Origin of the sequence: Synechococcus sp. HK05 (assembly GCF_019104765.1) — a bacterium.
GTDB lineage: Bacteria > Cyanobacteriota > Cyanobacteriia > PCC-6307 > Cyanobiaceae > Vulcanococcus.
In genome coordinates this window covers 279,670-391,662 of record NZ_JAHRXJ010000011.1, presented here as the reverse complement: position 1 = coordinate 391,662, position 111,993 = coordinate 279,670, and the positions used below count along the sequence as shown (strand labels likewise).

Sequence of the window (111,993 nt, the reverse complement as noted above, 5' to 3'; positions counted from 1 at the left end):
TGGTGGCATCGGTGAGTGAACCCTTCTGCGGCGATTGCAACCGGCTGCGCATCACGGCCGATGGCATCGCTTACACCTGCCTGTTTGCAGCCCCCGGCAGCGGTGTGGATCTACGGCCCTGGCTGCAACCGGGGATCACGCCCGCTCAACTGCACCAAGCGATGGCAGACCTCTGGATCGCACGCACCGATCGTTACAGCGAAACCCGCGAGCGCACCGGCGCCACCAAGCAGCCCCACGCAGAGATGGCCTATCTCGGCGGCTGACGCTGCTCCAGCGAAGTAGCCCGAGACACCGGCCCATTCCACTGAGGCGTAGAGAAAGGCCAACAGGGGGCATCACCGGAGCTCAGCCCGCCGGCTCTGTCAAACGCGACAGCAACTGCACCAAATTGCAGGGGCGTGTGGCTTCATTGAGCTGAGCTGAGATCAAGCGATCCCAGGCGGTTTCCACCGCATCCAACGAACCCGGCAGCACGAAAATCACCGTGCCATTGGCCACCCCGGCAAGGCAGCGGCTCTGGAGGGTACTGGTGCCAATCGTTTCGAAGGAGAGCACCCGAAACAGCTCCCCGAAACCCTCGATCGTTTTATCCAGCAGGGGTGCCACCGCTTCTGGCGTGCCATCCCGGCCGGTGAGCCCCGTGCCGCCGCTGCTGATCACCACCTGCACGGCCGGATCAGCGATCCAACGGCTCAACTCAGCGCGAATCTGATAACGGTTATCAGGCACGATGTGGCGCTCCACCAAACGATGGCCGGCGTCCTCCAAGCGCTGCTGCAGGGCGTCACCCGAGCGGTCGTCGGCCCGAGTGCGCGTGTCGGACACCGTGAGCAGGGCGATGGCGAGGCTCAAAACCAGGCATCAAGAAGATGGCCATGCTGGCAAGAGAGTTGCCAGGTGGCTGATTACCGTTGCAGCCATGGGTCATACGCCAACGAACGAGATCCGGATTCGCTTGTTCGCTGGACTCAGGGAGCAGGCGGGCTGGGCGGAGCAGTACTGGTCGGTCGCGACAACCCCGAAGGGACCCCTCACCCCAGAGGAACTCTGGGACATCCTGCAACTGCCAGGCCCATTGGGCAGCGTGCGCATCGCCATCAATCAACAGTTCGCCGAACCCAACACACCCCTGAAGCCAGGCGATGAGCTCGCCTTCCTGCCACCGATCAGCGGGGGGTAGGCCTGAAGCCATGCCGTTGAAGATCGACCTTCTCTGCCATGCCCTGCAGCCCGTGGCCTGCCTGGAGCAATGGCACCTCAGCCTGCAGAGCCAGGGCCATCCCGCCAGTGCGGCCGAAAGTCTGTTCATCGGTCGGGTGCGCGGCACGGCCAGCGATGGCATGCCCCTGCAGGCCCTGGAGCTCGAGCACTACCCCGGCATGACCGAGCAACAGCTGGAGCACCTCGCCCGGGAATGCTGCAATCGCCACGGGGTGCTCAGCTGTCTGGTGCAGCACCGCATCGGCCTAGTGCACCCCGGTGAGGCGATCGTGCTGGTGGCCATCGGCGCCGACCGCCGCGGCCCGGCCCAGCGCTGCTGCCAGGAGCTGCTGGAGGCCCTCAAACACAACGCCCCCTTTTGGAAGCGCGAATGGCGCAGCGACGGCAGCAGCGAATGGCTCAGCGGCAACACACCGCTCTGAGCGGCCCGTTCAGTGATCCCCAGCACAGGTGGGCGGCAGCAAAGCTTCAACGGCAAGGACCAAGGCTTCGGCTTTCACGTTCCAGACGGAACGGTCGAGGCCCTGCAGGTCAGGTTGTTCGTCGTAGCGGATCTGCACCGCAAAATCGGTGAATCGTGCGAGCTCTCGGCAGCCCGAGATATCAACACCAGCCCGTTCCAGCAACTTCAACAACGCCACCAGATCGTGAGGGAATGGTGGACATTCATCCAGGAAGTAGAGACTTGCCTTAAGAGCCTTCTCCAGCGTCTGCTGCAGCTGAAAGCCCAACACCGCCTCATGAAAGGCAGCGCTGTCGAGCATCGCCTGAGCCGCCTGAAGATCGCGTCTGGCGATCTTCAACATGGCCAGGGCATCGGCCTCAGCCATCCAACCTCAGCCCCTCCTGGTAGGCCTGATACACCACGTTGCTGCGAAGCTTGCGGCGCTGCTCAACTTGGGACTGAGAAAAGAGCAAGAGGTCAACTGGGCGGCTGGGTTCACTGATGGTCCAGCGAAGGCGATCCAGCACAGACCATCGATCGTGCGTGGCTAACCACTGATCACTCACCGTGATCAACACATCCACATCGGAGTCTGTACGAGCCTCACCACGGGCTCTGGATCCAAAGAGCCGCACCTCAGCGCCCGGGATCTCCTGACGAATCGCAGCGGCCATGTGCTGCAGCGGCGCCAGATCCAGGTCGGTTTGAGATCTCGCGCCCACGGGACGACTTCGAGCTGCTGTTCGTTGGAACGCTACTCAGACCAGCACGCTCAAAACACCGGCAACCGCAACAGCTGCGCCCACAGCTCCGCGCCCGCCTCCAGGCCCCCAAGCTCCGCCGGAATCTCCAGCAGCAGATCAGCCCCCTGCAGTGAACCGATGCGCGAGGAGGCCTGCGAGCCTTCGATCCGCGCCCAGAGGCCGCCATCGGCCGCCACCGCCAACTGGGCCCGAGCTAGCTCAGGCCGGCCGGAACCCCGGCGCAGCGGCGCCTCGAGCCGCACCTTCAACCGCGGCAACAGCTGCAGCTCAGCCCCCTCAAGCCGTTGCAGCGCCGGCCAGAGCAGTTGCAGCGCCGTGATCGCCGCTGCCACTGGATTGCCCGGCAACCCGAAAAACGGCACCCCCGCCACCTGGCCCCAGGCAAAGGGGCGACCGGGCTTGAGGAACAGCTTCCAGAAGCGCACCGCCCCCAACTCCTCCACCAGCGGGCGGATCCAATCGCTGTCGCCGGCCGACACACCGCCGGTGCTCACCACCACATCACAACCCTGGGCCAACTCCTGCAGAGCGGCGCGCAAGGGTTCCGGTTGATCAACAACCACCCGCTGATCGGCAACGGCAAACCCCAAGCGCTGCAGCAACGCCGTGAGCAACGCCGAATTGCTCTCCCAGATCTGGCCCGGGCCCCGCTCCAGCCCGGGCGGCCGCAATTCATCGCCGCTGATCAACAACCCCAGGCGCGGCCGGCGCGTCACCCGCAGCTGCTGCACGCCGCAACTGGCGAGGCGCCCCAGATCCGCCACCCCCAGCCGCTGACCCGCCGGCACCAGCTCCTGGCCCGGGGCTGCTTCCTCTGTGGGTTGGCGAATCCAGGGATTGGGCCCGCAGGGTTTCACCAGCGCGAGCTGCTCGCCCTCGCGCGCCACCAACTCCTGAGGCAGCACCCGCTCACTACCCTCCGGCACTACCGCGCCGGTGAGGATGCGCACCGCTTCACCGGCAACCAGCGCGCTGCCATAGGGCGCGCCGGCGGCTGAAGCACCCACCAACCGCCACTGCTGGCCAGGCTCGGGCTGGGCTGCGCCGGCAATGGCGTAGCCATCCATGATCGAAGCCCGAAAACCGGGCACCGCGGCGTCAGCCAGCACTGAAGCTGCGGTGGTGCGGCCGAGGGCTTCGGTGAGCGGCAGGGTTTCTTCGAGCCCCAGCGGCTGCAGCACCTCCAGAATCTGAGCGCGGGCCTGCTCCAGCGGCAGGCCTTCGCGGCCGTAGGGCTCAGTCATCGCGCTGCCACGCGCCATGGCGGCCGCCGCTCTTGCTCAGCAAGCGCACGCCGGTGATGGTCATCGCTGGATCGGCGGATTTGAGCATGTCGTACAGGGTGAGCAAGCCCACCTGCACGGCCGTGAGCGCCTCCATCTCCACCCCGGTGCTGCCGGTGGTGCGGGCGCTGGCCTCGAGGCGCAGCCCAGAGCCATCGCTGCAGGCCTCAATCACCACCTCCACGCCGCTGAGGGCGATCGGATGGCAGAGCGGGATCAACTCCCATGTGCGCTTGGCCGCCTGAATCGCCGCCACCCGCGCCACCGCCAACACGTCGCCCTTGGGGGCGCGGCCCTCCAGCACCAATGCCAACACCTCAGGCTGCATCCGAATGCATCCCTCGGCCCGGGCCTCGCGGCGGGTGCTGGGCCGATCACCCACCTCCACCATGTGCACCTCGCCGCTGGCGTTGAGGTGGGTGAGCGAGGGCGGCGGCAGCTCCGACGACATCACGAAAACAGCCCTGAAGACACCACCATCCTGATCGGCATCACCAACGGGGCCGATCAAAACCAAAATCTTTCCGCACAGGGTGGAACCGGCCTGCCAACAGCTTTACGTTTTCGATCACGTTGGGGTCGACACATGCTTGTCAGAAGTGGGAACGGGTCGTTTTCGATGGTGGGCGGCTTGGTGATGAGCGCTCCGAGCCACCACAGCCAGCGCCCTGCCACCAGCAACGGCTTCGCCCTGCTGTGGAACCAACTGCTGAAGCGCCTGCGCTGAGGGCCGCATTCCCCATGGGCCACATCCGCGTGGGATGGTGAGCCCATACCCAGGCCCATCCCCATGCGCTGGAGCCGCCCCTCCACCAGCCTCTGCGCGTTCGTCACCCTGCTCAACGACCGGCTGGGGGAGAGCATCGTGTTCCCCCTGCTGCCGTTTCTGCTGGCGAGCTTCACCAGCAACGGCCGCACCCTCGGCCTGCTGGCCGGTAGCTATGCCCTGGCGCAATTCGCCTTCACGCCGCTGATCGGTGCCCTGAGCGACCGTTATGGCCGCAAACCGGTGATCGCTGTGTGCGTGGCGGGCTCGGTGCTCGGGCTCGGGCTGTTTGCCATCACCCTCAGCATCAACTGGCAGGCGATTCCCTGGGCTGCCGGAAGCCTGATCCCCCTGGCCCTGCTCTTCGGAGGCCGGCTGATCGATGGGGTCAGTGGCGGCACCGCCGCCACCGCCGGCGCCGTGCTGGCCGATATCTCCACCCCTGAAAACCGCGCCAAGGCCTTCGGCTTGATCGGCGTGGCCTTCGGGCTGGGCTTCATCCTGGGCCCCGCCTTCGGAGGCGTGTTGGCGGGCTTCAGCGTCACCCTGCCGGTGTGGGTGGCCACGGGCTTTGCCGTGATGAACCTGCTGCTGGTGCTCACCGTGCTGCCGGAAACCCATCCGCCGGAAGCGCGCCAGGCGATGCCACGCAAACGGGATCTCAACCCCTTGGTGGCCCTCAAACGGGTGTTCACCAATCCGCAGGTGCGCCGCCTGTGCGCGGCCTTTTTCCTCTTCTTTCTGGCGTTCAACGGCTTCACCGCCGTGTTGGTGCTCTATTTCAAGCAGGTGTTCAACTGGGGCCCTGGCCTGGCCACCACGGCCTTCCTGGTGGTGGGCGTGGTGGCCACGGTGGTGCAGGGCGGCCTGATCGGCCCGCTGGTGAACCGCTTCGGTGAATACCGGCTCACCCTGGCGGGCCTGGGCTTTGTGATCGTGGGCTGCCTGTTGATTCCCCTGGCCCAGGCGAGCAACGCTGCTGCTGTGGTGTTCAGCGCCGTGGCGATTCTCGCCCTGGGCACCGGTCTGGTCACCCCGAGTTTGCGGGCGCTGGTGTCGCGCCGGTTGGGTGATAGCGGTCAGGGCGCAGCCCTGGGCAGCCTCCAGGGCCTGCAGAGCCTGGGCAGCTTCATCGGCCCGCCCCTGGCGGGTCTCAGCTACGACCTCCTGGGCCAGCGCAGCCCGTTCTGGCTGGGGATCGCCGTGCTGGTGGGTGTGGCGTCGCTGGTGGCGGGGGGCCTGCCGTCAAGCGGGGAGCGCACGCAAAACAGCCCGATCTGATTGCTAATTTGCTTTTTCAGGTTGATCGGTGCTGAATGGCTGAACCCGTCGTGGCCCCGGAGCTTTACATCAACCGGGAGCTCAGCTGGGTGGCCTTCAACCAGCGGGTGTTGTCGCAGGCACTGAGCGAACACACACCACTGCTGGAGCAGGCGAAATTCAGCGCCATTTTCAGCAACAACCTCGACGAATTTTTCATGGTGCGAGTGGCTTCATTGAAGTCACAGATCGAAGCCGGCGTTCAAACCCTCAGCGATGACGGCCTCACCCCCAGCCAGCAGCTGGTGAAGGTGCGCGAAGCCCTGGCACCGCTGCTCAGCCAGCAGCAGGCCCATTACCGCCACTACCTCAAGCACCAGCTGGCCGAAGCCGGCGTGCACCTGATCGACTACGCCAAGCTCAACAAGAAGCAACAGGAGTGGATCAACACCTACTTCCAGAACGCCATCTTCCCGGTGCTCACCCCCCTGGCGGTGGACCCAGCCCATCCCTTCCCGTTCATCAGCAACCTGAGCCTCAACATTGCGGCCCTGATTCGTGATCCCGAATCGGGCCAGCAACAGTTCGCCCGGGTGAAGGTGCCGCAGAAAAACCTGCCGCGCTTCGTGCAATTGCCGGTGGAGCTGAGCAGCCACGAACCCACACCGATCTACACGGCGGTTCCGCTGGAGCAGGTCGTGGCCTTCAACCTGCAGCTGCTCTTCCCGGGGATGACCGTGGAAGGCCACTACTTCTTCCGCGTCACCCGCGACGCCGACCTGGAACTGCGTGATCTCGAAGCCGACGATCTGATGGAGGCCCTGCAGCAGGGTCTGCGCAAGCGGCGCATGGGCGGGGAAGTGGTGCGCCTGGAGGTGGCCGACGAAATGCCCCAAGACGTGGTGGATCTGCTGCTGGAAGGCACCGGCGTGGAACCGGCGGACCTCTACCGGATCAATGGACCGCTGGGTCTCGACGACCTGATGAGCCTGATGGCGGTGCCGCTGCCCAAGCTCAAAGACAAGCCCCACCGCGGCCGCACCCCCGCGGTGCTGGCCCGCGCCCAGAAGAGCCTGTTGGAAGACGGCTCGATCAAGGCCGAAGAATTCGAGAGCATCTTCTCCGTGCTGCGCCGCGGTGACGTGCTGCTGCATCACCCCTTTGATCTCTTCTCCACCTCCGTGGAGGAGTTCATCAACCAGGCCGCCGACGATCCCTCGGTGCTGGCCATCAAGATGACGCTCTACCGGGTGTCGAAAGACTCCCCGATCATCGCGGCCCTGATCCGCGCCGCCGAAAACGGCAAACAGGTGATGGCCCTGGTGGAACTCAAGGCCCGCTTCGACGAAGACAACAACATCCAGTGGGCCCGGCAGCTGGAGCGCTCTGGTGTGCACGTGGTGTACGGGGTGATCGGCCTCAAAACCCACACCAAGATCACCCTGGTGGTGCGCAAGGAAAAGGAGAAGCTGCGCAGCTACTGCCACATCGCTACCGGCAACTACAACTCCCGCACCTCCACCCTCTACACCGATCTCGGGCTGCTCTCGGCGCGGCCGGAGCTGGGGCAAGACCTGGCAGAACTGTTCAACTACCTCACCGGCTTCTCCAAACAGCAGGAATTCCGCCGCCTGCTGGTGGCACCAGTCACGCTGCGGCGACGCATGCAGGAGCTGATCGAGCGAGAAACGGAGCATGCCCGCGCCGGCAGGCCCGCCGCCATCAAGGCCAAGATGAATGCCCTAGTGGATCCTGCGATCATCGCCAGGTTGTACGCAGCAGCCCAAGCGGGCGTGCAAATCGATCTGGTGGTGCGGGGCATGTGCAGCCTGCGCCCAGGCGTGGAGGGGGTGAGCGACAACATCCGTGTGTCGAGCGTGATCGGTCGCTTTCTGGAGCACTCACGTCTCTTCTGGTTCGCCAATGGCGGCGACCAGGAGATGTTCATCGGCAGTGCCGACTGGATGGGCCGCAACCTGGATCGCCGCGTGGAAGCGGTGGTGCCGATCGAAGATCCCGACCTCAACCAGAAGCTGCTGCGCCTGATCGATGCCTATCTCGCCGACAACTGCACCGCCTGGGACATGCAGGCGGATGGCAGCTTCGTGCGACGCATCCCCGACGAGGAGAACGTGGCGGTTCAAGCCGATTTGATTGAGGGCTGGCACCGCAACTTGTGCAGCAGCGACGGCTAGCTGTGATCACCGATACGAACAAGAAGAAAATCCAATGAAAATGCTGCGGTAAGTCTTCCGATTCGCTGCAGTCTCGAGTTAGTAAAAGTGCTACATTCCGGCCAAATCAATGTGAGGCCGGGGCTTCGGGCTTGTCTCTCCGCTCCAAAGGCCGTTTCCACGCCGACTCAATGCCATGGATGCCACCAACAGCACTGCTTCCGGGCCGTCGAACAACAGAACGGCGAGTCGAAATGGCGCATCACGCCAGGGGGGTCGCCTCAGTGCTGATTCGATCGGCTGGTACCTGAGCAACATCGGCCGCGTGCCGCTGCTCACCGCCGCTGAAGAGATCGAACTGGCGCATCACGTGCAACTGATGAAGCAGCTCCAGGAGCTGCCCAGCGATCAACTCACGGCCCGGCAGAAGCACCAGATCCGCATGGGCTGCCGGGCCCGCGATCGAATGATGGCGGCCAACCTGCGCCTGGTGGTGAGCGTGGCGAAGAAATATCAAAACCAGGGCCTCGAACTGCTGGATCTGGTGCAAGAAGGCGCCATCGGCCTGGAGCGGGCGGTCGACAAATTTGATCCCGCCATGGGCTACAAGTTCTCCACCTATGCCTATTGGTGGATCCGTCAGGGCATGACGCGGGCCATCGACAACAGCGCCCGCACCATCCGCCTGCCGATCCACGTGAGCGAAAAGCTCTCGAAAATGCGCCGGATCACCCGGGAGCTTTCCCACCGCTTCGGCCGGCAACCGAATCGGCTCGAGCTGGCCCACGCCATGGGCATGCAGCCTGAAGAACTGGAGGATCTGATCTCCCAGAGCGCCCCCTGCGCCTCCCTCGATGCCCATGCCCGCGGCGATGACGACCGCAGCACCCTCGGCGAACTGATCGCCGATCCCAACAGCAATGAGTCCATGGATTCCATGGACCGCAACCTTCAGAAAGAGCACCTCGGCACCTGGCTCTCCCAGCTCAACGAGCGGGAGCGCAAGATCATCGAACTGCGCTTCGGCCTCGAGGGCAATGAGCCGCTCACACTGGCCGAGATCGGCCGTCAAATCAACGTGTCACGCGAGCGGGTACGCCAGCTGGAGGCCAAGGCCATCCTCAAGCTGCGCATGATGACCAATTATCAGCAGGCTGCTTAAGCCCGCACCGTTGACCCCGGTTCTCCTTCAACAGCTCACCGGCATCGCCGTTGTGCTTCTTTGGCTCGCCGTTGTGGTGGGCATCGCTCTCGCCATTCGCCAACGCTTCCCCGAGCAACGGGAATGGAGCCGGAAAGTGGTGCACATCGGCACGGGGCCGGTGGTCTTGCTGGCGTGGGCCCTCGGCATTGCCCGCGGGGTGGCCCTGCCTGCCGCCATCGCCGTCACCCTGGCCACAGCGCTCAACCATCGCTTCAGGCTGTTGCCCGCTGTGGAAGATGTGGGGCGCCACAGCTACGGCACGATCGCCTACGGCGCTTCGATCGCGATCCTGCTAGCGCTCTTCTGGCCGGCTCAACCATTGGCGGTGGCGGCAGGGGTTCTGGTGATGGCAATCGGTGATGGCCTGGCGGGCCTGATCGGGCCGCAGCTGCGCTCACCCCGCTGGCGCGTGCTCGGCCAGGGGAAATCCCTGGCAGGCACCGTGGCGATGGCCAGCGGCGCCCTCGTGGTGCTGGTGCTGTTGAAGGCGATGGCCCACGGCCAGGGGCTGGCCGCCCCGGCCCTGCCCAACCTGATCTGGGTGGCCCTGGTGGCCACAGCCCTGGAACAGCTCAGCGGCTTTGGCGTCGACAACCTCAGCGTTCCCCTCAGCGCTGGCCTGCTCTGGCAGCACTGGGCCCACTAAGCCTTCAGGCCAACAGCATCGCCTCGCAACGCCGCTCCCAGTCGTGCTGGGTGCCCAGACCAGCCACCAGGCGCCGATCATCCGGCTCCGCCACCAAGCGCAGCTGCCACTGGCGGATCGCTTCAGCGCGCTCCAACCACACATCCACCACGGTGCTGTGGATGCGATCCCGCTCCCAGCCGCGCCCCTGGGCCGTGTCGAGCGCCCAATCGAGCAGCGCATCCAACTGGAACGGCCGAAAGCCAGCAAAGGCCGGCCCCTGGCTCACACTGCTCTGCTCGAGATAAAAGAGCTGCAAGGGATCAGACACACCACAAAACTGCAGGAGATAGGTCATCGGCAGACCTCCTGATTGCGTCTCCCCAAACACTACGCAGCACCAACCAGAGCGCTGTTCAGGCCAAACAGTTTGCAACCTCGCAGTGAATTAGCACTCGTAAGACGTGAGTGCTAATTCACTGCTTCACCCACTCAAACCGCAGCCACAGCCTTGCCTTGAGCATGGGCCACCGCCCCGGCCAACTCCGCTAACACCTCGCGGGTGGAGTCGAGATCAATGCAGGCATCGGTGATGCTCTGGCCGTAGGTGAGCTGCGAGAGATCCGCTGGGATCTTCTGATTGCCAGCCACCAGATGGCTTTCGATCATCACGCCCATCACGTGGCGCGATCCCTGGCGCAGCTGATCCGCCACCGCCGCGGCCACCTCGCCCTGACGGCGGTAGTCCTTGTTGGAGTTGCCGTGGCTGCAATCCACCATCACCCGCGCCGGCAGACCGTCCTTCTCCAGAGCGGCCGCCGCCGCTTCGATCGCCTCGGCGTGGAAGTTGGTGCCCTGCTTGCCGCCCCGCAGCACGAGGTGACCATCAGGGTTACCGGTGGTGGTCACGATCGCGGCGCTGCCGTCTTGATTGATGCCCAGGAAATGGTGGGGCCGTGCAGCCGCCTCCATCGCATTGATGGCGGTGCTGGCGCTGCCATCGGTGCCGTTCTTGAAGCCGATCGGCATCGAGAGGCCTGAAGCCATTTCGCGGTGGGTCTGGCTTTCGGTGGTGCGCGCGCCGATGGCGGTCCAGCTGATCAGATCGGCGATGTATTGAGGCACCACCGGATCCAGCAGCTCGGTGGCCGCCGGGAGCCCCATCTCCGCCAGGTGCAGCAGCAGGCCGCGAGCCAGCTTGAGGCCGGTGTTGATGTCGTAGCTGCCGTCGAGGTGGGGGTCGTTGATCAGGCCCTTCCAGCCCACAGTGGTGCGGGGCTTCTCGAAATACACCCGCATCACCACCTCGAGCTGATCACGGTGCCGCTTGTGCTCCTCGGCGATCGCGGCCGCGTAGTCCTTGGCGGCGCCCACGTCGTGCACGGAGCAGGGGCCCACGATCACCAGCAGGCGCTGGTCATCGCCCCGCAGGATCGCCTTGATCCGCTCGCGCGCCTCGCGCACCGTGGCGGCCGCCCCATCACCCAGGGGCAGCTCACGGTGCAGCAGCGCCGGCGCCACCAGGGGCCTGGTTTCCACCACGTGGAGATCAGAGGTGGAGATCATGCCGGCAGCCGCGCAGGGGCAGGGGGATAGGGAAGCCTAAAAGCCCGATTGCAGCCGTTGCCACCAGATGCGGGCAGGGCGGCAAAGAACAATGGGTGTCACGTCACAGTTCGTCAGGTCCGCAGGGGCCCCTTACGCCGATGGTTGCCAGCAGCTTCCTGTCCGACTACCGCGCCGCCGCTGCGGAACGTGAAGCTCTGGGGATCCCGGCCCTGCCGCTCACGGCCGCCCAGGCGCAAGACCTCACCGAGCTGCTGCAGGCCCCGCCCGCCGGCGAAGAAGCCTTCCTGCTGCACCTGCTCTCCGAACGCATCCCCCCCGGCGTGGATGAGGCCGCCTATGTGAAGGCCGGCTGGCTGAGCGCCGTGGCCCAAGGCAAGGCCAGCAGCCCGCTGCTGAGCCCGGTGGAAGCCGTGAACCTGCTGGCCACGATGATCGGCGGCTACAACGTGGGCGCGCTGATCGAGCTGCTCTCCAGCGCCGATGCCGCCATCGCTGAAGCGGCCGCCACCGGCCTGAGCCGCACCCTGCTCGTTTACGACGCCTACAACGATGTGCTCGAGCTGGCGGCGAGCAACCCCTACGCCAAGCGCGTGATCGACAGCTGGGCCGCCGCCGAGTGGTTCACCGCCAAACCCGAACTGCCGGCGGAGATCACCGTGACGGTGTTCAAGGTGGAAGGGGAGACCAACACCGACGATCTGTCGCCGGCCACCCACGCCACCACCCGCCCGGATATTCCCCTGCACGCCACGGCGATGCTGGAAACCCGCATGCCCGGCGGCCTCGAGCTGATCAGCCAGCTCAAGCAGAAGGGCCACCCCGTGGCCTATGTGGGTGATGTGGTGGGCACCGGCAGCTCCCGCAAATCCGCGATCAACTCGGTGCTCTGGCACACCGGCACCGACATTCCCCACGTGCCCAACAAGCGCAGCGGCGGCGTGGTGCTCGGCGGCAAGATCGCCCCGATCTTCTTCAACACCGCGGAAGACTCCGGCGCCCTGCCGATCGAATGCGATGTGACCGCCCTCAACTCGGGCGACGTGATCACAATCCGCCCCTACGCCGGCACGATCGAGCGCGCCGCCGGCGAGCCGAACGCCGGGGAGATCGTGGCCCGCTTCGAGCTCAAGCCCAGCACGATCACCGATGAGGTGCGCGCCGGTGGCCGCATCCCCCTGATGATCGGCCGCGCCCTCACCGACAAGGTGCGCGCCCAGCTGGGTCTGGCCGCCAGCGATCTGTTCATCCGTCCGGCCGCTCCGGCCGACAGCGGCAAGGGCTTCACCCTCGCCCAAAAGATGGTGGGTAAGGCCTGCGGCCTGCCGGGCGTGCGCCCAGGCACCAGCTGCGAGCCGCTGATGACCACCGTGGGCTCTCAAGACACCACCGGGCCGATGACCCGCGATGAGATGAAGGAGCTGGCCTGCCTGGGCTTTAGCGCCGATCTGGTGATGCAGAGCTTCTGCCACACCGCCGCCTATCCCAAGCCGGTGGACCTCAAAACCCACGCGGAGCTGCCCGACTTCATCAGCTCCCGCGGTGGTGTGGCCCTGCGCCCCGGCGACGGCATCATCCACAGCTGGCTCAACCGCATGCTCCTGCCCGACACCGTGGGCACCGGCGGCGATAGCCACACCCGCTTCCCCCTCGGCATTTCCTTCCCGGCCGGCTCGGGCCTGGTGGCCTTCGCCGCCGCCATCGGCGCCATGCCGCTGGATATGCCCGAATCGGTGCTGGTGAAGTTCTCCGGCTCGCTGCAGCCGGGCGTGACCCTGCGCGATGTGGTGAACGCCATCCCCTATGTGGCGATCCAACAGGGGCTGCTCACCGTGGAGAAGGCCGGCAAGAAAAACATCTTCAGCGGCCGGATCATGGAGATCGAAGGCCTTCCCGATCTGAAGCTGGAGCAAGCCTTCGAGCTCACCGATGCCACCGCCGAGCGCTCCTGCGCCGGCAGCACCATCAAGCTCTCGGTGGAAACCGTGAGCGAATACCTGCGCAGCAATGTGGCGCTGCTTAAGAACATGATTGCCCGCGGCTACAGCGATGAGCGCACCCTGGCCCGCCGCATCAAGGCAATGGAGGAATGGCTCGCCAACCCGGTGTTGATGGAGGCCGATGCCGATGCCGACTACGCCGCCGTGATCGAGATCAACCTCGATGAGATCAGCGAACCGATCCTGGCCTGCCCCAACGACCCCGACAACGTGAAAACGCTCTCGGAGGTAGCGGGCGACCAGATCGATGAGGTGTTCATCGGCTCCTGCATGACCAACATCGGCCACTACCGCGCCGCCGCCACGGTGCTGGAAGGGCAGGGCGAAAACACCGCCCGCCTCTGGGTGTGCCCCCCAACCCGCATGGATGAAGAGATGCTCAAGCAGGAGGGTTACTACGCCATCTTCGAGAAGGCCGGCTCGCGCATGGAGATGCCGGGCTGCTCGCTCTGCATGGGCAACCAGGCCCGTGTTGAGGACAACACCACCGTGTTCTCCACCAGCACCCGCAACTTCAACAACCGCCTCGGCAACGGCGCGCAGGTGTATCTGGGCAGTGCCGAACTGGCGGCGGTGTGCGCCCAGCTGGGCCGGATCCCCACCAAGGATCAATATCTGGCGATCGCCGCCGCCAAAATCGATCCCCGTGGGGCCGAGCTCTACCGCTACCTCAACTTCGATCAGATCGAGGGCTTCGAAGACAGCGGCCGCGTCGTGAGTGCCGAGCAAGAAGCCAAAGTGTTGGCAGAAGTGTGAGCCTGCGTTGATTGGTGAACGGGTCTCGCTGCATCCTCAAAGCTGGAGAGCGAGCCGAAATCTGGAGCGGCTGATTGAGCAGCGCTGGCCAGCGGTGGTGATCACCTTGCTGGTCACCTCGCTCGGGGCAGCCGTCACCGGTTTGCTGTTCAAAACCGGGGTGGGCTGGCTCGGCAGCTGGCGACTACGCCTGCTGGAGTTGGCGAGCCCCTGGCTGGTGCTGCCCCTGCTCGGGGCCACAGGCGGCGCCCTGTCCGGGTTGATGGTGCAACAGTTGGCACCGGCTGCCGCCGGCTCCGGCATCCCTCACGTGATGCGCTTCCTGGCGCGTCAGCGGGTGCCGATGCAGCTGCGGGTGGCCGTGGTGAAACTGGTGGCCGGCATCGTGGCCATCGGCAGCGGCTTCCCGCTCGGGCCAGAGGGCCCTTCGGTGCAGATGGGCAGTTCGGTGGGCTGGCAGATGGCGCGCTGGTTCAAGGCCCCGCCATCGCTGATGCGCGTGATCGTGGCGGCCGGCGGCGGTGCCGGCATCGCGGCGGTGTTCAACGCGCCCTTGGGCGGCTTCTTCTACGCGATCGAAGAACTGCTGCGCCAAGCGGGCCCGGTGCTCCTGCTGTTGGTGTTCAGCACCGCGTTCCTGGGGAGCTTCTGGGCTGATCTGATGGGCCTGGCGGGCATGGGTAGCAAAGCAGCGGGCATCGGCAACGGCGGCTTTCAGCTGGTGAGCGAATACAGCCCCCACCTCAGCTTTATGCCCCGTGATCTGGTGTATCTGGTGGTGCTGGGAGCCGCCGTGGCGCTGCTGGCTGAGCTCTACAGCCGTTACGTGGTGGGGATGCAGCGCCTGGGGGTGCGCTGGCTCCCGGATCGATTGGTACTGCGGATGATGGTTGGCGGCCTGGTGATCGGCCTTGTGTACGCCGCCTTACCGGCCGAATTCCGCAACACCGCAGCGCTGCAACACGTGATTGCCGATGGCCACGTGGAAGTGGATCGAGCGATCGGCATCTTTTTGCTCCTGTTCTTTGGCACTGGCCTGGCGGCCGCCACAGGGGCTCCGGGGGGACTGTTCGCACCGATGCTCACCCTGGGGGGCTCCATTGGCCTGGTAGCCGCCGGCTGGGCGGAAGTGACCACCGGTCACGCACCGAGCACCTTCGTGTTCGCCGGCATGGCGGCCTTCATCGCCGCCTGCGCCCGCTCACCGATCACAGCGGTGTTCCTGGTGTTCGCCCTCACCAAAAACCTCTTGATCCTCAAGCCGCTGCTGGTGTGCGCGGTGGCCAGCACCGTGATGGCCAGCATCTTGCACGAGCAATCGATCTACAAACGCCAGCTGAAGCTGATGAACAGCCTTCGATGAACGATGCAACGCCTTCTGCCTAAACCCAAGCTGTCCTGAGCATGATGCCGGGGTGAGCCCGTTTGCTTGGCATGGATTTCACGGTCAGCAACCTCAATGACTCCGGCGCCGGCAGCTTGCGCTGGGCCATTGGCGAGGCCAATCAACGATCCGGGTTCGACCAGATTTTGGTCGACAGCAGCCTCAGCGGAGGCACGATCAGCCTCAGCAGCGACCTGGAGATCATCCGCGATGCTGTGGCCATCAACGGCCTGCTGTCGGAATCGGGACTCGCCGCAATCGCGCTCGACTGCAACGGACACCAGGGCCTGATCTTCAAGGGCAAGACGGCAGCGGGTTCCAGCCTGAACGGGTTTGCATTGGGCAACGCCAGCGGCGATGGGATCGTGCTCGATGCTTCAAACATCAGGATCCAGAACAATCTGATCGGAGTGGCCCTGGATGGCACAACAGCACAGAGCAACCAAGGCCACGGGATCACGATCACCAGCCGCTCCAGCAACAACCTGATCGGCACCCTGGACCCCTTAACGGGCGTTCCACTGGATCAGCAACGTTCGAATGTGATCAGCGCCAATGGCGGCAGCGGCATCAACATTGAGGGAGGTGATCGCAACCGCATTGCCAATAACCGCATCGGCACCTCAGCCGATGGCAGCGCGGACTTGGGCAATGGTGGCCATGGGATCAGGCTTTGGAACCGAGCCGATCACAACCGCATTGGGGGCGCCGCCCATGACGGCAACGATCCCACCCAGGGGGAGTTTCAGCGGCCGGGCCAAGGCAACCTGATCTCGGGCAACACGCTGAACGGCGTACTGATCAGCGATGGCTCTCGCAACAATCGCCTGCTGGGCAACTTCATCGGCACCAACGCCGAAGGGACCAGCGCCTTGGGCAATGGCGGTGATGGTGTCGCCATCATCAAGGCGAACCACAACGGCCTGATCGGCACGACTCGCAACCAGAGCCCATTCATCTACTACAACGTTGTCAGCGGCAACAGCGGCAACGGCCTCCGCGTACGCAACAGCCATGCCATCACCATCCACGCCAACTTCTTCGGCCTGGGTGCCGACAACGCCACGATCGTTGCCAACCGAGGCGACGGCGCTCTGATTGAGGGCACCTCAAGAAACATTCAATATGGCGGCGTGATTCCTCTGGGCAACGTGAACGCCGGCAACGAGGGCAACGGCATCAACGTGACCGACCACGTGCGCAACTTCATCACCTTCAACACCTTTGCGGGCCTGACCGCCTTCGGAGGCATTGCACCGAATCAACAAAGTGGCATCCGCATCAGCAGCGATGGCGGCAAAAACCAAGTTCGCACAAATGTGATGGCGAGCAACGCGCGCCACGGCCTGCACATCACGGGCAATGCTCGCGACATCTGGGTGGACCCCAACATCATCGGTCTCAACACCTATGGCACCGAAGCCATCTACAGCGAAGGCGACCAAACCATCTCCTGGGGCAACAACCAAGACGGCATCCGCGTGGATGGCAACGCCAGCAACATCCTGATCGCCGGCAACCGACGCTCCGTCATTCCTCAAAACACAATCTCCAATAACGACGGCTACGGCATTGCCCTCGACGGCAGGGCCCGCAACATCACCATCGACGAGACCTATGTCGGTCTCGCGAGCGTGGGCATCAGGGAATTCGGCAACAAGCAAGGTGGCATCAACGTTGGTCCCGGCACCCGCAAGATCAGCATCGGCCAGGCCGAGAACAAAACGAACGGCAACCGGATCAGCGGCAACAACGGCAGTGGCATCAGCCTGAGCAATCCTGTCAACGCCAAGCTGTTTAACAACCGTCTCAGAAACAACACCGGAAGTGGTGTTGTTTTTAATGGTGGCATCAACAACACCCTGATCGGCAATCGCGCCAACACCAATCAGGAGTACGGCTTTGCCATCAGCACAGCCCAGCAAACCAACGCCGCCCGCAATCGAGGCCAAGGCAACGGCCAAGGGCTCTACGGCTGAGGCCAGCAGCAGTGGGACCGCAGAATGATGCTCTGCGCCTCCATCTCGCCTGAACCAGGAAACCCTGCTGTTTGAACCCGCCGCCCCAGCCGCCGGAGCGCTGCGGGCGGTGTTGGCCTTCCCAAGCACCTACACGGTAGGGATCACCAGCCTTGGATATCAGGTGGTGTGGGCCACGTTGGCCCAACGCAGCGACGTGGATGTGCGCCGGCTGTTCACCGATCAGGGGGATGCACCGCACCGCCACTGCGACCTGTTCGGCCTCTCGCTGAGCTGGGAGCTGGATGGCCCCGTGCTGCTGGATCTGCTCGAGCAGCAGCGCATCCCCCTCTGGGCCGCTGAACGGAGCGACAACGATCCAATCGTGTTCGGGGGCGGGCCGGTGCTCACCGCCAACCCCGAGCCTCTTGCCCCCTTCTTTGATGTGGTGCTTCTGGGCGACGGCGAACAGCTCTTGCCCGCCTTCATTGACGCCCTGCAGGCCTGCCGCAGCGCGCCGCGGCCCGAGCGGTTGCGGCAGCTGGCCCAGGTGCCGGGTGTGTATGTGCCTGCGCTCTACGCGCCGCGCTACGGCCCAGACGGGGCGCTGCTGGCCGTGGAGCCCATCGAGCCGGGCATTCCCGCCACCGTGGCCAAACAAACCTGGCGCGGCAACACCCTCAGCCACTCCACGGTGATCACGCCGGAGGCAGCCTGGCCCTCCATCCACATGGTGGAGGTGGTGCGCAGCTGCCCGGAGCTCTGCCGCTTCTGCCTGGCGAGCTATCTCACCCTGCCCTTCCGCACGCCCAGCCTCGACGACGGTTTGATCCCCGCTGTGGAGAAAGGCCTCACCGCCACCCAGCGCCTGGGGCTGCTGGGCGCCTCCGTGACCCAACACCCCCAGTTCGGCGACCTGCTCACGTGGCTCGATGGCGATCGCTTCGAGGGCACCCGGGTGAGTGTGAGCTCGGTTCGGGCCGCCACGGTGACTCCGGAGCTGGGCCGGATCCTGGCCAAGCGCGGCAGCAAATCCCTCACCATCGCCATCGAAAGCGGCAGTGAACGGATGCGCCAGGTGGTGAACAAAAAGCTCGCCACCGAGGAGATCCACGCCGCGGCTCGCTACGCCAAAGAAGGCGGACTCACGGGCCTGAAGCTCTACGGGATGGTGGGCCTCCCCACGGAAGACGACACCGATGTGGAAGCCACCGCCGAACTGCTGCTGGCCCTGAAGAAAGCCACACCCGGGTTGCGGCTCAGCCTGGGGGTGAGCACCTTCGTGCCCAAGGCCCACACGCCCTTCCAGTGGCAGGGCGTGCGGCCGGAGGCAGAAAAACGGCTGAAGCTGCTGGCCAAACGCCTCAAGCCCAAGGGAATCGAACTGCGGCCGGAGAGCTATGGCTGGAGCGTGATCCAGGCGCTGCTCTCACGCAGCGACCGGCGCCTGGCTCCGGTGATCGCCGCGGCACGCGGTCGCCACGAAAGCCTGGGGGGCTGGAAACAGGCTTACCGCGCCGTGCGCGAGGGCGATGCGGTCTTCGAAGGCAATCCCCTGCCACCGCCCTGGGAGGAGGTGATCCAGGCCAGCTGGAGCGCTGATCGGGTGTTGCCCTGGGAGCACCTGGAGGGTCCTCTGCCGAAGGCCACCCTGCTCAAGCACCAGCAGGAAGCACTGGCCTGAAGGCCCAGCAGCGCAGCCCCGCCAGCAGGATCCAGCCGGCGATGTTGAGGCGGCTGTCGTACATCGGGATATCACTGGCGTGCAGCACCGCCACCACCAGAGCTGAGGCCCACCAGGCCCGTTCGAACACAGGCCCGGTGGCCATCCCCAGGCGCAGTGCGCGAATCAGCAGCCACAGCACAAGCCCCACCACCAGGAGCGCCACGGGTAAGCCAAAGCTCACCGCCAGATCGAAGGCGATGTTGTGGGGGTGGCCATGCCAGCGGCCGGTGCGCAGGGGATAGATCACGCTGAATGCAGCAGAACCCCAGCCCAGCCAGGGGCGCTCGGCAATCAACCCCGCCGCCACGCTCCACTGGGTGATGCGCAGGGATGCCAGCTTGCGCTGGCTGTGGTGGTTGAGATCGTTGAGGCGCCCCCACACCGACTGGGGCACCAGCGCGCGGGCAGGATCCTGCAGCACCCCAGGCACCCCCGGCAGGCTGGCCAGGGCCACGGGCAAGAGCGCCAGCAGGAGCAGCGGCAGCAGCCACAGCCAACGGCCAGGGCCAGCCACCAACGGGACAGCCAGCAACATCGCGCCCCAGGCATTGCGGGAATCGGTGAGATACAAAGCAGTCACCTGGGCTGCCGCCAGGCCCAGGACCACCAGGAAGCGCCAGCCACTGCCGGCCAGCCTTTGCCGCCAGCGGCGGCCGCAGGCCAAGAGCGCCGCCAGCAGCAGCGGCCAGCTCAACGACAGCCAGGCAGCCGTGATGTTGGCGTAATCGAACAGGCCTGAGAGGCGCCCCTGCGGGCGGCCACCCTCCTGCAGGTGCCAAATCACGGCCCCACCAAGGATCTGCCAGGGGCCCTGCCAACCCAGCCACAGCTGCCCCAGGCCGGTCACCACCACCGGCACGGTGCCAGCCACCAGGGCAAGCGCCACCCGGCGCCGCGCGGCGCCATCCGCCACATAAGCCTGAAACGCCCAGAACCCCCAGAACAGGGGTATCCAGTTGAACAGCCCCACCCAGGCCAGGGAGGGGGAATAGCTGGGCAACGCCTGGCTGCGCAGTGTGGCGAGGGCCGCCCCAGCCAGCATCAACACCGCCACCAGCGCCAACACACCATTCACCCGGTCGTGCCCCCAGGGGCTGCGCCGGCGGCTGCCCTGAATTAACGGCACCAGCAGCAGCATGGCGGCGAATAAGGCGCTGGCAGGCAGCACAAACACACCGAGCTGGAAACAACGCCACCCCCAGCGATCGGCCTCAGGGGGCCGGTGCGCATCCAACCGGGCGAGCACAGCCTGGCCAGCCCTCGCACCCCAACGGTCGGCGTTCACTCGAACACCGCCGTACGTCCGCGATACACCATCACCTGGCGTTTGAGATGCAGACGCACCGCCCGGGCCAGGGCGAGGCGTTCGGTGTCGCGGCCCTTGCGAATCAGATCCTCCACCTCATCGCGGTGGCTCACGTTCACGGTCGATTGGGCAATGATCGGGCCCGCATCGAGTTCATCGGTCACGTAGTGGCCGGTGGCACCGATCAGCTTCACGCCCCGCTCCCAGGCCCGGTGATAAGGCTGCGCGCCCATGAAGGCCGGCAGGAAGGAGTGGTGGATGTTGATCACCCGGTGGAAGGCATCCGGGGGGTCGAAGGCCGCGAGAAAGCGCGGTGTGAGCACCTGCATGTATTTCGCCAGGATCACCAGCTCGATGCCGTGCTCCGCCAGCAGCTCCAGGTGGCGGGCTTCGGCCTCTTCGCGGTTGGCATTGCTGATCGGAACGTGCTCAAAGCGGGCGCCAAACTCTTCGGCGATTGATCCCAGGTCGGGATGGTTGGCGATCACCAGAGGCACCCGCATCGGCAACTCACCGGTGCGCACGCGCCAGAGGAGATCCAGCAGGCAATGGTCTTGCTTGCTCACAAAGATCGCCACGGCGGGCTTCTCATCGGAGAAGGTGACGGTTTGTTCGCCGTTGAGGCGCTCCGCCAGGGCCGCCGCGGCCGGAGCAATCGCCTCGCGGGGCAGGCCAAACCCCTCGAGCTGCCACTCAATGCGGCTCAGAAACAGCCCGGCCCCCTGATCGCTGTGGTGATCGGCATGCACGATGTTGCCGCCATTGCCCGCGACCCAGCCGGAGAGCTCCCGCACCAGGCCGGGCTGATCCGGGCAGATCATCTGAAGGATGGCCGTGGCAGCCGTCATGGCGAGGCGGGGCGCAGCCCTGGAAACACTGAATTCTGCCGGCCTGCTGCCCACGGGCGCTTCAAGGCGAAAAGCCCTGGGTAAAGTCCCGCAATCAAGCTCCAACGTCATGGCTGCTCAGTCGATGTCCGCGCTGACCACCCGGTTTGCATCCGCCCTGCGCAGCCTGGCCCTGGTGGCTCTGGCTCTGGTGCTGAGCTTCGGTCTCACCGCCTGCAGCGGCGGTAAGGCCAAAGCCCCCACCCTCAGCACCGAGGACATCGCCGTGATCGAACGCCAGGCCGAAGGCTTCCTGGCCGCCCGCGATCGCCTGCCCGAGCTGGCCACCCTCGTCAACGAGCGCGACTGGACCTTCACCCGCAACCTGATCCACGGCCCGATGCAGGAAGTGGGCCGAGAGATGCTCTACATCAACCAGCGCCTGCTGCCCGCTGAGCGCCCCGAGGCCAACAAGCGCGCTGACGCCCTCAAGAACGCTCTGGCCGATCTTGATGAAGCCGCCCGCCTGCAGGACGCCAACAAGCTGAGCAAGGCCTACATCCAGGTGGCCAGCGGCTTTGGCCTCTACGCCCAGGTGCTGCCGGCCCAGGTGCAGGCCGACCTCAAGCAGGCCTGATCCCGCCTCCATCACCATCACTCCACCAGAGCCCACCCGCCGGCCCACGTCGATCACCGTGATCGGCGCCGGCGTGGTGGGCCTTTCTGTGGCCTGGTTGCTCAGCCAGCACGGCCATCGGGTGCAGCTGATCGATCCAGCCCTGGCCCACGGCCAATCCAGCGAGGCCGGCAGTAGCGCCGCCCTCGGGCTGCTGATGGCTGAGATCTTCCGGCGCAGCAGCGGGCGGGGCTGGCGGCTGAGGCAGCAATCCCTGGCCCTCTGGCGCCAGTGGCGTGAACAGCTCAGCGAGCGGGGCCACCACATTCCCTGGCGGCCTGGCCTGCTGCAACTGGCCTGCAACGAGCAGGAGTGGCAGGCCCAGGCACGCCTGGCCGAACAACGCCAACGGCAAGGGCTGCCGCTGCGGCTGCTCAACCGGGCTGAGCTGCAGGCGCTCAGCCCAGCCCTCCCCGCGGATGCGGCCGGAGCGCTGTTCTCACCGAACGACGCTCAGATCGACCCGCAACCAGCCATGCAGGCCCTGCTGGACGACGGACGCAACCACGGCCTGATCACCCAAGCGGCTGCGGTGCTGCAGCTGGAGCGGGGAAACCAAGGTGCCGATCAACGCTGGATCATCCACACCGAGGCAGGCTCCTGCCGCAGCCACTGGTTGGTGATCGCTGCTGGCCTGGCGAGCCCAGCACTGCTGGAGCCCCTGGGTCATAGGCGCCCCCAGAGCCCGGTGCTGGGCCAGGCCCTGGAGCTGCAATTGCCGGCCGGCTGCAACGCCGAGACCTGGCCGGGCAGCGCCAGCTGGAATGGCTTCAACCTGGTGCCCCGCCCCGGCGGACGCCTCTGGCTGGGGGCCACCGTGGAACCGGGCCTCACCCAAGGCAGCCCCGAGGCCCTGGCCGAACTGCGCCATCTCGGCGGCGCCGCTCCCGACTGGCTGCGGCAGGCCGAACCACTGCGGCATTGGCAGGGCCTGCGCGCCCGCCCCGACGAGCGGCCGGCGCCCCTGCTGGAACTGCTCGAACCCGGCCTGGTGCTCACCAGCGGCCACTACCGCAACGGCGTGTTGCTGGCGCCGGCAAGCGCGGCCTGGGTGCTGGAGCAGCTGCAGTCGCCAGGACCTTTACCTGCTCTTTAAGTCACACTGGCCGGCTGTACATAGGGTCAAAGGCAGGTCGCTGAACCCACGGCCTCCACGACTACCTTCTCCACCATGCGCCGAACCACCACCGCTCGAGTCCTCACCGGACTGGCCGGACTCGCCGCCAGCTTCAGCCTCGTTTCCTGCTCCATGGGCGGTGGCGATTCCGTGAAAGGCAGCCTCGCGGGTGCGGGTGCGTCATTCCCCGCCGCCATCTACCAGCGCTGGTTCCAGGAACTGGCCTCACAAGGTGTTCAGGTGAACTATCAGTCGGTGGGCTCCGGGGCCGGCGTGCGCCAGTTCATCGCTGGCACGGTGGACTTCGGCGCCTCCGATGCGCCGATGAAGGCCGAAGACATCGCCAAGGTGAGCCGCGGCGTGCTGCAGATCCCGATGACCGCCGGTGCGATCGCCGTGGCCTACAACAACCCCGGCTGCGACCTGAAGCTGAGCCAGCAGCAGCTGGCTGAGATCTTCCTCGGCAAGATCACCAATTACAGCCAGCTGGGTTGCGCCGACAAGAAGATCACCGTGGTGCACCGCTCCGACGGCTCCGGCACCACCTACAACTTCACCAAGCACCTGGCCGCCATCTCGGATGCCTGGAAGAGCGGCCCTGGCACCTCCAAAACCGTGGCCTGGCCCACCGGCGTGGGCGCCAAGGGCAATGAGGGCGTAGCGGCCCAGCTCAACCAGGTGGAAGGCGGCCTGGGCTATGTGGAATCGGCCTACGTGAAAGGCAAGCTGCAAGCCGCGGCCCTCACCAATGCCTCCGGCGAGCTGGTGAAACCCAGCAGCGAAAGCGAAAGCGAAGCGCTCGGTTCGATCGATCTGGGCCCCGATCTGATCGGTGGCAATCCCAATCCGATCAAGGGCTACCCGATCGTGACCTTCACCTGGATCCTGGCCTATCAAAACGGCAACGGCACCAAGGCCGAGCTGCTGAAGAAAGCCTTCAACTTCATGCTCTCAGAGCAGGCTCAGGCCCAGGCACCGCAGCTGGGTTACGTCACGATGCCGGCCCCTGTGATCGAGAAGGCCAAGGCCGCTGTAGCCAAGATCGGCGAGTGAGGCCAACGGGCCACTCACTGTTCAGCTAGTTACAAAGAACACAGCCACGGGCCTCAACCCGCGGCATCCTTCACTCACGACCTGCAACGGGTCGGGCAAGGGAGATCACAGAGACGGGGTCGCACCCGTCTCTTTTTTTGCCGATGCCTGAGGGGCTGGGCATGGGCATGAAAAAACCCCGGCCGAAGCCGGGGTGATCACACCGTGAGCGGTGCTCACTTGCTCTCGGTGAACTCCGCGTCGATCACGTCGTCGCTGGCGGATTCGGCACCGCCGCTGCCGTTGCCGCCGGGGGCAGCGGCGCCTTCAGCACCGGCTGCCTGCTGGTACACAGCAGCACCGGCGGCGTAGAGGGCCTGCTGCAGGGTTTCGAGCTCCGACTTCATCGTGTCGAAGTCGTCCTTCTCGATGGCCTCCTTGAGCTTGGCGGAGGAGGCCTCCACCTTGCTCTTGTCCTCGGCGCCCACCTTGTCGCCCAGTTCGCCCAGCTGCTTCTCGGCTTGGTACACGAGGGTTTCGGCCTGGTTCTTCAGGTCGATGCGCTCGCGCTTCTCCTTGTCGGCGCTGGCATTGGCCTCGGCATCCTTCACCATCTTCTCCACCTCGTTATCGCTGAGGGTGGAAGCGCCGGTGATCGAGATGCTCTGCTCCTTGCCGCTGCCCTTGTCCTTCGCGGTCACGCTCAGGATGCCGTTGGCATCGATGTCGAAGGTCACTTCGATCTGAGGCACGCCGCGGGGAGCGGGGGGGATGCCATCGAGGCGGAAGGTTCCGAGCGACTTGTTGTCGCTGGCCATCTCGCGCTCGCCCTGCAGCACGTGGATTTCCACGTTGGTCTGCCCGTCGACAGCCGTGGAATACACCTCCGATTTCTTGGTGGGAATCGTGGTGTTGCGGGGGATCATCTTGGTCATCACGCCGCCCAGGGTTTCCACACCCAGGGAGAGCGGGCTGACGTCCAGCAGCAGGATGTCCTTCACCTCACCGGCGAGCACACCGCCCTGGATGGCGGCGCCCACGGCCACCACCTCGTCGGGGTTCACGGTCTGGTTGGGGTCCTTACCGGTGACGCGCTTCACCAGCTCCAGCACCGCGGGGATGCGGGTGGAACCACCCACCATCACCACCTCATCGAGCTCGGAGGAGGAGAGCTTGGCGTCCTTGAGGGCCTGCTCCACCGGCACGCGGCAGCGGTCGATCAGCTTGGACGCCAGCTCCTCGAACTTGGCGCGGGTGAGGGTGAGATCGAGGTGCTTGGGGCCCTCGGGCGTGGCCGTGATGAACGGCAGGTTGATCTCGCTCTGGGTGGCGCTGGAGAGCTCGATCTTGGCCTTCTCGGCGGCCTCGGTGAGGCGCTGCAGAGCCTGCTTGTCGCTGCGCAGATCGATGCCTTCGTTGGCCTTGAAGGTGTCGGCCAGGTGATCCACGATCACCTTGTCGAAGTCGTCGCCGCCTAGGTGGGTGTCACCGGAGGTGGAGAGCACCTCGAACACACCGTCGCCCACCTCGAGGACCGACACGTCGAAGGTGCCGCCGCCCAGGTCGAACACCAGGATGCGCTCGTTGCTCTTCTTGTCGAGGCCGTAGGCCAGAGCGGCCGCAGTGGGCTCGTTGATGATGCGCAGCACCTCGAGGCCGGCGATCTTGCCGGCGTCTTTGGTGGCCTGACGCTGGGAGTCGTTGAAATAAGCGGGAACGGTGATCACCGCCTGGGTGACCGTTTCACCGAGGTACTTGCCGGCGTCTTCAGCCAGCTTGCGCAGCACTTGGGCGCTCACCTCTTCAGGGGCGAACTGCTTACCCAGCACCGGGCACTTCACCTTCACGTTGGAGCCGGCCTTCTCCACGCCGTAGCTCACTTCCTTCGATTCCTCGTTCACCTCGTCGACGCGGCGGCCGATGAAGCGCTTCACCGAATAGAAGGTGTTCTCTGGGTTCATCACCGCCTGACGCTTGGCGATCTGGCCCACCAGTTGATCCTGGTTCTTGGTGTAGGCGACCACAGAGGGCGTGGTGCGGAAGCCCTCGGCATTGGCGATCACGGTGGGCTTGCCGCCCTCCATGACCGACACGCAGCTGTTGGTGGTGCCAAGGTCGATACCGACAACCTTGCCCATGACTGTCCTCTGAACTGGAGGCATCCTCAACAGCGGGCCCATTCCGGGGCTAGGTGTGGTTGCCGAACAGCACCCGACCCAGCGTGACCGGCTTCCCGAGCATTCGCGGCACCACTGCCCTTGTGGGGGTGTTGGGCGATCCGGTGCACCACTCCCTCTCGCCGGTGATGCAGAACGCGGCGCTGCAGGCGCTGGGGCTCGATTGGGTGTTCCTGGCCCTTCCGGCTCCCGCTGGCGAACTAGCCGCCGTGGTGCGCGGCCTGGAAGCGATGGGCTGCCGCGGCCTCAACGTGACCATCCCCCATAAACAGGCGGTGGCCGCCCTCTGCCGCGAGCTGAGCCCCCTGGCGGAACGGCTGGGGGCCGTGAACGCGCTGGTGCCGCTGCCTGGCGGCGGCTGGCACGGCACCAACACCGATGTGGAAGGCTTCTGCGCGCCACTGCGCCGGGAGGGGACCGACTGGAGCGGCAAGCGGGCCGTGGTGCTGGGCTGCGGCGGCAGCGCCCGCGCTGTGGTGGCGGGCCTGGTGGAGCTGGGTTTCGGCAGCATTCAGCTGGCGGGCCGCAGGCCGGAAGCGCTGAACGCCTTCCTCAACGACTGCCGGGCCTGGGCGCCGCAGCTCCAGGCACTGAGCTGGAGCAGCGAGAGCGGCAGCCTCACCGGCGCCCTCGCGGAGGCTGATCTGGTGGTGAACACCACCCCGGTGGGCATGGCCTCAGCCAGCAACCCCGCCGCCGCTGAGGCGTGCCCGCTCAACGCCAGCGAGCTGAGCGCCCTGCAGAGCGGCGCCAGCGTGTACGACATCATCTACACACCGCGTCCCACGCAACTGCTGCAGCGCGCCGCCAACCGTGGCTGCCGCAGCCTCGATGGTCTCGAGATGCTGGTGGAACAAGGGGCAGCGGCCCTGCGCCTGTGGAGCGGCCTGCCGGAGGTGCCGGTGGCGGTGATGCGCCAGGCACTGCTCGAGCACCTGCCATAGCCTCTGCCCATTGAGGAGCATGCGATGGGCGACATTCCCTGGTGGCAACGGTTGTTGGCGGTGCTGGGCTACCTGCTGCCCTGGAGCGATGCCTTGCCCTTTGCCGGTTCGCTCGACAACCTCTTTCCGGCGCTGCAGTGGCTGATGCTGCCGGCGCTGCCCGTGCTGCTGCTGGAGCGGTCGGTTCCGTTCGGCGGCTTCCTGCTCTTCCTGGTGCTGTTCCTGGCGGTGGTGCGGAACCCGCGCATCCCCTACTACCTGCGCTTCAACGTGCTGCAGGCGATCCTGCTCGACATCGTGCTGGTGGTGGTGTCGCTGGCCTTCCAGCTGCTGCAGCTCCGCGCCATGGGCTTCGCCGGCCGCACCCTCGACAACACCGTGTTCCTGGGAATGCTGGTGCTGCTGGTGTTCGCCGTGGTGCAGTGCATACGCGGCAAGGAAGCCGACGTCCCGAGCCTGTCGGAAGCGGTGCGCATGCAGCTGTAGGGTGGACGATCCGCCGCTGGAGAGCAGGGGCCTAGCTCCGGCCCACCAGCCACCGTTCCCTTCGGCGTCCACGTCGGATCGCGCAAGCCATGTCGCAGCCCTATTACGAAACGATGTACATCCTTCGTCCGGACATTCCGGAGGAAGAGGTGGAAACCCATGTCACCAAGTACCGCGATCTGGTGACCGAAGCCGGCGCTGAGGTGCTCGATTGCCAGATGCGCGGCAAGCGCCGCCTGGCCTACCCCATCGCCAAGCACAAAGAAGGCATCTACGTGCAGCTCGCCCACAACGGCGACGGCCAACAGGTGGCCACCCTCGAGAAGGCGATGCGCATCAGCGAAGACGTGATTCGCTACCTCACCGTGAAGCAAGACGGCCCCCTGCCTGCTCCCCGCAGCGGCCCCGTAGCCCAGGCCACCAGTGACGCTGCTGCCCTGCAGACCAGCGAAGCCTGATCGCTTCCAGCAGCTTGAATCCCGACCAGGCCTTGGTTAAGGTTTGGTCGGTTTTTTATAGCTGGGCGGTTAGCGGTGGAGGAACTAATCACCGAGCAGCCGCAAGAGGCCAGCGAGCTTCCGTTGCAGCTGGCCCTGGCCACGGCTGAGCGCAAACTGGCAGAAGCACGGCTACACATCGCCGAGCTCGAAGCACTGCTCGAAGAGATTCCCGAGATCTTCGAGCGCAAGTTTGAGCAGCGCCTGCAACCGGTGCTGGAGCGGCAAGAGCGATTGCTCGACGACAACGCTGAACTGCGCCAGCAGATCCAACTGCTGGCGCCCGTGCCGGGTGAGGTGCGCTTGCGGTTTAACCCCGACGGCGCCAATCAGGGCAGCCTGGCCTTACCGCCTCTACCGAGCCGGCCGCCGATCCGGCGCATGGGCCGGGCGGATCGCCAGAGCCCACGCGCCGCTTGATTCAACAGACCTGAACTCAGCGCTGGCTGGCCGCCCAGAGACGGGTGGGCAGACCCCACACGTAGATGAAGCCCTCAGCGGCGCGGTGGTCGAACTGATCGCCAGCGTCGTAGGTGGCCATATCGGGCACATAGAGGCTGTTGGCGCTGCTGCGGCCCACCACGGTGGCGTTGCCCTTGTGCAGCTTCACCTTCACGGTGCCGTTCACGGTGCGCTGGGTGCGCTCGATGAAGCCATCGAGGGCATCCTTGAGCGGGCCATACCAAAGGCCCTGATACACCTGGTCGGCCCACTGCTGCTCGAGCTGGCGCTTGCTGCGCAGCACATCGGCAGCGAGGGTGAGGCTCTCCAGTTCCTGGTGGGCCTTGATCAGCAGCAGCAAACCCGGGGTTTCGTAGATCTCGCGGCTCTTGATGCCCACCACCCGGTTCTCGATCATGTCGAGGCGGCCGAAGCCATGGCTGCCAGCCAGCTCATTGGCGCGGCGGATCAGGCTCACCGGGTCGAGGCGCATGCCATCGATGCTCACCGGGTTGCCCTGTTCAAAGCCGATCTCCACCACCTGAGCCTGCTCGGGCGCCGCCTCCACGCTCACCGTGAGGGCGTAGATCTCCTCGGGGGGCTCCACGTTGGGATCCTCCAGCGGGCCCGCCTCAATCGAGCGACCCAGCAGGTTGAGGTCGATCGAATAGGGCGACTTCTTGCTCACCGGTGAGGGGATGCCGCAGCGCTCGCCATAGGCGATGGTTTCCTCGCGGCTCATGCCCCATTCCCGCGCCGGGGTGAGCACCTTCAGATCAGGGGCGAGGGCGCCGATCGCCACATCGAAACGCACCTGGTCGTTGCCCTTGCCGGTGCAGCCATGGGCCACAGCATCGGCACCCACCTCGCGGGCGATCTCTACCAGGCGGCGGGCAATCAGCGGCCGGGCTAGGGCGGTGGAGAGGGGGTAGCGGCCTTCGTAGAGGGCGTTGGCACGGATCGCCGGGAAGGCGAACTCACGGATGAACGGCTCGATGAGATCGCCCACGATCGACTGGCTGGCCCCGGAATCGAGGGCTTTCTGGCGGATCGGCTCCAGCTCATCGCCCTGGCCGAGGTCGGCAGCGAAGGTGATCACCTCCTCCACGCCCCACTCGTTTTTCAGATAAGGGATGCAGACGCTGGTGTCCACACCGCCGGAATACGCGAGTACCGCCTTCTTGGCCCGGCCCATCAACGCTCTCCATGCGCGCAATCGATCGATTCTCCCCTGTCGTGGTGGCGCCACAGGCGCGCGAGCAGCAGGGCCGCCATCAGCGCTGGTGGGAGCAGCACCAACAGCAGGGCCAGCAGCGCCGGCAGGCCTGGATTCGCCAAAGCCCAGGGTTGCTGCAGCAGGGGCGTAGGCCAGTGCCGGCCGGCCGCCACCAGGGCTGCGCTCACGGCCAGGGCCAGCAACCACGGCCCCAACAGGGCCCGCCAGAGGGGCGTGGTGGGGTGAGCCAGATCGATCGTTGCAGGGGACTCCGTTAGGATGGTCGATTGGCACACGCCGGGCCGCAAGCCGCACGTGCCGCCCGCGCTCAACCCGTGCCCTCCCCGATAGCCATATGAGCAGCAACCTCAGCACCAGCCTCAGCCAGTTGGATGGCATCAACCCCTCGCTGACCCGCTACGGGCGCAACGAGCCGGCACCGGTGCTGCCCCTGCGTGAAGAGCCAGACCTGCTGAGCTGGCTGGAAACCAGCGGCCGCCTGGTGGCCGATGAGGAAACCGCCAGCAGCGATGTGAGCACGGTGGAAGAGGAAGAGCTTTCCGCACTGATGGGCGAGAAAGAGGATTACAACGCCGCCGACGAGCAGAACGAGGAAGACTGGGAAGACTGATCTCCTCAGCCCCTTGATCTCCCCCACCAGGCTGATCGCCTCCATGCCCAGCAACAGCCGCTCCCTGGCGCTGTTGCTGGGCTTGTTGCTGTTGGGGCTGAGTGCCCTGTGCGACTGGTTCAGCCAGGCCCCACAGCTGGTGCCGCCGTTGCTGATCAGCGCTGTGGTGAGCAGCCTGCTCTGCGCTTGGGGAGTGCCGCAGCTACGCCGGCTCAAGCTGGGGCAGGTGATCCGCGAGGAGGGCCCCCAGGCGCACCAGAGCAAGGCGGGCACGCCCACCATGGGCGGCCTGCTGGTGGTGCCGGTGGGGGTCATCGCCGGAGGCCTGGTGGCCCCAGCCGATCAGCGGCTGCTGGCGGTGGCGGCGATCACCCTGGCCACCATGGCGATCGGCGCAGTCGACGACTGGCGCAGCCTCACCAAACGCCACAACACCGGCCTGAGCCCCCGCGGCAAATTGCTGCTGCAGGCCCTAGGCGCCATCGGGTTTCTGGCCTGGGCCCACTGGGACCAGCAGATCGGAGCGGCGATTGCCCTGCCCCTGGGCTGGGTCCTGCCCCTGGGACTGCTGATCTGGCCGCTCGGATTGTTTGTGTTTCTGGCGGAGAGCAACGCCACCAACCTCACCGATGGCCTCGATGGACTGGCCGCCGGCTGCGGCGCCATCGTGTTCAGCGGTCTCGGCGTGCAGCTGATGCTGCGGGGCCATGAAGGCGATCCCGCCATGGCCGGTTTCTGCGCTGCCATGGCGGGCTGCTGGCTGGGCTTCCTGCTGTTCAACCGCCACCCGGCCCGGGTCTTCATGGGTGACACGGGCTCCCTGGCCATGGGCGCAGCCCTGGCAGCGGTGGCGCTGCTGAGCAACAGCCTCTGGCCGCTGCTGCTGATGGGGGGTGTATTCCTCGCCGAATCGCTCTCGGTGATCGTGCAGGTATGGGTGTTCAAGGCCACCAAAAACCCGGCCACCGGCCAGGGCCGGCGGGTGTTCCGCATGGCCCCGCTGCATCACCACTTCGAGCTGGGCGGCGCCAGCGAGCAGCAAGTGGTGGTGGGCTTCTGGCTGATCAGCCTGATACTGGTGGTGCTGGGACTGGTGCTGCTCCCCTGATGGCGTACTTCACCTGGAAGGAGGCTGGTCTCACGGCTGATTGCGCCAGCCTTGAGGCGATGGCGGCGCGCTTTGAAGAAGCAGCCGCGCTGATGCGGCGGATGGCGGCCGAAGGATTCGTGCTGGAGCGCCACAGCGATGGCCAGCACATCACCCACAACGATGCCTCCGTGTTCGCCGCTTACGGCTTCATCGATGAGCAGTCGCCGGTGCGGCAGCTGGATCTGATCGATCAGGGCTGATTCGTCCGGCCTGGTCCGACGGCTCAACCAGGCCGGCGCAGGTAGCCCACCAACCAGACCACGATGAAGGCCAGGGCTGAGATCCCCAGATACACCAGAGTCCAGCGCTGCAAACTCTCGATGCTCAACCCATTGAGCAAACCATCGGCGGCATCACCAGCTGTGGCGTAGGCCAATGGGAGGAACTGCAGCACAGGGGGGCGCCGGGGCAGGATCGGTGCAGTCTCTCGCCTCAGCCGCGGCCATGGCCAGCCCCACGTTTCCGCGCACGCTGATGTTGCTGGGCAGCGGGGAACTGGGCAAAGAGGTGGCGATTGCCGCCCAGCGACTGGGCTGCCGGGTGATCGCGGTGGATCGCTACGCCGGCGCACCGGCGATGCAGGTGGCCGATCAAGCCGAGGTGGTGGCCATGACCGACCCCGAGGCCCTCAAGGCTGTGGTGCGCCGCCATCAGCCGGATGTGGTGATCCCGGAAATTGAAGCGCTGGCCGTGGATGCCCTGGCGGAGCTGGAATCCGGCGGCATCACCGTGATCCCCACGGCACGGGCCACGGCGGTCACGATGAACCGCGATCGGATCCGCGATCTCGCCGCCACGGAGCTGGGGCTACGCACCGCCCGCTTCGCCTACGCCGAAAGCGCCGAAGACTTGGCCGCCGCCGCCGCGCCTCTGGGCTGGCCGGTGGTGGTGAAGCCGGTGATGAGCTCCTCCGGCAAAGGCCAGAGCGTGGTGGAGGGCCCCGATGGCATCACCGCCGCCTGGGAGGCAGCGATGGCCGGCGCCCGCGGCAGTGGCGCGCGGGTGATCGTGGAGGAGTTTCTCCACTTTGAGCAGGAGATCACCCTGCTCACCGTGAAGCAGTGGCAGGGCCCCACGTTGTTCTGCCCGCCCATCGGTCACATCCAGGAGCGGGGCGACTACCAGTGCAGCTGGCAGCCGGCTCATCTGGAGTGGGAGCAACTGGCCGCCGCCCAGAGCATGGCGCGCCTGGTGACCGACAACCTCGGCGGGGCCGGCATCTTCGGGGTGGAGTTTTTCGTGTGCCGCACCGCCGACGGCGGCAGTGAGGTGGTGTTCTCGGAACTCTCCCCCCGCCCCCACGACACCGGCTTGGTCACGCTCGCCGGCCAGAACCTGAGCGAATTCGAACTGCACCTGCGGGCGGTGCTGGGGCTACCGATCCCGGAAATCCGCTCCACAGGCCCGGCCGCCAGCCGGGTGATCCTGGCGCAACAAGCCAGTGAGAGTGTGGCCTTCAGCGGCCTGGATCAGGCTCTCGAAGAGGTGGATGTGCAGGTGCTGCTGTTCGGCAAACCCGATGCACGCCCCCACCGGCGCATGGGTGTCGCCCTGGCCAGTGGCGCCAGCCTGGAGGAGGCGCGCGCGAAGGCCGATCAGGCCGCGGCCGCCATCACGGTGCTCCCGGGCCGCTGATCCAGCTGGGCGAGAGGCCCAGATGCCTCTGGCCACAAGGGAAGACGCGCGATACGGTGCGGCCACGCACACCGTCCATGTCGCAGGCTCAGCCCAATCCCGCTCCCCGTCGCCGCGATGCCCGCGGGCGGCTGAAGCCTGTGGAGCAGCAGCAGCGCCAGGGCCGGCGCGGCGCGGCGCCCTCCCGCGACAAGGCCACGGTCACGCCGCTGGACCAGCGGCGGCGCCCTAAAAACGCCAAACCAGCGAAAAGCGGCCTGCCGCGGCTGCCTCTATTCCTCGCCGGCATCGGCCTGGGCTACGGCCTCAATGGCCCGCTCCCTCACCTCGCCACCGGCCTGGTGGCGGGCCTGCATCACCCCAGCAACGTGATCGGTTCGCTGGTGGCACCGGCCGGCATGGGCGACCGGCGCATCGTGGTGCTGGGCACCGACCACGTGAGCACCAACACCGACGTGATGTTCACCGTGCAGCTGCGCGATGGCCGGACTGAGCTCACCCAGGTGCCGCGCGACACCTTCATCGAATCCGACCGCTACGGCGTGATGAAGGCCAACGCGCTGTACAGCAGCGGCGGGCCCGACATGGTGAAGCAGGAGCTGAGCAAACTGCTCTCCGCCAAGGTGGATCGCTACCTGGTGCTCAACCTCAATGCCGTGCAGCGCCTGGCGGATGCCATCGGCGGGGTGGACGTGGATGTGCCGAAGCGGATGTACTACGTGGACAACAGCCAGGGGCTGTACATCGATCTCTATCCCGGCCAGCAACTGCTCAAGGGCGAAGCCCTGGAAGGCTTCCTGCGCTTCCGCCACGACGAGCTCGGCGACATCGGCCGGATGGAGCGCCAGAAGCTGGTGCTCAAAGAGGTGTTCAAGAAGCTGGCCAATCCCGCCATGGCCACCCGCCTGCCGGAGCTGATGAGCATCGCCGGCAAAGACGTGCTAACCGACCTCTCGCCGGTGGATATGGGCGCTCTGGTGAGCGCGATGGCCTCCACCAAGCTCAGCTCCAGCCGCTTGGAAGGCACTCCCTACTGGCATGAAGACATCAGCTACTGGCTCCCGGATGCCAACCCGCATCGTGAGCTGTACCGCAGCCAGGAGCAACCGCCCCTCTAAGGCCCGGGCCGCACGTCAGCGCCGCAGGAAGCGGTAGTGATCCAGGCCCTCCAGCACCCCCCAAGCCTGGCGGCGTGAGGCGAAGAACACCTTCGAGCGGCGGCGCAGATCGTCGAGCGAGCGGTCGTGATCGCCCACCACCACCCCGAGGGCGCGGCCATTGAGCAGCTCACCATCACCCTGCTGCGAAGCCACCACCATCACCTGCTCCAGCGGCAGCCCCCAGCTCAAGCTCAGGTGACGAATCGCCTCGGCCTTGGAGGCCCGCAGCGGCAACACATCAAGGAACCAGTGGTGGAACAGATGGGCGCGGGCTTCAAATCGCCCCTGGCGCAGGCGCTGACGCACCATTTCCAGCACCCCGGCCGGAGGCGGCTGAAGGGTGTAGCTGAGCTTGAAGGGCCCCTGCTGCGCCTCCGGCTGGGGCATAAGGCGCGGGGCGAGATCCGCCAGGGCCTGCTCCACGGCGTCGCGCTGCCAGCCCTGGGCGATCTGCTCACGCCAGGCCAGATCCGCGACCCCCTCAGGGCCATAGAGGATCTCGGCACCGGCCTCAAGAATCCACACCTGCGGCGCCGGCAGATGCAGCTCGTGGTAGCGAAGGCTGGCTGAGGGGAAGCTGCGGCCGCTGATCATGCCGATGCCGCAGCTGGCATCGGCCGCCAGGCGACGGCGCAGCTCCTGCAACCCCGCTGGATCGGGTGCATCGAGGCACACATCCAGATCCAGCAACAGCAAGCGCTTCACCGGCGCGGTGGGCGCAACCGGCACCACCGGTTGCGGCCGCTGCTGCTGCACCTCCTGACAACGGCGCTGGGCCAGGCCGAGATAGGCGCACACATGGGCATCCCAGCTGAAATTGCGGCTCACCGCCTCGATGCCGTTGTCCCGCCAGCGGCGCCAGCGTTGGGGGTCGGCGGCAGCGGCTTCGAGGGCCTGCTGCAGGTCATCGAGATCGGTGACATCCACCAACTGGCCGTTGGTGCAGCGCTGCAGGATGTCGCGCGGCCCGCCGTCATCGGTGGCCACCAGCGGCAGGCCGCAGGCCGCAGCTTCCAAGAGGGTGAGCCCGAAGGGTTCCGTGAGGGCAGGGTTCACAAACACGCCACCTCGCCGGGCCGCCCAGCGATAGATCGCGGGGATGTCATCGCCGCGGTGTTGCTTCGGATAGGCCACTCGCCCATAGAGATCGAAGCGATCCACCAACTCAAAGATCTGCTGGAACTGATCGCGCTGCTGCTTCTCCATGGCGCGGGGATCCTCCCGGCAGCCCAGCACGAGCACCAGGTTGTGGCGCTCCTGTAGCAGGGCCGAGCGACCAAAGGCCTCCACCAGGGCAGGCACGTTCTTGCGGCGCACAGCCCGGCAGATGCACAGCAGCGGCGGCTTGGCCGGATCCCGCAAAAACGGCCGCATCAGCTCCGCCACCGCCTGCTCCTCACCCGGCAGCGGCTGGGGATGGAAACGCCTCGCATCCACCCCCGGCGGCACCACCACCGCTCGCTCAGGCACAAAGCGGTCGTAGCGGCTGTATTGCTGCTCGGCCTCCTGTTGCGTGCTGGTGATCACCAGGGCCGCCTGGGCCAGGGTGCGCTCCTCCGCATCAATCCGGCGGCTGATCGCATAGGTGTGCTCGATCTGATCGTGCGCCATGCCGCCGGCCAGCAGGCGGCGCTGCTTCTCTCGGCCCAGGGAATGCCCCGTGAACAGCAAGGGAATGCCCAGTCGCTGCGACACCAGGGCCCCCACATAACCGGCATCGGCGTAGTGGGCATGAATCCAGTCGGGACGACGCTCCTGCGCGGCGATGTGGGCCACCACGGCATCCGCCAACTCATCGAGATGGGGCCAGAGCAACTCCTTACGCAGATAGCGGCGCGGCCCGCAGGGCAGGCGCACGATGCAGGCTCCGCCGCCCAACTCTTCACGGGGCTCGGCGTAGTCGGGAGACACCCGCTTGTCGTGGATCAGCCTGGTGACCACCTCAACGCGATCCACCTCCGGCCGGGCAGCCAGGCCACGCATCAACTCCAGTACGTAGGTGGTCTGCCCACCGGTATCCGCATCACGCCCCAATTCCAGGTCGTGCCCACGAAACAGACCGTGCAGATGCAGATGAAGCAGATAGAAACCCATCCGGATCTGCTGCGATTAGCTCAGCTTTAGCCGAACTTTCAAGAGCAGACAGCGAGAAATACGGAAAAGATCCCGAATTCATGCACAAATGCTGACGTAAACGAATTAATGAATTCAGACCTTGCCCACCAGCTTCTGGCGCAGGCCCTTAATGCGGTCGCGCAGGTTGGCGGCTTCCTCAAAGTCGAGATTCTTGGCCGCGTTCTTCATCTTTTCTTCCAACTGTTGAATCAACTCCGGCAGAGCATCGAGGGGCACTTCGTTGTGCTCGGCCTGCTCGGTGGCCTGCTCGAGCTGCTCATCGTTGAGCCGGCGCGACACCTCGAGGAACGCCAGGATCGAGTTGCCGGCCCGCTTACCCGCCGGGGTGGGTGTGATCCCGTGCTTCTCGTTGTAGGTCTGCTGAATGGCCCGGCGACGCTCCGTTTCCGTGATCGCCTTGTCCATGCTGTCGGTGAGGTTGTCGGCGTAGAGCAGAGCCACCCCCTCCACGTGGCGCGCCGCCCGGCCAATGGTCTGGATCAGGGAGCGCTCCGCCCGCAGGAACCCTTCCTTATCGGCATCGAGGATCGCCACCAGCGACACCTCCGGCAAATCGAGGCCCTCCCGCAGCAGGTTCACACCCACGAGCACGTCGTATTCGCCGTTGCGGAGGTCTTGGATGATTTCGATCCGCTCGATCGAGTGGATCTCGGAGTGCAGGTAGCGCACCCGTACGCCGTTCTCCGCCAGGTAGTCGGTGAGGTCCTCAGCCATGCGCTTGGTGAGGGTGGTCACCAGCACCCGCTCCTGCTTGTCGGCCCGGATCCGGATCTCACCGAGCAGATCATCCACCTGGCCCTCAGTGGGGCGCACCTCCACGATCGGATCAAGCACGCCGGTGGGGCGGATCACCTGCTCCACCACCTGGCCATCGCTCTGGCGCATCTCCCAGTCGCCCGGGGTGGCGCTCACAAAAATGGTCTGGCGCGCCTTCTCCCAGAACTCCTCGCCTTTGAGCGGGCGGTTGTCGGCGGCGGAGGGCAGGCGGAAGCCGTGCTCAATCAGCACCTGCTTGCGTGACTGATCGCCGTTGTACATCGCCTGCAGCTGACTGCAGGTGACGTGGCTCTCATCCACCACCAGCAACCAATCCTTCGGGAAGTAGTCGATCAGGCATTCCGGTGGTGTGCCCGCAGCGCGGCCGGCCAGATGGCGGGCGTAGTTCTCCACGCCGTTGCAGTAGCCCACCTGCTCCAGCATCTCCAGGTCGTAGGTGGTGCGCTGCTCCAGCCGCTGAGCTTCCAGGAGGCGGCCCTGCTCATTGAGCACATCAAGGCGCTCGCGCAGCTCGCTGCGGATCGCCTTGATCGCATCCTCCAGCCGCTCCTTCGGCGTCACGAAGTGCTTGGCGGGATAGATGTTGATGCTCTCGAGGCTCTGCAGAATCTCGCCAGTGGTGGGGTCCACGTAGCGGATTGCCTCCACCTCGTCGCCGAACAGCTCGATCCGCACGAGGCGGTCTTCATAAGCCGGGCCGATCTCCAGCACATCCCCGCGCACGCGGAAGCGGCCGCGGGAGATCTCCAGGTCGTTGCGGGAATACTGGTTGTTCACCAGCTCCCGCAGGGAGCCGCGCAGATTCAGGGTTTCACCCACCTCAAACTTCACCGCTGCCTTGAGGTATTCACTGGGAATCCCCAGGCCATAGATGCAGCTGATCGAGGCCACCACAATCACATCGCGCCGCTCAAACAACGACCGGGTCGCCGAGTGACGCAGCATGTCGATCTCTTCGTTGATCGAAGCCGTTTTGGCGATATACGTGTCGGAGACGGGCACATACGCCTCCGGCTGGTAGTAGTCGTAGTAGGAGATGAAATATTCAACGGCGTTGTTGGGAAAGAATTCCCGCAGCTCGTTGCACAGCTGGGCCGCCAGAGTCTTGTTGTGCGCCAGCACCAGCGCCGGTCGGCCCGTCTGGGCGATCACATTGGCGATGGTGAAGGTCTTGCCGGTGCCCGTGGCCCCCAGCAGCGTCTGATAGCGCTCGCCGCCCTCCACGCCGGCCACCAGGCCCTTGATCGCCTCGGGCTGATCACCCTTGGGGCTGTAGGGAGCGTGCAGCTGGTAGGGGTTGGCCATCGGGCCATTCTCGGGCAGTCAGCCCAGCGGCGTGGTGTTCATGGGCAACGCCGCCGGCAGCAAAAACCCACCACCACGTGCGGAATCCCCGCAACGTGGTGGAGGGTTTGGAGTTGAACCGCCGCAGCGTTCAGACAGCCGCGCTGACGGCAGTGCCGAGGGCCTCGCGCAGACCGCGCACCACGGCCACCATCGCCAGCTGGTCGTTCAGCTTGTTCACGGCCGAACCCACACCCACGCCGGCGGCACCGGCAGCGATCGCCATCGGCACGGTGACCGACGACAGACCGGAGGCGCAAAGCACGGGCACGCCCTGCTCAGCGGCGAGCAGGGAACGGCTGATGCTGTGGGCAGCGGCCAGGGTGGGGGCTGCCTTTTCGATCAGGCCGAGGCTGCCGGCACTGAAAGGCTTGGCGCTGGTGCCGCCTTCGGTCTGGATGATGTCGGCACCGGCGGCCACCAGATCCACGGCCAGCTGTTCCTGCTGATCGAGGGGCAGCACGTGGGGCACGGTCACGCTCAGCACCACCTCGGGCAGCAGCTCGCGAGTGCGGCGGGTGATCGCCAGCACTTCGGCGGCGTCGAAGATGCGGCCGAGGGGATAGAAGGCGTCGTAGTTGCCAATCTCCACCATGGCGGCACCGGCAGCCACCGCGGCGGGGAACAGCTCAGGATCCACAGCGCTCACGCAGATCGGCAGGCCGCTCACCTCAGCAGCCAGCTGCACCAGAGCCGGATCGCAGGCCACATCGATCAGATCAGCACCGCCCATGCCGGCGGCGCGGCTGATGCGCTCCACACTGGCGGCATCGAAGTTGGTGAGGCCGGCGATCACCTTGAGGGCGCGGCGCTCCACCAGAGCCGTACGAAGCGAAGCGGGCAGCTGGGCGAGACGCGACATACCAGTGCAGACAGAGTGGAGCGATTCTCCCACGCAGCATTTGGCGCAACCCTGGAGCCGCCACCACCTGCGCTTGCACCGCTGGCTGTTGCAGCGTCCGGAGCTGCTGCCCGATGGAGCCCGCCTGTTGCTGGCGGTGTCGGGCGGGCAGGATTCGATGGCGCTGGTGGGGCTGCTGCGGGATCTGCAGCGACTGCATCACTGGCAACTACAGCTCTGGCACGGCGACCACCGGCTGCGGGCCGACTCCAGCCGGCAGGCCAGCGAACTAAGCCAATGGGCACACCAGCAGGGGCTGCCGCTGCAGATCGAGGTGTGGCCAGAGCCGCAACCCGCTGAGGCCGCCGCTCGCGCCTGGCGCTACAGCGCCCTGGAGGCCGCCGCTCGCCGCAGCGGCGCGAGCCATGTGGTGACGGGTCATACAGCCAGCGACCGCGCCGAAACCCTGCTGCTGCAGCTGGCCCGCGGCAGCCACCGCCGCGGCTTGGCCAGCCTGCGACCGCAGCGTGCCCTGGCGACGGATCTCACCCTGGTGCGCCCGCTGCTGCTGTTCAGCCGCCAAGAAACGGAACAGATCCGCGAGCAGCTCGGCCTCCCGCTCTGGCTGGACACCAGCAACCAAGAGCCCCGGTACAGCCGCAACCGCCTGCGCCAGGAGGTGTTGCCGGTGCTGGAGCACCTGCACCCCGGCGCCAGCCGACGCATCAGCGGCGTGGCTGAACGACTGGCCCAAGAACAGCAGAGCCAGGACGAACTGTTGGACCTGGCTCTGGCCGGGCTCCGGGCGGATCAACCGGCACCGGAGGGGGCCCTACAGCGGCGCGCACTCCTGGCCCTGAAAGCCGCGAATCAACGTCAACTGCTGCAGCACTGGCTGAGCCTTCAGGGCATCAGCCCCCTGCCGGCGGAGCACCTGCAAGCCCTGCTGCGCCGCCTCGAGCCCGCGCACGGACCTGGCCGCCAGGCGCTCACGGGAGGACTCCAGTTGCACTGGGATCGTCAACACCTGTGGCTGAGCCACCGCAACCGGCCCTAAACAGGGGGCCAACCGTGCAACCCCATGCCCAGCCCGGAGGAGCAGGCCTACAGCGCCGTGGAGCGGGCCTACGGCCAGGGAGATTTCGCGCGGGCTCTGGAGCTGGCCCTGGCCCTGCAACCGCAGCTCCCTCCAAACCGCCCCGACCAACTGGATCAACGCCTGCAGCTGCTGATCGGCCATATCCATCTCTATGGCCTGGCCCAGCCCCGCGAGGCGGCAGCGGCTTACCAGGCGGTGCTAACGAGCTGCTCAGAACCCAATTACCGCCAGCTGGCCGAACAGAGCCTGGAGCTCTGCGCGCCAACCGATCAAGCCGAACCATCGAGTCCAGAACCCGAAACCCAAGCCAGCAGCGCGAGCGCAACGGCGGCTGATCTCCCCGCCACCCCTTGGCTGAGCCAACTGCAGGATCCTCAGCAAGCCCTCACTCAGATCCAAGCGGCGTGGGCCACAGCGGAACCGGCCACCCAACCGATCGCGCCGGTACTGCCGGAGGCGCCGGAACCTCCCGCCACTCCTTGGGCAACCAGCAACGACACCAGCCTTGACGCGGCGGATGTAGCCGCAAGCCCCGAACCCTCGGAACACTCCCCGGAGCCCGAGCCACCGCCGGACACCACACCCCCTCCGCCCGAGCCTCCCCTCGATCCAGCACTGCAAGACGCACCCCGCAGCGAAAGCGCTCGCAGCGCGCTCGAACGCGGCCTGCTGCTGGTGCGGCTCTCCAGCCGAGCCGAATCAGGCAACCCCACCCCGCAAGACGCGGCACCGGCCGTTGCCCAGGGGGCCAGCGACCAACCCAGCACAACCACAGCCACCGTTCACGTGACCGCCCCGAGCCTGGGTGCGGCCTGGACCCTGTTCAAACGCCACTGGCGCAGCTATCTGATCCTGGAAGGGCTGGTGGTGCTGGCAGCCCTGGCGGGCGCCCTGCTGCAGCTGATAGGGAATGGCTTGCAGGGACTGGCCAACATCAACCCTCTGCTGGCCGTGCTGCCGGCCATCGCGCTGGCCGTCGGCGCCATCGCCCTCAACCTCTGGTCGAACCTGCTCGGAGTGAGCCTGCAGATGCTGCCGGCCCTCGCGTTCCACACCGGCAGCCATCCCAGCGCCGGCGACATGCTGCAGCTGCTGCGCCGCGATGTCTGGCGCTACGTGAGGGCCGGCGTGGTGGTGGGGCTGGCCACCGCGGCCGGACTGCTGCTGCTGATCGTGCCTGGCGTGCTCGTGGCGATCGCCACTCCGGTGGTGATCCGGCGGGTCGTCTGTCAGCAGGAAGCAGCCGCGCCGGCGTTGATCGCGGCGGTGAAAGAGGTGGGCTCGAGCCCAGCTGGAGCCGGGCTGCTCAAGTGGCAGCTGGTGGCCGGGCTGCTGATCCTGGGCTCAGTGCTGCTGTGCGGCCTGCCTCTGCTGATCACCGTGCCCTTAGGGGCAATCCTGATCCAGCAGTATCTGGCCTACAGCGGTCTGGGTTCGGCCCGAGAGTGATCTCAAGCCGAACCCCATGGATCAGCCAGCGGCCGCCGAACGGCGGCGGCGGGTGCGGCCGCTGATTTCGGGCTCTTCCGTGCGCGCCGGGGTGGCCACAGCGGCCGGAGCGGCAGCAGCAGGCGCAGAGGCCGGAGCGGGAGCAGCGCCGACGGTGGCCAGCTCGCGGCGAGGCTGCTGGGAGCGCTCGCCACGGTCGGGGCGGCCACCATCACGACCGCCGCCGCGGCCGCCGCGGGGGGCAGGACGGGTATCCGGTTCAGCGTCAGCGCGACCCTTGTAGGCAGGGGTACCACCGGGGGCCGGCTGCACCAGGCAGATGATCAGCGGCTCCACCTGCAGCTCACGGCGCAGACGGCGCTGCAAACCGATCTCGATTTCGCGCTGCACGCCCATCCAATCCACATCGGGAGCCTTGCCGCCGCTGTTGCGCGACAGCTGCTGCCAGCGGTTCTCGAGCACCCAGGTGATCTCGCGCTCGGCCCAGAGGCTGAGCTTGCGAGGGTCCGCGGCGGTCACCACACCGCGCAGATTCACCCGCGGCGGCGCAGCCATCACGCCATCGGTGCTGATCACCGCCAGCATTGTGATCACACCGTCGTCGGCCAGTTGCTGACGCTCTTTGAGCACGCGAGCATCGACGATGCCGTTGCGGGAAGCATCGAGCAGCTCGATGCCGGCCTTCACCGGTTCACCTTTGTTGATCGAATCAGGGGTGAGTTCGACCACATCACCGTTGTCGATGATCAGGATGTTCTCGGCCGGAACGCCCATCGATTGAGCGGTCTTGCTGTGGCACACGAGCATGCGGTGCTCGCCGTGCACGGGAACGAAATACTTCGGCTTGGTGAGCGCCAGCATCAGCTTCTGGTCTTCCTGGAAACCGTGACCAGACACGTGAATGCCTTCGCCCTTGCCATAGACAACCTTGGCGCCGAGCATCATCAGCCGGTCGATGGTGTTCACCACCGAGATCGTGTTGCCCGGGATCGGGCTGGCGGAGAAGATGATTGTGTCGGAGGTCTTCACCTGCACCTGCGGGTGTTCACCGCGGGAGATACGGCTCAGAGCGGCCAAGGGCTCACCTTGGCTGCCGGTCATCAGCAGCAGGGTTTCGCGATCGGGCAGGTCACGGATCTGCTTGATCGGCACAAACAGATCATCCGGGGCGCGCATGTAGCCCAACTCACGCGCCTTGGCGATCACGTTGAGCATGGAGCGGCCGAGCAGGCCCACCTTGCGGCCATTCTTGAGCGCCAGCTCCAGGATCATCGCCACGCGGTGAATCGAACTGGCAAAGGTGGTGATGATCACCCGGCCATCCGCCTGGGAGATGTGGCGGTCCAGGCAGGGAAACACCGAACGCTCCGGGGGGCAGAAGCCCGGCACTTCGGAGTTGGTGGAGTCGCTGAACAGACACAGCACACCCTGTTCGCCGTAGTGGGCGAGGCGGGCCATGTCGAAGGTTTCACCGTCGACGGGGGTGTGATCAAACTTGAAATCACCGGTGAAGATCACGGTGCCCACCGGAGTGGTGATGGCCAGCGAGAAGCTGTCGGCCATCGAGTGGGTGTTGCGGATGAACTCCACGGAGAAGTGCTGACCCACCTTCACCACATCGCGAGGAGCGACGGTTTGAAGGATGGTGCGATCCATCACACCGGCTTCTTCCATCTTTCCGGTGAGCATCGCCAGCGCCAGGCGCGGCCCATGAATCACAGGGATGTTGAAGTTCTTGAGGTGGTGGGCAATGCCACCGATGTGATCTTCGTGACCGTGGGTCACGATCATGCCGCGGATGCGCTTCTGGTTTTCCTTCAGATAGCTGGTATCAGGCATCACGACGTTCACGCCGTGCATGCCGTCGCTGGGGAATGCCAGGCCGGCATCCACCAACATGATGTCGTCGCCGTATTCAAAAACGCAGGTGTTCTTACCGATCTCGTGAAGGCCACCCAGGGGGATGACACGCAGACAGGGTTGTTTGGCTTGGTTCGTCATTCAGAAAAGGGGGTCCGGCGCAGCCGGAATCAGAACGGAAACATCGAGGGAGCAAACGCCGTAGCGCGCTCAGGTAGGCCTTGGCGTCAGGTGGGACGCAGGGCTGCCATCACGGAGGAGAGTCGGTCGCGCACGTCGTTCGAGGCGGAAACAAGAGGAAGCCTTGGGGCACCCACGGGCCAGCCGCTGAGTTCCAGCGCAGCTTTCACGGGGATGGGATTGGTGGTGGAGAACATCGCCTTGCAGAGCGGCAGCAGCTGTTCATGCAGCGCCAGGGCCGTGCGGTGATCACCGGCCAGGAAGGCCTGCACCATCTGTTGGATCTGATCGCCAGCCACATGGCTGGCCACGCTCACCACACCCACGGCGCCCACCGCCAACATCGGCAGCAGCAGGGCGTCGTCGCCGCTGTAGATGGCCAGGCGCTCACCGCAGAGGGCGCGCAGCGCACTCACTTCTTCCGTGGTGCCACTGGCGGCCTTGAAGCTCACCACGTTGGGAAGATCCATCAGCCGGGCTGTGGTCTCCGGCGTGATGCTGCAGCCGGTACGACCAGGAATGTTGTAGAGCATCAGCGGCAGCTGAGGAGCCGCTGCGGCCACAGCCCGGAAATGGGCTTCAAGGCCGTCCTGAGGTGGCTTGTTGTAGTAGGGCACGACCACCAGGGCACCGTCGGCGCCAAGGGCAGCCGCCTCCGCAATGGCCTCCACGGCCTCAGCGGTGCAATTGCTGCCGGTACCGGCCAGCAGGCTGGCGCGATCCCCCACGGCGCTCTTCACCGCCGAGAAGAACTGATGCTGCTCATCCCAGCTGAGGGTGGGCGACTCGCCCGTGGTGCCGCAGAGCACCAGGCCATCGGAGCCATGCTCCACCAGGTGGCTGGCCAGCCGTGCCGCCAGGTCGAGATCAACGGAGCCATCGGCAGCGAAGGGGGTCACCATCGCTGTGAGCACCCGCCCGAAGGGCGCAGGTGAGGCGGCGCCAGGTTGGAGCACAGAAGCCGCCATGCTCAAGCCACCGCCCCTGCCGTCGCCGCACCGGCGGCCGCGGCCGCTGCGGGATCCAGCAACAGCTCGGCGATTTGAATGGCATTGAGGGCAGCGCCCTTGCGGATCTGATCACCGCAGAGCCAGATCTCAAGCGCATTGGGCTCGCTGAGGTCCTGGCGGATCCGGCCCACGGCCACCGCATCGCGGCCGGTCACATCCGTGGGCATCGGGAAACGGTTGGCGCTGAAGTCTTCAATCAGCTCCACGCCAGGGGCCGCGGCCAGCAGGGTCCGAGCCTCCTCCACCGGGAACGGCTCCTCAAACTCGATGTTGATCGCTTCGGAATGGGCCCGCAGCACCGGCACCCGCACACAAGTGGCCGACACGCGCAGATCGGGCAGTCCCATGATCTTGCGGGTTTCATTGAGCATCTTCAGCTCCTCCTCGCAATAGCCGTTGTCCTGAAGCGGCGAGTTGTGGAGAAACAGATTGAACGCCAGGGAATAGGGCAGCACACTGCTTTCGGGCGTGCCGCCATCAAGCACGGTGCGGCTGAGGCTGGCCAACTCCTCCATGGCCCGGGCGCCGGCGCCACTGGCGGATTGATAGGTGCTCACCACCACCCTGCGCAGCGGCCGCTTCGCCGCCAGTGGCGCCAGGGCCAGCGTCATCAGGATTGTGGTGCAGTTGGGGTTGGCGATCACACCGTTGTGGGCAAAGGCGGCGCGGGGATTCACCTCGGGCACCACCAGCGGCACCGCCGCATCCATGCGGAAGGCGCTGGAGTTATCGATCACCACGGCACCCGCGGCGGCAGCCACCGGAGCCCACTGCTTCGACACCGAGCCACCGGCCGACGCCAACACCACATCAACGCCGTGGAACGCATCAGCGCTCACAGGCTCGATCGTGAGGGTCTGACCGTTCCACTCCACGGTCTGACCAGCCGAACGAGGCGAGGCCAACAACGTGAGCCGCCCCACCGGGAACTGACGCTCGGCCAACAGCAGCAACAGCTCCTGACCTACGGCACCGCTGGCACCGAGAACGGCGACATGCAGAGGGCGCTGAGGCAGGGGGCGAATGGAGCTGGTCAAGGGAGATTCAGGAGCGTGGTTCAGGTGCAGAGATGTCGCTGAAACAAGAAGAACGTGGAGCCGGAGCAACCCAATCAGGCGCGTGCCACAGGGCGGTTGCCGTCTGCCAAATGCTGTGCGGAAGCCCGTCGGGCTTTCGCTAAGGGATCTTCAGGTCGCTGTTCTTGCTGCCAACAATACGTGCCCAACGCAGGGCTGGCGACTCAGCCTGAGGGGCTGTCACACGTCAGTTCCTAGGATCGTGGGCTGCCTAGACGCTGATCCATGAGTCCTGCCGCCGCCAAAGCCAGCCAATCCGAGCTCAAGGTGAGCACCAGCCCTCGCCCCGGCAGCCGAATGGCGGTGGAGATCGGTGTTCCCGCAGGCCTCACCCAAACCAGCCATGAGCAGGCTGTGGAGAAGCTGAGCCGCACCATCAAGCTGCCCGGCTTCCGCAAAGGCAAGGTGCCCCGCGCCGTGCTGGTGCAGCAGATCGGCGCTGCCCGGATCCGGGCCACCGCCCTCGAAGAGCTGGTGGACAGCGTGTTCCGCAATGCCCTCAAGCAGGCCGAGATCCCCGCGATCGGCCAGCCCAGCGTGGATGGCGGCTTTGAAGCGCTGCTCGAGCGTTTTGAACCCGGCAAGGAGCTGAGCCTCACCCTTGAGATGGATGTGGAACCCACCCCCAGCCTCAAGAGCACCAAGGGCCTCAAGGCCGAAGCCGAAGCCGTGAGCTTCGATGCTGCCCGCGTGGATGAGCTGATCGAACAATCCCGCCGTCAGCTGGCCACCCTGGTGCCGGTGGAGAAGCGCGCCGCCGAAAGCGGTGATGTGGCCGTGATCAACTTCAGCGGCACCTATGTCGATAACGGCGAAGCCATCAGCGGCGGCAGCGCTGATGCGATGGAAGTGGAGCTGGAAGACGGCCGCATGATCCCCGGCTTCGTGGAGGGCATCCTTGGCATGAAGCCCGGCGACAGCAAAACCGTGGCTTGCCAGTTCCCTGAGGAGTACCCCCAGGAGGACGCCGCCGGTCGCAAGGCCAGCTTTGAGATCACCCTCACCGAGCTGAAAACCCGCGAGCTGCCCGCCCTCGACGACGCCTTCGCCCAGCAGGCCAGCGACAAGCAGACCCTGGCGGAACTGCGCGCCGATCTGGAGGAGCGCCTCAAGGACGACGCCGAGCGCCGCAACGAATCGAACCGCCACGACGCACTGCTGGCGGCCCTGGTGGAGCAGCTCGAGGTGGAACTGCCCGAAACCCTCGTGCAGGAGGAGATCATCTCGCTGCTCGAGCAGACCGCCGGTCAGCTCGCCCAGCAAGGGATGGACGTGAAGAAGCTGTTCACCCCGCAGCTGATCCAGAGCCTGCGCGAAACCTCCCGCCCCGAGGCCGAAGAGCGCCTCAAGCGGAGCCTGGCCCTCAAGGCCCTCGCCACCGCCGAGAAGATCGAGGTGGCCGCCGATGAGATCGAAGCCAAGGTGAAGGAGCTCAGCCGCGGCTTCAGCGACAACTCCCGCATCGATCCCGCCCGCCTGCGCCAGGCCGTGCAGGAAGACCTGATGCGCGAAAAGCTGATGGGTTGGCTGGAGAGCAACTCCACCATCACCGAGAAGGCCCCGGAAACCGAGGGCGACAAGCCCAAGAAGGCCGCTGCCAAGAAGAGCACCGCCAAGAAGGCCAAGGCTGAGGCCGACGCCGAGCCCGCTGCCGAAGCCTGATCCCCATAGATTGGCCGGACTGACAACAGTCCGGCCGCGTGATCAACGCCAGCACCCCCCATCCGATCCAGAACCGCTGGCTGGGCACCCGCCCGGAAGCCACCATCGCCATGGGCAGCGCAACAGCCCCGGTGGCGGCTCCGGGCGTGCTCCCCACGGTTGTGGAGCAATCGGGCCGAGGGGAGCGGGCCTTCGACATTTATTCGCGCCTGCTGCGCGAGCGCATCATCTTCCTGGGCACCGGCATCGACGACCAGGTCGCCGATGCGATGGTGGCCCAGCTGCTCTTCCTTGAGGCCGAAGATCCCGAGAAGGACATTCAGATCTACATCAACTCACCGGGGGGCTCGGTGACGTCCGGCCTGGCGATCTACGACACCATGCAGCAGGTGGCGCCGGATGTGGTGACCATCTGTTATGGCCTGGCCGCCTCCATGGGCGCCTTCCTCCTCTCCGGCGGCACCAAAGGCAAGCGGCTGGCTCTGCCGAATGCCCGGATCATGATCCACCAGCCCCTCGGCGGCGCCCAGGGTCAGGCGGTGGACATCGAGATCCAGGCCAAGGAGATCCTCTATCTCAAAGACACCCTCAACGGGTTGATGGCCGAGCACACCGGCCAGCCCCTCGAGAAGATCGCTGAAGACACCGACCGCGACTACTTCCTTTCCCCGGCGGAAGCGGTTCAATACGGACTGATCGACCGCGTCGTCACCGACGACGCCCCGGTTTGATCCTTAAGGACGGCTGACGAAACGCGGGATCCCGTTGATCCTGGTTTCGGGCCCCTGACCCGCCCCAGCCAGGACGCTCCCGCCGCACCGCCGCTTCTGCTCGATGCCCAAGTTCGATGCCCACCTGAAGTGCTCGTTCTGCGGCAAGTCGCAGGACCAGGTGCGCAAGCTGATCGCCGGGCCGGGCGTGTACATCTGCGACGAGTGCATCGACCTCTGCAACGAGATCCTGGATGAGGAACTCGTGGAGGGCCATGGCGGCGGCGCCCGCCAACCCGCCGAAGCCAAAGGCAAGGCACCGGCCAAGAAGAGCAGCAAGCCTGCCCCCACCCTCGCCGAGATCCCCAAACCGCGGGAGATCAAAGCCCACCTCGATGCCCAGGTGGTGGGGCAAGAGGAGGCCAAGAAGGTGCTCTCGGTGGCCGTCTACAACCACTACAAACGCCTGGCCTGGCAGGGCGATGGCAAGGGCGAGAGCAACGAAACCGCCACGCGCCTGCACAAGAGCAACATCATGCTGATCGGCCCCACGGGCTGCGGCAAAACACTCCTGGCCCAAACCCTGGCGGAGCTGCTGGATGTACCTTTCGCCGTGGCCGATGCCACCACCCTCACCGAAGCGGGTTACGTGGGCGAGGACGTGGAAAACATCCTGCTGCGGCTGCTGCAGAAAGCCGATCTGGATGTGGATCAGGCCCAGCGGGGCATCATCTACATCGACGAGATCGACAAGATCGCCCGCAAGAGCGAGAACCCCTCCATCACCCGCGATGTATCGGGCGAAGGGGTGCAGCAGGCACTGCTGAAGCTGCTGGAAGGCACCGTGGCCAACGTGCCTCCCCAGGGCGGCCGCAAGCACCCCTATCAAGACTGCATCCAGATCGACACCAGCCAGATCCTGTTCATCTGCGGCGGTGCGTTCGTGGGCCTAGAGGATGTGGTGCAACGGCGCATGGGCCGCAATTCCATCGGCTTCATCCCGGAGGCGGGCCGCGGCCGCAGCCGCCAGGCCAAGGATCAACAGGCCGCCCACGTACTGCGCCACCTGGAGCCCGACGACCTGGTGAAGTACGGCCTGATCCCCGAGTTCATCGGCCGCCTGCCGGTGAGCGCCGTGCTCGAACCGCTCGATAACCGCGCTCTCGAAGCGATCCTCACCGAACCGCGCGATGCCCTGGTGAAGCAGTTCCAGACGCTGCTGAGCATGGATGAGGTGCGCCTCGACTTTGAGCCCGGCGCCGTGGAGGCGATCGCCGCCGAAGCCCATCGCCGCAAAACCGGCGCCCGCGCCCTGCGGGGGATCGTGGAGGAGCTGATGCTCGATCTGATGTACGACCTGCCATCCGACAAGAGCACCAAGGCCTTCACCGTGACCCGCGAGCTGGTGGAGGAGCGCACAAAAGCCAAGGTGCTGCCTCTGCCAGGCAACGAAGCCGTGCAGCAGGAAACCGCCTGAGCGCGGGCGGCCATGGCCGTTGCTGATCACCTGCAGGTGCCGCGCCAGCACGGCCTGTTCAACCACCACGGCATCGATCTGGGCGACGGCACCGTGGCCCACTACCTCGAGGGGCGGGAGATCCTGCGCAGCCCCGTGGAGGAGTTCAGCCGCGGCCAGCCCCTGAGCGTGGTGGCCTACCCCGAGGGCAGCTGCTCGGCGCCGGGGGTGACCCTGCGCCGAGCCATGGGCCGCCTCGGGGAGCAGAACTACAACCTGCTGTTCAACAACTGCGAGCACTTCGCCCACTGGTGCAAAACCGGCCGGCACCGCAGCGAGCAAGTGGAGAACTGGCTGCACACCGGCAGCCTGGGGGCCCTGGCCCTCGGCCAGTTCATGCCGGCCGCCGTGCTCAGCGGCGCACGGATGCTGTTGCGGCAGGGTCTGCGGCTCAACGATGCGCAGCTCGAGCAGGGCAAGGCCCTCGCGCGGCGCAGCATCGAACAACTCGATGGCCTGCGGCTGAAGCTGCAGCAGCGGCTCGAGCTCGAACTCGCCAAGGCGGAGCAACGCTGGAGTCCGGGCGAGGCGCAGAGCCCAGGCTTTGAAACACTGCGGCTGGCCGCCCAGAAGCTGGCGGATCAGCTCAGCGAAGTGGAGGAACTGGAAGGCCGGCTGGAGCGCATGCTCGAGCACGGCCAGTAGCCTCCAGCCATGCCGGCTGCCTACCAACCCCTCCACCACAAGTACCGCCCGCAGCGCTTCGATCAGCTGGTGGGGCAGGAGGCGATCGCGGCCACCCTCGGCAATGCGCTGCGCTCAGGGCGGATCGCGCCGGCCTACCTCTTCAGCGGCCCACGCGGCACGGGCAAAACGTCGAGCGCCCGCATCCTGGCGCGCTCACTCAACTGCATCGGCTCCGATGGCCCCACGCCGGAGCCCTGCGGCACCTGTGAGCTCTGCACCTCGATCGCGAACGGCAACGCCCTCGATGTGATCGAGATCGACGCCGCCTCCAACACCGGCGTTGACAACATCCGCGAGCTGATCGAGCGCTCCCGCTTTGCGCCGGTGCAAGCCCGCTGGAAGGTGTATGTGGTGGACGAGTGCCACATGCTCTCCACGGCGGCCTTCAACGCCCTGCTCAAAACGCTGGAGGAGCCGCCGCCGCGGGTGGTGTTCGTGCTGGCCACCACCGACCCCCAGCGGGTGCTGCCCACGATCCTGAGCCGCTGCCAGCGCTTTGATTTCCGCCGCATTCCCCTCGATGCCCTGGAACGGCATCTGGGCTGGATTGCCGAGCAGGAGCAGATCGGCATCACCGCTGAAGCCCTGCATGTAGTGGCCCAGCGGGCCCAGGGCGGCCTACGCGACGCTGAAAGCCTTCTCGATCAGCTCAGCCTGCTGCCGCCGCCGGTGGAACCCCAGGCGGTGTGGGAGCTGCTGGGCGCGGTGCCCGAACAGGAACTGCTGCAGCTGGCGGAATCCCTGGCAGCCGGTGAACCCCTCGGGCTGATCGAAGCGATCCGCACCCTATTGGAGCGTGGCCGTGAACCCTCAGCGGTGCTGCAGGGGCTGGCCGGCTTGCTGCGGGATCTGGTGCTGGCGGGCGTGGCCCCCGACCGACTTGAACTCAGCAGCTTTTCGCCCCAGTTCCGCAGCGGCCTGCCCGATCTGGCACGGCGCATCGGCAAAGCGCCGCTGCTGCGTTGGCAGGCCCAACTGAAGGGCAGCGAACAGCAGCTGCGCCAGAGCGTGCAACCGCGCCTGTGGCTGGAGGTGCTGGTGCTGGGCCTGCTCGCCGAACCCCAACAAGCCCGCACCGCCGCCGCCGGACCAGCTCAAGCCCCAGCCCCAGCACCTGTGGCTGCACCGGCTCCCTCAGCACCGGTCGTTCCAATCCCGGCTGTCGCTGCTGCGCCAGCTCCCACCGCACCAGCGGCGCCGCCCGAACCAGAACCCGCCGCTCCCGCGCCAGCCGCGCCCTCAGCCGGCACCGATTTGGTGGAGCTCTGGCAACAGATCCTGGCGGGCCTGGAGCTGCCCTCCACGCGCATGTTGCTCTCGCAGCAGGCCGTGTTGGCCCGCCTGGATCAACAGCGCGCGGTGGTGCAGGTGGCCGGCAACTGGATGGCCATGGTGCAAAGCCGCTTGCCCCTGCTGGAGAAGGCGGTGGCCTCAGCCCTGGGCAGCCCCCGCCAGGTCATGCTCGAAGCCGGCGGTGCACCGCCACCGCCGCAGGCCCCAGCAGCACCAGCGCAGGCCCCGATCGCAGCAGCTCCACCACAGCCTGTCGCCGTAGCAAGTTCCCCAGCGCCCGAGCCCCCGCGTGCTGCCGCAGCCGAGCCCCAGCGCGCCGCTGCGCCAGCTCCGGTGGCAGAGCCGCCCCAACCCGTAGCGCCACCGGCCGAACCAACGCCAGCGGCAGCACCACCACCGGTCGCCACCACACCCCAGGCACAACCAGCCCTGATCGACGATCAGGCCAAGCGCCTCGCCGACTTCTTCAACGGCGAAGTGGTGCAGCTCGATGGCCCCTTACCCGAGCTCGACGACAGCAACGGCAGCAGCCAGGCGGCCTGATCCCGATTAGGAGGGTCAGAGCACCTGGGTGGTGAGATCCGCCTCCTCGCTTCCCGGGGTCTGGTCGTGGCCGGCACCCACATGCAGGGTTTTGGCCCACACCAGCCGCTTCGGCAGCAGCGCCATCCGCAAGGTGGTGTAAGGGATCACCACGAACCAGTGGCCCAGATAGGCAATGCCCAGGGCGAGATTGAGGGGATGCATGCGAGGCAGCGCAGGCCCTTCATTGGTGCGCGAGCAGCCCACCAGGATGGCGCCGCCCGAGAGGCCGAAGGCCACAAACGACAGCGGCCACATCAACGGCGTGCTGCGGCTGAGCAGGCTCGTGGCCAGATCCGCCACAGCCATCACCGGCAAGGCGTACTGCAGCAGAAAAAAGCCGCTGAGATCGAGTTTGCGGGCCCCGCTCGTGGCCTCACCGGTGAGCGGGCCCCAGTAATCGAAGAAGCGCTGCAAACCACCCTCAGCCCAACGTTGGCGCTGGCGCCAGAGGCCCATCAGGCTGGTCACGGCCTCCTCCTGAATCGGCGGATCCCAGAGCAAGCCCACCGGCTGGCCTTGCACCAGCAGGCGAAAGCTGAGATCGAGATCGTCGGTGACCGTGGCTTCGTTGAAGCCATCACAGGCGAGCACGGCCTGGCGCTGCAACAGCTGGCCGTTGCCGCGCAACTCCACCACGCCACCGCTGTGCAACCGCCCCTGTTGAATCACCGCATCCAGGGCCATCTCCATGGCTTGGGCGCGGGTGAGCCAGTTCTGGTCGGCATTCACCACGGCTTTGCGCAGCTGCACAGCCGACCAACCGCCCGCCTCGGCGAACGCCACCAGACGCTGCAGGCCATCGGGCTGCAACTGGGCATCGGCATCGAGCACCAACAGCCAGCGGCCCTGCAATTGGGGCAACAAGGCATTCAGCGCGCCTGATTTCCCGCCGCCGGCATCGCGGCTGCGGCGCAGCACCTGCAACTGGGGGTAACGGCGTTGATAGGTCTCGAGCACCTCGGGGGTGCGGTCTTCGCTGCCGTCGTCGATCACCCAGAGGCGCAGCTGCTCAGGGGGATACTTCAGATCGGCGAGCCGTTCCACCAGGCGACCGATCACCGCCTCTTCATCGCGCGCCGCCACTACCAAATCCACGGCCGGCCAGGCCGCCGGATCCGGGCTCTCCACCACCGCACCCGCCCCGCGCCATCGGGGCAGAAACACGCTGCGCACCGCATAGGTGCCCAGGATCAAGGTGAGCGCCAGAGAGGGCCAGAGGCTCCGTGAGGCCGGCAGGGCGTGGGGCAACCCTCCGGCCAGACAACAACCGATCAGAAACAGCGAGGCCTGCAGTCGGCGGGCTCCTGTGGCTGTGCCCCCGGCGGCCATGGCATGTTCCAGGTCTGCCGAACTTTAGAGGGCTCCCCGATGGTCCTCTGCAGGCAGGGCCTGAATCGGCACCAGCTGCGCGCCGGGGTAATAGCGGCTGAGGATCTGCTCCACGCTCCAGCCGCGAGCCGCGAGATCGATGGCCCCCGCCTGCGACAAGCCAGCCCCATGGCCGAACCCACCGCCCACCACACTCCAGCGGCCGGTGCCGCTGGGGCTCAGCACAAACAAGGTGCTGGGCAACTGGCGGTAGGTGCGCCGGATGGCATCGCGCTCGAGCACCACCTGCCCCCCCGGCCCCTCGATCGCCAGACGCACCACCCGGCCGCTGGGACCCCGCTCCAGCACAACCGGTTTGAGGGGAGAGCCCAGGCTGGCAGCCCTGGCCCCCAGACCCTTGCGCAGGCTGGCCTGATCCAGCTGGCGCCGCCAGCGGAACAGGGGATGGGCGGCACCCACCACGCCGGATTGGCGAGCCAGCAGGGCGGCCACCTCTTGATGGTCGAGCGGAAGGGTTAAACCCGGGGGTGGCGCCGAGCGCCAATCGAGGGATGGCTCGAGGTAACGGAGCTCAGGCAGCGGCCAGGCCTCATCTTCATCGGCACTCACGCCGCCATTACTGGCGTGATAAACAGCATGAATGGGTTCGCCATTGAGGGCCAGCACCTGCCCCGTGGTGCGGCTCACCGCCTGACGCACCGCCGAGCCGGCCTGACGGGGATCGCTGTACACCTGGCATTGGGTGTCGGAGCAGAGGTGATAGCCGTCCACCGCAAAGCGATGCCGGTTGCGCAGGGCCCAGGTGCGCGCCAGCACGGCCTGGGCCGCCAGGGCCGCCGGCGGTGATCCCGCACCGATTTCATGGGGCACCACGCCCTGCAAGTAGCGCTCCAGCGGCACCTGCTCCACCAGGGTCCAGCTGCCGTAGGCATCGGCCTGCAAGCGGAACGGCCCGGCAAACACGCCGCCGTTGAAGCGGAGACCACCGGGTGCCTGAAGTTGCACGGGGCCCTGCAGGCTGCGCCAGCCCGAAGCGGTGTTGAGCTGCAGCACCCGCCGCTGCGTCAGCCGTTGCTGCACCTGCCGCACGGGATAGCCCTTTGGCCCGGCCAGATCTGCCGGGGCCCACACCTCCCACTCACGCGGATGTGCCACCTCCGCTGCCACACCAAGCGCGTTCCAGGCCAAGGCCGCCTGCTCGGCAGCCTCAAAACTGGCGAAGGGACCCAGCACACTGCGCCGGATCTCCAAGGGTTCCGGCAGAGGCTGCTGAACCCAGCGCAGCGACAGACGGCGCCCACTGACGCGTTCCCCCTGGGCATCGCGCAGCTGGAGGGGCGCCGAGGCCCCCTCCAGAAGCAGCGGCTGCGGCCCCAGATGGGCCGCCAACGACACCCAAAGCACCGGCTGCTGGCCTTGCACCGCAGGCGGCTTGGGCACCGGCAAGCGGGTGAACGATTCAGCCTCGGCCCCCTGGCAACCGGCCACCAGTAGCGCCAGCGACATCAGGGCTGTGAAGGCTCGGGGAGAGGCCATCGCATCGATGCTGGAGCTGCTCGACCCTAGGGGGAGTTGGCGGAAGGAACTCCCAGGTCGTACTCTCATCGTTTGTGCCCGAGCGCGTAGACAATGCCGAAGCTCAAGACCCGCAAAGCAGCCGCCAAGCGGTTCAAAGCCACCGGCAGCGGAAAGTTCATGCGCCGCCACGCTTTCCGCAACCACCTGCTCGACCACAAGAGCCCGAAGCGCAAGCGTTTCCTCGGCACCATGGCCGTGGTTGACGAGCGCGACGCGGACAACGTGCGCGCCATGCTCCCCTACAGCTGAATCGCCCGGCTGACCCGCTGTTTCACCGTTTTCTGAGAACCATCGATGGCACGCGTTAAGAGGGGCAATGTCGCCCGTAAGCGCCGCAACAAAATCCTGCGTTTGGCCCGCGGCTTCCGCGGCGGCAACGGCTCGCTGTTCCGCACCGCCAACCAGCGGGTGATGAAGGCCCTCTGCAACGCGTACCGCGATCGTCGCCGCCGCAAGCGCGACTTCCGCCGCCTGTGGATCGCTCGCATCAACGCTGCCGCTCGCCTGAATGGCCTGAGCTACAGCCGTTTGATTGGCGGCCTCAAGAAGGCTGATGTGCAGCTGAACCGCAAGATGCTCGCCCAGCTGGCTGTTGTGGATCCCGGCAGCTTCACCGCTGTGGTGGGTGCAGCCAAGAGCTGACCGCTAATCTCTGCGCTGCCTGATCAGGTTGGTTGATGGATTTTTCGCTTCCTCAGGCCTACCTGATCGGGTTGCTGGTGATTCTTGGCGCTGCCGCCGTGCTGGTGGCTCGCCAAATCCTGCGGGTCCGCCGCGACGAAGTGGCGTTGATCCGGCTGGAGCAATCCAGCAAAAGTGGTGAGCAAACCGCCGCCGATCTCTACGAACTGGCCTCCGTGCAGCTGCGCAAGCGGCTCTACGGCCAAGCCATCGACAATCTGAAGCTGGCCAGCAAGTGCTCGGCCGCTGAACCCCCCGAAGCCCAGGCGTTGATCGAAAACGCGCTGGGCTTTGCGCTGGCTGCCCAGAGCAACTACGGCGCAGCCATCAAGCACTACCGGGCCGCCCTACGCGCCAAGGCCGACTATCCGGTGGCTCTGAACAACCTCGCCTTCGCCCTCGAGAAGCAGCAAAAGCCCGAGGAAGCCAAGGAGAACTATCTGAAAGTGCTCGAGCTCGACAGCAGCAATGGCACAGCGAAAAAGCGGCTGAAGCGCCTGGAGCGCACTGCCGCCTGACGATCAGATCTGCCTGATCAAGGCCTCACCACAATCCGCGAATCGCGGGTGCAGCGCTGGCGCCCACCGGATTCAGCACCAGTTGACCACCCGGATTGGTGAGCCGGGGTGCCGACCATCCCGACAAGGTGAAGCCCTGCAGACCGAGGAAACGGCCACCGTCTTCGAGGCCCGCAGCGCTCACATCACCGAGCAGCAACAGATCGAGTTGATCCGAGCTGGCGTTGAGGTTGCCCTGCACCGGCAGGGTGGTGGAACCGACGGTCATCTGACCGCGTAAATCCACCATCTGCCCCATGGCCTGCACAGCCGACACATCCAGCTGCACGCTCACCGGGCTGCCACCGGCAAACGGCTGATACGTGCCGCTCCATTGCCTCGGCATGGTAGTGGCCAGATCCGCCGCGCGGGCCACCGGATCAAAGGTGCGCACCGGTGCCTGCTGACCGAAATTCTCCAACAGCGGGGTTGATACCGACGCGGGCTCCTGGAAGGGCACCGCACTGCCAACGGGCAGGGGCGTGGCAGCCAGCAGCAAGGGAATCACAACAGTCACGTGAAGTTGCCCAAGGGTAAGAGGGTCTGGGGCGATCGGTTAGGACCGCGCGGTACGTTCGCTGCATGGCCCCAAACGCTGCCGTGACCGCCACCAACAGCCAGCAGAACGACCCCCTGGTGATCGGCGGGCGCAGCTTCAACAGCCGCCTGATGACCGGCACCGGCAAATACCCGAGCATCCAGGCGATGCAGGCCAGCCTGGTGAGCAGCGCCTGCGACATTGTGACCGTGGCGGTGCGCCGCGTGCAGAGCCAGGCCGCCGGCCACGAAGGGCTGATGGAGGCGATCGACTGGCGGCGGATCTGGATGCTGCCCAACACCGCCGGCTGCGCCACCGCCGAGGAGGCGATCCGCGTGGCGCGGCTCGGGCGGGAGCTAGCGAAGCTGGCCGGGCAGGACGACAACACCTTCGTGAAGCTGGAGGTGATTCCCGACACCCGGCACCTCTTGCCCGATCCGATCGGCACCCTGGAGGCCGCGGAGCAGCTGGTGAAAGAGGGTTTCACCGTGCTGCCTTACATCAATGCCGACCCGCTGCTGGCCAAGCGACTCGAAGAGGCCGGCTGCGCCACGGTGATGCCCCTGGGCTCCCCGATCGGCTCCGGCCAGGGCATCCGCAACGCCGCCAACATCGCACTGATCATTGAAAACGCCACGGTGCCGGTGGTGGTGGATGCGGGGCTGGGGGTGCCCAGCGAAGCCGCTCAGGCGATGGAGATGGGCGCCGATGCCCTGCTGATCAACAGCGCCATTGCCATGGCCGGCGATCCGCCCGCCATGGCGCGCGCCATGGCCATGGCCTGCGAGGCGGGTCGCACCGCGTTCCATGCCGGCCGCCTGCCCATCCGCGCCGACGCCAATCCCAGCTCCCCCATCGCCGGCCGCGTGGGCACGTGAAGCTTCCGCACGGGTGCGAGGCAAATCTGGCCAACCTCCCTACTGTCGCCTCAACGACTCCCCACTGCGATGCAGGTCACCGAAGAGGACGGCGGCAGGCTCAATGCCTTCGCTAAAGAACCACGCATGGAGGTGATGGAGGTCGGCGAGACCAGCGCCGCCAACAGCAAGCTGCTGCTGATCGGCGGCGCCGTGCTGGTGCTGCTGCTGGTGGGCGTGGCCGCAGGGATCAGCTGAATCCCTGTAGTAGCTTGCCCTGACGGAGCGGTGGCCCGATCAGCCGCTCGCCAACCAGGAGTCCAGCGGTGAAGGTTTTCGTTCTCGGCGGTGACGGCTTCTGTGGCTGGCCCTGCGCCGTGAACCTGGCGGATCAGGGCCACGACGTGCTGATCGTCGACAACCTCAGCCGCCGCAAGATCGACGTCGATCTGGCCGTCGAGTCGTTGACCCCGATCGCGACCATGCCCGATCGTCTGCGGGCCTGGGAGCAGACCGGCGGCAAGCCGATGCGCTTTGTCCACATGGACATTGCCCACGAATATCAGCGCCTGCTGGATCTGTTGCTGGAAGAGCGCCCGGATTCGGTGGTGCACTTCGCCGAGCAGCGCGCTGCGCCCTATTCGATGAAGAGCAGCGCCACCAAGCGCTACACCGTTGATAACAACGTCAACGGCACCCACAACCTGCTGGCCGCCATCGTGGAGAGCGGCCTCGACATCCACGTGGTGCACCTGGGCACGATGGGTGTGTACGGCTACGGCTCCCACCGCGGCGCCACCATCCCCGAGGGCTACCTGAAGGTGGAGGTGCCCCAGCCGGATGGCTCCCGCTTCGAGGAAGAAATCCTGCACCCCGCCAGCCCGGGCAGCGTCTATCACATGACGAAGACGCTGGATCAGCTGCTCTTCCTCTACTACAACAAAAACGACAACGTGCGGATCACGGATCTGCACCAGGGCATCGTCTGGGGTACCAACACCGAAGCCACCGACCGCGACCCGCGCCTCACCAACCGCTTCGACTACGACGGTGACTACGGGACGGTGCTCAACCGCTTCTTGATGCAGGCCGCGATCGGCTACCCGCTCACTGTGCACGGCACCGGCGGACAGACCCGCGCCTTCATCCACATTCGCGATTCGGTTCGCTGCGTACAACTAGCCCTGGAGAACCCTCCCACCCGCGGTGAGCGGGTGAAGATCTTCAACCAGATGACTGAAAGTCATCAGGTGGGCGAACTAGCCAAGAAGGTGGCCGCCCTCACCGGCGCCGAGATCAACCACCTCCCCAACCCCCGAAACGAGGCGGTGGAGAACGATCTGATCGTGGACAACCGCTGCTTCATCGAGCTGGGCCTCAACCCCACCACCCTCGACGACGGCCTGCTCAAGGAAGTGGTGGAGATCGCCGGTCGCTACGCCGATCGCTGCGACCGCAGCCGCATCCCCTGCATTTCGGCCTGGACCAAGACCCAGGAAGCTGCCATCCAGGCGGCCTGATCCCACCCGGCCCTCTGCCTTGAAGATCGCCCTCTTCACCGAAACCTTCCTCCCCAAGGTGGATGGGATCGTCACCCGGCTCACCAAAACGGTGCAGCACCTGGTGGCGGCCGGCGATGAGGTGCTGATCGTCTGCCCGGAGGGCGCACCCGACACCTACATGGGCGCTCAGGTGCTGGGGGTGCCGGCCATGCCGCTACCCCTCTATCCCGAGCTGAAGCTGGCCCTACCGCGGCCGATGGTGTCGGATGCGCTGGAGGCCTTCAACCCGGATCTGGTGCATGTGGTGAACCCAGCCGTGCTGGGTTTGGGGGGAATCTGGATCGCCAAAACCAAGGGCTATCCCCTGGTGGCCAGCTACCACACCCATCTGCCCAAATACCTCGAGCACTACGGCCTCGGCATGCTCGAGCCGGTGCTGTGGGAGCTGCTCAAAGCCGCCCATAACCAGGCCCAGCTCAACCTCTGCACCTCGACCGCGATGGTGGCCGAGCTGAGCGAGAAGGGCATCCAGCACACCGCCCTCTGGCAGCGCGGTGTCGACACCGACCTGTTCCGCCCCGAGCTGCGCAGCGAAGCCATGCGCCAGCGCCTGCTGGGCGGCCGCAGCGACACCGGCAAGCTGCTGCTCTACATCGGGCGCCTATCGGCTGAGAAGCAGATCGAGCGGATTCGGCCCGTGCTCGATGCCCTGCCGGATGCGCGCCTGGCGCTGGTGGGTGATGGCCCTTACCGGCAGCAACTGGAAACGCTGTTTGCCGGCAGTGCCGCCACCTTCGTGGGGTATCTGGCCGGCGAAGAGCTGGCCAGCGCTTACGCCAGCGCCGATGCCTTCCTGTTCCCCAGCAGCACCGAAACCCTGGGGCTTGTACTGCTGGAAGCGATGGCCGCCGGCTGCCCGGTGGTGGGCGCCAACCGCGGCGGCATCCCCGACATCGTGACCGACGGCGTGAACGGCTGCCTCTACGAACCCGACGGGGTGGATGGGGGCGCCGGCAGCCTCACCGCTGCGGCCCTGCGCCTGCTGGGTGATCCCAGCCAACGGGAGCAACTGCGCCGCAACGCCCGCCAGGAAGCAGAGCGCTGGGGCTGGGCGGGAGCCACCGAGCAGCTGCGCCGCTACTACCGCCAAGTGCTCAGCAGCACGCCAAACCCTGCCCTGGTGGGCTGATCAGCTCTTGCGCAGCTGATTCCACACCTCGAGCACCTTGCGCGCCATCGGCAGGGCATGCACGGAACCGCCGCCCGGGGTGTTCTGCGCAAACGCCACCACCACGATCTGGCCGTTGGGATACGGCGCATAACAAGCAAACCAGGCGTGATCCGGGCCACCGGTGCTGTCTTCGGCGGTACCGGTCTTGCCTGCCACGGGCGGCAGGTTGGGCACGTTCATGCCAGCCCCCGTGCCATCCGACACCACCTTGCGCAGTCCGCGGGCAATGGTGGCGAGGGTTGCGGGCTTGATGTTCACCTTGGTGCGGCGGGGAGGATCGGTCCAATCCAGCCCCTGATCCACCAGGTGGGGCGTGATCAGATAGCCACCATTGGCAAACACGGCATAGGCCCGGGCCAGCTGCAGCGGCGTGATCTGCACCACCGACTGCCCGATCGACATGCTGGCCATGTCTTCAGGGATCCAGGGCGTGCTTCCGGGTTTGGCCCAGCCGCGGCCCTGGGCCGCCCAGCGCTCATTCCCCACCAAACCGAGACTTTCCTCGTAGCCGATCTCGATGCCGGAGGGTTTGGTGAACCCCAGGCTCAAGGCCGCGTTGTGGAGGGCGATCGAACCCACACCCACACCGATTTGATAGAAGAACGTGTTGCTCGAGAAGCGCAACGCGTCCTCGTAGCCGATGGTGCCGAACCCGGCGCCGTTGTGATCCGGGAAGCAGTGGCCGCCGTAGGTGATGCAGCCCCGCGTCACCAGCTTGGTGTTGGGGAGAAACTTGCCGCTCTCCATCCCCGCCATGGCGGTCACCGCCTTCCAGGTGCTGCCCGGGTCGTAGGCGCTCATCGCTCGGCTGAGCAGCGGCTTCACCGGTGAATTGAACAGGGCGTCGTATTCCTTTTGGGTGGTAACGCTTTTCGAGAAGAAGTTGGGATCGAAGGTGGGGCGGCTGGCCAGAGCCAGGATCGCGCCATTGGCCGGGTTGAGCGCCACGATCGCACCGCCGGGCTTGTCTTTGAGCACCTCCTCAGCCGCCCGCTGCAGATCCAGATCGAGGGTGGTGTGCAGATCCTTGCCGGCCTTCGACGGCCGATCGCCCAGGATCCGCTGGATCTCACCCATGGCATTCACTTCCACCATCTGGCCGCCCCAGGCCCCGCGCAAATGCGACTCAAAGGCCGCCTCGAGGCCGATGCGGCCGATGCGATCGCGGATCTGATAGCCCTTTTTGGCCAGGCTCTTGTATTCCTGCTCGGTGATCGGCTGGGTGTAGCCGAGGGCATGGGCCCCCAGAGAGCCGTGCGGGTAGCTACGCAGCACATCGAGATCCACCTCGGCACCCTTGAGGCCTGAGCTCTGCTCGCGGAAGCGCAGCACCTGCTGGGGCGTGAGCTCGCTGGCCAGCTCGATCCGATAACGCTGGGCACCAGGCCCTTCACGCCGCTTCTGGTCCAACTGGGCTTCCGGAAGCCCCATCAGCTGGCTGAGCCGGCTCCGCAAGGCCGGCCAGCTCTGGTCGTTCACCTGCTTGGGCTGGAGGTAGAGGCTGTAGGTGAGCCGGCTCGACACCAGCACCTGGCCGTTGCGATCGAGAATGCGGCCGCGCACGGGGTTGCGCGCCAGCAGGCGAATGCGGTTTTCATCGGCTCGGGCCCGATTTTCCTGGCCGTGCAGCAACTGCAGCCAACCCAGCCGCAGCACCATCGCTGAAGCGAACAGCACCACCAGCCCCAGCAGGATCGCTGGCTGCTGCTGCATGCCTGTGTGGCGTTGCCCGCCCGAAGCCAGCGCCATCCCGCTCAGGCCTCCGGCTGCAGCCTCTGCTCCAGCTGCGTGAGCCGCGCAGCAATCCGGGCCAGGGCGTGCTGCAAGTCTTGGCGATCGCTGGCCTCAGCGGCCGGCGGGGCGCCGCTGGCGGGGTCATCGTCCTGCATATCGCGCACCTCCACCTTCATCACCGGGTTGCCCAGTCCTGGTTGCAGGCGGTCGAGGCTCTCGCGCACCTGACGAGCCGCGGGCTCACCCTCCTGGCGCAACTGCTCCAAAGGATCGGCCTGAGCACTGAAGGCCTCGATCACGTCGCGGGGACCACCGCGCCTGGCGCGTTCCACCACCGCCAGCCCCACCGGCAACACCTCCTGCATCAGGGTGAGGCGCAAGGCATCGAGGGGATCAGAAGCCATCAGAGCCGAAGCGGCGGCGCAGGTCGAACACCCAGTCTGGCGTGCTCAGCGCGGGCCCGACTCCACGGGGGGTTGCACGATCTGCTGACGACAGAACTGCTGGGATCCCCACCACCAACCGCCACCAACGGCCAGCACCAACAAGGCCGAAAACGGCAGCAGGGCCTGACGGGTGACAGGCAACAGCAACCATTCGCTCCAATCGCGCATCAGCCGCTCGCGATCGAAGCGGCGGCGCTCGCTGGCCTCCTGCTGCAGCCGGCGCTTCAGCGCTTTCGTCACCCAGCGCTCGAAGGCTCGTTTCTTGGTGACGGCCATCTTGCGCTCCACCTCGAGCAGCTGGCCGGGGTTGAGCTCCGGGTTGAAGGTGCTGATCAGCTCCAGGCTCTTGAGAAACATCTCAACGGCGCCGTCCTTGATCACCCGCTCCTCGTCGCTGAGCAGCTCCCAGTCGAGTTCGGGGTAGAAGCGCACACGATTAGCGCTCACCTGGTCTTCCGCCAGCTGGCCTGGCTCCCGCAGCCAACGGTCGGTGTTGGCGTCAAAGCGACGCCAGTACAGGAATGGGTTGAGATAAACAACCTTGCCGGCCAGCTGGATGCTGTCCTGCTGGAGGCGGCGCTGCAGCTGGAGGTCCTGCTGGGGGGCGGCGGTCAAGGCTCCTGAGCCGGGGCCCCGAGGGTAACGGAGCCGTCCGGCTGCGGCCAGCGGATCCGCCAGCGCTCACTCCCACTCGATCGTGCCGGGGGGCTTGCTGGTGATATCAAGCACCACGCGGTTCACCCCCTTCACCTCATTCACGATCCGGTTGGAGATGGTCTCCAGCAGGTCGTAAGGCAAGCGCGACCAATCGGCGGTCATGCCATCTTCACTCGACACGCAGCGCAGCACCACCGGGAAGGCATAGGTGCGCTTGTCACCCATCACCCCCACGCTGCGCACGGGCAACAGCACGGCAAAGGCCTGCCAGATCTCGTGATAGAGGCCAGCGGTCTTGATCTCTTCACGCACGATCAGATCGGCATCGCGCAGGATGTCGAGCTTGTCGTTGGTCACCTCGCCCAGGATGCGAATCGCCAGGCCGGGGCCCGGGAAGGGGTGACGGCCCACGATTTCCTCGGGCAGCCCGAGGGTGCGGCCCACTTTGCGCACCTCGTCTTTGAACAGCTTGCGCAGCGGCTCCACCAGCTTGAACTGGAGGTCTTTGGGGAGGCCGCCCACGTTGTGGTGGCTCTTGATCTTCACCGCCACCCGTTCACCCGTTTTGGGATCCACATTGGTGCCAGCGCTCTCGATCACATCGGGATAGAGCGTGCCCTGGGCGAGGTAATCGAAGGGCCCGAGGCGCTTGCTCTCCTCTTCAAACACCCGGATGAATTCTGTGCCAATCAATTTGCGCTTCTCTTCAGGATCGGTGACCCCTTCGAGCTTGTTGATGAAACGCTCGCACGCATTGATGTATTCCACATTGATGTGGAAGCGCTTGTCGAAAAACTCCACCAGAAACTCGGGCTCGCCTTTGCGCATGAAGCCCTGGTCGATGAACATGCACGTGAGCTGATCACCGATCGCCTTGTGCAGCAGGAAGGCGAGCGTGGAGGAATCCACACCGCCCGAAAGCGCCAGCAGCACGCGCTTGTCGCCCACTTGCCGGCGCACATCGGCCACCGCCTCATCAATGAAGGCAGCGGTGGTCCAGTCCGGTAGACAACCGCAGATGTGATAAACGAAGTTGCGCAGCATCGCCATGCCGCAAGTGGAGTGCACCACTTCGGGGTGGAACTGCACGCCATACAGCCGGCGGGCGTGATCAGCCACCGCCGCTTCGGGAGTGTTGTCGGTGTGGGCTAATCGCACAAAGCCATCCGGCAACCGCTCCACGGAGTCGCCATGGCTCATCCACATCGTGGAACCTTCATCCACGTTGGTGAGCAGATCGGTGGGGTCGTCCACGTAGAGCGGCGCCTTGCCGTATTCAGCGCGGCCAGCCGCCACCACCGAACCCCCCAGCTGCTGCACCATCAGCTGCATGCCGTAGCAAACACCCAGCACAGGAATCCCCAGATTCCAGATCTCGGGATCACACAACGGAGCGTGCTCGGCATACACCGAACTGGGGCCACCACTGAGAATGATCCCCTTGGGATTGATCGCCTTCAGCTCCTCCGCCGTGGTGCTGTATCCCATCACCAGGGAATACACCTCGGTTTCGCGCACGCGCCGGGCAATCAGCTCGGAATACTGAGAACCGAAATCCAGAATCACGATCGCTGGATGACGATCGGTTTCGCCGATGGCGGTGGGGGTCACGTTCGACATAGGGCGGCCAGCTGCTGCGGCCCGGGCAATCCCTTCACCCTAGATCTCGGGCCCTGAAGGCCTGCAGCAACTCGGCTCCGCAGGGCCCCTGGGCGCAGAGGCGCCGCGCGCGATCGAACAACACCGCCCCGATGCGTAGACCGCGCTGGCCGTGCCGGGCCACGTAGGCGGCACTGCGCTCCTCGATGGCAGCCGCCAGCTGCTGCTGCAGGGCCCGAGCCGCCGCTGCATCAGCCGCCGCCAGATCGCGCAGCGCCTCATCCACGCTGGCGGCCCGCGCCAGGCGCTGCAGCTGCTCCAGAGGCAACCCCAGCAGCGCCGCCTGGGTGGTGAGCACCTCCAAACGACCATCGGCCAGGTGGTGGTGGGTGTGGAAGATGCCGCCGGCGAGCTTGATCAACTTGCCCTGGTAGCCAAACAGCAGCAGGCGCTCCACCCCCTGCTCCGCCGCCGCCACCATCAGCGGGCCGATCCAGTTGCCGGCTTTCAGCAGCCAAGGGGCTGGCAAGCCGAGGCTGGGGGCCAGATCCAGCCCGTTTTCACCGATCACCAGCACCAGCTCGGTAGCGAGGGCGGGATCCGCGGCCCGGCGCACCAGTTCAGCGCGGGCGCGGGCCAGCTGATCGGGATCGGCGCTGCGCTGCACCGCCGCCTGCGTGCCGATCAGAGCCAAACCATCCACCACACCGAAGGCCTCATTGCTGGTGCGCTGCGCCAGCTGCCGCCCCCCAGGCAGGGTGATGCGCAGCCTCAGGCCACACCCATCCGGCAGCAGGGGCTGCAGGTTGCACGCGAGCAGCGCCCGCGCGAACGCCGAAAGACACAACGCAGCGCTGCCGGCCAACACCCCCACACCCTCACCGGCCTTCAGCTGCAACCACGCCTCGCCCGGCAGTAGCTCCGCCCAACGGGCCTCCACCCACACCGCCAGGCCACGGGTGAGATCCAGGCCGTCACCGGGCTCGCAGCGGCTGATCCCCAGGGCCCGATCCGGCCCCAGCAGAGCCGCGCCCTCAACAGCCACCGCCACCAGCGGCGGCTCGGGAGCATCGGCATCCGGCTGCAACTGCAGCAACACCTCGGGGGCGGCGGAGCTGGAGAGCGGCTCGCCGCGCAGGCGCTGCACCGCTGCCACGGCGGCAGCGGCCACCCACACCGGCAGGGTGTAGCCGGAACTAGTCATTGCAGCAGGCCGGAAGGCTGTTTTTTAAGGTGGTGGATTGCGCCGCATCGGGCAGCGCAGCCGCCTCCAGATTCGCCCCACCCGCTGTTTCCATGCAGGACAAGCTCACCCTCATGATCCCCGGCCCCACCCCGGTGCCGGAAACCGTCCTGCAAGCGATGGGTAAGCACCCCATCGGTCACCGCAGCGCCGACTTCCAGAAGATCGTGCGCCGCACCACAGAACAGCTGCAATGGCTGCATCAGACCAAGAACGATGTGTTGGTGATCACCGGCAGTGGCACCGCCGCCATGGAAGCCGGAATCATCAATGTGCTGAGCAAGGGCGACAAGGTGCTCTGCGGCGACAACGGCAAGTTTGGTGAGCGCTGGGTGAAGGTGGCCAAGGCCTACGGCCTGGATGTGCAGGTGATCAAGGCCGAGTGGGGCCAACCCCTCGATCCCGAAGCCTTCCGCAGTGCCCTCGAGGCCGACAGCGCCAAGGCGATCAAGGCCGTGATCCTCACCCACTCGGAAACCTCCACCGGGGTGATCAACGATCTGGAAACGATCGCCATGCACGTGAAGGCCCACGGCACCGCCCTCACCATCGCCGACTGCGTCACCAGCCTGGGGGCCTGCAGCGTGCCGATGGATGCCTGGGGCATCGATGTGATCGGCTCCGGCTCTCAGAAGGGCTACATGATGCCGCCAGGCCTGGCCTTCGTGGCCATGAGCGATCGCGCCTGGGCTGCCGCCGAGCGCTCCGATCTGCCGAAGTTCTATCTGGATCTGGCGAAGTACCGCAAATCGGCCCACGCCGACAGCAATCCCTTCACCCCGGCGATCAACCTCTACTTCGCCCTGGAAGCGGCGCTGGAGATGATGCAAGCCGAAGGCCTTGAGGCGATCTTCGCCCGCCATGCCCGCCACCGCGCCGCCGCCCAGGCCGGCATGAAGGCGATCGGCCTGCCCCTCTATGCGGCTGAGGGCTGCGGCAGCCCGGCCATCACCGCCGTGGCCCCGGATGGGATCGACGCTGAGAGCCTGCGCAAGAAGGTGAAGGAGCGCTTCGACATCCTGCTGGCCGGCGGCCAGGATCACCTCAAGGGCCACGTGTTCCGCATCGGCCACCTCGGCTTCGTTTGCGATCGCGACGTGCTCACCGCTGTGGCCGCCATCGAAGCGACCCTGCAGGAACTGGGCCTGCACAAAGGATCAGCCGGTGCTGGCGTCGCCGCCTGTGCGGCAGCCCTGGCCAGCTGACACAGGGGCTCATGGCTGCGGGCAAAGCATGCCGCCCTGCCTAGGGTCGGGGTGCATGCTTTGCCTCCCAATGCGCCGCTCTCTTGCCGTCGCAGCCGCCTGCCTGAGCCTGGCTCTGGTGGCGTGCTCCCCCGTGGAAAAGAAAAAGAAGAACAAGGTGGTGACTGAGCAACAGGCCACCGTGAATGTGTGCGACCAGCTGGCGAAAGTGGGCAGCGCCCTGGAAGCCAGCGCCGCCCTGACGCCCACCTCCACCGTGGGTGAGGCGGAGGCCGCCGGCAAACAATTGCGCACCGCCCTCAAGGGCCTGAAGCAGGCCGAGGTCACCCTGGAAGCCGCACGCCTGGAGGCATTCCAGAAGCAGGCGCAAGCCTTCAACAAAGAGCTGAAGAAGGTGTCGAAGGAGAAGCAGCTCACCCTCGAGGAAGCCGCCAAAACCCTCAAACCCCAGGCCGACAGCGTGGTGGCCGCCCACAAAGAGCTTCAGGCCGCTGTTGAGTGCACGGGCACAGCTCCAGCCGCAGCCAACTGATCCAGGAGCTGGTTGCTAAGGTTGGTCAGCCAAAGTTGCGGGCAATCGCAACACACTGGCCAACCAATCTGGAGCACGAGCTTCAGATTTTGCGGGTGTAATTCAGTGGTAGAATGTCAGCTTCCCAAGCTGAACGTCGCCGGTTCGAGCCCGGTCACCCGCTTCAAGGAAACCACTGAAAAACTTGGGCCAAGGCTGATGCCGAGATGCCCGATCGGGATCAATGACGTGGCTTGATCAGCTGCAGCACTTGAGGGCCAACACTGCCGGCGCGGCGTTCGCAATCCAGTGATTGCAGGATCAACCGCGCAGCGGTTTCTATCTCTCCGGAAGCAGCGGCTAGCTCCGCCGCTTCTGCATGGCTACCCGCCTCTTTCAACAGATCTTCGCGGCGAGCGGCCTGAGCCGGAGCCTGACGAGTCGCTTGCATGCGTCGACATTGGCGTGGATCGATGTTACCGGGCGTGGCACAAGTGCAGGCGCCACGCTCCAACCGATCACGGAATCAGAACACGGGCCAAGCGCCGCTGGGGCACTGGGCGCTCAGGTGCCGGGTTCTTCGCGGTTGCCCCCCAAGGCATCGATCTGATCACGCAGCTGGGCAACCCGAGGTTGATCGCCGCGCGTGATCGCGACCGCCAGGGCGAATTCCAGTTTTTCCAGCTGGTGGCCGCCCTCGGCGTAGCCACGGTTTTGGCAGGCGGGCGACGCCGGGGCCTTGCCAGAAGCGGTAACCGGAGCGGTGCGATGGCTGTTGGAGAAGGCCATGGTTCGCTTTCTTTCCATTGTGGCACCGCTGCCAAGACGTTGCTCAGGCTGCTTGGGCGTCGTCGTCCAGCAGGTTGCGGCAATCGGCCAAGAGGCTGGCCACGCGATCGAGGCGTAGCAGATCCTCCGGATCGGGCTCCGGTTCGGCCGCAACCCGATCGATCTGGAGCTCCAGTGCCGCCAAACGCTGCTCCAGCTTCACCAGCCGCTGGGAGAGGGCCGCCACGGTTTGTGCCAGATCCTCGGTGGATCGTGTGATCCGGAAGGACACCGATTCAGCGGCCATGCTGCTCAGACGAGAGGCTCCGATCACAACACACAACCCGACAGGCAGCCAGCAGACTTGATCCGTTCCCGCGGCTGGCTGCCATGAGTCCACCCCTGCAGCTGCTGGCGTATCTGGCGGCCGGCCTGGCGGGCGGGCTGCTCGCCCTGCGCACGGGGATACCCGCCGCACCCCTGGCGGGCGCCCTGCTGGGAGCTGGCCTCGTGAGCCTCAGCGGCCGACTGGACGCCGCCAGCTGGCCGAGCGGCACCCGAACCGCCTTGGAAATTGGGATCGGCACGGTGATCGGCACCAGCCTGAGCGCCACGGCCCTGGGCGAACTAAAGCAGCTGTGGAAACCGGCTGTGCTGATCACGGTGAGCTTGGTGGTGGCGGGATTGGTGGTGGGGGTGTGCTGCAGCCGGCTGTTGGGCCTCGACCCGCTGGTGGCTCTGTTGGGAGCAGCACCAGGAGGAATCAGCGGCATGAGCCTGGCCGGCGATGAACTGGGCGTGGGTGCACCGGTGGCGGTGCTGCATGCGGTGCGCCTGATCACCGTGTTGCTGGTGTTGCCCGTGATGCTGCGGCTGCTCCTGGCGAGTGGCATCACACCGCCGCCACCCGGCTGAACCATCCGCCAACCCCTGGATCAGGCCGCGGGCGCCCGATACCTTGGGCCCCACTGCCTGAACCGATTCATGCTGCGCTTCACACTCGCCAGGGTTGTGCCGGCACTGGCCATCACCTCGGCAACCGCCATGGGCATGGTGGGCGCACTGCCCGCCGCGCGAGCCGCCGACACCCCTTCGAGTGCAGCCGGCAAAGGTGCCCAGGTGTATTGCTTCATGCGCAATTCAGGCAACAACCATGAGGTGAGCTGGCTGGCGGCCTATGCGCTGATCAAGCGCCAGAGCGCCAGCCTGTTCAAAACCTCGCCGGAGCACGCGGCGGTGATGATCACGGAGGCTGTGGTGCAAAACCCGGGCTCCTTCCCCGACTGCGGCCGATACCTCGGTGATCTCTATGCGAGCGCAGCTCAGGAGCAGCAGCAGAAACAGCAGCAGCGCGAAGCCGCCAGCGGTAGCAGCAACGAGGGTGGAGCGACCCGCAGCGAGCGCTACGCCTATTAAGGCGATCAGCCGGGTGGGATCGGGTTCAGCTGCAGCCCTGGCCCTGGTGCTGCTGGGGGGCTGCATCAGCGCCCCAGGTGATCCCACCACCACCCTGCCGGGCGTGGGCGACTGTTTGCGGCAGGTGGAGATCAAGCGCCTGAAACGGGCGATCGAACGCTGTGATGGCGTGGTGGAGGCCCATCCGCAACAGCCCCAACCCCGCAACGAACGGGCGTTGCTCCACAGCCTGGCCGGCGATAACCAGACCGCCTGCCGCGACAGCCTGGAGGCTGAACGGCTGCTCAAACAATTGCCCAAAACAGAGCAGTCGGATCCGTTGTTGGTGGAGGAGATTCAGCTGCGGGCGCAGAGCTGCCGCACGCTCACCAACGCTCCAGGAGCTGGCGCACCAGCCCCGGCAGCGTCCGCCGGCTGAGCACCTGCTCGATCCGGGCCGCCTTGCTGGCGAGCAGGTCGTCGACCATCTGATCAGCCACGCCCAGTTGCAGCCAATGGCTGTGCAAGCTGCCCTGCATGCCGATGCGATGGCAACGATCTTCGGCCTGTTCAGCGTCGCCGGGCGTCCAAGGACGCTCCAACAGCACCACATGGCGGGCGCGGTGCAGGGTGAACCCGAGACCACCCACCCCAAAGGTGGCAATCAACAGGCTGGCCTCACCGGCCTGAAAGCGATCCACGATGGCCTGGCGTTCACTGGGCGGCTGCCGGCCCGTGAGCAGCACCCCCCCCAACCGGCTGTGCAACAACTCCGCGGCGGCCACAAAGGCGGTGAACACCACCACCGCCTCGCCCTGGCCCAGGAGACGCTGCACTAAGGCGCTGGCCGCCGGCAATTTGTAGTCCGCACTGATCTGGCGCAGGGCCGTGAACACCGCAAGCACCTCGGCGTCCCGGCGCACCAAGCCGGCCTCAGCGCGGCGGCGGTAGTCATCCACCTTGAGCTGAAGGCGGTGCTGAAAGCCTCGCCCTTCAGCCTCGCTGAGCTGCACGGGCACCAGCAGCCGCTGCTTGGGCGGCAGATCCAGGCAATCCTGCTTACGGCGATGCAGCACCAGCGGCCGGGTGAGCCGCTGCAATTCCTCGAGATGGGTAGCCCCCATGGCCTGCCACTGCCGCTTGCCGCCGCGCTCAAGCCAGTGACCCTGGCAGTAGCGCTCTTCAAAAGCGCGTTGATCCGCAGCCAGCGGATGACCAATGGCGGCCAACAACGGGAACAACTGCACCGGCCGGCCGTTTTTCATGGGCGTGCCGCTGAGCAGCCACACCGCCCGCACCCGCGGATGCCGGCTCAACCGCAGAAACGCCTGGGTGCGGCTGGCCTGCAGGTTCTGGGCGTAATGGGCCTCATCGGCAATCAGCACTGTGCCGGCTGGGGGCAGCCCATCCGGGAGGCGGGCCCAGCTGAGCAGCTCAAGCTGCAGCTGGAGCGCAGAGGCCTCCTGCAGCCAGTGGTGATGCAAGCCGGCCGGGGCCACCACCACGATGCAACAGTCGGCCGCCCGCACCATGGCTCGGGCTGCCGCCAAGGCCGTGAGCGTTTTGCCCAGCCCCATCGCATCGGCCAGCACGGCACCGCGACGGGCCAGGAGCCAACGCGCCGCGGCGCGTTGATGGGCGAACAACACCCGTCCATCGGGTAGAGGCTGCTGCAGCTCCGCAACCTCCACAAGCGTGCGATGGGGCGGCAGGGGCGGCAGGGGTTGCTCCAACCAGGCGAACCACTGCTGCAAAGCCGGATCCACAGCAAAACGGCCAGCGAAGCGTTCGCGCAGCACCGCCGCCGCCTCAAGGGGGAACTGCCAACAGCCACGGCGCGCCAGCCACTGCCCCCGGGGCCGCACCGCCCGCAACTGCGCTTGGGTGACCGCATCAAACGGCAGCTGCACCTCTATGCAACCAGAGGCCCCCAAACGGATCAGACAACGGGGCGGCGCTTGAGGAGGAGCAGGCAAGGGACACAGCGACGGCAACTGTCGTTGAGCACCAGCGGCGGCGCCACGACAGAGCCCCAGTGTCGCGCAGCGAATTGGATTCTAGAGAGGCACGGGCGGCGTGCAAGCCATGGCATCAAAAGCCAAAACTGCATCGCTCGACACATTGACATCCCAGCCACCGCAGGCAAACTCTGCCCAACCGAGGCAATCGGATGCACGCCAGGGATGCGGTTTTCCTTGAAGATCTGTGCCCCAAACTTCGCGTTCGACGCTGGAGACAAAACCTCCACTCTTTTACTCACAAAACCTGCATTTACTGCGGGAAACCATCTGAATCGATCGACCACGTGCTTCCGCAAAGCCGTGGCGGCCTGAGCACCACCGAAAACTGCGTGCCGGCCTGCCTCGCCTGCAATGGGCGCAAGAGCGACGCCGACGCCTTCGAGTGGTATCGCCGCCAGCGGTTCTATGACCCGCGCCGCGCCATGGCGATTCGCGCCTGGACCGATGGCGACCTTCGGCTGGCGATGCGGCTGCTGCAGTGGGCCAGCCCACGCCAGAGCACCCCTCAACCCGCAGGCGGCCTAAGACTGCAAGCCGCCTGAGCCCGCCAGGCCTCACCAGATCCGACAAGCAGCGGCACCGTTATGGCGCTCGCAGATCTCGGCCTGGGCGCGGGGCTGCTCGGGCGCCAGCAGCGCTGCACCCAGCACCATGGCCACCACGGCGGGCCACAGCAGCCCCCGGGCACGCACGCGGGGCCGACGCATACGCAGGCCATGGGCCACAGGCAGGGGAGTAGAGAAACAGGAAGCGGTCATCGCCGAACCCAAGCAGTGATACAGGTGTACTCATGACCCCCCGAGCTGTCAACCCGGGGGCCAGGGTGCTGGTGGTGGGCGGTGGTTACAGCGGCGAACGCTTCGCCCGCGCCGCCGCGGCCCGCGGCGCGCAGGTGTGGCTCACACGCCGCCAAGCTCGACCCGTTGCCGAAGCGGAGCCAGCCGCACAGACGCTGCACTGGCTGCACTTCGACAGTGGCGCCGCAGCGATTCCGGCCCTACCGGAGCAGCTCAGCCACGTGCTGATCACCCTTCCACCGGATGCCATCGGCAGCGATGCCGCCCTGGAGCACCTGCTGACACCCCTGCGCCATCAACCGCTGCGCTGGCTGGGCTATCTCTCCACCACGGGGGTGTATGGCGACAGCCAGGGCGCCTGGGTGGATGAACACAGTCCCACCCAGCCCACGCTGCCCCGCAGCCAAGCCAGGCTGCAATGCGAGCAGCGCTGGCTCGGCAGTGGCCTGCCGGTGCAGAGTTTCCGCCTACCGGCGATCTACGGGCCCGGGCGTTGTCCGTTCGAGCAACTGCGCAACGGACAAGCGCGGCTGGTGCACAAGCCGGGCCAGGTGTTCTGCCGCATCCATGTCGACGACATCGTGGGCGCCCTGCTGCATGCCGCCGATCAACCGGAGGGGCGCCGGCCTTCGGTGATCAATGTGAGCGACGACGCCCCCTGCCCCTCCAGCGAAACCCTGGGCTACGCCGCCCACCTGCTGGGCTGCAAGCTGCCAGAGCTGCGGCACTTTGAGGCGATCGCCCCAGAGATGAGCCCGATGGCCTTGAGCTTCTGGGCCGATAACCGGCGCGTCAGCAACCGCCTGCTCTGCAGCGAGCTTGGGTATCGCCTGCGCTACCCGAGCTACCGAGAAGGCTTCGCCGCCAGCCTGCGGGAGGAACAGGCACGCAGCACGGTCGTGATGGAATCAGGTTGAGGGGCTGGCTTCAACTGGACGATCGGGATCCGGCACGAACGGCACGCCCACATCGTGCAGCAACCGGTTCCAGTGCAGCTCCACCCAGCCGCTCTCCACCCCTTTCACCAGGCCGAAGGCGATCAGCAGCAACATCAACCAGCGCAGCATGCTCCACTCAGCCAGCCCCACGCACGCTAAGCGGGCTCGCCTGGCGGTTTCCTTGGGTGATCCCGCCGGGATCGGCGCGGAAGTCACGCTCAAAGCCTTGGCGCACTGGCCCAGCGATCAGCCCACACCGCTGCTGGTGGGTTGCCGCCGCTGGCTCGAGGGCACCTATCAGCAGCTGCAGGCCTGCAGCACCGCACCCCTGGCCGATCCGGCTGCGTTTGAGGTGCTCGATCGGCCCCTGGAGCACCCGCTGGCCCCGGGCCAAGCCGGTGCGGCCAGCGGCGCCGCGAGCTTTCAATGGCTCACCGCAGCGGTGGAGCAGGTGCACAGCGGCCGCTGCACCACCTTGGTGACAGCACCGATCGCCAAACACGCCTGGCACGCCGCTGGCCACACGTATCCAGGCCAGACCGAACGGCTGGCCGAGCTCTGCGGCGGGGCAGCGGCCTCAATGCTGTTCACCGCCCGCTCACCCCAGAGCGGTTGGCGGCTGAACACCCTGCTGGCCACCACCCACATTCCCCTGGCGACGGTGCCGCAGCAGCTCAGCGCCGCATGCATTCACCACAAGCTGGATGTGTTGCTCGCCTTCTGCCAACGCTTTGCGCCGCAACCCCGGCTGGTGGTGGCTGGCCTCAATCCCCACGCCGGTGAAGCAGGCCAACTGGGCCGTGAGGAATGCGACTGGCTGATTCCTGCCCTCGAGCAATGGCAGCAACAACACCCGCAGGCCGAGCTGATCGGCCCACTACCACCCGACACCTGCTGGCTTGAGGCGGGCTTGGCCTGGCGCGGCGAACCAGCAACGGCAGCCGATGGATACCTGGCGCTTTATCACGACCAAGGCTTGATCCCCGTGAAGCTGCTGGCCTTCGATCAGGCGGTGAACACCAGCCTGGGGCTTCCGTTTCTGCGAACCTCCCCCGATCACGGCACAGGATTCGACATCGCCGGCCAAGGGGTTGCCAGGGCCGCCAGCATGCGGGCGGCCCTGGAGACAGCGCTCGAGCTCGGTTAGCCCGGCTTCACGCGCATCAGCACCTGCCCAAACTCCACAGGTGTGCCGTTTTCCACGAGGATTTCCACCACCTCGCCGCTCACCTCCGACTCCAGCTCGTTCATGAGCTTCATCGCCTCGAGGATGCAGACGGTCTGACCGACGTTGATGCGCGCACCCAGCTCGACGAAGGCCGGATCGCCAGGGGAAGGTGCGCGGTAGAAGGTGGCCACCATCGGAGCAGTGATCTCCACCAGGTCGCCGCGGACCGCAGGAGCAGCCGGCGGTGCAGCCGACGGCGTGGCAGGGGCAGCTGCCACCGGAGCCGGCAGGGAAGCCGGTGCTGCCTGCATCATCACTTGGGGCTGGCTCGTGGGCAGGTTGCGGCGCAGCTCCAGGCGGAAGTCGTCGCCTTCGAGCTTGAGCTCCTGGATGTCGCTCTCGCCCAGCAGAGCGATCAGATCCCGCAGTTGGTTGTGATCGAGTTGCATGGCGATCAGTTCTCGCGGCCGAGGTAGCTATCGGTGCGGGTATCGATCTTGATCTTTTCGCCGATCGACAGGAACAGCGGCACCATCACCTGAGCGCCGGTCTCCACAATCGCGGGCTTGGTGCCGCCGGTGGCGGTGTCGCCCTTCACGCCGGGGTCGGTTTCGGTAATTTCGAGCACCACGGAGTTGGGCAGCTCCACCTCAAGCGGCTTGCCATTCCAATACACAACGTTCACCTCCATGCCTTCCTTGAGGTACTTGCGCTGATCGCCGATCTGCTTGGCGGTCAGGCGAGTTTCCTCGTAGGTGGCCATATCCATGAAGACGTAGTCCTCGCCTTCCATGTAGGTGTGCTGGAGCACAGCCTTCTCCAGCTGCGCCTGGGGCACGGTTTCGCCGGCGCGGAAGGTTTTCTCCACCACGTTGCCGCTCTGCACCGCCTTGAGCTTGGTGCGCACGAACGCAGAGCCCTTGCCAGGCTTCACGTGCAGGAATTCAACAACGCGCCAGACCTGGCCATCGAGCTCAATCGTTGTGCCGGTACGAAAGTCGTTGCTTGAGATCATTCCGGCAGAACGGGTCAGGCCGGATTGTACGGCTGTGCCAGAGTCCGGGCAGAAACGAGGCTGCAGCATGGATCTCAAGCGCTGGCTCCTGGCCTTGGTGGTGCTGCTGGGCCTGTGGGGCCCCATCGGCGCCGCCCCGGCCAACGCCGCTTTGCCCCCCGGCAATGCCGTGAAGGACCCCACCGCGATCCTGCGCAACGCCCTGCCGATCGATGCCCCGGATCTGCAGGAGCTGCAACACCGCCTGGAGAGCACCAGCGACGACCTGCGGGCCAAACGCTGGAGCGCGCTCACCAGCAACGTGCGCCGCAGCCAGACCCAGCTCAGCAGCAACCGCCAGGCCATCCTCAACAGCCTCAACGGCAGCGATCAGGCCCAGGGCACGGCCCTGCTTGATCAGCTCGATACCCAGCTGCAGGCCGTGGCCACGGCCGCCGAGGCCACCGACCGCGACAGCTTCCTGGCTGCTCGCCGTTCGGCCCTGAGCACGATCGGCCAGCTCGAAGCGCTGCTGGTCGGCGACTTCCCCTTCGAGATTCCCGCTGAGTTCGCCGACCTGCCCCGCCTCCTGGGCCGCGCCACCGTGGAGATCGAAACCACCCAGGGCACCCTTACGGCCATCGTGGACGGGTACAACGCGCCGCTCACCGCCGGCGCCTTCGTGGACCTGGTGCAGAAGGGCTTCTATGACGGCCTGCCTTTCACCCGCGCCGAAGACTTCTACGTGCTGCAAACCGGCGATCCCAAGGGCCCGGAAACCGGCTACATCGACCCGAAGACCAAAGCCGAGCGCACGGTGCCGCTGGAGATCAAAGTGCCTGGCGAAGCCGAGCCCTTCTACAACGCCACCTTTGAGGATCTGGGCCAATTCACCGCCCAACCGGTGCTGCCCTTCGCCACCCTCGGCACCCTGGGCTGGGCCCATTCCGACCACGCCCTCGACGACGGATCGTCGCAGTTCTTCTTCTTCCTCTACGAAGCGGAGCTCACCCCCGCCGGCCTCAACCTGGTGGATGGGCGCTACAGCGCCTTTGGCTACGTGGTGGATGGCTTCGAGGTGCTTGAAGAGCTCGGCATCGACGACGGCATCGTGAACGCCAAGGTGATTGAAGGGGCCGCCAATCTCAAGCCCCACGCCTGATCCCGTGCACCTGCGCGACCTGGGCGAGTGGGAGCTGCTGCGGCGCCTCTCCGCCTATGCGCCGCCCGGTCAATTTGATGACGACGCCGCCCTGCTGAACGAGCAGGACGGCCGCCAGCTGGTGGTGAACACCGATGTGCTCGTGGAGGGCGTGCACTTCAGCGACGCCACCATCGGACCCCAAGACCTGGGCTGGCGAGCTGCCGCCGCCAACCTCTCCGATCTCGCCGCCATGGGCTGCACCAGCGTGGCGGGGATCACGGTGGCCCTGGTGGCTCCAGGAGAGACCCCCTGGAGCTGGGTGGAGGGCGTCTACGACGGCTTCAGGGCAGCGCTCACGCGCTACGGCGGCCAGCTGCTCGGCGGCGATTGCAGCAGCGGCAGCCAGCGGCTGCTCTCGATCACAGCCCTGGGGCGTGTGGCCAACGGCACAGCGATCCGCCGGGGCGACGGGCGCCCGGGCGACTGGCTGATCAGCAGCGGCCCCCATGGCCTCAGCCGCCTGGGGCTGGCCCTGCTGCTGGATGAGCCGGAGGCCGCCCAGGTGAGCCCAGAGCTGCAGCAACGGGCGATCCAGGCCCACCGCCGCCCCCAACCGCGCCTGGATGTGGTGCAGGCCCTGCACCGCAGCCGCCCAACGGGCCGGCCCTGGCGCGTGGGCGGCACCGACAGCAGCGATGGCCTGGCGGCCGCCGTGAAGGCGATTGCCGCTACCAGTGGCTGCGGGGCTGTGCTGGGGCGCAGCCAGCTGCCGATCGAGCCCGAACTGGCTCAGCTCACGGCCGGCGAGCACTGGTGCCTGGGGGGCGGTGAAGATTTCGAGCTGGTGCTGGCGCTGCCGCCCAGCTGGGCCGAGGCGCTGCTGGCGGCCTTACCTGGCACCAGCCGCATCGGCAGCCTTGTAGAGGCAGAGCCCGGCCTGGTGCGCTGGCAAGAGAGCGGCGAAGCGCTTGCGGCAGCGGAACAAGGGTTTACGCATTTCCGCTGAGTTGCCAACCAGGGTGGCTACCAACCCACACCCAAGCCAAGCACGAAAAAGCCGCCCTTGAAGGGGCGGCTGAAGCGGATGAGCCCAGGCCGATTAGCCCGGGGCTGCAACCGAACTCACTTCCAGTTCTTGGCCACGATCTCGGCGAGGTCGACCACGCGCTGGCTGTAGCCCCACTCGTTGTCGTACCAGCAAACGATCTTCACCATGTTGCCGCCCATCACCAGGGTGAGATCGGCGTCAACGATGGTGCTCTCATCGGTACCGGCGTGATCGCTCGACACCAGGGGCAGATCGCAGTACTTGATGATCCCCTTCATGCCGTTCTCGGACGCGGCCTTGAGCACGGCATTCACTTCCTCAGCGGTGGTGTCGCGGCCGGTCTCGAACACCATGTCGCACACCGACACGTTGGGGGTGGGCACGCGCAGAGCGATACCGCTCAGCTTGCCCTTCACCTCGGGGTACACCAGAGCCACAGCCTTGGCGGCGCCGGTGCTGGTGGGCACGATGTTCACTGCGGCGGCGCGGGCGCGGCGCAGGTCGCGGTGAGCGGCATCGAGGATGCGCTGGTCACCCGTGTAGCTGTGGGTAGTGGTCATCGTGCCTTTCACGATGCCGAAGGCCTGGTCGATCGTTTTCACGATCGGCGCCATGCAGTTGGTGGTGCAGCTGGCGTTGGAGAGGATGTCCCAATCCTCGTGGCGGTATTGGTCGGCGTTCACGCCCACCACGAAGGTGCCCACCTTGGCGCCCTTGCCAGGAGCGGTGAGGATCACTTTCTTGGCACCGGCCTCGAAGTGCTTGCTGGCGCCCACGTCATCGTTGAACACGCCGGTGGACTCGATCACCAGATCCACGCCCCACTCCTTCCAGGGGAGGTTGGCGGGGTTGCGGTCGTAGAAGGTTTTGATCGTCTTGCCGTTCACGACGATCGTGTCTTCGGTGGTGGTCACCTCTGCGTTGCGCAGAGGGCCCAGCATCGAGTCGTACTTCAGCAGGTGGGCGTTGGTGTTGGTGTCACCGGAACCATTGATGCCCACCAGCTCGATGCCGGTGTTCTCACCACGGCTGAGCCAGCAACGCATGAAGTTGCGACCGATACGGCCGAATCCATTGATCGCAACCTTGATGGTCATGGCATCGAGCGGGGAAGCCCGCTAGCAAGGGGGATTTGGCCGCCGATCATACAGAGATCTATTGATGTCCCCATCTGGGGACATGGCTCTCAGCGCCGCGATCCAACCTCTCAAATCCCTCTCAAACACACCGATCCGGGCAGACAAGGGGAACTTCCTCCCGGCTTACCGTCACCCCAGGCTTGGAGACGCCCTTGGCCCAACAGCTCGATCGCCGTCAACCCCTCCATTTCATTGGAGTGGGCGGCATCGGCATGTCGGCCATTGCAGGAATCCTGGCGGATCGGGGCTATGCGGTGAGCGGCTCCGACCCCCGCGACAACGCCGTGCTGCAGGACCTACGCAGCCGCGGCGTGCGCGTGTTCCGCGAACAGAGCGCCACCACCATCGCCGCCATCCGCAGCGGCACCTCCACCCAACCGCTGGTGGTAGTGAGCTCGGCGGTCCCCGCCACCAATCCCGAACTGCAGGAAGCGCGGCGGGCCGGGCTCGAGATCGCGCACAGGTCTGATGTGCTCGCGGCCATGATCGCGGCCCAGAGCTCCGTGGCTGTGGCCGGCAGCCACGGCAAAACCACCACCAGCACGCTGATCGCCAGCCTGCTGCACGCCACCGACCACGACCCCACCGCGGTGATTGGCGGTGTGGTGCCCGCCTTTGGCAGCAACGGCCGCAACGGCAAGGGCGCGCTGCTGGTGGCCGAAGCCGATGAATCCGACGGCACCCTGGTGAAATTCCAGGCCTGGCTGGGGGTGATCACCAACCTCGAGCTGGATCACACCGATCACTACGCCGATCTGGGGGCCCTGATCGCCACGCTGCAGCGCTTCGGCCGCGGCTGCGAGCAGCTGCTGGCCAATCGCGACTGCCCGATCCTCAGCCAGCAGTTCAACGCCAGCCATTGGTGGTCCACCACCAATGCGGAGGGCGTGGATTACGCCGCCATCCCCGTGGAGCTCAGCGGCGACAGCACCCTGGCCGAGTTCTACGAACAGGGGCACTGCGTGGGTCGCTTCACCCTGCCGCTGCCTGGGCTGCACAACCTCAGCAATGCCACAGCGGCCATGGCGGCCTGCCGGATGCACGGCGTGTCGTTTGCGGAACTGCGCCAGGCCGTGGAGAGCCTGCAAGCCCCCGGCCGCCGCTTCGACTACCGCGGCACCTGGGCCGAGCGGCAAGTGGTCGACGACTACGCCCATCACCCCAGCGAGGTGGGCGCCACCCTCGCCACGGCCCAGTTGATGGTGAGCAGCGGACGCAGCCCCCTGCCGGAGGTGCCCCAACGGGTGCTGGCCGTGTTCCAACCCCATCGCTACAGCCGCACCGCCGAATTCCTCGAGCCCTTCGCCGACGCCCTCGGCCAGGCCGATGAGGTGCTGCTCGCTCCCCTCTATGCGGCGGGCGAAGCTCCGATCGCCGGCATCTCGAGCCATGCCCTCGCTGCCGCCATTCAGCGGCTGCGGCCGGAGCTAACCGTGACGGTGGCCGACAGCCTTGAGGAGCTCGCTGATGCCGTGGCCCAGCGCAGCTTGCCGGGCGATCTGGTGCTGGCCATGGGCGCCGGCGATGTGAACGGGCTCTGGGGGCGCCTGCAGAATCGCGAAGACCCCCTCGCCATGTTTCCCCTAGCGGCATGACGGCCCCGACCCCACTCGGCCTGCGCCGCTCTGTGGGGCTGGCGGATTACACCACCTGGCGTGTTGGAGGGTCCGCCCAGTGGTTCGCCGAACCCGACAACAGCGCCCAGCTCCAGGCGTTGCTCGCCTGGGCCCAGGCCGAAGGGCTTGAGGCGCGTGTGATCGGCGCCGGCTCCAACCTGCTGGTGAGCGATGCCGGCCTCGAGGGCCTCACCCTCTGCAACCGGCACCTGCAGGGAGCCGTGATCGAAGCCAGCACAGGCCTGATCGAAGCCCAGGCTGGCGAGCCGATCCCCAGCCTGGCGCGCCGGGCAGCCCGGGCCGGGCTCTCGGGCCTGGAGTGGGCGGTGGGCATCCCCGGCACCGTGGGCGGTGCCGCCGTGATGAACGCTGGTGCCCAAGGCGGCTGCACAGCAGAGGTGCTGGAGAGCGTGACCGTGATCGAGCCCCACCGGCCCGATCACCCCTTCGCGCTACCCGCCAGCGCGCTCGACTTCGCCTACCGCCACAGCCGCCTGCAAGCCGAACCGCTGGTGGTGCTCTCGGCCCGCTTCCGGCTGCAGGCCGGCCACGAACCCGCCGAGATCAGCCGCCGCACCAGCGCCAACCTGCACAGCCGCACCAGCACCCAGCCCTACCAGCAACCCAGCTGCGGCAGCGTGTTCCGCAATCCCGAACCTCACAAGGCCGGCCAGCTGATCGAAGCCCTGGGGCTCAAGGGCCTGAGCATCGGAGGTGCCCAGGTGTCGCCGATTCACGCCAACTTCATCGTGAACACGGGCGCCGCCACCGCCACCGAAATCGATCACCTGATCACCGCCGTACAGCAGCGCATCCAGGCCGCCCACGGCATCAGCCTCCACACCGAAGTGAAGCGGCTGGGCCCCTTCGAGGGCGTCGCCCTGGCGGCCTAGGAGCGCCCGCAGCACCGCGTAACCTGCGCCCAACTGCACAGCCGCCGCGATGGCCGGTTTCGGACTCCCCAACTTCGGCCAGCTCACCGAGGCCTTCAAAAAGGCCCAGCAAATCCAGCAGGACGCCGCCAAGCTCCAGGAGGAGCTTGACGCCATGGAACTGGAGGGCACCAGCAGCTGCGGCCGCGCCAGCGTGTGGCTCTCCGGCAACCAGCAACCCCTGAAGGTGCGCCTCGATCCCTCCCTGCTGGCCGAAGGTGCCCCAGCCGCGGAAGCTGCCACCCTCGATGCCCTCAAGGCGGCCTACGAGCTCTCCACCGGCACGATGAAGCAGCGGATGGAAGAACTCACCGGCGGGCTCAACCTCAACCTGCCCGGCTTGGGCTGAGGCTCACCCGTCCTCGTCGGCTTCGCTCTGGCGCTGCCGCCGGCGCGATACCTGGCGCAGCCGCTGGTCGAGCAAGGGCTCCCGGCGGCTGCCGCGTTGTTTAAACCCAGCCGTGTCGGCGCTGCGGTTGCGGTCACGGGCGGCCTGCGCCTGAACCGCCTCCAGGCAGCTCAGATACAGCGGATGGCGGTCCCAGTCGTTGCCGACGGCACAACCGGGATCACCCTGGTGCAGGCAATTCTTGAACCGGCAAACCCCATCCGCCAGGCGCTGGCGGATCTCGGGGAACAGGGGGCCCAGCTCCGCCGGCTCCTGGGGTAGGTCGGGGCGGTTGAAGCCAGGTGTATCAGCCAGCAAGGCGGCATCCGCCAGGCGGAACAGCTCCACGTGGCGCGTGGTGTGGCGGCCGCGCTGCAGCCGGCCCGACACGGCACTCACCCGCAGCGCAAGCTCCGGCACCAGGGCATTCAGCAGGCTGCTCTTACCCACGCCTGAGGGACCGCACAGCACAGCAATCCCAGGTGCACTGAGCCGCTCACGCAGCTCAACAATGCCCGCACCCTGCTGCGCTGACACCAACAGCGGCTCATAACCCCAACCGCCCAACCGCTCGCGCCAGGCCTGCTGCTGCACGGCTGTGAGCAAATCGGCTTTGGTGAGCACCAGCTCCACCGCCACGCCCGTGCGCTCGGCCGTGAGCAGAAAACGGGTGAGCTGCAGGGGATCAAGCTGAGGTTGCTCCAGGGCCACCGCCACCACCACCCGGCTGCAATTGGCCACCGCCGGCCGCTCGAGCAAGCTGCTGCGGGGCTCGAGCGCCGCCACGGCACCGCGGCCTTCCGGCCAGTCGATGCCATCGATCTGCACACGATCACCCACGCAGATCTGCTGGCCTGTCTTGCCCAGGCGGGTGCGGCGCACGCAAAGCAGATGCTCGATGCCGCCAGGGCCGGGTTGATCAAGCTGCACGCGACAGAAGTTGGCCTCGAGAGCCATCACCCGCGCCGCTTCAGCCAAGGCGCTGAATCAACAGGCGCACCGCGCCGCTCTCTAGGGATTCCACCTGGACATGCTGGCCCGCCTCCCGCAGCCCCGAGGCCACCATCTGCTCGGGCTCGCCCGCATCGAGCTCCACCTGCAACCAGGCACCCAGCTCGAGTTTCTCCAGCGCCAGCTTGCTGCGGATGAAGTTGAGCGGGCAGGGGGTACCGCGCAGATCGAGCTGAACGGCTGGATCCGGCGCGGCTGTTGGATCGGGGCTGGCGGCGCTCACAGATGGTTCAGCCGAAGAGGCCGCCGAACAAACCGCTCTTGTGCGGGTGCTTGTGGCCCTTGGCGGTGTGGTGGCCCGCGAGCTGCTCCAGCAGCTCCTTCTCCTCGCGGTTGAGCTTGGTGGGCAGCTGCACCTTGATCGCGATCAGGTGATTGCCGCGGGCCACCGGATTGCCCAGCTTCGGCACCCCTTTGCCGGTGAGGGTGAGCACCGCCCCCGGCTGAGTGCCGGCAGGGATCTCCAGCTGCTCGGGGCCATCCACGGTTTCCACTTCGATCATGTCGCCGAGGATCGCCTGGAGGTAGTTCACCACCACCTCGGAGTGGATGTTGATGCCATCACGCCGCAGCTGCGGATGCGATTGCACCGTGAGGAACACATACAGATCCCCCGGCGGACCACCGCGCTGGCCGGCGTTGCCTTCATTGGCCACCCGCAGGCGGGTGCCGCTATCAACACCGGCAGGGATGTTGATGCGCAGCTTCTTGCGCACCTGTTGCACGCCCTGGCCGCCACAGGCGTTGCAGGGATCGGCGATCACCTGACCGCTGCCCTCGCAGGTGGGACAGGGAGCCACCTGGGTGAAGCTGCCGAAGGGGGTGCGGGTGGCGCGGCGCACCTGGCCGGCGCCGCCGCAGGTGCCGCAGCTGGTGGGACCGCTGCCGCTCTTGGCACCGGAGCCGCTGCAGCTGTTGCAGGTTTCCAGGTGGCGGATCTGGATCTCCTTTTCCTTGCCAAACACCGCTTCGCTGAAGCTCACGGTGAGGTCGAAGCGCAGGTCATCGCCCTGACGCGGACCGCGGCGGCGGGCACCCCCAGCGCCGGGGCCGCCCATGCCTCCACCGAAGCCGCTGAAGAAGGTTTCAAACAGGTCGGCGAAGCCGCCCATATCGCCCATGTCGGGCATGCCGGCGCCGCCGCCCAAACCCGCCTCACCGAACTGGTCGTAGCGCGCGCGGGTCTGGGGATCGCTCAGCACCTCGTAGGCGCGGCCGATCTCCTTGAACTTGTCTTCAGCGCCGGGTTCTTTATTGATATCCGGGTGGTACTGACGCGCCAGACGCCGGTAAGCCCGCTTGAGGGTGTCGGCGTCGGAATCGCGGGCGACCCCCAACAGGTCGTAGTAATCGGCCATCGATCAGGCCTCGTGCTCGGCGGGCGCACTGTCAGCCGGGGCAGGCTCAGAGCCGCTGGGGCCAGGGCCCATCGACACCTTCACCAGGGCGTGACGCAGCACCCGGCCGTTGAGGTGGTAGCCGCGCTGCAGCTCGGCGATCACCACGTCTTCCACGTGCTCCTCGCTGGGTTCACGCAGCACCGCCTCATGCAGGTTGGGATCGAAGGGTTCACCCTCCACCCGCATCGGCGAGACGCCCAGCTGCTTGAACACATCCACCAGCTGCTTGTAGAGGCCCTGGTAGCTGCGGTGGATGGTTTGCGCTTCCTCGGCCTGGGGTTCGAGCTGCTGGCGGGCCCGCTCGAAGTTGTCCACCACCGGCAGGATTTCGCTCAAGGTGCTGCAGGCGATCTGCACGCGCAGGTCGTCCTGGTCGCGGCTCTGGCGCTTGCGGAAGTTGTCGAAGTCGGCGGCGATGCGCATGTATTGGCTGCGCATCGTTTCGTGTTCGGCCTTCAGCGCTTCGAGCTCCGCCTCCAGCTCACGTACCCGCTGCTCAGGATCAGCGCTGGCTGAAGGAGCCTCAGCCGCTGCTTCAGGGGCAGGAGCCTGCTCTGCCGCCACCTCTGCAGGGGCTTCACCAGAGGTGTTGAGGGTGTCGGCGGATTCCTGGGGGAAGGGGGTCGCTTCGCCGCTCATGCTGACCGAACCGGAGATCTGATCTAGACATGTTGGTGTGAAGGGGCTCCCCCCCACAAGCGGCGGAAGCCCGCACCTCCTGTGCCAAGCCGCTGATGACCGTCACCCCCACCCGGCCGGTGCCGGCCGCCAGCAGCCCCGCCCAACAGCGCCTGGAGGTGGAACTGCTGCTGGGGGAAGCGGTGCTGAGCCGCCAGGAGCTCAACGCCGCTAGCGACGAGCGTTGGGAGTGGGCCCAAGTGTTTTCGCGGGAGCGCTGTCGCGAGCTGGGCTGCCTACCGGTGGCCCGTCAGAACGGGCAGATGGTGATCGCCATCCCGAGCCATTGGGGACCGGAACAACGCCTCAGCCTGGAGCAGCTGGCGGCAGCCGCCGCCATCCCGATCAGCCTGCGGCTGGCCCTGCCGGATGAGCTGGCGAGCGCCCTCGATGCCGCCAGCAGCGCACCCGCGCCGCCGCCGAAGCCAACCGCAGCACGTGCCCCGGCCGCACAGACAGGTCCGGCCCCGGGGCCATCACTGGTGGACGATCTGGCCCTGGAAGGGACCCTGGAGGACGGCCCCAGCGACCCCTTCGACGATCTGGATATGGAGGCCAGCCTGTCGGCCTCCAACGCCTCACCGGTGGTGAGCCTGGTGGACCGGATCCTGGTGCAGGCCCTGCAGCGCAGCGCCAGCGACATCCACCTGGAACCTCAGGACGATGGATTGGTGATCCGCCTGCGCCAGGACGGCGTGCTCGAGCAGCTCGACAAGCTGCCGAAGAACCTCACCCCTGCGGTGACCTCCCGCCTCAAAATCATGGCGGACCTGGACATCGCCGAACGCCGCCTGCCCCAGGACGGCCGCATCCGCCGCCGCTACCAGGGCAAGTTGTTCGACCTACGCGTCAGCACCCTGCCCACCCGCTACGGCGAGAAGGTGTGCATGCGTCTGCTCGACAGCGGCGCCACCCACCTGGGGCTCGACAAGCTGATCACCGACCCGGTTGCCCTAGCCAGCGTGCGCGAAATGGGCGGCAAACCCTTCGGGATGCTGTTGGTGACAGGGCCCACAGGATCGGGCAAAAGCACCACGCTCTATTCGCTGCTGGCGGAGCGCAACGACCCGGGCGTGAACATCTCCACGGTGGAAGACCCGATCGAGTACACCCTCAAGGGCATCTCCCAGACCCAGGTGAACCGGGAGAAGGGCTACGACTTCGCCCTGGCCCTGCGGGCCTTCATGCGCCAAGACCCCGACGTGCTTCTGGTGGGGGAAACCCGCGACCAGGAAACCGCAAAAACCGCCATTGAGGCCGCCCTCACCGGCCACCTCGTGCTCACCACACTCCACTGCAACGACGCCCCCAGCGCCATCGCCCGCCTCGCGGAGATGGGGGTGGAGCCGTTCATGGTGAGCGCCTCGCTGATGGGGATCGTGTCGCAGCGACTGGTGCGGCGGGTGTGCCCCGATTGCCGCCAGCCCTATCACCCGAGTGAGCAAGAGCTGGGGCGCTTCGGCCTGTTCGCCAGCAATGAACAGGCGATCACCTTCTTCAAGGCCCGCCGCCACCAGGGCGATGGCGACGCGGTGTGTCCCACCTGCCAAGGCCTGGGCTACCGGGGGCGGGTGGGTGTGTACGAGGTGTTGCGCATCAACGAAACCCTGGCCACCGCCATCGCCCAGCAAGCCAGCACTGATCGGATCCGCAAGCTGGCCATCGAGGCCGGTATGAAAACCCTGCTCGGCTACGGCCTCGATCTGGTGCGCCAGGGCCACACCACCCTTGAGGAGATCGAGCGAATGATCCTCACGGATTCCAGCCTGGAATCGGAGCGGCGGGCCAAGGCCCTGCACACGATCACCTGCAGCGGTTGCGGCGCGGGCATGCGCGATGAGTGGCTCGAGTGCCCCTACTGCCTCACGCCACGGGCCATCGCCTAACCCCAGGCCCACGGCAGGGCCGCGCCGTTGCCGCCGTGATCCGGAGTACCCACACTGACAAGAGCACTGATCCCGCCCGGCATGGAGCTCCAGATCGAGCAGCTGATGGAGGAGCTCGTGGAAAGCGGCGGCAGCGATCTGCACCTAGCCGCCGGCCAGCCCCCCTACGGCCGCTTCAGTGGGGCGCTGCGGCCGATGCGCGAGGAGAAGCTCAGCGAAGACCAGTGCAACCGCCTGATCTTCTCGATGATCAACAACGCCCAGCGCAAACAGCTGGAGCAAACCTGGGAGCTCGACTGCGCCTATGGCCTGCGGGGCGTGTCGCGCTTCCGGGTGAACGTGTACCGCCAGCGGGGCAGCTACGCCGCCTGCCTGCGGGCTCTGGGCAGCACGATTCCCAGCCTGGAGAGCCTCGAGCTGCCGCCGGTGGTGGAGGAAACCAGCCGCCGGCCCCGGGGCCTGATCCTGGTGACGGGGCCCACGGGATCAGGCAAAACCACCACCCTGGCGGCGCTGCTGGATCACATCAACCGCAGCCGCGCCGAGCACATCCTCACGATCGAGGACCCGATCGAATTCACCTACCGCAACGAGCAGAGCGTGATCCACCAGCGCCAGCTGGGGGAAGACACCCGCAGCTTCGCCGCCGCGTTGCGCGCCGCCCTGCGCGAAGACCCCGACGTGATCCTTGTGGGGGAGATGCGCGATCTGGAAACGATCCAGCTGGCGATCACGGCCGCCGAAACAGGGCACCTGGTGTTCGGCACCCTGCACACCAGCTCAGCCGCCCAAACGGTGGATCGAATGGTGGATGTGTTCCCCGCCGAGCAGCAGACCCAGATCCGGGTGCAGCTGAGCAGCTCGCTGGTGGGGGTGTTCTCCCAGACCCTCTGCAAGCGGCTCAATCCCAAACCCGGGCAGTTCGGGCGGGTGATGGCCCAGGAGATCCTGATCAACACCCCCGCCATCGCCAACCTGATCCGCGAGGGCAAAACCGCCCAGCTCTATTCCCAGATCCAGACCGGCGGCCAACAGGGCATGCAGACCCTAGAGCGGGCCCTGGCCAACCTCGTGGTGCATGGGGCCGTGGGCCGCGAAGAGGCCATGGCGAAAGCCAGCAAACCGGAGGAGCTGGGCCGGCTGCTCGAGGGCCAGAGCGGCTGAGCGGAGCCGACCCCATGCCCAGCTTCAGCGCCACCTACACCACCCGCGCCGGTCAGACCCGCCAGCTGCGCCTCACGGCCGCCGATGCCGCCAGCGCCCGCCGTGATCTGCGCCGGCGCGGGATCGTGCCCAGCGCCCTGGAGCTGGTGGAGGGCACTTCCAGTCGCGGTCGCGGCGGTGCAGCCACAGCCGCGGCCCCTCGGGGCACCGCAGGGCATGGAACCCCCGCCGTCTCCAGCACCCCGGCCACCACCGTGTTTGGCCTGGATCTTTCCGGCCTGCTGGAGGCCCGGCCCGGCATCCGCGAGAAGGCCCTGTTCGCCAACAAGCTGGCGGCCCTGGTGGATGCGGGGGTGCCGATCGTGCGCAGCCTCGATCTGATGGCGCGGCAGCAGCGGATGCCGCTGTTCAAGCGGGCGCTCACGGCGGTAAGCACCGACGTGAATCAAGGGGGCAGCCTCGGGGCGGCGCTGCGGCGCTGGCCGAAGGTGTTCGACAAGCTCACCATCGCCATGGTGGAAGCGGGCGAGGCGGGCGGGGTGCTCGATGAGAGCCTGCGGCGCCTGGCGAAGTTGTTGGAGGGCAACGCCAAGCTCCAGAACCAGATCAAGGGGGCGATGGGCTACCCGGTGGCGGTGCTGGTGATCGCCGTGCTGGTGTTCCTGGGGATGACGATCTTCCTGATCCCCACCTTCGCCGGCATCTTCGAAGACCTGGGGGCCGAACTGCCGCTGTTCACCCAGCTGATGGTGGATCTGAGCAAGCTGCTGCGCTCTTCGTTTTCGCTGTTGCTGGTGCTGGTGCTCACGGTGGCGGCCTGGCTGTTCAGCCGCTACTACGCCACCGCCGATGGCCGCCGCCGCGTGGATGGCCTGCTGCTGCAGCTGCCCCTGTTCGGCGACCTGATTCAGAAAACCGCCACGGCCAAGTTTTGCCGTACCTTCAGCTCCCTCACCCGGGCGGGGGTACCGATCCTGCTGTCGCTGGAGATCGTGCAGGAAACGGCGGGCAACGCCGTGATCGCCGACGCGATCGTGGCCTCTCGGCAAGACGTGCAGGAAGGCATCCCCTTGAGCGTGGCCTTGGGGCGCAAACAGGTGTTCCCCGAGCTGGCCCTGAGCATGCTCGCCATCGGCGAAGAAACCGGCCAGATGGACACGATGCTCTCCAAGGTGGCCGACTTCTACGAAGACGAAGTGGAGGCCGCCGTGAAGGCACTCACCTCGATGCTGGAGCCGGCGATGATCGTGATCGTGGGCGGGATCGTGGGCTCGATCCTGCTGGCGATGTACCTGCCAATGTTCTCGATCTTCGATCAGATCAAGTAAGGGCGCGTCGCTCAGTCGAAGAGCGGAACACCAAAGTCTGCTGCGGCCTGGTTGAGCTTGCGATCGAAACTGGCCAACGTGGCCCCAAGGCGCTGGGCCAGATCGAGGTAGGTGGCGTCGTAACTGGAGAGGCCATGGGCACGGGCCAAGGCGATCAACCGAGGTTGTTGCTCCGGCCCGAGATCGCCATCCGTGCAGATCGGCAAACCGCTCAAGCGGATGAGAAACAGATCGCTGGCGCTCGACTCGATCACATGGCGGCGTTCAGCCACCAGCAGGGCATTAACCACTTCCAGGTGCCAAAGACCAGGCACCCACCAAGACTGATCACCACAGGCGGCAAGCAGCCGATTCGCCCGTGCCGCATCAGAGGCCTTCTCCCGCTCAAACACCCAGGCCAGAGCCATGGAGGCATCGATCACCAGGGTCAACGGCGACCCTCCTCGATGAAGCCGGCCAAATCGGCATCACCGACGCCACGAATGCGGGGAAAGGCCTGCAGCGCCTCAATCGCCGCGGCCAAGCCCTGACTGGATGCCGCGCGATGGGGCACCAGATCGGCCACGGGCTTACCGCGCACCGTGATGGTGAAGTGCTCGCCCTGCTCCACAGCCCGCAGCAACCGCGAGAGCTGGGCCTTGGCCTCAAACGCGCCGATGGAGGGCTGCACGGATCAGCAAGCTGGTTCGATAACTAGTTTATTGCTGCTGCACGCTGCGCTGCCGCCTCAGCGATCGCCTGCCCGGCCAGCCAGCCGGAGCTCCAGCAGTGCTGGAAGTTGAAGCCACCGGTGATGCCATCCACATCCAACAGCTCGCCGGCCAGGTAGAGCCCGGGGGTGCAGCGGCTCTCCATGGTGGCCAGGTTTACCTCCCCAATCGGCACGCCGCCTGCGGTGACGAACTCCTCGCCAAAGGGGCCGCGGCTCGTCACGGCGTACGTGCTGCGCCGCAAGCTCTCAATCAGACCTTGCTGCTGACGCTTGCCCAGATCCGCCCAGCGGCGCTCGGGCTCCACCCCCTGCTGATCGAGCAGGTGCTGCCAAAGGCGGCGGCTGAGGGCGGGCCAGGGGCGGGCGTTACTGAGCTGGCGGCGGGCGTGATCACAGCGGCAATCGGCAAATAGCTGCTCCAGCTGGGGCTGGGTGCGGCCACCGCTCCAATCCACCCGCAAGCTGCCCCGATAACCGCAGTGGTGCAGAGCCCTGGCCGCAAAAGCTGTGAGCTTGAGGGCAGCCGGGCCGCTCAGACCCCAGTGGGTGATCAACAGCGGCCCCTGCTGCCGGAAGCGATGAGGCATACCCGGCGGCGGTGGGCCAGCGCCCTGATCGAGATCCAGCTCAAGCTCCAGGTCCACCGGATCCATCACCACCCCCGCCAAGGCCACCAGCGGATTGGGCTTGAAGGCCAGGGTGAACAGCGATGGCACCGGTGCCACCAGCCCATGGCCCAGGCTCTGCGCCAGGCGGCGACCACTGGGATGGCTGCCCGTGGCCAGCAGCAAGCGTTCGGCGGTGAGCGTGCCGCGCAGAGCCTCAGACCCAGCAGCTCCCCCGCGCAGCTGCAACGCGAATCCCCCCTCCGGCCGCACCTGCGCCCCCTGCAGCGCGCAGTGGGTGCGCAACTCAACCCCGGCCGCGGCCGCCGCGCGGCGCAGGCACTGAATCACCGCCGTGGAGCGGTTGGCGCGGGGAAACATGCGGCCATCGGGCTCCTCCACCAGCTCAAGGCCGTGCTCATCGAACCAGGCCACCGCATCACCGGCGGCGAACCGGCTGAAGGGGCCGCGCAGCGCCTTGCCACCGCGGGGGTAGGAGCCCACCAGCTCGCGCGGATCCCAGCAGGCATGGGTCACGTTGCAGCGGCCGCCGCCGCTGATCAGCACCTTGCCCAGCGGCTCGGGCGTGCTCTCGAGCACTAGAACCCGCTTGAGCCCCGCCTCCGCCGCGGCGATGGCCGCCATAAACCCGGCTGGCCCACCACCGGCCACCACCAGCGACCAGTGCTCAGAGGAGGGAGGCATTGTCGTGAAAGGCGACCATGGGGCAATGCCCGATTCGCTGCTGAACGGGGCCTATCGCTTCAGTGTGGCCCCGATGATGGACTACACCGATCGGCACTTCCGGGTGCTGATGCGGCAGATCACCCGGCGCAGCCTGCTCTACACCGAGATGGTGGTGGCCCAGGCGCTGCACTACAGCGAGCGGCGCGAGCGCCTGATTGATTTCGATCCGATCGAACACCCGATCGCGCTGCAGGTGGGCGGCGACGACCCGGAGCTGCTGGCGGAAGCGGCGCGCATCGCATCCGATCGCGGCTACGACGAGATCAATCTCAACGTGGGCTGCCCCAGCGAAAAGGTGCAAAAGGGGCGTTTCGGGGCCTGCCTGATGGCCGAGCCCAACCACGTGGCCCGCTGCATCGCTGCGATGGCGGCGGCCGCGCCGCTACCCGTGACGGTGAAGCACCGCATCGGCATCGATGAGCGCGATTCCTACGAGGAACTGCTGGCCTTTGTGGACACCGTGGCCGCAGCCGGCGCCCAACGCTTCAGCGTGCACGCCCGCAAGGCCTGGCTGGAGGGGCTCGATCCCAAGCAGAACCGCACGATTCCGCCGCTGCGCTACGAGCTGGTGCATCAGCTCAAACAGGATCGCCCCCAACTGACGATCGAGCTCAACGGCGGCCTGCTGGATCTGGGCAGCTGCACAGAACAGCTGCAACAGGTGGATGGCGTGATGGTGGGCCGCGCCGCCTACGACCACCCGCTGCGCTGGGCCACGGTGGACCGCGACCTGTTCAGCGATGACAGCCAACCGATCGCCAGCGCCTCAGCCGTGGTGCGAGGCCTGATCCCCTACGCCGAGGCGTGGTGCAGCAGCGGCGGTCGGCTCTGGGCGATCGCCCGCCATCTGGTGCAGGTGGTGGAAGGGGTGAGTGGCGCACGGCACTGGCGCCGCGATCTGGGCCAAGCCGCCGGAGCCCGCGATGCAGGCCCCGAGGTGCTGGAGCGCGCTGCAACGCAGCTGGAAGAGCGCGGGCTCTAGGGCGAGCCCGTCAAACACAGCGTCTCGCGACAGCCGTCAGTCGTCGCCACCGCTGCTGCGCCGGCGCCGGGTGCGGCCTGCGCCAAAGGAATCACCGCCACGATCGGGGGCGCCGCCATAGCTGCGATCTTCCCAGCCGCGGGCACCGGAGGAGCGCTCGCCACCGCCATAACCACCGGAACGATCGCCGTAATCACTGCGGCCCCCGCCGCCGTAACCACCGCCACCGCCATAGCCGCCACGGTCGCCGCCGCCGTAGCCACCGCGCCGAGGGCCGCCGCCGCCACCACCGCCGCTTCCACGGGGTTCGGCCTTGTTGATGCGCAGGGGGCGACCCATCAATTCGGCGCCCTGGAGGGCGTCGATTGCACGGGATTCGCTGTCCTCATCGGCCAGCTCCACAAAGGCAAAACCGCGCTTGCGGCCTGTGTCCCGCTCCAGGGGCAGGAAACAGTTGGTCACTTCACCGAAGGGGGCGAACAGCTCGGCCACGTCCTCCTGTTCCGCGCGGAAGGGGAGGTTGCCAACAAAAATGCTCACAGGCCGATGGGGCCGATTAGGCGAAACTTCAGCGCCTGAACACTAGATCCGCCAGCGGCATTTCAGCCGTCTGCCTCGAGCCGGGCGCGAGAACGCTGCAATTGCAGGCGCACCTGATCAAAGGCCGTGCCCCCCTCACTGCGGCGGGCCGCCACCACCTGGCGCGGATGAATGGCGTCGTAGATGTCGGCCTCAAAAGCCGGGTGCAGCTGCTGCCAACGCTCCAGGGGCAGCTCCCGCAGCAGGATCCCCTCCTGCAGGCAGCCCTTCACCAAGCCCCCCACCAGCTGATACGCCTCACGGAAGGGCACACCTTTGGCCACCAGGTAGTCGGCCACATCCGTGGCATTGGAGAAGTCGGAGCCCACGGCCGCCTCGAGCCGATCGGGCCGGAACTGCAGCCCCTCCTCAAACAGGATCGCCATCGCCTCCAGGCAGGCCAGGGTGGTGGCCACGGCATCGAACAGCGCTTCTTTGTCTTCCTGGAAATCCTTGTTGTAGGCAAGGGGCAAGCCCTTGATCATCACCAGCAGCCCCTGCAGGTGGCCGAACACCCGGCCGCACTTGCCACGCACCAGTTCGGGCACATCGGGGTTTTTCTTCTGGGGCATCAGGCTGCTGCCGGTGGCGCAGCGGTCGGTGAGTTTCACAAAGCCGAACTCCTCGCTGGCCCAGAGGATCACCTCCTCGCTCAGCCGGCTCAGGTGCACCATCACCAGGCTGGCGGCGGCGCTGAACTCCACCGCAAAGTCGCGATCGCTCACCGCATCGAGGCTGTTGGCGTACACGTCGTCGAAGCCGAGGGCCGCAGCGGTGTGGCGTCGATCGATCGGCACTGGCGTGCCCGCCAGAGCGGCAGCCCCAAGCGGGCAGATGTTCACCCGCTTGCGCAGGTCCCGCAGCCGAGCCCGGTCGCGCTCAGCCATCTCCACATAAGCCAGCAGATGGTGGGCCAGGCAAATCGGCTGGGCCCGCTGCAGGTGGGTGTAGCCCGGGATCATCACCTCAGCGTGGGCTTCGGCCTGATCCAGCAGCGCCCGCTCAAAGCGCACCAGAGCGCCGTCAATGGCATCGATCTGGCCGCGGAGCCACAGGCGCAGATCCGTGCCCACCTGGTCGTTGCGGGAGCGGCCGGTGTGCAGCTTTTTACCCAGGGGGCCGAGGATCGCGATCAGGCGGCGTTCCACTGCGAAGTGCACGTCTTCGTCGTCGAGGCCGGGGTTGAACTGGCCGGCGGCGGCTTCACTGCGCACCTGCTCGAGACCCAGCACCAGCTGCTCGGCTTCCTCAGCCGTGATCACGCCGGTGCTGGCGAGCATGCGGGCGTGGGCGATCGAACCATCGAGGTCCTGCTGCAGCAGGGTGATGTCAAAGCCGATCGAGGCATTGAAGCGCTCGATCGCCGGATGCAGCCCCTCCTCAAAACGCTGGCTCCAGGTGGAGGAAGACGACTCAACGGCCATCGGGGCCCGGCTCGATCAGTTGAGGTTCAGCTTGGCAGGCAGGCGATTTCGCAGCTCAGTGGGGCAGCGAGGGGAGCATCACCTCCTCGCGCACCTTCAGCACCACCATCGAGGCGTCGTCATCGAGCTGGCGATCGGGCCCCACAAAGCGATCGAGGCGGGCGAACACCTGATCGAGAATGCCTTGGGCCCCTACTCCAGAACGGCAGGCGGCCTGCAGCGCAGCGATCAGGCGCTCCTCATCGAAACGTTCACCGTTAAGACCACTGGCCTCGGTGACACCGTCGGTGTAGCAAAGCAGCACATCGCCGGGATCCAGCACGATCTGCTCGCAGCCGTACTCGGCCTCGGGCTGCAGGCCAATCAACAGGCCGGGGGCATCCAGCCGATCCACGGCATGGCGCATCCGCCGCCAGATCAGCGGTGGGTTGTGGGCCGCATTGGCGAAACGGAGCAGACGGGTGCGCGGGTCGTAGTCGGAATAGAAGAGGGTCACGAACCGGTGCGACTGGGCGAGGTCTTCCTGGGCCAGCTGGTTGAGGTCGTGCAGGATCCGATCGGGAGGATGGCCGCTGAGCACCTCGGCGCGGAGCATGCCGCGCAGCAGGGTCATCAAGAGGCCGGCGGGCACCCCCTTACCCATCACATCGCCCACCACCAACGCCCAGCGCCCCTGCTCGCGGCGGCGGCCGAGGAGTTGGGGCCTGGTGGGGATGAAGTCGTAGTAGTCGCCGCCCACCTGGAACGCGGGCCGGCAGCGGGCCGCGAGCTCCACCCCCTCAATCACGGGGCAGTGATCTGGCAGCAGCTGGGCCTGGATCTCAGCGCCGGTGGAGAGCTGCCGATCGACGCGCTCATGCCGGCGCGCTTCCTGCAGCAACTGCTCACTCTCGATCGCCACGCCAGTGAGGTCGGCCACCAACTGGGCATGGCGGCGGTAGCTCTCACTCCAGCTCAGGCCGCTGCGGGGGCCATACACATAAAGCCGGCCGCGGCAACGACTGCGAGCCACCACCGAGGTGGCAAACAGGGGCCGATCGGTGAGCTGACGCCGCACCAGGCGATCGAGCAGTTGGGCCACCGCCTCCTCACCGGAAGCCTGCAGCACCGTTGCGTCAGGCAGGCTGGCCAGGGCCTGCAGCAGCTCTGGCGGACCTCCATGCAGCTGCTCGCGCCAGAGGCGCCCGTCGGGATGGAAGGGAATCAGCACTGCCCCTTCGGCTTCCACCAGCCGGGCAGCCACCAACGGCACCAGCTCGAGAAACCGCCCGAGGTTGGTGAAGCTGCGCAGGGCAAAACCCAGCGAAGCCAACAGCTCCTGGTTGCGACGCTGCTCGCGGCTGAGGCTGTCGAGCAGCTGCCGCACGGATGCCAGCGCCGATGAGGGCCGCGGCAGGGCAGCGCGGTCGGCGTGGCTCTGAAGCGGTGGGTCAGACCGCCGTGGGGGCGGCTTGCTGCTCACCGAGCGGCCGCGAAGTGCCCGCAAGATAGCCGCGTTTTCAGGAGCGGCTGACCGGTTTGTATCTACTTCGCGAGTAAGGCTTCCACAAACTCAAAGCTGTTGAAGGGGCGCAGATCGCGGATCCCCTCGCCAGCACCAATGAAGCGAATCGGCAGGCCCGCTTCCGAGGCCACGGCGAGTGCCACACCACCGCGGGAACTGCCATCGAGCTTGGTGATCACCACGCCGGTGAGGCCAGCAGCCTGGGCAAAGGCCATGGCCTGCTTCAGGCCGTTCTGGCCCTGGCTGGCATCAAGCACCAGCAACGACTGCACCAGGGCATCGGGCGCCAACTTGTCGACGATGCGACGCACCTTGGAGAGCTCCTCCATCAGGTTGTGTTTGGTCTGCAGACGACCGGCCGTGTCCACCAGCACCAGATCGGTGCCCTTGGCCTGGGCCGCGCCGATGGCGTCAAACACCACCGCCGCCGGATCGGCATTGGCCGAGGGGTTCGACACCACGGTGACGCCACTGCGCTCACCCCACACCGCCACCTGTTGCACCGCGGCGGCGCGGAAGGTGTCGGCGGCGGCGATCAGGCAGCTGTAGCCGCTGCGCACCGCCAGGTTGGCGAGCTTGCCGAGGGTGGTGGTTTTGCCCACCCCGTTCACACCCACCATCAACCACACGTTGAGGCGGCCGCGCTCAGGCGCCAGCAACTGGGCACCACTGGCCTCAATCGGGGCATCGAGCAACCCCTTGAGCTGCTCCTTCAGAAAGCGAATGCCCTCCGCCGGCTCCACCACCTCTTCGTTGAGGCGCTTGCGCAGGGCCTCGAGCACCTGATCGGTGGCCTGCACACCCACATCGGCGCGCAGCAAGAGGCTCTCGAGATCGTCCAGCACCTCGGGGGTGAGGGGGTCGTCGCCGAGGTTGTCGAGCAGCTGGGTGACGAATCCGCGCCGCGTCTTCTCCATGCCGCGGCGCAGGCGGCCAAGCCAATCGATCTCCTCGAGGGAAATGTCGTCGAGGTTGCGGCCCTGAGCGGCCAACACTTCGGCCGACCAGGTGAAATCCTCGTCGAAGGCTCCTAGCTGCGGGGCAGCCTCATCGGCAGGTGCAGCAACAGGCGCAGTGGCGGGCGCTGCCGTTGGAGCCGCTGGGGCTGCTGCCTCAGTGGGCACATCAATCGCCCGCTCCAGCAGCTCCTGTTGGCGCTGCGCACGCTGAGCGGCGGCCTGCTCCAACAACGACTGACCCGCGGCGGGAGCCGCCGAAGGTTGGGGCTCTGGCGGAACAGGAGGCGCCTGAACAGGAGTTTCCGGTGCAATCACAGCCTTGAAAACCGGAGGCGCGGGCGGCTCAGGGGCAGGCGATTGAGCAACTTCGACGGACTGTCCAGGATTCTGTACAGACTGATCAGAATCCTGGGCGGTCGTTACAGCTGCATCGGCGGCGCTCACCTGCGGTGCTGGCGCCGATGCTGAAACAGCTGGCGAACCAGCCGCGGCCTGCTTTTGGGCCTCCTGCTGAGCCTTCAGACGGGCGTAGGCCTGACGGGCCCAATCAAGGGCGTCCTGATCGACAGCTCCAACGGCGGGCGCGGCCGCGGCAGGAGCCGACAGGGCAGGCTCCAGGCTTGGTTCCGGCTGGACAACATCAGGGGCCGCAGCGGCAGGTGCCTCTTCGGCGGCCGGCGGCTGCGGGGGTTGTTCCGGCTGGGGCTCCTCGGGGTTCTGGGGGGCCGCGCTGCGATTGAACCAGTCGTAAACCATGGGCGCCTCCGGATCAGCCCTTGGCGGGGGCGCTGGTGAAGCGGCGCAGCACGCCGTTGATCATGCGGCGGCCCTGCTCATCGCTGTAGCGGTTGGCCAGCTCCACGGCTTCGTTGCAGGCCACAGCGGCGGGGGTGTTGAACTGCTCGATGTCCACGGCGGCGAGGCGCAGGATGTCGCGGTCGATGCGGGGCAGGCGGGTGAGGCGCCAGCCTTCCATCACGGCATCGAGGCGCTGGTCGAGATCCTCGCGGCCCCGCAGCACCGCCCGGGCGCGCTCCACGGCACCGCGGCGGATCTCGTCCTGATCGGAGAGCATCAGCAGCCTTGGGAGCTCAAGACTGGCGGAGAGGCGGTTGAGGCCCTGTTCGGCATGGGCGAGGCCGTCCTGCAGGTGTTGGCGCACCTTGGGCAGTTCCTCACTGCCGCCCTGATCCTGGAGTTCGCTATCGAGCAGCTGTTGCTGGGCAGCCTGGAGATCGCTAGCGGCCTGATCGAGGGCCTCACGCACGTGCTGGCTGAGCGAGGCCTGCGCTTGCTGCAACAGCGCATCGAGGGGCATGTCAGCCGCCGGCTGACGATCACTGATCTGGCCGAGCATCAGCAGGGCCAGTTCGCGGGCAACGGTGCGGCTCTGCATCAGGCCTTGTTGGAAGGAAGAGGGGAGTAGGCCGGGGCCCGAAGCTGGGCCAGCAGGCTGGAGAAGCTGCGGCTGGCGGGGGTTTCGCGTTCGTCGGGATTCACGATGCCGGCCGAGATGATCGTGCGGAAGGCATCCTCCACCGAGAGGTCGAGATCCTTCACCGAAGCCTCCGGCACCACGGCATACCAGCCGGTGGTGGGGTTGGGCGCGGTGGGAATGAACACGCTGAGCATCGGCTGATCGAAGCCAGCCGAGAGGGTGGCGCCGAGCACACCCGTTACGAACCCCAGGGCATAGAGGCCCTCGCGGGGGTATTCCACCAGCACCACCCGGCGGAAGCGGCTGGAGTTATCCCGCAGGAAGGTTTCCAGCAGCTGCTTGAGGGTCTTGTAGACCGAGCCCGCCACAGGGATGCGCTGCAGGGTGCCCTCGCCGAACTCGAGCAACCAACGGCCCACGATGTTGCGGGCCATCAGGCCGATCAACAGGATCCCCAGCAGGGGCACCAACAGGCCCAGCCCCAGGTTGATCAACTCCTGGAGGATCGGATCCAGGGTGTTGAAGGGGTTGAGCTGCTTGGGGATCGAGGTGAGGAACGCCAGCACAAAGCGCGTCACCGTGGTGGCCAACCAGATCGTGGTGGCCAACGGGATCACCACCAGCAGGCCGGCGATCAGGTCGTTCTTGAGGTCCTGCTGGAGGCGATCGCCCAGGGGCTGCTCAGGTCTGGGACTGGATTGCACCAATGACAGGCCGGGGCGTCCGGTGAAAAGAGTCCAGTTGGCAACTTAGCCAGCCGCCCTCACAGAACGGCCACCACCGCCAGCAGGGTGAAGGCCACCAGCAGCACCACAGCGGTGCCCGTGCCGCCGATGCGGCGCTGGTTGGCCGCCAGATCGCGGCGGTTTTCCGCCTGCTTCAGCTGATCTTCCGCCTGATCCAGTTGGCGGTTCATGAAGGCCTGGGCGGCCTTCTTCTTCTCGGCGTCGCTGGCGGTGGCGGGAATCTGGCCAGCCTGCTCGCCCTGGGCGATCACCTGCTCGAGCACCTGGGGGTTCTCCAGCTGAGCCTTGGCCATCTCCAGCTGACCGCGCTGGGCCAAGAGGGCCTGGTTGGCCTGATCGCTCACGGCGCGATCGCCGCTGATGCTCACGGGAATGGTGATCAGCAGGGCCAATGCCAACAGGCCACTCACCACGGCGACGAACCAACGCAGGGGGGTGCGGCCGGGCACGGGCTCATCGAGGCGCTGGCCGATCAGCATCAGCAACATGCCCACGAACGCCATGGGCGACTGGGTGACCAGGGTGGTGGAGAGGAGCTGGCGGAAGCTCTCCTCACCCCAACCGTTCACCGCCAGCACGGCCACCAGTTGCAGCGCCAGCAACACCACCAGGGTGATGCCCAGCCAACGGAACAAGCTGCCGAAACGGCCGGACGCTGCTGAACTCACAGTGGTGTTGACGCAATCGCGCAATCGTAGGGGTGGTGGACCTGGCTGACACCCTCAAGCAACAGGCAAGGCAACTGGGCTTTGCGGCGGTGGGCATCGCCTCAGCGGCCGGCAGTGAGCGGCTGCAGCTGCGCACCGCAGCCCTCGAGCGCTGGCTGGCCGCGGGCCACCAGGCGGACATGGCCTGGATGGCCGACCCGCGCCGCCGGAAGGCGGAGGCGCTGCTGCCGGGAATGCGCAGCGTGGTGGCCGTGGGACTGCCCTATTACATCGATGCGGAGCGCGCCAGGGGCTCCCTCAAGGTGGCGCGCTACGGCTGGGGTCGCGACTACCACCGGGTGATCGATGGCCGGCTCCGGGCCCTCGGGCGCTGGCTGGAAGCCCAGCGACCCGGTGTGCACTGGCGGGCCTGTGTGGACAGCTCGCCCCTGCTCGATAAGGCCTGGGCCGAAGAAGCGGGACTGGGCTGGATCGGCAAACACAGCAACCTGATCAGCCGCGAGCACGGCTCCTGGCTCCTGATTGGTCATCTGCTCACAACCGCCGAGCTACCGGCCGACCCGCCAGCGGTACCGGCCTGCGGCGCCTGCAGCGCCTGCATCGATGCCTGCCCCACCACCGCGATCAGCGAACCGTTTGTGGTGGATGCCCGCCGCTGCATCGCCTTTCACACGATCGAAAACCGCGACGCGGAACTGCCCACTGCGATCGCCAAATCCCTGGAGGGCTGGGTGGCCGGCTGCGACATCTGCCAGGACGTGTGCCCCTGGAATCAGAAGCCCCTACCCAGCAGTAGCGACCCCGATCTGCAGCCACGCCCGTGGTGGCTGGATCTCCGCCCCGACGAGGCGCTGGGCTGGAGCGATGACGAGTGGGACGAGAAGCTGCGGGCCTCCGCCTTACGCCGGATCAAACCCGCCATGTGGCGGCGCAACATCCGCGCAGCCAGCACCTCCACCCCTGCCTAACCTGCGACGGTGATCGCCCTGCATCGATGGCTGCGCGCTGGTTGAAGGTTCTGGCGGCGGCACCGTTGATGCTTTCGGCCCTGAGCGCCGCACCGGCGCAGGCGCTGGTGCCCTACGTGGTGCTGCCCAGCGAGCAAAACCTTGAGGGAGCGGGCCTTGGCATCGCCCAGGCGGCGGCGCGGCTGCTGCGCATCGGCCAGGCCGAGGACGCGGCCCGGCTGGCGGCCCTCACGGTGCAACTGATCCCAAATGACCCCCGCGGCTGGGTGCTGCTGGCGGAAGCGCAACTGCGCAGCAACCAAGACAAGGCCGCCGCGGTGTCGCTGGCCAAAGCGCGAGACCTCGACCCGAAGAATGCCGGCATCCTGTTTGCCCAGGGCTCCCTGGCCCTCAAAGACAGCCGACCCTCCGAAGCCGCTGAACTGATCCGCGAAGGCCTGAAGCTCGACGGCAAAAACGCCGGTGCCTACTTCGATCTCGGCAACGCCTTCATCCTGATGGGCAAACCCGGTGACGCGCTGGGGGCCTTCGAGCGGGCCTCGAAGCTGCGCGCTGATTTCTGGGAAGCGATCAACAACCAGGCCCTGGTTCTCTACGAACAAAACAAAGACGCGGAAGCAATCAAGCGCTGGCGGCGGGTGCTGGAGATCAAGCGCGCGGCCGAACCCACCCTGGCCCTGGCCGCAGCCCTGAACAGCAAAACGCCGGGCAACACGGAAAGCCTGGCGCTCGCTGCCAAGGCCCTGGCGGAAGAGCCCAACTACGTGCTCGACAGCTGGCAAAAGGAGCAGCTCTGGGGACCGAAATTGCGCAGCGCCACAGCACAGCTGTTCACCGACCCTGCCCTGAAAGCCGATGTGGAGCGGGCCCAGGCCAATGCCGGCGGCAACGACGACCTGGGCGGCGAATAAGCCGACTCAGCCCAGGATCTGTAGGCTGAGCGCCACTTTCAGCCCCCCGGCCTAAGCCACGGATGCCCAAGGCGCGCCCCGATCAGCCGCTGCCGGACCCATCCGATGACCGGCGTATCCAGCCGATCGAGCTGCACCAGGAGATGCAGCGCTCGTACCTGGAATACGCGATGAGCGTGATCGTGGGCCGGGCTTTGCCCGACGCCCGCGACGGTCTCAAGCCGGTGCAGCGCCGCATCCTCTATGCGATGCACGAGCTGGGGCTCACCCCCGATCGGCCGTATCGCAAATGCGCCCGCGTGGTGGGCGACGTGCTCGGTAAGTACCACCCCCATGGCGACCAGGCGGTGTACGACGCCCTGGTGCGCCTGGTGCAGACCTTCGCCAGCCGCAACCCGCTGTTGGACGGCCACGGCAACTTCGGCTCGGTGGACGACGACCCGCCGGCCGCCATGCGTTACACGGAAACGCGTCTGGCACCGATCGCCAACGAGGCGATGCTCGATGAAATCGGCGACGACACCGTTGATTTCGCCCCCAACTTCGATGGCTCCCAGCAGGAGCCCACGGTGCTGCCGGCGCAGCTGCCGTTCCTGATCCTCAACGGCTGCACCGGCATCGCCGTGGGCATGGCCACCAACATCCCGCCCCACAACCTGGGCGAGGTGGTGGATGCGCTGATCGCCCTGGTGCGCAAACCGGATCTGGCCGACGAGAAGCTGCTGGAGCTGGTACCCGGGCCCGACTTCCCCACTGGCGGCGAGGTGCTCACCGGCAGCGGTGTGCGCGACACCTATCTCACCGGCCGCGGCAGCATCCCGATGCGGGGTGTGGCCCACATCGAGGAGATCCAGCCCGGCAAGGGCCGCCACAAGCGCGGCGCCGTGGTGATCACTGAGCTGCCGTATCAGCTGAGCAAAGCCGGCTGGATCGAGAAGCTGGCCGAGCAGGTGAACGACGGCAAGATCAACGGCATCGCCGACATCCGCGACGAGAGCGATCGCGAAGGCATGCGCGTGGTGGTGGAACTGCGCCGCGACGCCAACCCGGAAACGGTGCTGGGCGAACTGCAACGCCGCACCGCGTTGCAGAGCAACTACGGCGCGATCCTGCTGGCCTTGGTGCACGGCAAACCGATCCAGCTCACCCTGCGCCAACTGCTGCAGGAATTCCTCGAATACCGCGAACTCACCCTGATCCGGCGCACGCGCCATGCGCTCAAGCGCACGGAGGATCGCCTCGAGGTGGTGGAAGGCCTGATCACCGCCCTCAATGCCCTGCCCAAGGTGATCGAAATGATCACCGCCGCCCCCGATGCCGCCAGCGCCAAGGCGAGCCTGCAGGTGCATCTCGACCTCAACGAACGCCAGGCCGATGCGGTGCTCGCCATGCCGCTGCGGCGCCTCACGGGGCTGGAACAGAAAAGCCTGCGCAAGGAAGCCGAGGATCTGCGCCAGGAGCGCAGCCGCCTGCGGCATCTCCTGGATGAACGCCCGGCCCTGCTCGACGCGATGGTGGCCGAGTTCAAAGCGCTCAAAAAACGCTTCGCCACACCACGCCGAACACGCCTAGTGGAAGGCGGCGACGAACTAGTAGCTCAACGCACCGCCGCCCAACGCCCCAACACCGAACTGCTGCGCCAGCGCGCCTTTGAGGGCCTGCCCAGCGATGGCCGCCTGGTGATCCAGGCCGACGGCCAGGTGAAGGTGGTGGGTCCGCAGCTGCTGGGTCGCCTGCACCTGGATGAGCCGGCACCGCTGGGCGACAACCCCTCGCCGGCGCGCTTGATCCTGCCGATCAGCGAGAAGCCGGCGCTGCTCGCCTTCACGGATGCGGGCCGGGTGGCGCTGCTGCGGTGGGAGTTCGCCGGCCAGCAACCGGGCACCCTCGAGAAATTCCTGCCGGAAGGGATGAGCGGCGAACGGGTGGTGCAGCTGCTGCCCATGCCTGCGGGCGAGGCCGCCGCCGGCGCAAGCATCGGCCTGCTCAGCAGCGATGGCCGCTTCAAGCGGCTGCCGATCGAGGATGTCCAAGAGCTCTCCGGCCGGGCCACCTCGGTGCTCAAACTCAAAGACGGCGTAACCCTGCAACGGGTGGTGCTCTGCCGCGACGACGAAGAACTGGTGGTGGCCAGCTCCACCGGCCGTTTGCTGCGGCTGGCGGTGAACGAGGCCAACCTGCCGGTGATGGGGCGGAATGCGCAGGGACCGGTGTTGCTGCGCCTTCTCCCGGGGGAGGCTGTGGTGGGGGCAGCCGGCGTCAGCCCAGAAGGCTCCGTGCTGCTGGCCAGCCGTTCCGGCCAACTGAAGCGCCTGGCAGCCAACAGCCTACGCCGCTGCCAACGGGGCGACATCGGCCAAATCGGCATGCGCTTCAGCCAACGCGGCGATCAGCTAATCGATCTGCGCGAAGACCGCAGCCCGGTGGTGGCCGCTGTGCTCAGCGACGGCCGCAGCCTGCGGTTGGATGCCTCTGAGCTTCAGGCGGAAGACGACACCGGCAATGGTCAAACCCTGGGGCTCTGCGGCCATGAAGCCATGGCCGAGCTGGTGCCGTTGCTGAATTGAGCTCCTGCCGTTAAGCCGCCACCGGCTGCGGCGGGTGCTGCTCCAGCACCTGCTTGAGATAGCGCCCCGTATGGCTGGTGGGATGGGCAGCCACCTCTTCTGGCGTTCCCGTGACCACGATCTGCCCGCCCTTATCGCCGCCTTCGGGTCCGAGGTCAATGATCCAGTCGGAGCAGCGGATCACATCGAGGTTGTGCTCAATCACCAGCACGGAATTGCCCTTATCCACCAGCCGCTGGATCACATCCATCAGCTTGTGCACGTCGTAGAAGCTGAGGCCGGTGGTGGGTTCGTCGATCAGATAAAGCGTTTTACCGGTGGCACGTTTGGAGAGCTCGGTGGCGAGTTTCACCCGCTGGGCTTCACCGCCTGAGAGGGTGGGCGCCGGCTGGCCCAGCTTCACGTAGCCGAGGCCAACATCCACCAGGGTGCGCAGGCGATCCGCTGCCTGGGGGATGGCAGAGAACACCTCGCAGGCCTGCTCCACTGTCATCTCCAGCACATCGGCGATGGTGTGGCCTTTGTATTTCACCTGCAATGTCTCGCGGTTGTAGCGGGCGCCTTTGCACACGTCGCACTGCACATAGACATCGGGCAGGAAGTTCATCTCGATCACGTTCACGCCCTGGCCGCTGCAGGCCTCGCAGCGGCCGCCCTTCACGTTGAAGCTGAACTGGCCCACCTGATAGCCGCGGGCCTTGGCCTCCACCGTGGCAGCGAACACCTGGCGGATGGGATCAAAGGCGCCGGTGTAGGTGGCGGGGTTGGAGCGGGGGGTGCGGCCGATCGGCGATTGATCGATCACGATCACCTTGTCGATCGCCTTGATTCCCTTCAGTTCTTCCACGCCGGAGGGGAAGGGCACCTTCATGCCGAGCTTGTGCTCGAGCGCCGGGTGCAGCAGCTCGTTCACCATCGTGCTCTTGCCGCTGCCGCTCACCCCGGTCACACACACCAAGCGGCCCAGGGGAAATTCCACATCGAAGCCAGAAAGGTTGTTGCGGGCGCAGCCCACGAGCGTGAGCTTGCGGGAACCGGTATCGCGCCGCTCAGCCGGGGTGGGGATCGAGCGGCGACCGCTCAGGTAGGCGCCAGTGAGGGAGTCTTCCGCGCTGATCAGGGCGTTGAAATCGCCTTCCGCCACAATGTGGCCGCCATGCACGCCGGCGCCGGGGCCGATGTCCACGATGTAATCGGCGGCGCGGATCGTGTCTTCGTCGTGCTCCACCACGATCAGGGTGTTGCCCAGATCGCGAAGCTTGATGAGCGTGTTGAGCAGGCGGTCGTTGTCGCGCTGGTGCAGGCCGATGCTCGGCTCATCGAGCACGTAGAGCACGCCGGTGAGGCCAGCGCCGATCTGGGTGGCCAAGCGGATGCGTTGGGCTTCACCGCCTGAGAGGGTCATCGCCGGCCGATCGAGGCTCAGGTAGTCGAGCCCCACATCCAGCAAAAACTTGAGGCGCATGCGGATCTCGCGCAGCACCAAGTCGCCGATCTGGATCTGGCGGGGGTTGAGCAGCGGCGTATCGCCTTCGTGGGCGCCCACCCCCATCAGCTCTTCGATCCGCCGCAGGCTTTCGCCCACACTGGTGCTGGTGAGCTCGTGAATCCGGTAGGGGCCCACCCGCACAGCCAGAGCTTCCGGCTTGAGGCGCAGACCGTGGCAGCTGGCGCACGGCACCAGCTCAAGATATTTCTCCAGCTTCTGGCGCATGGATTCGCCGCTGGCATCGCGCAGCTGCCGCTCGAGGATCGGCAGGATCCCCTCGAAGGGCCGCACGTAGGTCTGCGATTTGCGGTAGCGGCTATCGGCCTGAATCGCGATCGGCTCCTTCGAGCCGTGCAGCAACACCTCGTGCTGCTCAGGGGTGAGTTCGTTCCAGGGGGTTTTGATCTCGAAGCCGAAGGCCTCACCCACCGAATAGAGCAAGGAGAAGTAGTAAGCGTTGTCTTTCTCCGCCCATGGCGCCACCGCGGCATACACCGGCTGCGACGGATCGGGAATCACCCGCTCCATCGTGAACTGGCGCAGATGGCCGATGCCGTGGCAATCGGCGCAGGCGCCGTAGGGACTGTTAAACGAGAACAGCCGCGGCGACAGCTCCTCCATCACGGCGCCGTGCACGGGGCAGGCGAAGTTCTCGGAGTAGAGCCGCTCACGCTCCACACCTTCCGGCAACTCCTCATCCCCCTTGGGCACCACCTCCACCAAGGCCAAGCCATCGCCGCGCTTGAGGGCGGTGCGCAGCGAATCGGTGAGTCGTTCCTGGATGCCCTCGCGGGACACCAGACGATCCACCACCACCTCGATGTTGTGGGCGTGGTTCTTATCGAGCTCGATGTTGTCGGCCAGCTCACGCACTTCGCCGTTGATGCGCACCCGGGCGAAGCCCTCGGCCACCAGGCCGGAGAGCAGCTTCACGTGGGTGCCCTTCTTGCCGCGCACCACCGGTGCCAGCAGCTGATAGCGAGTGCCCTCGGGCAGGGTGAGGATCTGATCGACCATCTCGTCGATCGACTGGGGCCGGATCGAGCGATCGCACTCCGGGCAGTGGGGTTCGCCGGCGCGGCCGAACAAAAGACGCAGGTAGTCCTGAATCTCGGTGACGGTGCCGACAGTGGAGCGGGGGTTGTGGCTCGTGGATTTCTGATCGATCGAGATGGCGGGCGAGAGGCCCTCGATCGCATCCACATCGGGCTTGTCCACCTGCCCGAGGAATTGCCGCGCGTACGCCGACAGACTTTCGACGTAGCGGCGCTGACCCTCGGCAAAGATCGTGTCGAACGCCAGGGAGCTCTTGCCGCTGCCGCTCACCCCGGTGAACACCACCAGCTGGTTGCGCGGGATGGTGACGTCGACGTTCTTGAGATTGTGCTGGCGGGCACCCCGCACCCGGATCACATCCTCGAGCGAACCACCATTCAGCGCCTGCAACGCCGCTTTCTCGTTCACGCTCTTGGCGAGGGCGCGGGGCATCCAGGCGGCTCGGGAATGGAGGAGTCTACGGGCGCTGACCAGCTGCTCGGTGCAGCTCTGGGGCTAGCCCTGCCAAACCTCATCCAGATCGATCTGCAGCCCCGTGAAGTGAGGGCCGGCATCGAGTGTTGTGGCCGGCGCGATCCGCTCGGGCTGTGAAGCCCCGGCCAGCCACACCTCCACAGCGCGCTGCTCAGGGATCAGCAACCATCCGAGCTGAGCACCGTTGGCCTGATAGGCCGCCATCTTGCGGCGCAGGGCCGTGAGGCCGCGAGGACCTTCATCGCTGGGGCTGGCCAGCTCCACCACCAGATCCGGACAGAGGGGTGCAAAGCCGCGCCTCTCCTCGGCCGTCAGCGCGTCCCAGCGCTCCCGCCGCAGCAACGAAGCATCCGGGCTCAGCACCGAGCCGTCGGGCAATCGAAACCCTGTGGAGCTGTCGAACAGCTTGAGCGGCAGCCCTGATTCGCGAAGGGCCATGCCTAACAAGATCAGCAAGGTGCCGTTGCGTACGCCGGTTTCGCCGGCGGTGGGTGTCATCTGAATCAACTGGCCGCTGGCATCGAGCTCCAGCACGGCATCGGGGTTGGCGTGGCAGACGGCTTCGAATTGCTCAGCTGTCAGGCGTAGACGCTCTGGCAGAAGGAGCGGAGCCAGACCATTGGCAGGCACGGTTGCAAGCGTCATGGCCAGGTCCAACGCCAACGTCAGCCTAGGGCGGCTGTTCAGTAGCGACTGGAGCACACCAGCTCCAAGACAGCCTTGGCCTGACCGCTAACCAGCGCGCTTCAGCAGGCTCGCGGCATAGCTGCGGGTTTCGCCGGAATCGCCACCAGCCAGTTCGGCCAGCTCGGCCTGGCGTGCCTGAGTGTCCCGCAGGTGGGACACCTGGGTGTGGGTGACGCCATCGCGCACCTGTTTGGCCACGCGGAAGTGGTGATCGGCCGCGGCGGCCACGAGCGGTTGGTGGGTGACGCAGAACACCTGGCGCTGCTGGGCCAGACGCTGCAGCAGGTCGGCCATCGCGCCGCTGACGCGGCCGCTCACGCCGGTGTCGATCTCGTCAAACAGCAGGGTGACGTGTTGATCCGCCGCAGCCAGGCAGGTTTTCAGGGCCAACAGGAAGCGGCTCATCTCACCGCCGGAGGCCACCTCCGCCAGGGGCGCCAAGGGCTGGCCGGGGTTGGCGGAAAAGAGGAACTGCACCGCATCGGCCCCCTCCTCACCGGGAGCAGCCGGCTCGATCGCCACGCTGAAGCGCACATTGGCCAAACCCATGGGGCGGAGCGCCTGCATCAGCTGCTCCTGCAGGCGAGCAGCCGCGGCCTGGCGCGCCGTAGTGAGCTCCCTGTTGCAACGATCGCGCTGTGTGCGAGCGGCCAACTCAGCTGCTTCCAGAGCCTCCAGGCTGGCCTCAGCGCCGCCTGGCGCCAGCTGCTCTCGCAACTGATCGCGCCAATCCATCAATTCAGCCAAGGTCTTGCCGTGGCGCCGCTCCAACGCTTTGAGCTGAGCGATGCGCTCCTGCAGCTGGCCGAGGCTGTCGGGGTCGCTCTCCAGGGAAGCGCCATAACGATCCAGATCGCGGGCTAGATCCTGGAGCTGCGCCAAGGCTTCATTGGCACGGCCCGCCAACTCAGCCATCGAAGGATCCAGCTGCTGCATAACCGCCAGCTCCCCCTCGCAAGCGGCGAGATGGTCAAGAGCCGAAGGGGCATCGTCGGCGCCATCCACCAGGCGACCCAAGAGCGTCATCACCCCTTCCTGCAGGCGCACGCCATGGGCGAGACGGTTTTCTTCAGCCTGGAGCTGCTCGCGCTCAGCGGGATCGTGGAGTTGGGCCGCCTCGAGATCCACCAGCAACTGCTCCTGGCGCTCGCGCTCCTGCTGCAGCTGCTCCCAGTTGCTGCGGGCCTGTTCCAGTTGCTGGGCGGCAGAGCGCCAACGGCGGTAGGCCTCCGCCACCGGGCTGAGCAACACCTGCAGCGCCTCGCCGGCGTAGCGATCCAGCCAGCGCCGCTGCTGGCCAGGGCGGGCCAGCTGCTGGGTTTGGCCTTGCACGGTGAGGTCCAGCAGCAGCGGCCGCAACTCCTGAATCTGAGCGCGGTTCACCGCCACCCCATTCAGCCGGTGGCGACTGCTGAGGCGATCGTCGCTCAAGCGCCATTCGCGGCTGAGCAGGATTTCACCCTCTTCAGCGTCCAGCTCCTGCAGCTCCAACCAGCTCTGCAGCGGCGGCGTGAGGCTGAAGCTGGCCTCGATCACGCCCCGATCACTGCCCTGACGCAACAACCGCGGGCCACTGCCACCGAGCAGCGCATCGAGAGCATCCAGGAGGATGGATTTACCGGCACCGGTTTCACCGGTAAGCACCGTGAATCCACCGCTGAACTCGAGCTGCAACTGCTCAATCAGCGCGATGTTCTGCAGGCGCAGACCGGTGAGCACAGGCAGCCGGGTAGTCGGCCCGACCGTAGCGGCTGTGTCTTTCGTTTAGAAGAGGGACAACCCTCAAAGGGCACCCGGGGCCCCAACCCGCGGCATGCCGAATCCAACGCCTTCGCTCACCCCCTTGGAAGCCGCCAGCGCCGCGATGCGCCGCACGGTGCTGGGCAGCGAGGCAGCCGGGGTTGAGATCGAAGCCTCCGCAGCCGAGCCACCAACCCTCGACCCATCACCCCGGGAAGCAGATCTCGAAATCTGTACAGACCGTACAGAATCCCGGACACACGACAGCAAGCAACCGAGCAGCCCAGCCGTCGCTCCCAACGCCGACCTCAGCGATTTCATTGAGGTGTCGGGCCTGCTCGAATACGACCCGGCCGCCATCAGCCGCATCTATGCCGGCGCGCCCCAACGCCTGATCCGGCGCCTCTGGCAAACGCTGGTGCCCATCGGCCTCTATTTGCTGAGCGTGGGGATCGACTGGCTCACCCGCCGCCTCGCCAACCCCGACCACGCCCGCGCCCGCGCCAAAGAAGCGGCCGATCTGGTGGCCTCCCTCGGCCCGGCCTTCATCAAGGCCGGCCAAGCCCTTTCCACCCGGCCCGACATCGTGCCCCCCCTGCTCCTGGAAGAGCTGGCTGGCCTGCAGGACCAACTCCCTGGCTTCGATTCGGCCCTGGCCATGGCCTGCATCGAAGAAGACCTCGGCGGCCCGATCCACGCGATCTACGCCGAGCTGGAACGCGAACCGATCTCCGCCGCCTCCCTGGGCCAGGTGCATCGCGGCGTACTGCTCAACGGCGAGAAGGTGGCAGTGAAGGTGCAGCGGCCGGGCCTGCGCGAGCAGATCACGCTCGATCTCTACATCGTGCGCAACATCGCCGCCTGGCTCAACCGCAACATCGGCCTGATCCGCTCCGATCTGGTGGCCCTGATCGATGAGCTGGGCAAGCGGGTGTTCGAGGAGATGGATTACTGCAATGAGGCCTCCAACGCCGAGCGTTTCGCCGAACTGCACGCCCACAACCCCCGCATCGCCGTTCCCCGCATCCACCGCCACGCCACCGCCCGGCGCGTGCTCACGATGGAGTGGATCGATGGCGTGAAGCTCACCAACCTCGAGGCGGTGCGCCAGCTCGGCATCGACCCCGACGACATGGTGACCGTGGGGGTGAACTGCTCGCTGCAACAGCTGCTCGAGCACGGCTTCTTCCATGCCGATCCCCACCCCGGCAACCTGCTGGCCCTGCCCGATGGCCGCCTGGCCTATCTCGATTTCGGGATGATGAGCACGGTGAGCCGCGAGAGCCGCACCGGTCTGATTCAGGCGGTGGTGCACCTGGTGAACCGCAACTTCGGCAAGCTCTCCAAAGACTTTGTGAGCCTCGGCTTCCTGGCGGAAGACGTGGACCTCTCACCGATCGTGCCGGCCTTCGAAAGCGTGTTCGGCCAGGCCCTGGAGATGGGGGTGAGCCGCATGGATTTCAAGGCCGTCACCGACGACCTCAGCGGCGTGATGTACCGCTTCCCCTTCCAGGTGCCGCCCTACTACGCCCTGATCATCCGCTCGCTGGTGACGCTCGAAGGCATCGCTCTGAGCGTGGATCCCGACTTCAAGATCCT

111 protein-coding genes and 1 tRNA gene (2 of these 112 cut by a window edge) are annotated in these 111,993 nt (G+C 66.5%); 59 read left to right on the top strand and 53 right to left on the bottom strand.

The genetic code is table 11. The features are described 5' to 3' along the window. Positions 1-266, top strand: the 3' end of a protein-coding gene (locus KUL97_RS11360; protein WP_217797076.1) for a GTP 3',8-cyclase MoaA. Its footprint begins 763 nt before the window's first position; 266 of the gene's 1,029 nt are visible here — the last part of the coding sequence; its start codon lies off the left edge, out of view; its stop codon occupies positions 264-266. An 82-nt stretch (positions 267-348) separates the two neighbouring features. On the opposite strand, the gene moaB is transcribed toward KUL97_RS11360, so the two are convergent. Then, a complete protein-coding gene (moaB, locus tag KUL97_RS11355; RefSeq protein WP_217797075.1) occupies positions 349-855 on the bottom strand; it encodes a molybdenum cofactor biosynthesis protein B in 507 nt (168 codons plus the stop codon). 67 nt (positions 856-922) lie between these two features. Here moaB and KUL97_RS11350 point away from each other — a divergent pair, with 67 nt between their 5' ends. Together KUL97_RS11350 and KUL97_RS11345 are read left to right on the top strand one after the other, a co-directional pair. Continuing rightward, positions 923-1,183: a MoaD/ThiS family protein gene (locus KUL97_RS11350; RefSeq protein WP_217797074.1), complete on the top strand. Its 261-nt coding sequence runs from the start codon at positions 923-925 to the stop codon at positions 1,181-1,183. Positions 1,184-1,193: 10 nt separating this feature from the next. Next, positions 1,194-1,646, top strand: coding sequence for a molybdenum cofactor biosynthesis protein MoaE (locus tag KUL97_RS11345; RefSeq protein WP_217797073.1), 453 nt, complete (start codon positions 1,194-1,196; stop codon positions 1,644-1,646). Between the two features lie 9 nt (positions 1,647-1,655). On the opposite strand, the gene KUL97_RS11340 is transcribed toward KUL97_RS11345, so the two are convergent. The 4 genes from KUL97_RS11340 to moaC are packed head-to-tail and all read right to left on the bottom strand — an operon-like array spanning position 1,656 to position 4,167. Next, entirely contained in the window at positions 1,656-2,054 is a 399-nt protein-coding gene (locus KUL97_RS11340) for a HEPN domain-containing protein (RefSeq protein ID WP_217797072.1), read from the bottom strand. Next, the gene (locus tag KUL97_RS11335) at positions 2,047-2,391 is read right to left on the bottom strand and encodes a nucleotidyltransferase domain-containing protein (protein ID WP_368656148.1); all 345 of its coding nucleotides are present in this window, start codon (positions 2,389-2,391) and stop codon (positions 2,047-2,049) included. Before KUL97_RS11335 ends, KUL97_RS11340 begins: the two co-directional genes overlap by 8 nt. 50 nt (positions 2,392-2,441) lie before the next feature. Further along, complete coding sequence (locus KUL97_RS11330) at positions 2,442-3,677, bottom strand: molybdopterin molybdotransferase MoeA (protein ID WP_254896428.1); 1,236 nt, start codon at positions 3,675-3,677, stop codon at positions 2,442-2,444. Then, entirely contained in the window at positions 3,670-4,167 is a 498-nt protein-coding gene (moaC, locus tag KUL97_RS11325) for a cyclic pyranopterin monophosphate synthase MoaC (RefSeq protein ID WP_217797070.1), read from the bottom strand. Before moaC ends, KUL97_RS11330 begins: the two co-directional genes overlap by 8 nt. Before the next feature lie 339 nt (positions 4,168-4,506). On the opposite strand from moaC, the gene KUL97_RS11320 reads away from it, so the two are divergent. From KUL97_RS11320 to KUL97_RS11305, 4 genes are all read left to right on the top strand, one after another. Beyond that, on the top strand, positions 4,507-5,763 hold the full coding sequence (locus KUL97_RS11320) for an MFS transporter (protein WP_217797069.1): 1,257 nt from the start codon (positions 4,507-4,509) through the stop codon (positions 5,761-5,763). Between the two features lie 35 nt (positions 5,764-5,798). After that, positions 5,799-7,937 carry a polyphosphate kinase 1 gene (gene ppk1 / locus KUL97_RS11315; protein ID WP_217797068.1) on the top strand — a complete coding sequence of 713 codons (2,139 nt, stop codon included), beginning with the start codon at positions 5,799-5,801 and terminating at the stop codon, positions 7,935-7,937. A 175-nt stretch (positions 7,938-8,112) separates the two neighbouring features. After that, positions 8,113-9,078, top strand: a complete 966-nt coding sequence (locus KUL97_RS11310; protein WP_217797067.1) for an RpoD/SigA family RNA polymerase sigma factor — start codon at positions 8,113-8,115, stop codon at positions 9,076-9,078. A gap of 10 nt (positions 9,079-9,088) precedes the next feature. Next, complete coding sequence (locus KUL97_RS11305; protein WP_217797066.1) at positions 9,089-9,766, top strand: diacylglycerol/polyprenol kinase family protein; 678 nt, start codon at positions 9,089-9,091, stop codon at positions 9,764-9,766. A gap of 4 nt (positions 9,767-9,770) precedes the next feature. Here KUL97_RS11305 and KUL97_RS11300 read toward each other — a convergent pair whose 3' ends face one another. After that, positions 9,771-10,103, bottom strand: a complete 333-nt coding sequence (locus KUL97_RS11300; RefSeq protein WP_217797065.1) for a hypothetical protein — start codon at positions 10,101-10,103, stop codon at positions 9,771-9,773. 134 nt (positions 10,104-10,237) lie between these two features. Continuing rightward, a complete protein-coding gene (locus KUL97_RS11295; RefSeq protein ID WP_217797064.1) occupies positions 10,238-11,311 on the bottom strand; it encodes a 3-deoxy-7-phosphoheptulonate synthase in 1,074 nt (357 codons plus the stop codon). A gap of 140 nt (positions 11,312-11,451) precedes the next feature. On the opposite strand from KUL97_RS11295, the gene acnB reads away from it, so the two are divergent. The 4 genes from acnB (at position 11,452) to KUL97_RS11275 (ending at position 19,093) form a co-directional block, all read left to right on the top strand. After that, positions 11,452-14,067 carry a bifunctional aconitate hydratase 2/2-methylisocitrate dehydratase gene (gene acnB, locus KUL97_RS11290; protein ID WP_217797063.1) on the top strand — a complete coding sequence of 872 codons (2,616 nt, stop codon included), beginning with the start codon at positions 11,452-11,454 and terminating at the stop codon, positions 14,065-14,067. 7 nt (positions 14,068-14,074) lie between these two features. Continuing rightward, positions 14,075-15,430 carry a ClC family H(+)/Cl(-) exchange transporter gene (locus KUL97_RS11285; protein ID WP_217797062.1) on the top strand — a complete coding sequence of 452 codons (1,356 nt, stop codon included), beginning with the start codon at positions 14,075-14,077 and terminating at the stop codon, positions 15,428-15,430. Between the two features lie 71 nt (positions 15,431-15,501). Beyond that, positions 15,502-17,430 (top strand): right-handed parallel beta-helix repeat-containing protein, encoded by a 1,929-nt coding sequence (locus KUL97_RS11280; RefSeq protein WP_217797061.1) that lies wholly within the window; start codon positions 15,502-15,504, stop codon positions 17,428-17,430. Between the two features lie 109 nt (positions 17,431-17,539). After that, positions 17,540-19,093, top strand: coding sequence for a radical SAM protein (locus tag KUL97_RS11275; RefSeq protein ID WP_368656147.1), 1,554 nt, complete (start codon positions 17,540-17,542; stop codon positions 19,091-19,093). Here KUL97_RS11275 and KUL97_RS11270 read toward each other — a convergent pair. Together KUL97_RS11270 and purU are read right to left on the bottom strand one after the other, a co-directional pair. Continuing rightward, on the bottom strand, positions 19,065-20,381 hold the full coding sequence (locus KUL97_RS11270; protein ID WP_217797060.1) for an O-antigen ligase family protein: 1,317 nt from the start codon (positions 20,379-20,381) through the stop codon (positions 19,065-19,067). The genes KUL97_RS11275 and KUL97_RS11270 overlap by 29 nt on opposite strands. Before the next feature lie 35 nt (positions 20,382-20,416). Then, on the bottom strand, positions 20,417-21,289 hold the full coding sequence (gene purU / locus KUL97_RS11265; RefSeq protein WP_217797059.1) for a formyltetrahydrofolate deformylase: 873 nt from the start codon (positions 21,287-21,289) through the stop codon (positions 20,417-20,419). Between the two features lie 124 nt (positions 21,290-21,413). Here purU and psbQ point away from each other — a divergent pair, with 124 nt between their 5' ends. From psbQ to pstS, 3 genes are all read left to right on the top strand, one after another. Then, positions 21,414-21,905, top strand: a complete 492-nt coding sequence (gene psbQ / locus KUL97_RS11260; RefSeq protein WP_254896427.1) for a photosystem II protein PsbQ — start codon at positions 21,414-21,416, stop codon at positions 21,903-21,905. Positions 21,906-21,963: 58 nt separating this feature from the next. Further along, positions 21,964-23,040 carry an FAD-dependent oxidoreductase gene (locus KUL97_RS11255; RefSeq protein WP_217797057.1) on the top strand — a complete coding sequence of 359 codons (1,077 nt, stop codon included), beginning with the start codon at positions 21,964-21,966 and terminating at the stop codon, positions 23,038-23,040. Positions 23,041-23,115: 75 nt separating this feature from the next. Then, positions 23,116-24,114 carry a phosphate ABC transporter substrate-binding protein PstS gene (gene pstS, locus KUL97_RS11250; RefSeq protein ID WP_217797056.1) on the top strand — a complete coding sequence of 333 codons (999 nt, stop codon included), beginning with the start codon at positions 23,116-23,118 and terminating at the stop codon, positions 24,112-24,114. 215 nt (positions 24,115-24,329) lie between these two features. Here pstS and dnaK read toward each other — a convergent pair whose 3' ends face one another. Beyond that, entirely contained in the window at positions 24,330-26,231 is a 1,902-nt protein-coding gene (dnaK, locus tag KUL97_RS11245) for a molecular chaperone DnaK (RefSeq protein WP_217797055.1), read from the bottom strand. Positions 26,232-26,284: 53 nt separating this feature from the next. Here dnaK and KUL97_RS11240 point away from each other — a divergent pair, with 53 nt between their 5' ends. The 4 genes from KUL97_RS11240 (at position 26,285) to KUL97_RS11225 (ending at position 28,617) form a co-directional block, all read left to right on the top strand. Next, complete coding sequence (locus tag KUL97_RS11240) at positions 26,285-27,214, top strand: shikimate dehydrogenase (RefSeq protein ID WP_217797054.1); 930 nt, start codon at positions 26,285-26,287, stop codon at positions 27,212-27,214. A gap of 24 nt (positions 27,215-27,238) precedes the next feature. Continuing rightward, positions 27,239-27,700: a Tic20 family protein gene (locus KUL97_RS11235; protein ID WP_217797053.1), complete on the top strand. Its 462-nt coding sequence runs from the start codon at positions 27,239-27,241 to the stop codon at positions 27,698-27,700. Between the two features lie 89 nt (positions 27,701-27,789). Further along, positions 27,790-28,158 carry a 30S ribosomal protein S6 gene (rpsF, locus tag KUL97_RS11230; RefSeq protein WP_217797052.1) on the top strand — a complete coding sequence of 123 codons (369 nt, stop codon included), beginning with the start codon at positions 27,790-27,792 and terminating at the stop codon, positions 28,156-28,158. A gap of 75 nt (positions 28,159-28,233) precedes the next feature. Continuing rightward, on the top strand, positions 28,234-28,617 hold the full coding sequence (locus KUL97_RS11225; protein ID WP_217797353.1) for a hypothetical protein: 384 nt from the start codon (positions 28,234-28,236) through the stop codon (positions 28,615-28,617). 16 nt (positions 28,618-28,633) lie between these two features. Here KUL97_RS11225 and KUL97_RS11220 read toward each other — a convergent pair whose 3' ends face one another. After that, positions 28,634-29,833 (bottom strand): argininosuccinate synthase, encoded by a 1,200-nt coding sequence (locus KUL97_RS11220; RefSeq protein WP_217797051.1) that lies wholly within the window; start codon positions 29,831-29,833, stop codon positions 28,634-28,636. Beyond that, positions 29,833-30,150 (bottom strand): hypothetical protein, encoded by a 318-nt coding sequence (locus KUL97_RS11215; RefSeq protein ID WP_217797050.1) that lies wholly within the window; start codon positions 30,148-30,150, stop codon positions 29,833-29,835. The genes KUL97_RS11220 and KUL97_RS11215 overlap by 1 nt, the downstream gene beginning before the upstream one ends. Positions 30,151-30,209: 59 nt before the next feature. On the opposite strand from KUL97_RS11215, the gene KUL97_RS11210 reads away from it, so the two are divergent. From KUL97_RS11210 to KUL97_RS11200, 3 genes are read left to right on the top strand one after another with little or no spacing between them, the layout of a single operon-like run. Continuing rightward, entirely contained in the window at positions 30,210-30,485 is a 276-nt protein-coding gene (locus KUL97_RS11210; protein ID WP_010312765.1) for a DUF3134 domain-containing protein, read from the top strand. Between the two features lie 43 nt (positions 30,486-30,528). Continuing rightward, positions 30,529-31,593, top strand: a complete 1,065-nt coding sequence (gene mraY, locus KUL97_RS11205) for a phospho-N-acetylmuramoyl-pentapeptide-transferase (protein ID WP_217797049.1) — start codon at positions 30,529-30,531, stop codon at positions 31,591-31,593. Continuing rightward, entirely contained in the window at positions 31,593-31,835 is a 243-nt protein-coding gene (locus tag KUL97_RS11200; RefSeq protein ID WP_217797048.1) for a hypothetical protein, read from the top strand. The genes mraY and KUL97_RS11200 overlap by 1 nt, the downstream gene beginning before the upstream one ends. 23 nt (positions 31,836-31,858) lie before the next feature. Here the strand turns inward: KUL97_RS11200 and KUL97_RS11195 are convergent, their stop codons facing one another. Then, positions 31,859-32,029, bottom strand: a complete 171-nt coding sequence (locus KUL97_RS11195) for a hypothetical protein (protein ID WP_010312757.1) — start codon at positions 32,027-32,029, stop codon at positions 31,859-31,861. Positions 32,030-32,079: 50 nt separating this feature from the next. Between KUL97_RS11195 and purT the strand changes: the two genes are divergently transcribed. Together purT and KUL97_RS11185 are read left to right on the top strand one after the other, a co-directional pair. Next, complete coding sequence (gene purT / locus KUL97_RS11190; RefSeq protein WP_217797047.1) at positions 32,080-33,270, top strand: formate-dependent phosphoribosylglycinamide formyltransferase; 1,191 nt, start codon at positions 32,080-32,082, stop codon at positions 33,268-33,270. A gap of 77 nt (positions 33,271-33,347) precedes the next feature. Next, positions 33,348-34,388, top strand: coding sequence for an LCP family protein (locus KUL97_RS11185; protein WP_217797046.1), 1,041 nt, complete (start codon positions 33,348-33,350; stop codon positions 34,386-34,388). Positions 34,389-34,403: 15 nt separating this feature from the next. On the opposite strand, the gene KUL97_RS11180 is transcribed toward KUL97_RS11185, so the two are convergent. The 3 genes from KUL97_RS11180 to KUL97_RS11170 form a co-directional block, all read right to left on the bottom strand. Next, the gene (locus tag KUL97_RS11180; RefSeq protein WP_217797045.1) at positions 34,404-36,524 is read right to left on the bottom strand and encodes an HAD family hydrolase; all 2,121 of its coding nucleotides are present in this window, start codon (positions 36,522-36,524) and stop codon (positions 34,404-34,406) included. Between the two features lie 114 nt (positions 36,525-36,638). Beyond that, positions 36,639-38,648, bottom strand: coding sequence for an excinuclease ABC subunit UvrB (uvrB, locus tag KUL97_RS11175; RefSeq protein ID WP_217797044.1), 2,010 nt, complete (start codon positions 38,646-38,648; stop codon positions 36,639-36,641). A 130-nt stretch (positions 38,649-38,778) separates the two neighbouring features. After that, complete coding sequence (locus KUL97_RS11170; protein WP_217797043.1) at positions 38,779-39,549, bottom strand: DUF561 domain-containing protein; 771 nt, start codon at positions 39,547-39,549, stop codon at positions 38,779-38,781. A gap of 40 nt (positions 39,550-39,589) precedes the next feature. Between KUL97_RS11170 and tilS the strand changes: the two genes are divergently transcribed. Continuing rightward, a complete protein-coding gene (gene tilS, locus KUL97_RS11165; RefSeq protein ID WP_254896425.1) occupies positions 39,590-40,585 on the top strand; it encodes a tRNA lysidine(34) synthetase TilS in 996 nt (331 codons plus the stop codon). Positions 40,586-40,609: 24 nt separating this feature from the next. Further along, positions 40,610-42,076: a hypothetical protein gene (locus KUL97_RS11160; RefSeq protein WP_217797042.1), complete on the top strand. Its 1,467-nt coding sequence runs from the start codon at positions 40,610-40,612 to the stop codon at positions 42,074-42,076. A gap of 21 nt (positions 42,077-42,097) precedes the next feature. On the opposite strand, the gene KUL97_RS11155 is transcribed toward KUL97_RS11160, so the two are convergent. The 3 genes from KUL97_RS11155 to KUL97_RS11145 form a co-directional block, all read right to left on the bottom strand. Continuing rightward, complete coding sequence (locus KUL97_RS11155; protein ID WP_217797041.1) at positions 42,098-44,077, bottom strand: ribonuclease J; 1,980 nt, start codon at positions 44,075-44,077, stop codon at positions 42,098-42,100. Positions 44,078-44,163: 86 nt separating this feature from the next. After that, positions 44,164-45,084: a 4-hydroxy-tetrahydrodipicolinate synthase gene (dapA, locus tag KUL97_RS11150; RefSeq protein WP_217797040.1), complete on the bottom strand. Its 921-nt coding sequence runs from the start codon at positions 45,082-45,084 to the stop codon at positions 44,164-44,166. A gap of 2 nt (positions 45,085-45,086) precedes the next feature. After that, a complete protein-coding gene (locus tag KUL97_RS11145; protein ID WP_217797039.1) occupies positions 45,087-46,163 on the bottom strand; it encodes an aspartate-semialdehyde dehydrogenase in 1,077 nt (358 codons plus the stop codon). A 264-nt stretch (positions 46,164-46,427) separates the two neighbouring features. Between KUL97_RS11145 and tig the strand changes: the two genes are divergently transcribed. The 5 genes from tig to KUL97_RS11120 all read left to right on the top strand — a co-directional run bounded on the left by tig (position 46,428) and on the right by KUL97_RS11120 (position 52,613). Further along, on the top strand, positions 46,428-47,864 hold the full coding sequence (tig, locus tag KUL97_RS11140) for a trigger factor (protein ID WP_217797038.1): 1,437 nt from the start codon (positions 46,428-46,430) through the stop codon (positions 47,862-47,864). A 38-nt stretch (positions 47,865-47,902) separates the two neighbouring features. Beyond that, positions 47,903-48,595, top strand: a complete 693-nt coding sequence (gene clpP, locus KUL97_RS11135; RefSeq protein ID WP_217797037.1) for an ATP-dependent Clp endopeptidase proteolytic subunit ClpP — start codon at positions 47,903-47,905, stop codon at positions 48,593-48,595. Between the two features lie 103 nt (positions 48,596-48,698). Then, positions 48,699-50,051, top strand: coding sequence for an ATP-dependent protease ATP-binding subunit ClpX (clpX, locus tag KUL97_RS11130; protein WP_217797036.1), 1,353 nt, complete (start codon positions 48,699-48,701; stop codon positions 50,049-50,051). A 12-nt stretch (positions 50,052-50,063) separates the two neighbouring features. Continuing rightward, entirely contained in the window at positions 50,064-50,735 is a 672-nt protein-coding gene (locus KUL97_RS11125) for a lecithin retinol acyltransferase family protein (protein WP_217797035.1), read from the top strand. 9 nt (positions 50,736-50,744) lie between these two features. Further along, the gene (locus KUL97_RS11120) at positions 50,745-52,613 is read left to right on the top strand and encodes a DNA polymerase III subunit gamma/tau (RefSeq protein WP_217797034.1); all 1,869 of its coding nucleotides are present in this window, start codon (positions 50,745-50,747) and stop codon (positions 52,611-52,613) included. A gap of 15 nt (positions 52,614-52,628) precedes the next feature. Here the strand turns inward: KUL97_RS11120 and KUL97_RS11115 are convergent, their stop codons facing one another. Beyond that, positions 52,629-53,984: a glycosyltransferase family 2 protein gene (locus KUL97_RS11115; protein ID WP_217797033.1), complete on the bottom strand. Its 1,356-nt coding sequence runs from the start codon at positions 53,982-53,984 to the stop codon at positions 52,629-52,631. Positions 53,985-54,008: 24 nt separating this feature from the next. Beyond that, complete coding sequence (locus tag KUL97_RS11110) at positions 54,009-55,520, bottom strand: SpoIID/LytB domain-containing protein (protein ID WP_217797032.1); 1,512 nt, start codon at positions 55,518-55,520, stop codon at positions 54,009-54,011. Positions 55,521-55,613: 93 nt separating this feature from the next. Between KUL97_RS11110 and rpmI the strand changes: the two genes are divergently transcribed. Genes rpmI through KUL97_RS11095 form a run of 3 tightly spaced genes read left to right on the top strand, consistent with a single transcriptional unit; the run spans position 55,614 to position 56,761 of the window. Then, positions 55,614-55,811: a 50S ribosomal protein L35 gene (gene rpmI, locus KUL97_RS11105; RefSeq protein ID WP_010312717.1), complete on the top strand. Its 198-nt coding sequence runs from the start codon at positions 55,614-55,616 to the stop codon at positions 55,809-55,811. Positions 55,812-55,856: 45 nt separating this feature from the next. Beyond that, positions 55,857-56,204, top strand: a complete 348-nt coding sequence (gene rplT, locus KUL97_RS11100; protein WP_010312714.1) for a 50S ribosomal protein L20 — start codon at positions 55,857-55,859, stop codon at positions 56,202-56,204. Positions 56,205-56,239: 35 nt separating this feature from the next. Next, positions 56,240-56,761: a tetratricopeptide repeat protein gene (locus KUL97_RS11095; RefSeq protein WP_217797031.1), complete on the top strand. Its 522-nt coding sequence runs from the start codon at positions 56,240-56,242 to the stop codon at positions 56,759-56,761. A 25-nt stretch (positions 56,762-56,786) separates the two neighbouring features. On the opposite strand, the gene KUL97_RS11090 is transcribed toward KUL97_RS11095, so the two are convergent. Continuing rightward, positions 56,787-57,317, bottom strand: coding sequence for a hypothetical protein (locus KUL97_RS11090; protein WP_217797030.1), 531 nt, complete (start codon positions 57,315-57,317; stop codon positions 56,787-56,789). A gap of 83 nt (positions 57,318-57,400) precedes the next feature. On the opposite strand from KUL97_RS11090, the gene KUL97_RS11085 reads away from it, so the two are divergent. The 4 genes from KUL97_RS11085 to KUL97_RS11070 all read left to right on the top strand — a co-directional run bounded on the left by KUL97_RS11085 (position 57,401) and on the right by KUL97_RS11070 (position 60,886). Continuing rightward, the gene (locus KUL97_RS11085) at positions 57,401-58,216 is read left to right on the top strand and encodes a thiazole synthase (protein WP_368656146.1); all 816 of its coding nucleotides are present in this window, start codon (positions 57,401-57,403) and stop codon (positions 58,214-58,216) included. A 69-nt stretch (positions 58,217-58,285) separates the two neighbouring features. Further along, on the top strand, positions 58,286-58,453 hold the full coding sequence (locus KUL97_RS11080) for a photosystem II assembly protein Psb34 (RefSeq protein WP_217797028.1): 168 nt from the start codon (positions 58,286-58,288) through the stop codon (positions 58,451-58,453). A gap of 68 nt (positions 58,454-58,521) precedes the next feature. Continuing rightward, entirely contained in the window at positions 58,522-59,715 is a 1,194-nt protein-coding gene (locus KUL97_RS11075) for an NAD-dependent epimerase/dehydratase family protein (RefSeq protein WP_217797027.1), read from the top strand. Positions 59,716-59,734: 19 nt separating this feature from the next. Next, entirely contained in the window at positions 59,735-60,886 is a 1,152-nt protein-coding gene (locus KUL97_RS11070; RefSeq protein WP_217797026.1) for a glycosyltransferase family 1 protein, read from the top strand. Here the strand turns inward: KUL97_RS11070 and mrdA are convergent, their stop codons facing one another. The 5 genes from mrdA to cbiD all read right to left on the bottom strand — a co-directional run bounded on the left by mrdA (position 60,887) and on the right by cbiD (position 66,568). Beyond that, the gene (gene mrdA / locus KUL97_RS11065) at positions 60,887-62,677 is read right to left on the bottom strand and encodes a penicillin-binding protein 2 (RefSeq protein ID WP_217797025.1); all 1,791 of its coding nucleotides are present in this window, start codon (positions 62,675-62,677) and stop codon (positions 60,887-60,889) included. It lies immediately after the preceding gene. A gap of 5 nt (positions 62,678-62,682) precedes the next feature. Continuing rightward, complete coding sequence (locus KUL97_RS11060) at positions 62,683-63,066, bottom strand: hypothetical protein (RefSeq protein ID WP_217797024.1); 384 nt, start codon at positions 63,064-63,066, stop codon at positions 62,683-62,685. A gap of 45 nt (positions 63,067-63,111) precedes the next feature. Beyond that, complete coding sequence (locus KUL97_RS11055) at positions 63,112-63,723, bottom strand: hypothetical protein (RefSeq protein ID WP_217797023.1); 612 nt, start codon at positions 63,721-63,723, stop codon at positions 63,112-63,114. Positions 63,724-63,789: 66 nt separating this feature from the next. Continuing rightward, the gene (guaA, locus tag KUL97_RS11050; protein WP_217797022.1) at positions 63,790-65,385 is read right to left on the bottom strand and encodes a glutamine-hydrolyzing GMP synthase; all 1,596 of its coding nucleotides are present in this window, start codon (positions 65,383-65,385) and stop codon (positions 63,790-63,792) included. Positions 65,386-65,419: 34 nt separating this feature from the next. Beyond that, positions 65,420-66,568 (bottom strand): cobalt-precorrin-5B (C(1))-methyltransferase CbiD, encoded by a 1,149-nt coding sequence (cbiD, locus tag KUL97_RS11045; RefSeq protein ID WP_217797021.1) that lies wholly within the window; start codon positions 66,566-66,568, stop codon positions 65,420-65,422. Positions 66,569-66,660: 92 nt separating this feature from the next. Between cbiD and KUL97_RS11040 the strand changes: the two genes are divergently transcribed. The 3 genes from KUL97_RS11040 to KUL97_RS11030 all read left to right on the top strand — a co-directional run bounded on the left by KUL97_RS11040 (position 66,661) and on the right by KUL97_RS11030 (position 68,507). Beyond that, a complete protein-coding gene (locus tag KUL97_RS11040; RefSeq protein ID WP_217797020.1) occupies positions 66,661-67,812 on the top strand; it encodes an alanine--glyoxylate aminotransferase family protein in 1,152 nt (383 codons plus the stop codon). Between the two features lie 70 nt (positions 67,813-67,882). Next, on the top strand, positions 67,883-68,344 hold the full coding sequence (locus KUL97_RS11035; RefSeq protein WP_217797019.1) for a hypothetical protein: 462 nt from the start codon (positions 67,883-67,885) through the stop codon (positions 68,342-68,344). A 91-nt stretch (positions 68,345-68,435) separates the two neighbouring features. Next, positions 68,436-68,507: transfer RNA gene (locus KUL97_RS11030), tRNA-Gly, on the top strand. A 57-nt stretch (positions 68,508-68,564) separates the two neighbouring features. On the opposite strand, the gene KUL97_RS11025 is transcribed toward KUL97_RS11030, so the two are convergent. The 3 genes from KUL97_RS11025 to KUL97_RS11015 form a co-directional block, all read right to left on the bottom strand. Further along, positions 68,565-68,774, bottom strand: coding sequence for a hypothetical protein (locus KUL97_RS11025; RefSeq protein WP_217797352.1), 210 nt, complete (start codon positions 68,772-68,774; stop codon positions 68,565-68,567). A 113-nt stretch (positions 68,775-68,887) separates the two neighbouring features. Beyond that, positions 68,888-69,112 carry a hypothetical protein gene (locus tag KUL97_RS11020; RefSeq protein ID WP_217797018.1) on the bottom strand — a complete coding sequence of 75 codons (225 nt, stop codon included), beginning with the start codon at positions 69,110-69,112 and terminating at the stop codon, positions 68,888-68,890. 43 nt (positions 69,113-69,155) lie between these two features. Next, positions 69,156-69,398: a hypothetical protein gene (locus KUL97_RS11015; RefSeq protein ID WP_217797017.1), complete on the bottom strand. Its 243-nt coding sequence runs from the start codon at positions 69,396-69,398 to the stop codon at positions 69,156-69,158. 74 nt (positions 69,399-69,472) lie between these two features. Between KUL97_RS11015 and KUL97_RS11010 the strand changes: the two genes are divergently transcribed. The 3 genes from KUL97_RS11010 (at position 69,473) to KUL97_RS11000 (ending at position 70,925) form a co-directional block, all read left to right on the top strand. Beyond that, on the top strand, positions 69,473-70,006 hold the full coding sequence (locus KUL97_RS11010) for an AbrB family transcriptional regulator (protein WP_303246134.1): 534 nt from the start codon (positions 69,473-69,475) through the stop codon (positions 70,004-70,006). Between the two features lie 135 nt (positions 70,007-70,141). After that, positions 70,142-70,507, top strand: coding sequence for a DUF6554 family protein (locus KUL97_RS11005; protein WP_254896484.1), 366 nt, complete (start codon positions 70,142-70,144; stop codon positions 70,505-70,507). 13 nt (positions 70,508-70,520) lie between these two features. After that, complete coding sequence (locus tag KUL97_RS11000) at positions 70,521-70,925, top strand: hypothetical protein (protein WP_217797015.1); 405 nt, start codon at positions 70,521-70,523, stop codon at positions 70,923-70,925. Here the strand turns inward: KUL97_RS11000 and KUL97_RS10995 are convergent. Next, a complete protein-coding gene (locus KUL97_RS10995) occupies positions 70,873-72,426 on the bottom strand; it encodes a DEAD/DEAH box helicase (RefSeq protein ID WP_217797313.1) in 1,554 nt (517 codons plus the stop codon). The genes KUL97_RS11000 and KUL97_RS10995 overlap by 53 nt on opposite strands. A gap of 230 nt (positions 72,427-72,656) precedes the next feature. On the opposite strand from KUL97_RS10995, the gene KUL97_RS10990 reads away from it, so the two are divergent. After that, positions 72,657-73,049, top strand: a complete 393-nt coding sequence (locus KUL97_RS10990; RefSeq protein ID WP_217797014.1) for an HNH endonuclease — start codon at positions 72,657-72,659, stop codon at positions 73,047-73,049. A 12-nt stretch (positions 73,050-73,061) separates the two neighbouring features. On the opposite strand, the gene KUL97_RS10985 is transcribed toward KUL97_RS10990, so the two are convergent. Continuing rightward, a complete protein-coding gene (locus KUL97_RS10985; protein ID WP_217797351.1) occupies positions 73,062-73,265 on the bottom strand; it encodes a hypothetical protein in 204 nt (67 codons plus the stop codon). Between the two features lie 32 nt (positions 73,266-73,297). Here KUL97_RS10985 and KUL97_RS10980 point away from each other — a divergent pair, with 32 nt between their 5' ends. Then, positions 73,298-74,221: an NAD-dependent epimerase/dehydratase family protein gene (locus KUL97_RS10980; RefSeq protein ID WP_217797013.1), complete on the top strand. Its 924-nt coding sequence runs from the start codon at positions 73,298-73,300 to the stop codon at positions 74,219-74,221. On the opposite strand, the gene KUL97_RS10975 is transcribed toward KUL97_RS10980, so the two are convergent. Further along, a complete protein-coding gene (locus KUL97_RS10975) occupies positions 74,213-74,371 on the bottom strand; it encodes a hypothetical protein (RefSeq protein WP_217797012.1) in 159 nt (52 codons plus the stop codon). The genes KUL97_RS10980 and KUL97_RS10975 overlap by 9 nt on opposite strands. Here KUL97_RS10975 and pdxA point away from each other — a divergent pair. Next, a complete protein-coding gene (gene pdxA, locus KUL97_RS10970) occupies positions 74,370-75,389 on the top strand; it encodes a 4-hydroxythreonine-4-phosphate dehydrogenase PdxA (RefSeq protein WP_217797011.1) in 1,020 nt (339 codons plus the stop codon). The genes KUL97_RS10975 and pdxA overlap by 2 nt on opposite strands. Here the strand turns inward: pdxA and accB are convergent. Both accB and efp read right to left on the bottom strand, forming a co-directional pair. Next, positions 75,386-75,859, bottom strand: coding sequence for an acetyl-CoA carboxylase biotin carboxyl carrier protein (gene accB, locus KUL97_RS10965; RefSeq protein WP_217797010.1), 474 nt, complete (start codon positions 75,857-75,859; stop codon positions 75,386-75,388). The two genes, pdxA and accB, sit on opposite strands and share 4 nt — an antisense overlap. Positions 75,860-75,864: 5 nt before the next feature. Then, on the bottom strand, positions 75,865-76,425 hold the full coding sequence (gene efp, locus KUL97_RS10960; RefSeq protein WP_217797009.1) for an elongation factor P: 561 nt from the start codon (positions 76,423-76,425) through the stop codon (positions 75,865-75,867). 67 nt (positions 76,426-76,492) lie between these two features. On the opposite strand from efp, the gene KUL97_RS10955 reads away from it, so the two are divergent. Continuing rightward, positions 76,493-77,566, top strand: a complete 1,074-nt coding sequence (locus tag KUL97_RS10955) for a peptidylprolyl isomerase (protein ID WP_217797008.1) — start codon at positions 76,493-76,495, stop codon at positions 77,564-77,566. 4 nt (positions 77,567-77,570) lie between these two features. Next, positions 77,571-78,554 (top strand): thiamine-phosphate kinase, encoded by a 984-nt coding sequence (gene thiL / locus KUL97_RS10950; protein WP_217797007.1) that lies wholly within the window; start codon positions 77,571-77,573, stop codon positions 78,552-78,554. A gap of 116 nt (positions 78,555-78,670) precedes the next feature. On the opposite strand, the gene gap is transcribed toward thiL, so the two are convergent. Next, positions 78,671-79,693, bottom strand: coding sequence for a type I glyceraldehyde-3-phosphate dehydrogenase (gap, locus tag KUL97_RS10945; protein ID WP_217797006.1), 1,023 nt, complete (start codon positions 79,691-79,693; stop codon positions 78,671-78,673). Between the two features lie 194 nt (positions 79,694-79,887). On the opposite strand from gap, the gene murC reads away from it, so the two are divergent. From murC to KUL97_RS10930, 3 genes are read left to right on the top strand one after another with little or no spacing between them, the layout of a single operon-like run. Further along, positions 79,888-81,330, top strand: coding sequence for a UDP-N-acetylmuramate--L-alanine ligase (gene murC, locus KUL97_RS10940; protein ID WP_217797005.1), 1,443 nt, complete (start codon positions 79,888-79,890; stop codon positions 81,328-81,330). Continuing rightward, on the top strand, positions 81,327-82,244 hold the full coding sequence (murB, locus tag KUL97_RS10935) for a UDP-N-acetylmuramate dehydrogenase (protein WP_217797004.1): 918 nt from the start codon (positions 81,327-81,329) through the stop codon (positions 82,242-82,244). The genes murC and murB overlap by 4 nt, the downstream gene beginning before the upstream one ends. Positions 82,245-82,293: 49 nt before the next feature. Next, the gene (locus tag KUL97_RS10930) at positions 82,294-82,632 is read left to right on the top strand and encodes a YbaB/EbfC family nucleoid-associated protein (RefSeq protein WP_217797003.1); all 339 of its coding nucleotides are present in this window, start codon (positions 82,294-82,296) and stop codon (positions 82,630-82,632) included. 3 nt (positions 82,633-82,635) lie between these two features. On the opposite strand, the gene rsgA is transcribed toward KUL97_RS10930, so the two are convergent. From rsgA to grpE, 4 genes are read right to left on the bottom strand one after another with little or no spacing between them, the layout of a single operon-like run. Further along, a complete protein-coding gene (gene rsgA, locus KUL97_RS10925) occupies positions 82,636-83,628 on the bottom strand; it encodes a ribosome small subunit-dependent GTPase A (RefSeq protein ID WP_217797002.1) in 993 nt (330 codons plus the stop codon). Positions 83,629-83,641: 13 nt separating this feature from the next. Then, positions 83,642-83,905 carry a sulfurtransferase TusA family protein gene (locus KUL97_RS10920; protein WP_217797001.1) on the bottom strand — a complete coding sequence of 88 codons (264 nt, stop codon included), beginning with the start codon at positions 83,903-83,905 and terminating at the stop codon, positions 83,642-83,644. A gap of 7 nt (positions 83,906-83,912) precedes the next feature. Then, positions 83,913-85,040, bottom strand: coding sequence for a molecular chaperone DnaJ (gene dnaJ / locus KUL97_RS10915; protein WP_217797000.1), 1,128 nt, complete (start codon positions 85,038-85,040; stop codon positions 83,913-83,915). A gap of 3 nt (positions 85,041-85,043) precedes the next feature. After that, positions 85,044-85,721, bottom strand: a complete 678-nt coding sequence (gene grpE, locus KUL97_RS10910; RefSeq protein ID WP_217796999.1) for a nucleotide exchange factor GrpE — start codon at positions 85,719-85,721, stop codon at positions 85,044-85,046. Positions 85,722-85,816: 95 nt separating this feature from the next. On the opposite strand from grpE, the gene KUL97_RS10905 reads away from it, so the two are divergent. The 3 genes from KUL97_RS10905 to KUL97_RS10895 all read left to right on the top strand — a co-directional run bounded on the left by KUL97_RS10905 (position 85,817) and on the right by KUL97_RS10895 (position 90,138). Beyond that, positions 85,817-87,646, top strand: coding sequence for a GspE/PulE family protein (locus KUL97_RS10905; protein ID WP_217796998.1), 1,830 nt, complete (start codon positions 85,817-85,819; stop codon positions 87,644-87,646). Positions 87,647-87,727: 81 nt separating this feature from the next. Beyond that, complete coding sequence (locus tag KUL97_RS10900) at positions 87,728-88,810, top strand: type IV pilus twitching motility protein PilT (protein WP_217796997.1); 1,083 nt, start codon at positions 87,728-87,730, stop codon at positions 88,808-88,810. A 14-nt stretch (positions 88,811-88,824) separates the two neighbouring features. Beyond that, complete coding sequence (locus KUL97_RS10895) at positions 88,825-90,138, top strand: type II secretion system F family protein (protein WP_217796996.1); 1,314 nt, start codon at positions 88,825-88,827, stop codon at positions 90,136-90,138. 11 nt (positions 90,139-90,149) lie between these two features. Here KUL97_RS10895 and KUL97_RS10890 read toward each other — a convergent pair whose 3' ends face one another. Genes KUL97_RS10890 through KUL97_RS10880 form a run of 3 tightly spaced genes read right to left on the bottom strand, consistent with a single transcriptional unit; the run spans position 90,150 to position 92,160 of the window. Continuing rightward, the gene (locus KUL97_RS10890; RefSeq protein WP_368656163.1) at positions 90,150-90,560 is read right to left on the bottom strand and encodes a type II toxin-antitoxin system VapC family toxin; all 411 of its coding nucleotides are present in this window, start codon (positions 90,558-90,560) and stop codon (positions 90,150-90,152) included. A 5-nt stretch (positions 90,561-90,565) separates the two neighbouring features. After that, the gene (locus KUL97_RS10885) at positions 90,566-90,808 is read right to left on the bottom strand and encodes a type II toxin-antitoxin system prevent-host-death family antitoxin (protein WP_217796994.1); all 243 of its coding nucleotides are present in this window, start codon (positions 90,806-90,808) and stop codon (positions 90,566-90,568) included. A gap of 23 nt (positions 90,809-90,831) precedes the next feature. After that, a complete protein-coding gene (locus tag KUL97_RS10880) occupies positions 90,832-92,160 on the bottom strand; it encodes an NAD(P)/FAD-dependent oxidoreductase (RefSeq protein ID WP_217796993.1) in 1,329 nt (442 codons plus the stop codon). A 25-nt stretch (positions 92,161-92,185) separates the two neighbouring features. Here KUL97_RS10880 and dusA point away from each other — a divergent pair, with 25 nt between their 5' ends. Beyond that, positions 92,186-93,184 carry a tRNA dihydrouridine(20/20a) synthase DusA gene (gene dusA, locus KUL97_RS10875; RefSeq protein WP_217797312.1) on the top strand — a complete coding sequence of 333 codons (999 nt, stop codon included), beginning with the start codon at positions 92,186-92,188 and terminating at the stop codon, positions 93,182-93,184. 36 nt (positions 93,185-93,220) lie between these two features. Here the strand turns inward: dusA and KUL97_RS10870 are convergent, their stop codons facing one another. The 7 genes from KUL97_RS10870 to KUL97_RS10840 form a co-directional block, all read right to left on the bottom strand. Next, the gene (locus KUL97_RS10870) at positions 93,221-93,724 is read right to left on the bottom strand and encodes an RNA-binding protein (RefSeq protein WP_217796992.1); all 504 of its coding nucleotides are present in this window, start codon (positions 93,722-93,724) and stop codon (positions 93,221-93,223) included. Between the two features lie 62 nt (positions 93,725-93,786). Continuing rightward, positions 93,787-95,187 carry an argininosuccinate lyase gene (gene argH / locus KUL97_RS10865; protein WP_217796991.1) on the bottom strand — a complete coding sequence of 467 codons (1,401 nt, stop codon included), beginning with the start codon at positions 95,185-95,187 and terminating at the stop codon, positions 93,787-93,789. Positions 95,188-95,242: 55 nt separating this feature from the next. Then, positions 95,243-96,583, bottom strand: a complete 1,341-nt coding sequence (locus KUL97_RS10860) for a PP2C family protein-serine/threonine phosphatase (protein WP_217797311.1) — start codon at positions 96,581-96,583, stop codon at positions 95,243-95,245. Positions 96,584-96,711: 128 nt separating this feature from the next. Then, entirely contained in the window at positions 96,712-98,406 is a 1,695-nt protein-coding gene (gene ftsY, locus KUL97_RS10855) for a signal recognition particle-docking protein FtsY (RefSeq protein ID WP_217796990.1), read from the bottom strand. Positions 98,407-98,419: 13 nt separating this feature from the next. Next, positions 98,420-99,046: a transcription antitermination factor NusB gene (gene nusB, locus KUL97_RS10850; RefSeq protein ID WP_217796989.1), complete on the bottom strand. Its 627-nt coding sequence runs from the start codon at positions 99,044-99,046 to the stop codon at positions 98,420-98,422. Continuing rightward, a complete protein-coding gene (locus KUL97_RS10845; protein WP_010312605.1) occupies positions 99,046-99,795 on the bottom strand; it encodes a DUF502 domain-containing protein in 750 nt (249 codons plus the stop codon). Before KUL97_RS10845 ends, nusB begins: the two co-directional genes overlap by 1 nt. Positions 99,796-99,851: 56 nt before the next feature. Further along, the gene (locus KUL97_RS10840; RefSeq protein ID WP_368656145.1) at positions 99,852-100,502 is read right to left on the bottom strand and encodes an HpsJ family protein; all 651 of its coding nucleotides are present in this window, start codon (positions 100,500-100,502) and stop codon (positions 99,852-99,854) included. 32 nt (positions 100,503-100,534) lie between these two features. Here KUL97_RS10840 and queG point away from each other — a divergent pair, with 32 nt between their 5' ends. The 3 genes from queG (at position 100,535) to KUL97_RS10825 (ending at position 104,948) form a co-directional block, all read left to right on the top strand. Further along, complete coding sequence (queG, locus tag KUL97_RS10835; protein ID WP_217796987.1) at positions 100,535-101,470, top strand: tRNA epoxyqueuosine(34) reductase QueG; 936 nt, start codon at positions 100,535-100,537, stop codon at positions 101,468-101,470. A gap of 26 nt (positions 101,471-101,496) precedes the next feature. Beyond that, a complete protein-coding gene (locus tag KUL97_RS10830) occupies positions 101,497-102,381 on the top strand; it encodes a hypothetical protein (RefSeq protein WP_217796986.1) in 885 nt (294 codons plus the stop codon). 62 nt (positions 102,382-102,443) lie between these two features. After that, positions 102,444-104,948, top strand: coding sequence for a DNA topoisomerase (ATP-hydrolyzing) subunit A (locus KUL97_RS10825; protein ID WP_217796985.1), 2,505 nt, complete (start codon positions 102,444-102,446; stop codon positions 104,946-104,948). Positions 104,949-104,958: 10 nt separating this feature from the next. Here the strand turns inward: KUL97_RS10825 and uvrA are convergent, their stop codons facing one another. The 3 genes from uvrA to recN form a co-directional block, all read right to left on the bottom strand. Continuing rightward, complete coding sequence (gene uvrA / locus KUL97_RS10820; RefSeq protein ID WP_217796984.1) at positions 104,959-107,925, bottom strand: excinuclease ABC subunit UvrA; 2,967 nt, start codon at positions 107,923-107,925, stop codon at positions 104,959-104,961. A gap of 63 nt (positions 107,926-107,988) precedes the next feature. Then, a complete protein-coding gene (locus KUL97_RS10815) occupies positions 107,989-108,612 on the bottom strand; it encodes a Uma2 family endonuclease (protein WP_217796983.1) in 624 nt (207 codons plus the stop codon). 87 nt (positions 108,613-108,699) lie between these two features. Beyond that, positions 108,700-110,373 carry a DNA repair protein RecN gene (gene recN, locus KUL97_RS10810; protein ID WP_217796982.1) on the bottom strand — a complete coding sequence of 558 codons (1,674 nt, stop codon included), beginning with the start codon at positions 110,371-110,373 and terminating at the stop codon, positions 108,700-108,702. Positions 110,374-110,467: 94 nt separating this feature from the next. Between recN and KUL97_RS10805 the strand changes: the two genes are divergently transcribed. Then, on the top strand, positions 110,468-111,993 hold the 5' portion of the coding sequence (locus KUL97_RS10805) for an AarF/ABC1/UbiB kinase family protein (RefSeq protein ID WP_254896423.1). It continues 580 nt past the right edge of the window; only the first 1,526 of its 2,106 coding nucleotides appear in the window; the start codon lies at positions 110,468-110,470; its stop codon lies off the right edge, out of view.

Coding starts and splice junctions, on each gene's coding strand:
- moaC (WP_217797070.1), bottom strand. CDS start 4,167: ATGTCGTCGGAGCTGCCGCCGCCCTCGCTCACCCACCTCAACGCCAGC.
- rplT (WP_010312714.1), top strand. CDS start 55,857: ATGGCACGCGTTAAGAGGGGCAATGTCGCCCGTAAGCGCCGCAACAAA.
- rpmI (WP_010312717.1), top strand. CDS start 55,614: ATGCCGAAGCTCAAGACCCGCAAAGCAGCCGCCAAGCGGTTCAAAGCC.
- KUL97_RS10905 (WP_217796998.1), top strand. CDS start 85,817: ATGACCGTCACCCCCACCCGGCCGGTGCCGGCCGCCAGCAGCCCCGCC.
- KUL97_RS11110 (WP_217797032.1), bottom strand. CDS start 55,520: ATGGCCTCTCCCCGAGCCTTCACAGCCCTGATGTCGCTGGCGCTACTG.
- KUL97_RS10830 (WP_217796986.1), top strand. CDS start 101,497: ATGGCTGCGCGCTGGTTGAAGGTTCTGGCGGCGGCACCGTTGATGCTT.
- purU (WP_217797059.1), bottom strand. CDS start 21,289: ATGACGGCTGCCACGGCCATCCTTCAGATGATCTGCCCGGATCAGCCC.
- KUL97_RS11345 (WP_217797073.1), top strand. CDS start 1,194: ATGCCGTTGAAGATCGACCTTCTCTGCCATGCCCTGCAGCCCGTGGCC.
- nusB (WP_217796989.1), bottom strand. CDS start 99,046: ATGCAGAGCCGCACCGTTGCCCGCGAACTGGCCCTGCTGATGCTCGGC.
- uvrA (WP_217796984.1), bottom strand. CDS start 107,925: ATGCCCCGCGCCCTCGCCAAGAGCGTGAACGAGAAAGCGGCGTTGCAG.
- KUL97_RS10880 (WP_217796993.1), bottom strand. CDS start 92,160: ATGCCTCCCTCCTCTGAGCACTGGTCGCTGGTGGTGGCCGGTGGTGGG.
- KUL97_RS10930 (WP_217797003.1), top strand. CDS start 82,294: ATGGCCGGTTTCGGACTCCCCAACTTCGGCCAGCTCACCGAGGCCTTC.
- KUL97_RS11300 (WP_217797065.1), bottom strand. CDS start 10,103: ATGACCTATCTCCTGCAGTTTTGTGGTGTGTCTGATCCCTTGCAGCTC.
- KUL97_RS10815 (WP_217796983.1), bottom strand. CDS start 108,612: ATGACGCTTGCAACCGTGCCTGCCAATGGTCTGGCTCCGCTCCTTCTG.
- KUL97_RS11060 (WP_217797024.1), bottom strand. CDS start 63,066: ATGGCTTCTGATCCCCTCGATGCCTTGCGCCTCACCCTGATGCAGGAG.
- KUL97_RS11185 (WP_217797046.1), top strand. CDS start 33,348: ATGTCGCAGGCTCAGCCCAATCCCGCTCCCCGTCGCCGCGATGCCCGC.
- KUL97_RS11170 (WP_217797043.1), bottom strand. CDS start 39,549: ATGTCGCGTCTCGCCCAGCTGCCCGCTTCGCTTCGTACGGCTCTGGTG.
- KUL97_RS10955 (WP_217797008.1), top strand. CDS start 76,493: ATGGATCTCAAGCGCTGGCTCCTGGCCTTGGTGGTGCTGCTGGGCCTG.
- grpE (WP_217796999.1), bottom strand. CDS start 85,721: ATGAGCGGCGAAGCGACCCCCTTCCCCCAGGAATCCGCCGACACCCTC.
- cbiD (WP_217797021.1), bottom strand. CDS start 66,568: ATGACTAGTTCCGGCTACACCCTGCCGGTGTGGGTGGCCGCTGCCGCC.
- KUL97_RS11200 (WP_217797048.1), top strand. CDS start 31,593: ATGGCGTACTTCACCTGGAAGGAGGCTGGTCTCACGGCTGATTGCGCC.
- murB (WP_217797004.1), top strand. CDS start 81,327: ATGACGGCCCCGACCCCACTCGGCCTGCGCCGCTCTGTGGGGCTGGCG.
- KUL97_RS11330 (WP_254896428.1), bottom strand. CDS start 3,677: ATGACTGAGCCCTACGGCCGCGAAGGCCTGCCGCTGGAGCAGGCCCGC.
- KUL97_RS11160 (WP_217797042.1), top strand. CDS start 40,610: ATGCCCAGCCCGGAGGAGCAGGCCTACAGCGCCGTGGAGCGGGCCTAC.
- KUL97_RS10980 (WP_217797013.1), top strand. CDS start 73,298: ATGACCCCCCGAGCTGTCAACCCGGGGGCCAGGGTGCTGGTGGTGGGC.
- KUL97_RS11295 (WP_217797064.1), bottom strand. CDS start 11,311: ATGATCTCCACCTCTGATCTCCACGTGGTGGAAACCAGGCCCCTGGTG.
- tig (WP_217797038.1), top strand. CDS start 46,428: ATGAGTCCTGCCGCCGCCAAAGCCAGCCAATCCGAGCTCAAGGTGAGC.
- KUL97_RS10895 (WP_217796996.1), top strand. CDS start 88,825: ATGCCCAGCTTCAGCGCCACCTACACCACCCGCGCCGGTCAGACCCGC.
- acnB (WP_217797063.1), top strand. CDS start 11,452: ATGGTTGCCAGCAGCTTCCTGTCCGACTACCGCGCCGCCGCTGCGGAA.
- KUL97_RS11120 (WP_217797034.1), top strand. CDS start 50,745: ATGCCGGCTGCCTACCAACCCCTCCACCACAAGTACCGCCCGCAGCGC.
- dnaK (WP_217797055.1), bottom strand. CDS start 26,231: ATGGGCAAGGTTGTCGGTATCGACCTTGGCACCACCAACAGCTGCGTG.
- KUL97_RS11015 (WP_217797017.1), bottom strand. CDS start 69,398: ATGGCCGCTGAATCGGTGTCCTTCCGGATCACACGATCCACCGAGGAT.
- KUL97_RS11235 (WP_217797053.1), top strand. CDS start 27,239: ATGGGCGACATTCCCTGGTGGCAACGGTTGTTGGCGGTGCTGGGCTAC.
- pstS (WP_217797056.1), top strand. CDS start 23,116: ATGCGCCGAACCACCACCGCTCGAGTCCTCACCGGACTGGCCGGACTC.
- pdxA (WP_217797011.1), top strand. CDS start 74,370: ATGCTCCACTCAGCCAGCCCCACGCACGCTAAGCGGGCTCGCCTGGCG.
- KUL97_RS11180 (WP_217797045.1), bottom strand. CDS start 36,524: ATGGGTTTCTATCTGCTTCATCTGCATCTGCACGGTCTGTTTCGTGGG.
- KUL97_RS10825 (WP_217796985.1), top strand. CDS start 102,444: ATGCCCAAGGCGCGCCCCGATCAGCCGCTGCCGGACCCATCCGATGAC.
- KUL97_RS11155 (WP_217797041.1), bottom strand. CDS start 44,077: ATGACGAACCAAGCCAAACAACCCTGTCTGCGTGTCATCCCCCTGGGT.
- ppk1 (WP_217797068.1), top strand. CDS start 5,799: ATGGCTGAACCCGTCGTGGCCCCGGAGCTTTACATCAACCGGGAGCTC.
- clpX (WP_217797036.1), top strand. CDS start 48,699: ATGCCCAAGTTCGATGCCCACCTGAAGTGCTCGTTCTGCGGCAAGTCG.
- KUL97_RS10985 (WP_217797351.1), bottom strand. CDS start 73,265: ATGACCGCTTCCTGTTTCTCTACTCCCCTGCCTGTGGCCCATGGCCTG.
- KUL97_RS10975 (WP_217797012.1), bottom strand. CDS start 74,371: ATGCTGCGCTGGTTGATGTTGCTGCTGATCGCCTTCGGCCTGGTGAAA.
- dnaJ (WP_217797000.1), bottom strand. CDS start 85,040: ATGGCCGATTACTACGACCTGTTGGGGGTCGCCCGCGATTCCGACGCC.
- KUL97_RS11125 (WP_217797035.1), top strand. CDS start 50,064: ATGGCCGTTGCTGATCACCTGCAGGTGCCGCGCCAGCACGGCCTGTTC.
- KUL97_RS11350 (WP_217797074.1), top strand. CDS start 923: ATGGGTCATACGCCAACGAACGAGATCCGGATTCGCTTGTTCGCTGGA.
- KUL97_RS11310 (WP_217797067.1), top strand. CDS start 8,113: ATGGATGCCACCAACAGCACTGCTTCCGGGCCGTCGAACAACAGAACG.
- KUL97_RS11035 (WP_217797019.1), top strand. CDS start 67,883: ATGCGCCGCTCTCTTGCCGTCGCAGCCGCCTGCCTGAGCCTGGCTCTG.
- KUL97_RS11340 (WP_217797072.1), bottom strand. CDS start 2,054: ATGGCTGAGGCCGATGCCCTGGCCATGTTGAAGATCGCCAGACGCGAT.
- accB (WP_217797010.1), bottom strand. CDS start 75,859: ATGCAACTCGATCACAACCAACTGCGGGATCTGATCGCTCTGCTGGGC.
- KUL97_RS11025 (WP_217797352.1), bottom strand. CDS start 68,774: ATGCAAGCGACTCGTCAGGCTCCGGCTCAGGCCGCTCGCCGCGAAGAT.
- KUL97_RS11115 (WP_217797033.1), bottom strand. CDS start 53,984: ATGGCCGCCGGGGGCACAGCCACAGGAGCCCGCCGACTGCAGGCCTCG.
- KUL97_RS11280 (WP_217797061.1), top strand. CDS start 15,502: ATGGATTTCACGGTCAGCAACCTCAATGACTCCGGCGCCGGCAGCTTG.
- ftsY (WP_217796990.1), bottom strand. CDS start 98,406: ATGGTTTACGACTGGTTCAATCGCAGCGCGGCCCCCCAGAACCCCGAG.
- KUL97_RS11040 (WP_217797020.1), top strand. CDS start 66,661: ATGCAGGACAAGCTCACCCTCATGATCCCCGGCCCCACCCCGGTGCCG.
- KUL97_RS11320 (WP_217797069.1), top strand. CDS start 4,507: ATGCGCTGGAGCCGCCCCTCCACCAGCCTCTGCGCGTTCGTCACCCTG.
- guaA (WP_217797022.1), bottom strand. CDS start 65,385: ATGTCGAACGTGACCCCCACCGCCATCGGCGAAACCGATCGTCATCCA.
- KUL97_RS10900 (WP_217796997.1), top strand. CDS start 87,728: ATGGAGCTCCAGATCGAGCAGCTGATGGAGGAGCTCGTGGAAAGCGGC.
- rsgA (WP_217797002.1), bottom strand. CDS start 83,628: ATGGCTCTCGAGGCCAACTTCTGTCGCGTGCAGCTTGATCAACCCGGC.
- purT (WP_217797047.1), top strand. CDS start 32,080: ATGGCCAGCCCCACGTTTCCGCGCACGCTGATGTTGCTGGGCAGCGGG.
- mraY (WP_217797049.1), top strand. CDS start 30,529: ATGCCCAGCAACAGCCGCTCCCTGGCGCTGTTGCTGGGCTTGTTGCTG.
- KUL97_RS11005 (WP_254896484.1), top strand. CDS start 70,142: ATGGTGGGCGCACTGCCCGCCGCGCGAGCCGCCGACACCCCTTCGAGT.
- argH (WP_217796991.1), bottom strand. CDS start 95,187: ATGGCCGTTGAGTCGTCTTCCTCCACCTGGAGCCAGCGTTTTGAGGAG.
- gap (WP_217797006.1), bottom strand. CDS start 79,693: ATGACCATCAAGGTTGCGATCAATGGATTCGGCCGTATCGGTCGCAAC.
- KUL97_RS11210 (WP_010312765.1), top strand. CDS start 30,210: ATGAGCAGCAACCTCAGCACCAGCCTCAGCCAGTTGGATGGCATCAAC.
- KUL97_RS11080 (WP_217797028.1), top strand. CDS start 58,286: ATGCAGGTCACCGAAGAGGACGGCGGCAGGCTCAATGCCTTCGCTAAA.
- rpsF (WP_217797052.1), top strand. CDS start 27,790: ATGTCGCAGCCCTATTACGAAACGATGTACATCCTTCGTCCGGACATT.
- efp (WP_217797009.1), bottom strand. CDS start 76,425: ATGATCTCAAGCAACGACTTTCGTACCGGCACAACGATTGAGCTCGAT.
- KUL97_RS11220 (WP_217797051.1), bottom strand. CDS start 29,833: ATGGGCCGGGCCAAGAAGGCGGTACTCGCGTATTCCGGCGGTGTGGAC.
- mrdA (WP_217797025.1), bottom strand. CDS start 62,677: ATGGCGCTGGCTTCGGGCGGGCAACGCCACACAGGCATGCAGCAGCAG.
- dusA (WP_217797312.1), top strand. CDS start 92,186: ATGCCCGATTCGCTGCTGAACGGGGCCTATCGCTTCAGTGTGGCCCCG.
- KUL97_RS11020 (WP_217797018.1), bottom strand. CDS start 69,112: ATGGCCTTCTCCAACAGCCATCGCACCGCTCCGGTTACCGCTTCTGGC.
- KUL97_RS11095 (WP_217797031.1), top strand. CDS start 56,240: ATGGATTTTTCGCTTCCTCAGGCCTACCTGATCGGGTTGCTGGTGATT.
- uvrB (WP_217797044.1), bottom strand. CDS start 38,648: ATGGCCAACCCCTACCAGCTGCACGCTCCCTACAGCCCCAAGGGTGAT.
- dapA (WP_217797040.1), bottom strand. CDS start 45,084: ATGGCGGCTTCTGTGCTCCAACCTGGCGCCGCCTCACCTGCGCCCTTC.
- KUL97_RS10990 (WP_217797014.1), top strand. CDS start 72,657: ATGCACGCCAGGGATGCGGTTTTCCTTGAAGATCTGTGCCCCAAACTT.
- psbQ (WP_254896427.1), top strand. CDS start 21,414: ATGTCCGCGCTGACCACCCGGTTTGCATCCGCCCTGCGCAGCCTGGCC.